The following is a 115,343-nucleotide window of genomic DNA, read 5'->3' as shown; positions in this document are numbered from 1 at the left end:
TAGAAAGAATAGCGTATTTTTTATTTTAAGGAACTATCATTTTTTTATTACAGCCTTCATTGTAAACCTCTTTATTTACAATACATTTACACTATCTTAACATTACTTACATTATTTATATGATATATTTATATAGAAGCTACTTAAGAAATTTCATATACATTTTATCTTTATGATCTCTAATCTAATCAATAAAAAGATCATGTTATATTTTTATAACAGGGGTGAATTACGATGACTGAAACTTTAAAAACACTTATAATGCTTGATGCTACTTACGTTGTTATTGCAATTATGACAGTACTAGTATTTGTATACTTGGAATTAAAATCTCAGTAATATATGCTGACGTAATCGACAGATTCAGCATTTAAATATAGTTAGAAGAAAGAGAGGAGAAAATTATTTCTCCTTTCTTTTGTATTTCTACAATTTCTTATTTTAATAAATCCAATGTATGTAAAAGTAATCCCTTGTCTCCTACTTCTCCATGACCAGGTACTACCGAATTTATATTTCCATATCGCTTCAGCACATTCTCAATCGATGTAGACCATTCATTTACATACGCATCCGCAACATTTCCTAAATCTTTAGCTTCCGCAGATTTTACTAAACAGCCTCCAGCTAAAATTTGATATTGTGGCAACCAAACAACAATATTATCTTCTGTATGTCCTTTCCCTGGATAGAACGTTTCTACTTTTGTATTGCCAAACTTTAAACTCGTAATTGTTTGTAAATCTCCAAGCGGCTCTTCATATCCACTGTTCTTTGCTAGTTCTGCGGTTAATGCTGTACTATGCGCTTTAATGCCTCTTTCTTTCAACGCTGTTATTCCGCCAATTCGATCAGCGTGCGCATGTGTAATAATGACATCCGTTACGCGCTTCTGAAATTTCTTTTCTACCATTTCTATTAGTTCCTTCGTTAATTTGTTATCCCAAGAAGAATCAACAAGTACTAGCCCTTTAGAAGTATTAAGAACTAGACCGTTCGAAGGAACTGCTTCTCCATTAAAATAACCTAACTCCGTATGAACCCATACATTCTTGTTTAACTGAGATATTGAAATGGTTCCCGTCTCATTTTTGATTACTATTTGCTCTAGCTTTTGTTCTGCTTTCACAGAAGAAATTGTACTAACAAATTGAGTTATTCCTAGTAAACTAACACATACCCCTAATTTTAATAATGTATTCTTTTTCATTTTCTCCATCCTTCCTTTCAAACTAAATAGTTATTACCTATATTAGACAATTCATCTCAAATCTTTGTTCCATCGTTTTTTTACATTTTTTTACATAAATGATAAAAAAGCGTACAAAATGTTGTACGCTTTAAAACTTAATCTTCCATTCCATAATTCTCAAACTCTTCCTCATTCCCATAAAATACATTCAAATCAATATACTTTTCTTTTCCATTATAACCGCTTAATCTCCCGCGGTTCGTGTATTGCCAAAACGTCCATTTTCTCTCATCAGATAAACTCGGTTTTGTAAGAACACTACGAATCCATATATCACATTTTGGATTCGCATCCTTTATATATAAATCATACGCCTCTTGCGTTGCATACAATATTACTTTCTTATCGTAATGTTTTTCTAGCATTTCAATCATGACCGCCAACTCTTTCGTAACATCTTCACGCTTAGGCGGATTATCTTTTTTGTTAGCGTAAAACTCAACATCAATCACGGGTGGCAGTGCTTGTTTATATTTTGGAACAGTTCGTATAAATTGCTCTGCTTGTGTTTCACCCTTACTATCGAAACTAAAAAAATGATACGCTCCGATGCGCATATCTGTCTTATTCGCATTCCTCCAATTTTTCGAAAAGTACTCATCCACAAACGAACTTCCTTCAGTCGCCTTTATAAACGCAAACTTCATATTTTGCTTTTCCAACTCTCTCCAATCTATATCCCCTTGATACGATGCGACATCTACACCTTTTATTTCATACTTATCAGCACTTATTTGATTCGGAATGAATATGCCTTGAAAAACTAAGTAAACGACAACACTTATTACACTTATTAAAGTAAAGATTCCTCCTATAAAAAGCTTCTTTTTCATTCATATCACCCATCTTTACAAATTAAAATTCTACTTACCATTCACGCTTTTTATTAATTTTCATTTTTTCTTTAAACGCCTTCTCTAAATCAATATTTAATTTATTTGCTAAATCACATACATTCCAAATTACATCAAACATTTCTAAACCGATTTCTCTTTTCGCATCTTGTATTGTATCACGCTTTAATATGACTTCCGCTAATTCACCTAATTCCGCCATCGTATATATCGTACGCTCTTCAATTGTTGTATCTTGAAATCCTTTTTCTTTACTGAAATTTGATACATACCTCTGAAACTCCACAATATTCATACTTAATCTCCCCTCATTACCAATACTCCATTTTTCTATTACACTTAAAACCTAAATTATATTTTGTTAAATTATAACATTCGGACTATAATTTATTTATAGTCCATTAACGGAGGTGTTTGCAATGACTCTCTTCGCTTCACCAACATTATTTATAGTAGCAATCATTTCATTTGCACTAGCTTATTTCATCGGAGTAAAGCAGTACACTTGGCTCTTATCAGGATTCAACGAACGCCGCGTGCCTGATAAAGTGAAACTATCAAAAATAGTAGGTCTTTATAATTTAATTGCTGGTGTCATTGCGACAATCGGTAGTGTCTTCACTACGCCTAATGTCACAATCGTTATTCCTATCACTCTAATTGGACACTTTATAATCGCGGCTTATGTAAATACACGCATGGTGCAGTAAAAAAGATCACCCAAATGGATGATCTTTTTTATAATTTATCAACATATTGCTTCGCTTCTAGTAAGGAAAAACCAAAAGCTTCTCTTACTCTCTTAACTGCTGTAATTTTTTTGCCTTCTTCTACAAGCTGGCGTAGTTCTTTATTAATTTCAGGTTCTCTTTCTATAATTCCCATTTCTTTCGTAATTAATTGTAATCTATCTTCAATTCTCTTTAAACGCGCATCATTTTTCTTTTCAATTGTAGTTAATTTTTCAGCGATATAAATGAAACCAACAGCTACTATCAGTATAACCATCCAGAATTCCATGAATGTTCCCCCTTACTAACTTTCATTTGCTTTATTCCACTAATTTATGTAAATTTTACCACAATACACATTTAATGTATAATATCACTATATCAAACTGTTAATAAAACCTATTATTTTAGGGGGACACTTTATGAAAAGATTTTTAAATACGTTACTTCAATTTGTAGTTCTTTCAATCGTGCTACATTTGTTATTTGATATAGTTGGTTGGCTTGTTTTCAATGCACCAATTAAAAACAAACAAATCATCATTTCTTTAATAACAATCTCATGGGTTATGTACATGTACCGAGACAAATTTTTTCAAAAGTTCACTTCAAACTAACTAAAAAAGAAAACACTTCATTGGTGAATGACGAAGTGTTTTCTTTTTTTACTACTGTATAATAAAAATACTATTCTGTCTTTAAAGAAAGGAGTCACCATGAACTTAAAAAGTAGCAATATATACGAGAAAATGAACCAATATTCCGTTGCAGGTTTAAGCCTCGCTGTTATATGTAATGGCAAACTAGATGAAGCGACTGCCTTTGGAACACTTGAAGCTGGAACAACTAGAGCTGTTACTACAAATTCTCTCTTTAATTCTTGTTCTATCAGCAAATTCATCACTACAATGCTCGTACTAATGTTATCAGATCAAGAAATCTTGCATTTAGACGAAGACGTAAATGATAAACTCACATCTTGGAACATTCCTACTAATCTATTTACTTCACAAAAAAGCATCACTTTGAGAAACTTATTAAGCCATCAATCTGGACTCATTGATCCACCTAATAGTTTTGAACATTATACACCTGCAAAAGGCTTACCTAATATGTCTGAGCTCCTTTCCGGTAAAACACTATATTGCCCCGTACCTATAGAGGTAACTTATAAACCAGAAAGTGAATTTCACTACTCAGACGCAAACTTTTGTATAATCGAACTACTACTAGAAGATATTACAGGAAGATTATTTAGTCAGTTATTAGAAGAACACATCTTCCAGCCATTACAAATGAAAAATAGTACACTTTTTTCTCCAAAAGACATAGATAAAACCGATGTTTTTGCTTGCGGACATAATAAAGATAGAACTGTAACAAATGAGAAGTATCCATTTTATCCATTCGCAGCTGCTTCAGGTATTTGGACAACACCAACTGACTTATCAGCTTTAGTTATTGAAATCATTCATTCCTTACAAGGAAAGGGCAAACTAAAACTTTCTCAAAAATTAGTAATAGACATGATTTCTCCTCAAGGTTGCTCAAAATGGACTGGATTAGGTGTTTTTCTAGATGATTCTAATGAAGAATTACAGATTTATTCACTCGGATGGGGCGTTGGATTTCAATGTATGATGGTTTGTTATCCATACTGCGGGAATGGTGCTGTTATTATGACTAATTCCGATTTAGGTGTTCATCAAATGGAAGGGATCATTGGTGAGGTTGTAAAAACGTTATCCTTATAATGAAAATAAAGAAGCTGTTCCTTCCAGCTTCTTTATCTATATAACATTTTTCGCAACAATTTTTATATGTTCTGGTGCGATAATCTCCGTTATACTTTCTTGGAAATCTTCCCGCAACATTTCTTCCAAATGTTCTAACTGCACTTCAACATGAGTACATTCTAAATTATGTATATTTAACAGTGCATAATGATCTTTTTTCTTAATTACTAAATATTGATTTTCCTCTGTCACAAGTACAGAACCTAATCGGACTCCTAGTAAGCGTTGATCATCAAACTTCATAATTACTTCTCCTTCCCTCATATAAACAAAATTACAATGAAAATAATTACATTTATGGAAAAACACGCTTATTTAGACTATATCATAATTTACTAAAATAGAAATATCTTTTTCTGTTTTAATAAAAATCCCTATTTTTTCATATATTTCGATACAAAAAACTTTCTCAACATTAAATTTGAATTTTCAGTTTTTAATTCTATAAAAATCTATTATAATAAAGTTAATAAATGTTTGACCTCTCCTAATTCATGTACATATGGATGATCAGTAGTTATTGCTACTGATCTATTTTTTTGATTTCAGAAAGTACATACTCTGCATCCTTTCCTACACCACAAATAAGTGCGGAACCCCTTTGAGATTGCCATGGTAAACCAATATAATACAATCCTTTTACTGGACTGATTCCCTTTATATGATTAGGAAATCCTTTCTCATTCACTGCCTGTTCAATTTCAATCCAATTATAATTTTGAACAAAACCAGTTGACCATATAATGCTTTCTGCACTATAAGTATCACCATTCTGAAACATAATGTTATTTCCTGATGCACTTACTACTTTTTCTTGCAGTTTGATTGCTCCATTACGAATAAGTTTCTTACCTTCAAAACCGAAAATAGGGTCCTTTCTCTTCTGGAACCATCTTCCCCTCTTTGTATTTATTTCAGCGTACAATAAACCCACTTTTTCTAGCAGATTAAAAATACTTTTTCCAAAAAGTTGTAACGGTAAAAACGTTAAAGGATGACTAATAGACACCGTAACTTCATGAGTCTTTGCCAGTTCTACTGCAATTTGCATTCCTGAATTCCCACCACCTACTACTAGTACTTTTCCCTTAGGAATTTGTGATGGTGATTTATATTGTGATGAATGTATTTGAAAAATATGTGATGATAGATTTGCTGAAACTGAGGGAATAAACGGTTGCTGAAAAGCACCTGATGCGATAATAACTTTTTTCGTTTGTAAAACTTCTGTAGGAGTATGTAATTCAAATATTTCTTTTTCTTTCTTTATTTTTAGAACTTCCGTTTGTAATTGTACCGGTAATTGAAAATGTCTTGCATATTCTTCTAAATAAGTTGCAATTTCATCTTTATATGGAAATTCATTTTTTTCACCTATTAACGCCATACCCGGCAAGCTACTGTAAGACCTTGGGGTAAAAAGCTGCAAAGAATCATATCGATTTCTCCATGAATCACCAACTTGTTTTCCTGCCTCAAGTAATAAAAAATTATACCCTTCTTGCTTCAAGTAATATCCCATTGTTAATCCAGCTTGACCCGCTCCAATAATAATTAGGTCTATCATTCTAATCCCTCCTTCTCTTAAACGTATGAATACTTGTTCATATATTCATACGTTTCCATAATCATAACATTTTATTTTTATATAATTCAATATCTACTCAAAATAAAAAAGAGCAGTTCACTGCTCTATGAACTACTCTTCATTCCATTTCTACAATTTTTCCTCGTATAGTGTAATTCTATTTGAAAACGGATCAATTACAGTTAATTCAATTGTACCCCAAGGTGTTTTTTCTATATTCGGCTTCGAATAAGCATATTCTTTACTTAATAATACAGAATGATAATCCTTTACATCATCTATTTTAATCCGAATCGCACCACCTGGTGAGGCATCACCATGATGTTCTGATAAATGTATCACAGCATCCTGTAACGAAATTTGCAAATATAATGGCATATTTTCCTCATACCGATGTTCCCAATCCAGTTTAAATCCTAAAAAACCTAAGTAAAATAGTTTTGCTTTTTCAATATCAAAAATTCTAAATATAGGTGTTATCATTTATACTCTCCTCCTATTTATAAACATCTGCTGCCAATTCTCTCAAAACATCCACGTTTACTACTTCATAGCATCCATCGTTCTTCTTTATTATCTCTTTATCACAAAAAATATTTAATGTTCGCAACAAATGCCGATAGCTCGTTCCTAACAATTCCGCTATTTCCGTTAAATTCCCACTAAATACAATTCTATTTTCATGCTGAACTGCTCGTTCCCCTGCTGCTAACATGTAACTCGCAAGTCTATTTTCAAGCGGATACAATAAATTAATTGTACTATTTTTTGAAAGTCGATTTAACTTATGTGCTAACGATCCACAAATACATCTTAAAAATTTCGCATCATGAAATAGCTGATTTCTCACTTTTCCTAATGGTAAACCAACACAATATGAATCTGCCATTACTTGTACATTTGAAGTAATCCTTTGGGAATGAATTAACTCCACATCTCCAAGTAACTGCAAACTATCATAAAAACACAGTAATACGGATTTCCCGTTACTTAATGTGTTAAACGCTTTCGCTTTTCCTTCAACAAAGAAATATAAATAATCTATCTCTTCATTTTCTCTACAAATAAACTCATTCTTTTTAAAAAATATAAGTTCCATATATGGCTTCATATCATGACTAAAAAATGAATCAATATTATTTTTCTTCATATACTCTGCTAATTTAATAGAATTACATACTTTCTTCATAGTTCCCCACCTTTACAACTCATCCCCATTGTAATCAAAATTTTCTTCTTCCACTATGACATATGTCATAACAATACACAATTTCAGCATGATACAGTCATTACAAATATGAAATACAAAGGGGATATTACATTGTATAACTTTCTTTCTGTCTTTATTGGTGTGCTCATCGCCGTTATGCTTCCATTGAATGGGATTTTATCTGAGTTAATTGGCAAGTACACAGCAAGCGTTGTCATTCACCTTGTCGGTTTAATTGCAGTTATTTTCATTTTAATCTTAAACAAACATAAAATTCATTTCGATAAAAGCATTCCGCTTTTTTTATATAGCGCTGGAGCGATTGGAGTATTCACTGTTCTTTTTAACAATATAAGTTTCTCCGTCCTTGGTGCCTCTATTACGATCGCATTAAGTTTACTCGGCCAATCCATTGCTTCCATTATTATTGATCATTTCGGCTTATTAGGAATGAAAGTTGCAAAGTTTGAAAAGAAAAAACTAATTGGATTATGTTTCATCTCTTCTGGAATTATAATCATGACAATTTATTAATGGGGGCAAGAAAATGTTATATATTACGATCGCTATTTTAGCTGGTGTTTCTATCGTTGTTGCTAGAATTATTAACGCGAATTTAGCAAAGGAAATTGGAAACTGGGAAGGCACGTTTTTCAATTATATTACTGGATTATTTTTCTCTATGTTATTTTTAATTTTCAGTTCAGATTCATTGTATATCCCTATTCATAAGTTGCAATCTATTCCTATCGCCGTATACTTAGGTGGATTAGTAGGCGTTATCGTTATTTCATTATCCAACTATATTACTCCTAAAATATCAGCCTTTTATTTAACATTACTCATCTTTATCGGACAATTATTTGCGGGGACTATTATTGATTTCTTCCTGACAAATGAACTCTCAATTGGTAAAGTTATCGGTGGCATTTTCGTATTAATTGGGCTCACTTACAATTTACTCATAGATCGCCCGATAAAAACTGTGAAGCATAACCAAGTTCAACTATAATACTTTACGCTTACCTATCATATATTAATAGAAAAGCTCTTCACACGAAGTAATAGAGAGGAGAAAATCCTATTAAAAAAATTATTTTATTGCTAGGTAGCGTATTAATTATTTCTGGAATTGCATGGTTTATAAACTCGGGAAAATCTATTCAAGATCTCTATACTGCAAATAAACCGAAAAAGAAAGCTACTATTATTTCAAGCTCGCGAGATCCAAATGAGCCCCCTGTTTTTTTAGGAAAACAGGAAATAAAAGATATACATGTAGAATCAATTAAAACAAAACAGGATATCTTTCTCACAAAAACAGATGAATTAAAAACGTTTATTAACAGTATGAATACCGCAAAAAAAGGTAAATTAACATTAGATGAAGAAGGATCAGACTTAATAGATTGTGATATGTGGATTACTTTCGAGGATGGAACTTATAAAAAATATTTCATATGGGTAGTTGATCATCACAGCAGCGAAGTGATGATTGCTCAGCAAGATACTCCTGATGATGTAAACCTTACGTACTATCAGTTAAACGAAGATAGTTCAAAAAAAGTTTATAATTTATTTAAAAAAATTATTTAAACGAAAAAGTCATGAGCACGCGAACTCATGACTTTTTGCACTATATATACTCAGGGAACACTCTACAACCCTTTTCCTGCTCTATATCATGACCAAAGAAAACAATCGGTTTCTCTTTTGTCACAACTTCTTTTAAACGTTTGATTGAAGATAAAGCTAATTCTGGATCAAATCCTGCGAACGGCACTTCATCTTCAAAATTCTCTTTGGTGTACGATGCATCAATTGTTAATAAAACTGAACCGGATTGCTCCGTCTCAATGAATAACGACTGATGGCCTGGAGAATGACCTGGCGTATACAATAATTGAACACCTGGTACCACTTCATAATCCCCTTCAATAATTTTGTAGTTCAAATGCGGTAATATACATTCTTTCATATATTCTTCTCTATGAAGTGCTGCCTCATATTCCGTTCGCTGCACAATAATCGGTGTATTTGTAAAAGCACCGTTTCCTCCTGCATGATCAAAATGTAAGTGAGAACTAATAATATATAGAAGGTCTTCTGGATCATACCCTACACGCTTTAATATATTCACGATTCTATCTTCTTCAGTCATTTTCGGTAAAATCTGTCCTTCAACAAATGTACCGTTAAAAAGCCCTTCATTATTAACTGCACTTTCTGGCATACCTGTGTCTACTAAAATAGGACCTTCTTCCGTCTCCAAAAGATAACACCAAACCGGCAAGTTTAATAGTTTCCCCGGTGTTAACGTACTGTTAACAGACGAATGATCCAACATGCAACGACCTGCTGGGATGAAATAAAGTTTCTTTACTGTCATTATGTATCCACCTTTACATTTAGTTTTGGATAAAGTAATACATTAAAAAATTCTTCTTTTTAGAAATAAACTCCTTCTAGACTATCAGTACAGCTTGCATAAAAAAGAGAGTATTTTTTTACATAGCAGTATTTCACCATCTATAATATAGAAGTAAAGAATTCTTACTTTAAATGAAACATTAACACCGATTAACGCTGAAAACTTAAAGAAAGCACATGCACTACTTGAAAGCGGGCACACCATTGGGAAAATCGTATTAGAGAAATTTTAATCATGATAGTGACAGATAGTATGTGAAATTATATTAACGATTTTTCGAATATATCTATCATAACGTACAATATATCAACGATTTTTCAAATATATCTATCACAAATCAAATTATATCGATTTATCGACAAATAGCAACAATATGAAAAGGCTGTTCCAGATGAACAGCCTTTTCTTTATTTACTTGAAATCTCTTTATTATTTTGAACGTCTAACGGAGCTCGCTTTCCTATTCCAAAAGCATAGAAACTAATTGTAACGATAGCTAAGAAAATAATACCTACAACTAATGAAATACGAGTATCATCGTTAAACCACATTCCGATTAATACCATAATTAAAAAGGCAATCGTTAAATAGTTTGTTACAGGAGCAAATGGCATTTTGAACGGATGATCTTTCATCTCTGCTCCCTTTTCTTTTCTAAAATTAATTTGACTAATTAAAATGACAAACCATGGTACCATACCAGGGAGTACACTCGCGCTATATACATATACGAATAAATTTTTCGGTGCGATGTAACTTAAAACAACACCAACCGCCAGACCGATAATTACGCCAACTGTACCGAATAAAGGTACACCATTTCCAGAAAGTTTCGTGAAATATTTCGGTGCTTGTCCATTTACACCTAACGTATACAGCATACGACCAGCACTATAAATACCACTATTACAACCAGACATTGCTGCTGTGATAACAACAAAGTTAATTAATCCCGCAGCAGCCGTAATACCAACTTTCGCAAAAGTTGCTACGAACGGGCTACCAATTGTGCTTAATTGATCCCACGGATACACAGTTACAATAACGAAAATAGCACCGATGTAGAAAATTAAAATACGCCAAATTGTACTTTGAATCGCTCTTGTAAGTGTCTTCTTCGGATCCTTCGCTTCACCAGCAGTAATTCCGATTAATTCCACACCTTGATACGCTCCAACTACAAGTGATAATGCAAAGAAGAATCCTGAAAAACCACCTGTAAAGAAACCGCCATTTGACCAAAGATTAGATATGCCAATCGCTTCTCCACCGTTACCAATTCCAAAGAAAATAAGACCAAATCCCGCAATAATCATTAATAGAATCGTAACGATTTTAATCATCGCAAACCAAAATTCAAATTCACCAAATGACTTAACAGAAATTAAGTTAGCTGCGCCAAGAATGACCATTGCGATTATACCTGGTATCCAAGCTGGTAAGTCCGGGAACCAATATTGCATATACGCTCCAACCGCGATAATTTCTGACATCCCAACGATAACCCACTGGAACCAATTACTCCAAGCTGTCATATAACCAGCTAGCGGATGAATATACTTATGACCGAACGTCGCAAATGAGCCTGTACTTGGCTCCATATACAACATTTCTCCCATGGCACGCATGATGAAGAAGATGAAAATACCTGCAATTGCATAAGCAAGCATTACTGACGGACCTGTCCATTTAATTGTGCTGGCTGACCCCATAAACAAACCAACACCAATCGTTCCGCCTAAAGCAATCATTTGAATATGACGTGCTTCTAAACCCCTTTTCAATTCTTTGTTTGCCACTTCACTTCCCCCTCTTAGATGATTCATAGCCGCATTTTAAAACAAGATGCTTTCGCCTAATTCCTTTCGGCTCTGAAAATGATGAAGCAAACGTCATTTTACACTAGCTTTAAAGCTATCCTAAAATCGTTTTGCGCTCCTAATAAAATTCTCAAAACCTTTCATCTTCCAATATTCTATAAATCTTAAAATTACTTACCTTATATTAATTCATTAATCTGAAAAATTCAATTATTTTTTCAATAAATTATTATACATAAGTCTGATTAATTTTTAACTAAATTAACAATAAAATACATCTATTCAATATGATTCCGGCATGTATATTATTACAATATAAATAACAGAGGAGAGCATTTCTTTCTCGGTTTCATATGTCAAATACTTCAACCTTTATAGTTGATAACGTAATTTCCCACACATTCGATTTATATACCAATGAGAAATTTAATATATTAATAAACTACTAACTTCTTTACCCCAGCCAAAATATAAAAGAGTCTCATTAAAAAATGAGACTCTTTTACAATTTCATATTTAAATCGATTTCGAAGTTTGCTTACCAAAGATAAATATCCTAGTAAACACTGCCATTATAACTACAATAACTAGAAAATAAAGTGGCATCACCAGTAACGAGCCCGTATGCAATTGACTCATTCCCCAAATTGTCATCGTTACAATTACATAGTATCCTAAGCTAAACAACGCTCCAGCTGTACCAATGACATCTTGAAAATCTACTAACGCTAAACTTAAACAATTAGGTAATGCTACTCCAATTCCTAATAGCAATATAAACATCGCTATTAAAAATACAACCATATATATTACATTCGGATTTGATCCCACAAACGTAATAACAGATAAAAGGATAGCTCCTCCTGTCATTACGAGACAACCGATATATATAATTTTCTCTGGTTTATAAGTAGCAAGTAAACGTTTTGAAATTTTCGCTCCAACAATAGAAGCAGATGCAACAACAATTCCTAGAAATCCATACATACTAGGCGATAATTGAAAATATTCAATAAAGATAAACGGCGCTTCTGCATAATAGCTAAATAAAACACCATTTGCTCCTCCAATTAACAGCCCATATGTTACCACTTTCGGATTTGTAATTAACCTCTTCAAGACTGAAAATACATTTATTTTATTCGTTACTGAGCCCGTTTTTGTTTCAGGAAGAGAAACAAACGTATACAGAAAAATACCGATACTCATAACTACTAAACTTAAAAATACTATTTTAAATCCAAACATTTGATCAAGAAAGCCACCAATTAACGGTCCTATCGCTGGTGTAAAAGCAATGACTGCCGAGATTTGAGCAAACATAACATGCCGCTTATGCCCTTCTACATTTTCCCGAAGAATCGTTTGTGTAACCACGGATCCTGCACTTGCTCCAAACGCTTGAATAAAACGACTTACCAATAAAACTTCAATGGAATTTGCAATATAGCATAAGAAACTCCCAGCGCCATATATTACAATTCCAAATAACATTGCTGGGCGACGGCCAATTATATCTGATAGCCATCCAATAAAAAATACACCTAAAGCAAATCCAGCAAAATACACACTAAGCGTTAACTGCACCTCATTATTACTTACATGTAACGCCTTTGAAATGTCTGGTAAAGACGGTGTGTAAATCGTTTCACTAATTTGCGGAAATGCGACAAGAACAATCATTAACAAAAGTGATGGTACTGAGACTTTTTTCATTTTTCATACCCTCCTATAACTTTGAAAATCCCAGAAATAAAAAGACTTTCCTTAGCTACGGAACAGGAGGGGCCATTATAGAAATCCGGTCATAAAACAACAAAGAAAACACCTCAATTACGTATGTTAATACTTATAGGAGGGTAATATTAACATCGATTTTTAAATATACTTTTTCAATTATATTACATATTACTTTTATTTTTCTAGTATTAACGTTCAAATGTTCTTTTTATATTAGTGAACAACTAATACACGCCATAGAAGATAACTACTTGATATAACCACCTTATTATGGAATAATTAGAAATAGTTTGAATCTGTAAACGTAATTATAAAATGATATACTCATATATTCCTAATGTCATAAAGCTGAACAAGTAGGAGGACTTTCGTAATGATTGAAATTTTAAGGACAGTAGTAAACTTTCTAATTTCTCTATTCTCAGGAGAATTACCATTTGTATATTATGTATGGATTATTACCCTATTCCTAATTCAAATAACCCAATCTACTCTAAACTATAAACTCTTTAACAAGAAAGACAATTTCAGCACTTATATATTGGAAGGATTACTTTCTTTTATTATTTTATTGTTTGGAGGAATATTAGTATCTAAGTTACTTGCTTACATAATAGACGATCCTACTATTAATATGACGAATTTAACACATTATTTTGTTTCTCTTATCATATTAACTATATTTGTCGTAATAACCTGTGTTAAAGACTTTATAGAGACATCTATAAAGAATAAAAATATATCTCTTTTGAGCTTTTTAGTAATTTCCTTCATAACAAGTATACTTTCATTCAAGTTTTTATCACCTTTAATTGAAGGTTCTTTTTCTCTTTCTAAATCTTTTATCACCACTTTAATCATTCTTGTAACTATATCAATCCCTCTATTAATTTCCTTAGAGGATAAGTATGCAGACGAAAAGGAAACGGAAAATTTATAGTTTCTCATTTACATAAAAGAAAGAGGGAGCTCCCCTCTTTCTTTTAAATCATCCCTTTTAATATCAATCCTAAAACTGACATTATTATCGCACTAATAATAATTCGCAAAATCCAAGTAGTGTTTGTACTTATTTTTTCTAATTGCTTATTGATTGTTGCTATATCTTTCTCATTAATAGTAGTACGCGTTTCTAAATTTCGAATGTCTCTCATCATTTCTTTTTGCTCCGCCTTGAGACTGTCAATTTTAGCGTAAACATCTTCCATATATTCACACCCTCTGTTCATCTTAATAGAAAAATCTATATATATTATGAGACAACCCTCTTACCTGTGAATACATTGCGTATATCCGCGTACCAAATTTTTTGTACAATCTAATTGAATTACTCACATGTTTCCATTCTTCTATTTATAAATTAGCGTTAAGATAGATTAAAATTTAAAAAGGGACCCCTTGCTTATTTAACAACAAACAAAGTGCAATCCAACATTCGGGAGCACATACGATAATTTCTATTGTTTTCATCACCATTTTCATATTTACAACTCAATATAATCAGTATGATTTTCTGAAGAATCCACTTTTTGAACTGCTTAAAGTATACTAATATGAATACGAAATAGCTGTATTGATAAACTCTCTAGAACAATAAATATACTGGCTGAAACGGATCTATATCCAATATTTTTTCCAGTAACATGAATGGTTATTTCTGATAAATGCGTTTGTATATCATTGTTTTCAAAAATTTCATCCTCAACCTTTACAATATCTGCTTCACAATCTACTTCTTTAAAAGTTTTCAATAATTTTGTTTCCAATATACTACAATCAAAATTCTCATCTTTTATTACGGCAAATTTAACTTTCATATCGATTTCCCCATTTTTAACAAACTAAAATCACTAAATCAATATAAATATATATTATTCTATTAAATAATTCAAAATATATGTTTCTTATAAATCACTACTAAATATCAATTCTAAGGATTTAGATAAAAAAGAAAACAAATAAAGTGAAATTCTAATCAGTAGGTGGTTTGTCCATTCCCCGCTGATTATTTAGTTAAACCAATCGGACATTTAAGAGATTAAAAAATTACTCTTTCAATCACCAAGCTAATTAATAGATAATCCCCCTGTGCTCAGTGATTCAAAAAAATTTTTATTTTTAATTCATAGCTTCTGAGAACTTTTTGCTTTAATATTGATAAGTCGCTTCTTACATTCTGTAATATTGGAAATAACTATATAGTAAAACAAATTAACTATTAGGAGTGCTATTTATGTTTGATATACTTCGTCTCTTAATTATATTTCTCATTGCTATCTTTTTATTTTTCTCCATACTAATGGAGTTTAAAAAACCTCAAAAAAGTGTATTTTGGTTTTCAATTGAAGTCTTATCTCTTCTAGGGATTATAATGCTTTTTAAAGATTTTTTATCAAAAATATAACTTATTCCACTAATAATGACGTGTTTCAATACAATATCTTTATCTTTTGAACGATCTTATTTCTTAACACGGACTCTACCTCAAGTTGTCTTTTCTTTATAAAAAAATAGCCTGCCTATTTCCGTTGGCAGACTATATCTTTATTCCTCAATACAAAAGTATACTTTCTTTTTCACTCAAACTTTATGTAATGATACAGATTCCAAATAAATTATTGTCTTTTCTGTATTTTTATCATTGATTTTTTGTGCATAAATTCGTAACACATATAGATGAGTTATCATGCTAAAATTAGCTTATTCAAAAGAAGTTATTCTTAATGAATCGATAATTTTTAATACCCTGTTTAAAGCCTCACCCCCCTGCGAGGCTTTTTCCTATTTAACTAGAGTAATGGTTATCAACTGTTACTATGCTGCTACGGATCCTACTTTTAGCTATTCAGTATCAGCACACGTAAAATTCTTTCCTCCATCATTTGATTTACAAACTGTATTTATCGATTTTTCGGTTATTTTTTCACTTTCATTAGAAACTTGATCTAAATTCATTCGATATAATTGTTCCGGATTTTCTTTTGAATTTCCTTCAATATGAATTGTATGATTGAACATCTCAGCCGTGAAGCTGCTAGATGTATTTATCATTTTTACTCCATTATTTTCACCTACATAGCGTTCAACTACTCTTTCGGCTTCTTTAAGTTGTTGAGATGTAGGATACGGTATAGATTCCGCTAAAATAACTACACCTACTAAATATGTAATATACAAACCACCTGCAATCAAGATAACTTTCTTTACTGTTTTATTAATCATGCTCTAACTCCCTTTTCTTATTTCGCTATTAATATATATAATTTCTCTAATTTACATCAATTTCTTTTTAATACATAACATTCGTTTTACATTTTATAAAAAGCACCTCTCTTACTAATTTTCAATTTGATAATATCATTTTATTTATTGTTTTTCAATAAATAATTATTATTAAGCGTTTTATTTTTACTGTTTTTTATTTTTGATTCAATTTAAAAACAAGTGACTTATTTAAGTCCACTACATCATCAGCAAGTTTGAAAATTTGTTAATTAATAAAATAAAAAGAGCAACTATATGTAGTCTCTCTCGTTCTATCTATGTAGATTAGTAGTTTAACTTCAGCACTCACTCTATTCAAGAATACTTTACTGAATATTCAATCTGATGATAAAATTGACCTAATTAATATTTTCTTCCATCACTGTATAAAAAATTACAATAAAAAAATAGCACTCTCACAATTAAGTAAACGCAAACTGTTTCTTCTATCTACTTACTATTTAAGGTTAATAATGATATAACCTGATTTAAAAATTCGACTTAAATTCATTGATGAATGGAGAGGTTTATATGAAATTAAAAGACAAAGTAGCAATCATAACTGGTGGTGCAAGTGGAATTGGCGAATCTACTGTTCGTCTTTTTATCGAAGAAGGTGCAAAAGTAGTTATTGCTGACTTTTCTGAACGTGGAAAAGAACTATCAGATGAATTGAATGCACATGGATATGATACGTTATTTATTAAAACCGATGTAACAAAAGAGGCAGATATTAAACAGCTAATTCATGAGACAGTAAGTACATACGGTAAATTAGATATTATGTATGCAAATGCCGGCGTTGCTGATGATGCACCGGCAAACGAATTATCCTATGAAAAGTGGAAAAGAACTATTGATATTAATTTGTCTGGGGTATTCCTTTCTGATAAATATTCGATTGAACAATTTCTTAAACAAGGTACAGGTGGTGTCATCGTTAACGCTGGTTCGATTCATAGTTTTGTTTCATTACCTACCCCAACAGCATACTCCTCTGCAAAAGGTGGTGTGAAACTATTAACTCAAAATTTATGTACTGCCTACGCTAAATATGGAATACGTATTAATGCGGTGTGCCCTGGTTATATTGACACCCCTTTACTAGGTAGTGTTAATCCTCAACAAAAAGAATATTTAGCTTCACTTCATCCACAAGGCAGACTTGGAACACCAGAAGAAGTCGCTAAAGCTGTCTTATTTTTAGCAAGTGATGATGCTAGTTTTGTTAACGGTACAACACTTCTTGTTGATGGAGGCTATACTGCACGTTAATTTAAAAATTTTGAAGCACCCTAAGAAATATATAGTCTTCAACAAGAAAAAGCACCATCACAAGTGACGGCGCTTTTTCTATGTAAGAGCAACTAGAAGGTATCCTTCTAGCCTACTCCCATTTATAAGTCCAAAACTGTTCAAGTTGCAGCCATTTTAATGTTGCTGCATCTTTGTTTTTTATTTTTGCATGCGTGTCTTCAAGCATTGCTTCTGTTTGTGAACGGTGCGCACCTAATGCAGTTAATTTATGATCAAATACTTCACTAATGTTATTTACAACATCCGGTTCTCCTAATACTGCTTCACGATTTTTCGTAATCGCAACAGCATGGATAACTGGGCGCTCTTCTTTTGGCATACGTGATACAGCGCGAACGACAGCGCGGCCAAATGCATTATGATCTGGATGTACACCGTGCTCTGGATAAAATGTAATAATTCGAGATGGATTTACTTCTTGAATGATTGCTTCAATTTTGTCAGCAACGAAATCAACATCTTCAAATTCTAACGTTTTATCATGGAAGCCAAGCATTCTTAAATCTTTAATGCCCATCGCTTCACAAGCATCTTTCAATTCTTTCTCACGGATATTTGGGATCGTTTCACGGTTAGCAAATACGTTCTTACCCATGTTACGTCCCATTTGTCCTAGAGTACCACATGCATATGTTACAGGTACTCCTTGATCTGTTAATAAGCGAATTGTTCCTCCCGCAGCATATGCTTCATCATCTGGATGCGGAAATACAACAAGTACATGTCTCTCCATAAGTTTCCCTCCTTCTTACTTAAATGGTGTTAAGCTTAACTCAAGTGCAACTGCTAGACGACCTAAATTATCATGTCCAGCTAGTAATAAACGCTCTTGACCATCTACTTCCCAGTGCGTAATACCTTCAGCATATACCCAACCATGATCCATTTTTAGACCAACTCGGTATGGATTTGTTCCAGTTATCTTCCCGCGTTCAAAACGGATAATTGCATTTCGAATGAAAGCACCAACTGTCATCATCTTTTCATTTATGTGTGATGCATACGCTCCGTTTGTCGTTTCTAAATGAATATATACATCTTTATTTACAAAACGTTCAATTTCATTTTGAATAAGAGAACTATCTTTTACTATTTCCATCGGAATTCACCTCTTTAAACCATTTTACGCAAAAATAATGTAAATTGCTATCTCTATATTAGAGGACAACGCTCACTTTTCCTAATAATTTGCACTGTGTTTTTTATATTTTTTATATGATATGTAAAAAATACATTTTTTCCTTCACTTTGTTAAATAGTTTTCTTTCTTTTTTGAATTTGCTACAATATATTTTATCCCGTATTATTGCAGCGAGATACATTTCGACAATTGAATACATAATTTAAAGAAGGTGACATGATTGGAACAGTCAGCACATGAAGTAGCAAATTGGCAATATTATTTTGCAATTGCCGTATTTTTAATCACGTACGGATTTATTATTTCTGAGAAATTGAATCGTGCTGTAATCGCACTATTCGGTGCTGCTATTATGATTATTTTTGGAGTTGTAGATTTACATACTGCTTTCACATCACATATTCAATGGGAAACGATTACCCTTTTAATTGGGATGATGATTCTCGTACATATTACGAGTCAATCAGGCGTCTTTGAATTTGTGGCCATTAAAGCGGCAAAAGCAGCTGGCGGAAAACCGATTCGCATTTTATTATTACTATCCCTATTAACTGCTGTCGGATCAGCATTTTTGGACAATGTAACGACTGTTTTATTAATCGTTCCTGTTACATTATCCATTACACGTATTTTAAAAGTAAATCCTGTGCCTTATTTGATTTCAGAAGTGCTGTTTTCAAATATAGGCGGAACAGCAACATTAATCGGTGATCCACCTAATATTATGATTGGATCAGCAAACAAGCATTTAGACTTTAACGCCTTTTTACTTAACTTAGCTCCAATCGTAATTATTATTTCTATCGTGACACTTGGCATTATTTACTTTATGTATCGTAACAAACTAAAAACAACACCTGAACAAATCGAAAAACTAATGGCATTAAACGAAAAAGATTACATTAAAGATCAAAGCCTCCTTTTAAAATCTATTTCGATTTTAGGACTAACTATTTTAGGCTTCGTACTTCATTCGATTATTCATGTAGACGCTGCTGTTATCGCGATGACAGGCGCTACACTTCTTATGTTAATCAGCGTGAAAGAACATGATATTGAAGATGTATTTGCCCACGTTGAATGGGTAACCATTTTCTTCTTCGCCGGACTATTTGTTCTCGTTGGCGGGTTAATTGATATCGGACTTATCTCTTCACTTGCAAAAGAAGTAATCGGCGTAACAAACGGTGACATCGGATTCGCAGCTATACTTATTTTATGGGTATCTGGCATCGCATCTGCGACAATCGACAACATCCCATTTGTCGCTACGATGATTCCTCTTATTCAAGACTTAGCTACAGGACTCGGACTATCTGTCGATTCTCCGCAAATCGAAGTACTATGGTGGGCGTTATCTCTTGGAGCTTGCTTAGGAGGAAATGGAACGCTAATCGGAGCATCTGCAAACGTAGTCGTTGCTGGTATTGCAAAACGTGAAGGACATGCTTTCTCTTATATGGACTTCTTAAAAATTGGTTTACCATTAACTATTGTTGCACTCTTGTTATCACATGCTTATATATATTTACGTTATTTAATGTAAAAGTTGTATTGCATGAAATTATATCGTCAAATCCAAAAGGTTTGCAGCACGATGCTGCAAACCTTTTTTCATCACCAAAATATACCGATAATTGCTAATCCACCCAATATCATACCACCAATTTGTCCAACGATTGCTGGTGATAATTGAACACCTTTTCTTACTTCAACAACCGGTCTTTCATGCCTTAATTGCTGCACTTCACTTTGAAGTTGATGTACACTTCCGTGTAATTCTTTAATTAATTCCTTTAATTCAGCGACCTCTTCATTTACTGGTTTACTTTTTTCTAAATTCATTTTTCATGACTCCTTATAAGTTCAATCAGTACATTGTAAAAATTCGCCAATTATCATTATATCTCCTGCATACTACATATATAATTTTGAATGTACTTTCTAACCTTGCAGCTCTATCCATTCATCCCGCAATATCCCCATAATGATACGATCAAAATACTTCCCATCTCTTTGAACCGCTTCTCTCATACAGCCTTCCATCCGAAAACCCATCTTTTTATACAACTCAATAGCAGCTTTATTATAAGAAATAACATCAAGACCGACGCGGTGTAAATTCAATTCATAAAAAGCATATTTTAAGATAAGATAGATCGCTTCTCTTCCATATCCCTTCCCCCTATCATTCGCATCTCCTATACCAATAGCTAATAAACCCGTTCTGTTATTCCACTCTATGCCATGAATTGCAACAAAACCAATTAAGCGATCATCTTGAACTGTCCTTAACATGAAAGAAACACTATTCGATCTCCGTCCCTTTAATAGCCCATCACTTGCTATTTCTTGTATCGATTGCGGGAATGCTACATCTGTATCTACATTCCTTAAATACTCACTATCTTCTTGCCACATAGCCATTACTTCAGCATCTGCTTCTCTAATAGCTGATAATTTAATCGTTTTATTTTGAAAAAGATTCATTGTCATTTCAAACTCCCCCTTTTTTAATAACAGGGATAATTATTAGCTTATTTATCCCCTTATTCTATAAACTGCTTTATACACGGGATACTTACAATAAGCGCTGACATTGGCACATCTCCTCTACACGAAATTAACTTCATTGTATAATTTTTCGTTTATTCAAACAATAATAAAAAGCCCTCCAAATTTAGAGGACCTTTCCTAATAGCGAAACTATATTATTTCGTAAACATTTTCTCCGCTTCATCCATTGCCATTTTGTTACCTAAAGCAGAATAGTCAAGCCATGGTTGGTCATTAATAATGTATACGTGCTTACCTTTAACAGCTTTTAAGTCTTTCCAAATTGGTGTTTCTTGAAGTTGTTTAAATGCAGCTTTCGCTTTATCATCTCTGTTAACGACAACGAAAATAGCATCTGCATCAAAGTCAGGTAATACTTCTTGTGAAATGACTTCGAAAGGACGGTTTCCATCAATTTTCTCTACACCATTTGCAGGTTGTAATCCTAAGTCTTGGAATAAAATTGGTCCCATCGGTCTTTTCGTACTAAATACTCGTAATTCTTTTGCAGTAACACGAATTGCCATTACTTTTTCGTTATTACCTAATTCTTTATCTATTAAACTTTTTACTCGTTTTGATTGCTCTTCGTAATCTTGAATATATTTATCCGCTTCTTTCTCACGGTTTACAAGTTTACCAACTTGTTTTAACTGATCTCTCCACGTGCCTTCATCTAAGTTGAAAGAATGTGTTTTTGCAATTTTTTCGTATTTCGCTAAATCTTTGCCCGCGTATTTTTCATCCACATAAATGTCAGTTGGCTTCAATTGAAGTAACGCTTCCATATTCGGATCTGTTACAACACCAAGTTTCTTCGTATCTTTCAACTGCTCTTTTGCGTGCGGTAAGAAATCTTTTAAATCTCCGCCAATAACAGAACCTACTGGTGTAATTCCTAATGCAAGTAAATTATTTGTTAAATGAATGGACATAGAGGCGATTTTTAGATCATTACTTTTTTCCGTTTTTTTCGTTGCCTCTTCATTAGCTTTCGTTTGACCACATGCTGCTAATACTAAAATACACATCATGCTAAATAAAATAGTAAGTTTCTTTTTCATATGTTCTCCTCTTTGAAGTATTTATTTTGTTTTTGTAAGTAAATAAAGAAAATACGGTGCTCCTAATGCCGCCACTACTACACCAGCTGGAATAGAGTTTGGCTCAAATATAGAACGACCTATCGTATCTGCTAGCACTAAAATAATCATTCCGATAATGCCAGCTAAAGGAAGAAAGTGTTGATATGTAGTACCTACTAACTTCCTTGCGATATGCGGAGCAACTAAACCGATAAAACCAATCCCTCCTGCCATCGATACACTTGCGCAAGATAATCCAACCGCTGTAGCTAAAAGTAATAACCGTTCTTTTTGAACAGAAACACCAAGTCCTGCCGCTACACTATCACCTAGTGACAATGCATTTAACGTTTTAGATTTTAGCCACGCATAAGGGGTTAGTATGAAAATCCAAGGTAATAATGCAAGGACATGAATCCAATCCCTTCCCCACACGTTACCAACTAGCCATCTAGAAGCGAATGTATACGTCTCATCATTTAACTTGAGAGAGAAAAATAACGAAATTGCACTAAAACCAGCTGAAACTGCAATACCAACGAGAATAAGTCTAATGGGAAGTAAACCATTTGACCGATCACTCGCAAGTAAACTAATAAGAAATGCAGCTAATACTCCTCCGCCAAATGTAAATAACGGTATTAAAATAGATGCACTTTCATTAATAGAATGAAAGAATGTAACGAATATAATTAGCCCGAAAGATGCACCTGAATGCAGTCCAAGAATACCAGGGTCTGCAAGTGCATTACGGGATAATCCTTGCAAAATCGCACCGGAAATCCCAAGGCCAATACCGGCTAACATTGTGATTATAATTCTTGGCATACGATAATCATATAGCACGGTTGCGCTCTCAAAATCACCATAACCAAAAAGTGTTTCAATTACTTTAAGTGGCTCTATACTCAGTGTCCCTGTATTTAGACTGATTAAAATTACAGCGATACTTACACATCCGAATATTGTAGTTACAGTAATAGCTCTCTTTTTATCCGTGTTAAAAAGATCTTTCACTTATAACTCCCTCCCAACTTTACGTGCTATATAGAGGAAGAACGGAACTCCAACAAGAGCTACCATAATCCCTATCGCAAGTTCCTTAGGAGGATTTACTGTTCTAGCTCCTAGGTCAGCTACAACTAATAACATAGCTCCTAATAATGCTGACATAGGAATAATGAGTCTATAATTCACACCAACTAATTTTCTAGCAATGTGCGGGATAACTAGTCCTACAAATCCAATAGAACCAACAGCTGAAACAGAAACACCTGCTAGAATAACTACTATAATCATCCCTAGTATTCTCGTTCGGTTCGTTTTCACTCCTAAATTTGTAGCAACATCATCCCCCATTGATATGAGTGAAATAGATCTCCCTAACACTATTGCAAAAATAATCGTTATAAGAATAATAGGGACTAAAAATTTCAAGTGTTCCCACTTAACCCCTGCAACACCACCAGCATACCAAAACGCTAAATCTTGGCTTAAATCATAATAAATCGCAACACCTGAACTTAATGAATGTAAAAGCGCTGCCATAACAGCTCCAGCAATCGTTAACTTCATTGGTGTTAACCCACCTGATGTTGCTGATCCAATAACAAAAATAAGTACTGTACTTAAGACTGCTCCAATAAAGGAAACAATCATTAAATAGGAATACGGCATATGCGGAAAAAAAGCAAAACTAAGTGCTACTACAAACATCGCTCCGGCATTTATGCCAAGTACACCTGCATCAGCTAAAGGATTTCGTGTTACTCCTTGCATAACCGCTCCAGCGACCGCAAAAGCTGCCCCTACAACTGCTGCTCCAATTACTCTCGGGAGCCTTAATTCATAAATAATTTGGTGCTGCGTTAATTTCGGATTGTAATCCAAAACCGCAGTCCACACCGTTTGTAAATGAATATCCTTTGCACCAAATGAAATGGCTAAAAATATAGATCCAATTAAACATAAAATTGTTAAGCTCATGAAACATATGAACTTAATATGTATCCAGCGGTTATTACCAGCATGTACAGTAGACTTATGTAACATGTTTCATTTCATCCTTTATATTCAGTTGTTTTTTGTAATTATTTTTTATTTATAATTATTATTGATAATAATTATCATTTTCATTTAGATATTATATCCCCACTTTTTTTAAATAGCAAACTATTTTTTCACTTTTCTACAATATTAAAATACTCATTACAATTCCCTTCTAAAACTTACAAATACATGCAAAATAGACTACTGGATTATTTTTAAAATTGTAGTATACTTATTGATTATTTTGATTTTCCCAATAAAAACATCGAAGGTGACACAATGTTCTATATAAAACAACTACTACATTTCACTTACGAACAAGCATTATCTTGCTTATTCCCAGTCATTATTTTCTTAACACTAGCCCTTTCAAAAATTGTTTCAATCCCAGGGTTATACCGCTATGATTTCATACTCATCGTATGCCTTCTTATGCAGTGGATTATGTACAAGACGGGTCTTGAAACAAAAGACGAACTAAAAGTAATTACCATCTTCCACCTCATCGGCCTTTTACTAGAAATATATAAAGTACATTTCGGTTCATGGAGTTATCCCGAAGAGGCATATTCGAAGGTTTTTGGAGTTCCGCTATACAGCGGTTTTATGTATGCGAGTGTCGCGAGTTACATATGTCAAGCGTGGAGAAGGTTGCATTTAAAAATGCATCATTGGCCGAAAGCTATTTTTGCCGTGCCGTTAGGAGCTATGATTTACTTCAATTTTTTCACACACCACTTTACATACGATTTTAGATGGATATTAACTTTACTACTATTCATTGTTTTCTCTTGCACATTTGTACAATTTTCATTACAAGGCGTTACATATAAAATGCCACTCGTTCTCTCCTTTTTCCTTATCGGATTTTTCATTTGGATTGCAGAGAACATCGCAACATTTTTCGGAGCATGGCAATATCCAAATCAACGGGAAGCATGGAGTCTCGTTCACTTAAGCAAAATTAGTTCATGGTTTTTACTCGTTGTTATTAGCATTATGATTGTCACGCAGCTCAAACATTTGAAGGAATCAAAAAGATAATGCTGATTATGTAAAAACAGTTAGCCCATCACTCATTAGAGAGTGATGAGCTAACTGTTTTTAGTAATATTTTTTAAACCGTCCTTATCAAGGGCGTTATAATTTACAAGAGTATAAGCAATTACACATTATGAACTGCTACTAGCAGAAGATGTTGCTACAGATGAAGCGGCAATCGTTGCCATCATGGCTGCCTGTTGTGCTTGTATGAGGACTTCTATCATTGTTTGTAAACCTGTGTTAGTAGCTTTACTTTCCTCACCTTTCTGACTTACGAACAGTTGAATAGCAATAAGAATAGTTGTATCTGTATGCCAACGGAACAATTTATCCCCCTGCAATTTTTCAATAAATGCTCGAATAGAATGAATCTCTTTTTCTCCGTCCTCGAGTAACGCTAGTAGCCCGATAGCTGGGTAATGCATCTGTTTTACTTTTACCTTTTCTTGCTTTAACAAATTCCATATATTTGTACATTTTGCAACTAATAGTTCTTCCCTGACATCCTTCTTTAGTGAAAGAATATGACTCAAAAATTGAAGATCATTCCCTTTACGCAAACCAGCTGTCGCTAGTTTCTGATAAAGACGTTCCACTCGGTCCATAAGTGTTTCTACATGCTCTGATTGTCCTGCTAATAAAACTGCGAGTGGATAATCATTTGTACTTGTAAGAAAGAGGTGATCCTTTTTCATGCGTTTATATACTTGCATCGAACGCTGAATATGTGTGCCATGCTGTTCATTTTCTTCTGTTAAAAGCACAGCTGCTGCGAGATAAGTAAATATACTCCGGCTAAAGCCACCAGTGACCAATTGTTCATATAAATCTAAAAACGTCCGAAAAGCTTCCTTGTAATCTGTAAAGTGAATATCTAATGTTGCGGCCACTACAAAACGATGATAAGACTTTAAGTATGAAAACATCCCTACCTGATTCTTAATATAACTACTAATTTCTAAAAAACGTCCGAGATCAAACAATTTATCACTACCTGCATACATAGCAGCAATCATCATTCCTGTTCGAGAATCACTCGTTTTCCATTTTAGTTCTCCCTTTAACTGTACATATGTATGTTTATATTGCTCCAACTTTTGTTCTAATGTAATCATAGTATTCACCCCTATTTCTAGTTCTTCTCTATTATTATACTTATATTACATACGGCTTTTGCAACCTTAATTCTGTATTTCCTTCAATATTTTTCTATTATGTAAAACAAATGTAATAACTATACCTACTTTATCAGCATCAAGATTACAAGCGCTTACACCCCTTTAAACTCAACGACAAAAAGGATAGATAATAAATTATCTATCCTTTTTGTCGTTATAATATTTCACAATATAATTTCGTTTTTTATATACAATTACAATTAAAGAGCCTTAATAATACGTTCCATCGCCTTGATTTGCCCAATATGATCAGCTTCATGATAAAGCATCATACCATAAAGCTCCCCTACTGTTTCCAATCCTAGGAATGGCTCTGGCAGTTTATTTTCAAATGCTTCTGCTGGAATTTCGTTAATACGTTTTGCTTGTTCTTTTAATTGAGCCGTTAACACTTCTAACGATGGTCCTTCTGTTTTCCATTTAGACGGCCTTGATCCATATCCAAACATACCTGGATATTCAGTTGGTAATTGTTTGAATTCTTTTCCAAACATGAAAACTTCTGCTGCCGTTAACACATGACCGATATGCCAACGAATTGTATTGTTAAAACCCTCTGGCTGTGTATCTACAGTTTTATCATCTAACGTTTCCATAAATTTAAGTAATGCCCCACGCGTTATTTCAAATTGTTTTAAACCAACTAGTCTATTCATTTGATCGTTCTCCTTCTTCATGTACCATTTATTATGAACTAAAAATGTTCAATTTATTAAAGTTTCACCTTGTTTAATCTATCAGAAACAATGGAGAAATACATCTAATATGCTTAGTAAAAATAATAAAAGGTTCACCTCTCGTACATATAGAATTATTTACTACACAAATAGTTTAGTAAATAAAAGAGGAGTGTTAATTACATGTTACATGTTTTAAAACAACAATATCATCTTATTAGCTCTACAAGAGAAACTCTATTTTCGTTTTTGGAAGAAATCCCACTAGAAAAATTACGTAGCACTGTTCCAAATTTCGGGAGCGGTAGCATCATAAAGACGCATATTCATGTAGCCGATTGCTATCGATACTGGCTTGGATCATTTGCATTTAAGCAAAAGCGAGCAGATTTTTCATTTGCTAGTGATTATGAAATTGAGCATGCAGATATCGCGAAAGTCCGTGCTAGATTTAAGTTAGTAGATGAGACTGTACAACGTTTTTTAGATGAATACAATGACCGTTGGCTCGAAAATATAGCAAATGAAGTAAAATGGCAAAAAGAACCTTGGAGCACAACACCGCTATGGCTTTTAACTCATACAGAAACACATGAATTTCATCATAAAGGTCAAATTGTATCAATGGCTCGTCACCTCGGATACACTCCTCCTGATACAGACCTTAGTTAATTCGATTATTCTAACAAATGAGCTACTAGAACTGTCGTTAACATTGTTTATGTATATGGAAAGGCTCTTCATTCTTTTTAATGTTGTTTATAGTTTTACAATTTTTTTACGACACAAACTTGTATTATATTTTAATTATGTTTGTGTCGTGTTCTTATTAATTAGTTTCATATCCATAAAAAAATATATTAATATGTTTCCTTTTATTATTTCAATTACCTAATCAATAAAAGGTTCTTTCTTTTCATTACGACTTTATATAAAATAAACACAAAAATTCCGAAAATAAAAGTTGGAAATGCTGGTAACACTTTATCATTTGGCACGTACACACTCCAAAAAGAATTAAGAAGCGCATGGAAAATTAGACACATAAAAATACTTTTAGTTGCGTTATAAATTGTAGTTAATAAGAACGATATGGCAATTGTCGTAATTATAAAAGCTATAAAATCCCTTTGAGTTTGATTCGTGCCCGGAATAAACCATAACGGCCAGTGCCAAATAGCCCATATAAAGCTCACAATAATCGTACTAAAAAATGCCGAAAACCTTTTCTGAAGGGCAGGCTGTAAGAATCCTCTCCATCCGATTTCTTCAAGACCACCACCAACGATCATTATTGGAAAACTAAGCAATGCCACGTATAATGGTTTTTGCATCGTTGCTCCACCAAATATTATTGGCAGATAACAACTAATAAAAGCCAAAACAACGATTAGAATATACCATAAAAAATGATACTTAGGATTAACAACATTTTTTATAAACACTCTGAACTCTTCTTTTGATCCATATTTTTTCTTTAAGCTAATTGCAACGATTGCCGGCATGATTCCCCCAAAAACAAATACTATCATCGCTAACGGTGTACCAAATGTCGTAATGTTAAATTTTATTAAGTTAATTAGTAGCCCCCATAGTATCCATGTAAATATTAAAGTGCACATTACAAATCGTTTAATCTCATTACTCATCTACTCCCCTCCTTTGGTTTAATTAGAGCATAAATAAGGAGATATGAAAACTATTTATGTTAAATAATCCCAATAACCAAAGAAACATCCATACTTAATTAGCTCTTTACAAACAACCCCACTACCTGCTTTACTTCAGTTGAGGTTCGAAGTTAGAGTCTTACTATTCGTTTATACCGGATAAACAAACAAAGAGCATGCTTTGAAAACCACTCAAAACATGCTCTTTAAACATGCTATCTTAATTTTTTTATAATATGATCAATACCAAATAGTCTCCGCATAATTATATGCATCACTATTCGGAATGGCATGCTTCCCCTGTGCTTGCGCCTTTCTTGGATCTAAGTCATATACCATTGGCGTATAGCATGATGTTTGCCCTTTATTTACAACACCATTTCCTCCAGCACTTCCACAAGTGTATGCCTTTCCATCTGTTTTTCTAACAATCCTTGCATCAGCTTCGTTATTATAAACTGCCAGGCGAGTTACAGTAACTTTTGCCCACGCTGTCTTACACGTCGTGCTAAATTTTAATTCCACATAAGAATTTGAATCGATCCACTTCTTTTCTTTCGTTACTGCAGATTGATCACAGCTGTTATAATAAGGACTTTTCCCATCATATGAATGGTCTTCTGCGTATGCTTTATCGCTATTAGTCGTGCTAAACATACTAGTTACAACGAGTAAAGATAGCAATAAATATGCACTCGTCTTTTTTAAAAGTTTCATATCATTTCACTCCTTTATTAATAACGTGCTGTTTTCCCGTAACCGTTATTAAACGTAACTGCTTCAGCATCTGCTGTGTATCCGAAATCAGCAGTTAAATCAAATACCATTCCTGTATAAGTGCTCGTTTGACCTGTTTTTATTGTGCCGTTCCCCTGATTAGAAGTAACTGATTTTTGGAATACACCATTTTTGTATTTATTCACAACAGCGTACGCGTACACTCCTCCCGAAACAGCTGGTGCTGGTTGATCTAAAACAAACTTAGCCCATGCTGCATGACATTTATTACTGTAACGTAAATACACTGTCCCTACTTTTTTACTACCTTCATATACAGCTGTAGATTTTGCATTAAATCCATCTGCATCACACGTCGTACTTCCCCCGTATACTTTCGTTGTTGCTGGATTTTTCCCGTCATAATAACTACTTAAATCAGTAGCTGCAAATGTACTTCCTTGAAAACTAAATAATACACCTATACTTGCCGCACTTAACACGCATACTTTCATTAACTTTTTAAACATTTTAAATTCCTCCTCACAATAAGTACGTATACTAAAGACAAGCTATACCGCTATGTAAGTCCTCCTTTCACACTTCCTAGAGGCATCTTACAGAAACGAATAAACGTTGTAAATTCCCTTATGATTATTGGAATATACGAAGAATTTTACTTATCCTTGTAAGAAAAAAAGTTGAGAAATACACATTTTATAGCATTCTATATTTAAAACATAAAAGAACCGATACTTGTTATATTCAAGCATCGGTTCTTTATACAAAATTGCCATTTTTTCTTTTATATAAAATAAATATTTCTCCACTTAATCTGTTGTAAAAAACTCCCTCGTTACATCAATAAATTGTCGCAGTGGCACTGTCATCCATTTGTCTTTATGCCAAGCGATTTGCGTATAAATCGGAGAGATTGTTTCGTTTAACATCAACTCCTTTAACGTCCCTTCCCGTATATCTTTTTCTACTACTATCGCTGGTAAAACGGCTATACCTAAATCTGCAATAACACATTGTTTAATTGCTTCAACACTAACAAATTCAATTTTATTTGCTGGATATACATCTTCCCAGCGAAATAGCTCTTCAAATAAAGTCCGATACGAGCAGCCTAATTCTGTTAGTAAAAGTGTTTCACTCTCTAAATCTTTTATAGAAACTGAAGGTTGTTCAAGTAAACGATGCGTAGGAGCAGCTACTACTTTTAATTCTTCTTTCATAAGTGGTTCCACATGTAAAACATCTTCTGTTTTACATTCGTCCAAAATAAATGCAAGATCTACTTTCCCCTCCATCAATTGTTCCTTCGCATCTTTATTGGAGTGTGCTGGTTTAAATATAAGTTTTATTTGAGGAAATTGTGCTTTAAACTTCTTTAATATAGAAGGCAGTCTGTATGTACATTGACTTTCTTGTGCACCAATTATTAACGTACCTGCTATTTCTTCATCATCTTTCACAGCCATTTTCGCTTCGTTACTGAGTGCAATCATCTTGTCGGCATATAGTTGAAACTTCCTACCTGCTTCAGTTAAGAAAAGACGTTTCCCTAATCTCTCAAATAGTGGTGTACCGAGCTCAGCCTCTAATGTTTTAATTTGTGCTGTAACGCTCGATTGGGCAAAGTTTAATTTCTTCGCAGTTTGTGTAAAGTTCAAAGTATGTGCCGCTACTTTAAATGTAATTAACTGTTTTATTTCCATTTATCATCCCTCTTTTCAATCGATATTTTCGATTGATTCCATCGAAATAATCCTCTTTGTCTATTGATATTTGTATTGTATGATAAAGAACATCTATAAACAATATAAATGGAGGTATTCCATATGAAAGCACTTTGTTTCGAAACATTCGGAGACGCTAATGTTCTACACTATAAAGAAATACACGATCCAATCATAAGTCCAAATGAAATTCTTGTCCGCACGAAAGCAATCGGATTAAACTTCGCTGATATTTATAGACGCCGCGGCGATTATCATCTTGCTGGCAATCCGCCTTATGTATTAGGTTATGAAGGAGCTGGAATTGTTGAAAAAGTAGGAGCTGACGTTACTACTATCAACCTAGGAGACCGTATTGCATTTGCGGACGTCCCATTTGCAAATGCAGAACTAGTTGCCGTTCCATCTGAAAAAGTAATCCCACTACCAGATTCTATTTCTTTTGAAACAGCCGCTTCTGTCTTATTACAAGGATTAACTGCACATTATTTAACGCACGATAGCTATCAACTAAAACAAGGTGATATAGCTTTAGTACACGCTGCAGCTGGTGGCGTCGGTCAACTTCTTATTCAAATGATTAAACTACAGGGCGGAACAGTAATTGGTCTTACATCATCAAAAGAAAAAGCAAAGATAGCTACATTAGCTGGTGCCGATCACGTATTTTTATATAACGAAGAATGGCATACGAAAGTACTTGAAATGACTAATGGAACTGGAGTAAATCTTGTATATGAATCAGTAGGTTCTACATTAGAGGAAAGTTTTAACGCTACTAAAATTGGCGGTACTGTCGTATTTTACGGAATGGCTGGTGGTAATCCTGCTCCAGTTGATCCACGTATGCTTATGGATACTTCAAAAACTTTAACTGGCGGAGACCTTTGGAACGTTCTTACCACTTATGAAGAACGTAAAAAACGATCTACTCAATTATTCGATTGGATCGCAACTGGAAAATTAAACATTTCAAATCCTACTACATTCTCTTTACAAGACGGTGCTCTTGCTCATGAATTATTAGAGAGTCGTAAAAGCACAGGGAAGATTTTATTAATCCCATAATTCACAAAATGAAAAGGAAGCTAGATTTCTCTACCTTCCTTTTCTTATTTCTATTTGAGATTTAATTATATTTCCACACTTTCTTTCCCTTTTGCAACATAACTCATATCTCCAACCGACTCGACTGTATATGTTCCATCTTGATATACAATCTTCGTCACACTAGCATTTTCCACCCCAAGTTTTGTTTTGCTACTGTCTAACATTTCTATTAAGGTAGTAATCAAAAGCCCATGAACGACAACTAAAACGTTACCGCCACCATTTCCAGCAGCTTCTTCACTAATTTTATCTATCTCAGCTTTTATACGAGTAGAAAATAATTCCCAATCTTCCGCCTGTTTTGTAGGATCTGCTACTCTAATAAGATTAATCACTTCTTGAATAGAAAACTTCATAAGTTCTTCTGGTGATGCAACGCCTGCAGCTTTTCCAACCACCTCCCACATATTCTCAAGTTTTTCACCTTCAAAAATACCGAAATTTAATTCTCGCAAATCTTTTCTTTGCTCAAGTTTTAATTTTGATTGCTCACTATATTTTAATACTAAATTAGCAGTTTCAATCGCTCGGCCGCTATCACTACTATACGCATTCATAAAATGAATATCTTTTAATCCTGTTCCTAAATTTGTGGCAACTTCAACACCTTTTTCTACTAATGGAGAATCAGCCCAACCTTGCGCGCGATGATTCGTATTTAATATTGTTTTACCGTGTCTTGTAACATATAACGTAACTGCATTCTCATTGCTATCTGTTTCTCGCTTATTCATTTCATTCTCTCCCTTTACGTTTCTATATCAATTTTACCACCTCAATTATTCATTGAGCAAAATATACGTCAGTAGATCCGCTTAATAAAAAAAGCTATCTTTCTGTATATCCATACAAAAAGATAGCATCTTTTATGATTACATTTCTTAACCGTTACTCCTACTCAGCAAAAGCACTCGAATATTGTACAATTCCTTCTACACCTCGAAGAGAATTTTCTGTTAATTCCATTATCATAAATACCTCTTCAGGCACTTCAAACGGTGCTTTTATATTCCACTCACTTGCTTTCTTAAAACCAAATTTCGGGTAGTACTCTGGATGTCCCAATACTACAACTGATCCGTATCCACGTTCTTTCGCTTTTTCTAATGCAGCTACAATCAGGTTTCCACCAATTCCTTTTTTCTGATGACCCCTAGCAACTGAAACTGGTGCAAGTGCTAACGATTCTACAGAAGTTCCATCTTGTTCTATTGTAATTTTCGATAACATAATGTGACCAACTATATCTTCATCTACCGCAACAATTGATAACTCTGGAACAAACGCGTCACATTCTCTAATACGTTTTACAAGTTCATGTTCTGTTTTATCACTAAATTCTTCCTTTAAAAATGCTTCTTTTATGACTTCTTCTGTTTTTCTATAATCATTTTTTTGTTCTTGTCTAATCGTTACCATTTTAACTTATCCTCTATTCTTTCTTATTTCTTTTTGAATTTTACGTAGTGCTTTTTTCGATCCGCGCTCAATATCGTGTTGCATTTTTCTTTCTTTATAATCAACAAATAGTGTATTTAAATCGTATCCTTCTGGATATAACTCCTTCGCTGCTACTTCTAAAGTAATACGTTTTACATTTACTTCAACGAATTCACCGTTATAATATACAACAACGTTATAAAAATTATCTTTTTCCTTATAGATGATACCAAAATCATCATGATCCAATAAATTAACACGATCGCCGATTTTGTACTCATAATGAGATTCTCTTTTTTCTTGTACAAATTTCGGTTTTCTAATTTTACTTTCATTCACTTTTTCTAAAGCGTACTCTTTATTTCCCATATACTCTTTCGCTCTTTTCAGTACATGTTCTTTTACGCTCATTTTATTCGCAATCCAAAGTGCATTACTTTCTCCTGATTTTCCGATAACTAATTTATAAAGCGGCTCTAGCGTTTCACTATTAAACTGCATCGCTGCATTCATAAAGTCATCATGCATTTCTGAGAATCGTTTAATTTCTCCGTAATGCGTACTCGCAACGGTAATACATCCCGCAAAGTACAACTCTTCTAAAATAGAAATTGCAAGTGCTGCACCTTCATTTGGTTCTGTACCGCTCCCTATTTCATCAAATAAAAGTAACGTATTATTATTTGACATCCTCATAATCTCAGAAAGATTTTTCATATGAGACGAAAATGTACTTAGTGCATTTTCAATACTTTGATTATCACCAATATCTACGAATACATTTTCGAAAATAGCGATTTCTGTACCTTTATCTCCTGCAATATGAAGACCTGACATTGTAGCTAATGTTAACAATCCAATCGTTTTTAACACAATTGTCTTTCCGCCCGCATTCGGCCCTGTAATAATTAAACTACGATACTCTTGACCAATTTTAAAATGTAACGGTACAACTTGCCCTGTTAAAAGCGGATGCTTACAATTCACTAAATGAATGTAGCCATGATCGTTTAACTTTGGTTCTATTCCATCAATCGATTTACTAAACTTCGCTTTCGCAAATACCATATCATACTGACTAATTAGCTCCATGTTAATCTTTATACTATAAATGTTTTCTAACACCATTCCTGATAAAGTCGCTAAAATCTGATACTCTTCAACCGCTTCATCTGCTTTCAAACCTGCTAATTCTGCATTCAATTTCGTAACCGTATGCGGTTCTATAAATACAGTAGAACCTTTTGCCGAGGCTTCAATAATACTTCCAGCAACTTGATTTTTATAGGAAGATTTAATTGGAATCGTATAACGGTCATCCTTTTTACTAATAAAGAATTCCTGAATGAATTTCTTATTTGCACTACTATTTAAAAACTTCGTTAAACGTTCTTTTATTTTCCCATCTACAGAATCGATATTATTTCGAATTCGTTTTAACTCTTTACTTGCAGCTACATCAATACTATTTCCTTTAATTGAAAAGTTAATTTCCTCTTCAATACTTTTATATTCAGTCATTGAATTTGCATAAGAAGCTAATACTGGTGCAAAAAATTCTTTATCTAACATAAACTTTTTAATCTTTCTACACCCACGTAAAAAATCTGAAACACTTACTAATTCTTCTGGATCTAAAATCATCCCTTTTTCTAATTTTTGAATTGTACTAGCAATATTAGAAATGCCGAAGAAAGGAACATGCCCTTCTGCATCTAATATAGCTCGTGCTTCTGTCGTTTCATTCAAGCGATTTCTCACTACTTTTATACTCGTACTCGGCTCTAATTTGTTTACTAATTCCTTACCTAATCCACTTACACAATAAGATTTCACTATATCCTTTAATTCGTTATATTGTAACTTTTCAAAAGTCATCGTATTCATTTTGTTTCTCCTCACTATGATTGATTTTTATCATAAATGAAGATACCTACTCATTAGATTCCAATGAGCTCTACATTATTTAATTACCATTTTTATACATTAAAAATATATACAAAAAAGCTGCGGGGATACCGCAGCTTTTACATTTACAAGGCATGAGTAATAACATATGAGGAAATAAGCCATAAAAAACAGATGGCAATCCCCTTATTACACGCTTTATAAAGTATTGTAGGTATCTTCATAGGTATTGAAATAAATCCATGACAAAGCTAGGGGTATGGTATACATAAAAATCCCCTGTTCTTATCTGATTTATTTCATTAAATTTTTCCTATTTAGTACCTACCGCACTCACAAAAAGCACCTCTCATTAATTTATATTATAGTCATTGAAATCTAATTTATTGAAATCATCATACTATATGTTACGTGAGAAGTAAAGGTGCCATACTTCAGTAGTACGCAACTCTACACTTCAATATTTCTTAAATTAGACCTATATTCGCTGAGGAGAAATTATAAGAAGCGCCTCCGCTATTGCGAATGTCATTTCCTTCCCCTGATACATTTAATAATTATGACAAGCAATAATAGGAGGTTTACTATATGAGTGAAGAATATAGTATTTTACATGGAACTGCTCTAGAACCAAATTTAATCGGTCCCACACTACCATCAATTCCACCATTTACATTACCCACCGGACCTACTGGAATCACAGGTCCTACCGGTGCGACAGGTTTTACCGGAATTGGAATAACTGGTCCTACTGGGGGTACAGGTCCTACCGGAATCGGAATAACTGGTCCTACTGGGGGTACAGGTCCTACCGGAATCGGAATAACTGGTCCTACTGGGGGTACAGGTCCTACCGGAATCGGAATAACTGGTCCTACTGGCGCAACCGGTTTAGGGATCCTTCCCGTATTTGGAACAATAACTTCTGAAGTAGGAATCGGTTTTTCAGCAGTAGTTAATACAAATGTTAATTTTACCATTCCAGGACCTGCTAGTGGAACTACTATAAATCCATTAAATAATTCTATTACAATTGATACCACTGGCGTGTACTCTGTATCCTTTTCAATTGTATTTGTAATACAAGCTATATCGTCTAGTATATTAAATCTTACAATAAACGATTCCATTCAATTCGCAATCGAAACGCGAGTTGGTGGTGATTCTGGGATAAGAGCTACATCCGCCAGAACTGATTTACTATCTTTAAATCAAGGGGATGTTCTTCGAGTACGAATAAGAGAAGCCACGGGTGACATTATATACTCCAATGCCTCTCTTGTTGTTATAAAGGTCGACTAACTCTTTTATTACAATAAAGATTCAGGAAAAATAAAGTGAAACTTTAATAAGCCCTCACCAATCGGACTGACCACAAATAGCGGGATAAATATGCACAATATAAAAAGAAGAGGAAAACTTATATTTCAGTCTACCTCTTCTTTTTCATCACCAAATTACTGCTGAACATATATGGAAACTGATCCTCCACTTACTTGGAATTGTCCCCAACCCTCCTTATTAATTGTTACAGTATTTGTTTGATTACCCGTAATATCGTACCATACTTCCCCTGCGTTATTCTTCCCAACATCCATCCACTTTGACCCTCCTGGTCCATCAGAGATTAATGTTGCTAAACCAGAATTAGCATGTACACTATCACCTTCTCTTGTCCAGCCAATTACATCTGGATGATCAAAATAATCCCGCTGCGTACCATATGCAAAGTTTTTTCGTGCCGTCAAAATCGGATCAATTTTGTCCTTTAACGCTGGAATTTCATAGTTACTATTTCCTTTTGTACCATAGTAATCACCATAGAAAACAGAAGGATATCCCTCTGCACGCGTTAAAATAAATGCATATGCCAACGGTTTGAACCAAGGGCTCACTACAGATTCCAATGACTGACCAGGCTGTGAATCATGATTTTCAACTAGAGTAACCGCAAGTGTAGGATGATTCGCAACTACCGTTCCTTTTAAAATATTTCTCATATCATAATTCCCATTTCCTGTTGAAGCATAGTGAAAATTATAATGAAGTGGTGCATCGAACACAGATTGATTATAATTGACCTTCGCTAAATAATTATTTAAAGTCTGGATATCATTTTGCCAATATTCAGCTACTGTAAACATTTCTTTCCCCGTTTGCTGTCTAACATGATTTACCCAATCGCGCAAATATTCATGATCAATATGTTTAACAGCATCTAAACGAAAGCCATCTAAATTTAATTCCTTCGCATACCACGTTCCCCATTTTTTCATTTCATTCGCAACATCTGGATGATCAAAATCAAGATCCGCGTACATCAAATAATCATAATTCCCATTCTCGCTAGACACTTCCCAGTCCCACGCTTTACCTATGCCCCTAAATTTATAAATTCGGTTTAATTTCTTTCCTTCATCCCAATCTGTTCCGTCAAAATGATACCATTTCCATTTGAAATTAGAATAAGAATCTCCACGCCCTGGAAAGTTAAATCCTGTCCAAGCACTAATTTCATAATCACCTGATACTTCAACATTTCGATTGCTTGGGTCTACCTCAACTGCTGTGACAGTTTCTGTATAATCAGCCCCACCTTTATGATTCATAACTACATCACCGTATACATCGATGTTTTTCTTATGTAAAGCGTCAATTGCAGACTTCAATTGTGCTTTCGTCCCATATTTCGTCCGCACTGTTCCCTTTTGATTGAATTCCCCCAAATCATATAAATCATATGCTCCATATCCTACGTCATTTTGCGTAGTTCCTTTATATGCAGGTGGTATCCAAACAGATGTAATTCCTTTTTGCGCTAAATTTTCAGCATCAGTACGCAAACGATTCCAATGATCCCCATCATTCGGAGCATACCACTCAAAATACTGCATTAACGTTCCATTGTTAACTGTATCTGCATATGCTTTACTCCCCTCATATATACTAGGTAAAAACATAACAACTGACAATCCGACTATTGTTACTCTTTTAAACATCTGTACACCATCCCTTTCTAAGAAAGCGTTTGCATAGTTTATCAGAATTATTATAATATTCGTTCCACCGTTAGTAAAGTAGCAATCTCTCACTCTCCCACATTATTTTTAATCTCACTTCAAATATTCAACGTAGTTTTAATTTCACATCCTATTCAAGATTGTTTACAATTTACCTATAAAAACATAACGGAGGGATTTCTATGACAGACTTTCAAAAACAATTTTTCGCACGATTATATATAGAAGAAAAAGACACAGTTTCATTTGAAGATTTATCTAACATTATGTACGCAATGGCACAAACTGTTCCTTTTGAAAACTTAAATATTCTCGAAAAGAATTTTAAAGAAATATCAAAAGAAAATTTGAAAGAGAAAATTTTAGTAAATAACCGTGGCGGTCTTTGTTATGAACTCAATCCTACTATGTATTACTTCCTGAAAGATTCTGGATTCGATGTTCATCTCGTTTCAGGAACAGTTTATAACGCTACAAACTCCATATGGGCTGTTGATTCTGGCCATATTGCAACCGTTTTAACACATCATACTGAACTTTATTTAATTGAAGTAGGATTCGGATCATACTTACCTCTTGCCCCTGTCCCTTTCTCAGGTGAAGTCATTCACTCTGTTACAGGAGATTATCGTATTCGTAAAGAAATGACCGAAAAGGGAAACTACATTTTAGAGATGCGGAAAAACAATGAGTTCTTGGATCAATCTTCTGCTGATGATTGGACGTTAGGCTATGCATTTTATATAGAAGAAGTGGATGAAGAAAAAGCAAATACAGCACAAAAAATTATCGTTGAACATGAAGGGTCACCCTTTAATAAACTACCTCTTATTGTAAAACTAACTGAAGATGGGCATGCCTCTTTAACGAAAGATAGCCTTACAGTAGCGAAAAATGGTAAAAAAACGAAAGAAACCGTTACAGACATGCAATTTACAAACCTTTTACATTCAAAATTTGGAATTACACTATAAGTATGTAAGCCTTGTTATTTTAGCAAGGCTTTTCAATTTTCAGCAGGGATTTTTTGCAATTTGTTGTATTTCATAGTTATATAGAAATATAACTACATGTTTAGAAAGGAAATGATTATGACAGAACTTAAAGATCGATTACAAGTAGCTGATATAGAAAAATGGGATTTAACAGACATTTACCATACAATTGAAGATTGGGAAAGTGATTTTCATAAAATTGAAATATTAACGAAGGAATTACACGAGTTTAATGGCAATATTCACGATGGCAATAGTTTATTAGCTTATTTAACGAAGAGTGAAGAAATTTCTAGCATAATATCTTTAATGTTCGCTTATGCACGATTACAATCTGACCTTGATACACGCGATACTGACGCGCAATCTCTTGTCGATAAAGTATCACAATTACACGTGAAAGTAAGTGCAGCTAAATCTTTCTTTTCCCCCTTCTTACTTAGCATAGACGAAAGCACATTACATTCTTACATAGAAGAAACAGAAGGCTTACAATATTATAAAGAAGACTTATTTGAATTATATCGTTATAAAAAACACGTATTGAATAAGGACCAAGAAGCAATTTTATCACAGATGGGTGAAGCTCTTTCTTCTCCACAGCACACATTTGGTATGTTAAACAATGCAGATATATTATTTGGTGAAGTGACGACTGACGATGGAGAAAAAGTGAACTTAACACGCGGAATGTATGCAAAGTTAATAGAAGATACGAATCGTGAAAAGCGTAAAGAAGCTTATAAAGCATATTACAAACCATATGTTCAGTTAAAGAATTCCATCGCATCTACTTTATCCGCTGCTATTAAAAATAATGTTACCGTTTCGAAGCTAAGAAACTATCCATCAGCGCTAGAGAAATCATTATTTGGCGATATGGTTCCGAAAGAAGTATATGAAAACCTTATTGATACAACGAAAAAAAACATTCAAACATTACATACATACAATGAAATTCGAAAAGAAAAATTAAACGTAGATGAACTAAGACAATACGACTTAGGCGTCGATTTAGTAGAAGGTGCAAAACAAGACATCCCATATAGTGAAGCATTTGACATTATGATTGCATCACTAGCTCCTTTAGGAGAAGAATATATTGAGACATTAAAAAGTTTTAAAGATAAACGATATATAGACGTAAGAGAAACACCAGGAAAACGTTCTGGTGCTTATAACTTTGGTGTATATGGTGTTCATCCTTTCATTCTTTTAAATCATCACGATGATTTAAATAGCCTGTTCACTCTTACTCATGAATGCGGGCACGGTATGCATACGCACTATTCACATGGATACCAACCAAGAATTTCTGCACATTATTCTATCTTTGTGGCAGAAGTCGCTTCTACAGTAAATGAAGTGTTATTAATTCACTATTTATTAAAAGAAGCAACAGAAACGAACGTGCGTAACCATTTAGTTAACCATTTTATTGAAAAATTCAAAGGTACTTTCTTTACACAAATTATGTTTGCAGAATTTGAAAAAATCACACATGAAATGGCGGAACAAGGTAAACCATTAAATGCACAAGTCTTCAGTGAAATTTATGAAAAACTATTTAAAGAATATAACGGTGATTCACTTGTATTTGATGAAGAAGTAAAATACGGATGGGCTAGAATCCCTCATTTCTACCGCCCATTTTACGTATACAAATATGCAACTGGATTCGCATCTGCCATTCAAATCGCTGATAAACTATTAAGCGGTGATCCGAATGCTCAGAAAAATTATATTGAATTCCTGAAAGGTGGAAGTTCTGATTATCCACTAAACCTATTGAAAAAAGCTGGTGTTGATTTAACTACGCCAGAACCGATTGAAAGTGCATTGAAACAATTCACTCAACTTGTTGAGGAGTTTTCAGCATTATAAAAAGCATGCAGAGTATATGCTCTGCATGCTTTTTCATTTGAATTACTCTATTCTATATGCTGCTGCGTCACACAGTGAATCATACCACCATACGCATACAATTCATTCACATAAATACCGACAATTCTTCTTCCTGGAAACTGACCTTCAATAATTTGCAGCCCTAACTTGTCATGTTCATCACCATATACAGGAACTAATACGACTTCATTACCAATATAAAAATTCAAATATGAACCCTTACAGTCTGCTTCTTTTACCACTTTTCTTGTTACTGGTACTGGAATGAGCTGAAATGGCTTTCCATCTATATTTTTCGCTTGTCGCAATTCTTGATAATGCTTTTCGTACGCCTCCAAAAGGTATGGCTCTCCTTCACCGAAAGGATCATATTCATACAGTATCGTATTTTCATTTACAAACCGTGCCGCGCCATCAATATGATAATCCGTATCTTCATCATAATTATCTTCTCCGCGTATACCAGTTATCCATATAAAATTCGTTACTCCTAAATATTTCGTTAATTCCATTTCAATTTCTTTCTGACTTAGTGTGGGATTTCGATTTTCATTTATAATAGACGTTTTCGCCGCCATTAAGGTCCCGTTTCCGTTTATCTCAATTCCCCCGCCCTCTAGACAGACACTAGATTCACCTTTTGGAATGCGATACATTTCACTTATTTTATTCGGAATATTAGCGTCTTTTTCGTACGGATATTTATTTCCCCAACCATTAAATATCCAGTGCGTTAGGCAGCGATTCCCTTCCTTATCCGTTACAAAGATTGGTCCGTTATCTCTTATCCAAATATCATCAGTTTCTTGAATTAAGAAATCAATTTTATCCATATTTACATTAGCTTCCATTAACTTCGATTGGACATGTATTTTCTCTTCTTCATCACATACAACAATATGGACATTTTCTCCATAGTGAAGCTCCTTTGCCATCGATATCCAAATATCATCTAACTTAGCTCTATAACCTTCACCTCTATGTGCTTTATCATGTGGCCATTGGAGCCATGTACCTTCATGTTTCTCCCATTCCGCAGGCATATAAAACAAACTATTTTCTATATTTCTCATACGTGTTCACCCCTTATATGAATGTACGTACAGTCTATACTTTGACATCGTGTTAAGGTCAACAGGAATATCTTCATTTACTTGTAGCAACTTTATAAGGTGACTCTTTATTTCGCCTTTTTATTATGATAAATTGCTTTCGTACATAGAATAAGGATTGACATAATGTTAATGTCAATCCTTATTCTCATTCTATTTTCGTAACTAAAAAACAAATTTGTGTCACATACTCTTCTGCTAAACAATCACATTCAGGTCCCTTTATATAAACCTCATATGGCGAATTAACTATTACATACCCATTTTTTTCAACCCATTCTTCTAACGCTATATAAGCGTAACCTATATAGTCGTAACTTCCATAATGCATAGTAGTAACGATTTGATGTGGACTTAGTTTTTTCATTTCATATTCTTGTACTACATCTTCATCATTCCCCTGCATAACCGGGATTCTTAATTCAATATCACTGTTACTTGGAATATATTCTTCATCATAAAAGACTGCAGATGGCGAACCGACTATTTGAAAGTTATTTTTTTGTACCTCTTCATATAAGTCATAAAAATAATCATCTATATCATCTATATCTATTTTTACTCTTTGAGTAATTATCGTTACTTCGTTCCTCATTCCCATTAATATATCGTAACTTCTATGACGAGCAATATTTAGACTACTATTCACCATTACCATTTCATTCATTTCTGAAATAACCTGTAAATTTTGCTTCACTTCATGAGACAACTCGATAATTTGTGATTGTATATGTTGAACAAACGAATCTTGATCCGATGACTGCAAAACAATTTTAATTTTTGGAAGAGGAAATTTATACTCCCTTAGCTTTTTTATTTTCAATGCTACTTCCAGCTGCTCTTGTTCATAATACCTATACCCATTAACCGGATTCACATATGCCGGTTTTAATATCTCCTCTTTGTCATAATGTCTTAACATCCGCGTACTCATTTTACAAATCCGAGAAAACTCAGCGATGGTATACATATCAATACTCCTTGAATATATTTTCTTTTCATTACTTATTTATTAAAACCAATCAAAAATCTTCTTCATTGAAAAATCTTCATTCTGATTTTTCAATCTTCTCATTTTCGAAGGTAACAAATGGCTTGGACAATACCACGTTAAACAATTCATTGCGCCTCCCATTGTTGATATTTCTCCTACATGAATTTGAATAACTTGCTTCTCCGTATACTGTTGAATATATCGTAAAACTTCCTCATCTTTAGCTAGTCCAAACTTAGGAACATAAAGAGCATCACATGATTCTAACATATTTATATACAACCCTTTTGCTGATGCTATCTCTTGATCATATTGTCCTTTCTCTGTATATGATGAAGGAACAACTATAAATTCAGCTTCTGGCATTTGTTCTTGAATAATCTCTTGAACACTATATCTAAATTCATGATCCCCTAAAAAATCACTAATAAACATTGTATGTTCATCAATAAATTTAACCATTCCGTCTGCGTGTGCTAGTACATCCCCTTCTTCAGCAGGAATAATAATAACTCGGCTCACATCTAAATCCCATTCTAACTGCTCAATAATTTCCTCTTCTGTCCAATCATCGTTATCATCAAATATACGTTCTGTTAATATTACGGTATCTTTTTTATTCCAAATAAGATTACCACCATCTAATATTAATGGGGATTTCACATATTCAAAGTCATTCTTTTTCAACCATTTATTAAACTGTTGATCTAAATATCGCCCCTGATCATCTGGCAAATAATTGGGTCTATATTTAAATTTAACTAGATGAGTTGTGACAACCGGTGCAACATCTCTTAGCCATATATCATCATACTCAAAACAGCTCGTATGAAAGTCTTGTTCTTCAACAGATAAAGATATAAGTTGATCCGCAATTGATTTCTTTTCATTTAAACATTCATTAAAGTAAATCAAGTCTTCATAAAATGGTTGATAATATTCATTCGATTCGTCTGGTATTGCAGTAAAAATAATCCCATTATGTTTTTGTTCCATATTATTTACCTCGCTTTTTAATAGTAGTTACATAACTGATTTCACAAAGCCAACTATTCCTCAATTCATTTCTCTTTTCATTACAACTCATGAACCGCGTATATTTCATGAATGGATTATAGCATGGAGAAATATTATATATTTATATAAAAAATATAAAGCTGACGTTAAGCCTTAAATTGACTCTTGACAAGTTTTTTAAATACCATATTTTAAAACAACAATAAATGATTAAATGATTTTTTTATCAAAATTCAAACCCATTACTTCTAATAGATCGTTTTGATTATATAAATTCACTAAATGCGCTTCTACTCCTATACAAATTCCTTCTAGCGGAAGATCATTTGGATCCTGACCAAAGGGATCTTCAATTTCAACCCCTATTGCTTCAATACCTATGAATGCAAAACTTATAAATGTAAACTATTTTGATTATTGTAATGAACCATATTTACAAAAACCTCTTTCTCTATTAACCTTTTATTCTTTTAAATCACGAAAGTATACAATTAAATAATAGAATCATAAACCCTATCATTATGAGGCTGGTTAAGATTATTTCTTTCAATACCGTTACTCCTTTTTTGCAAAAAGATAAAATATCTTATTTAATTCAACAACAAATGTTCACTATTCTAAATCACGACGCATCATTTTAGAATTCGCAATGAACAACGCACTAATTAATACAAAGATTGCACAGGCATATAACAATAAATCTAACGGACTATCGTGATCTATAATAATAAGACGAACAATAGCTGTTATACCTATATATATAAAATATCGTAATGGAAAATGAAAATTCATTTGAAAATACTTTATAATCATTACGATGAATTCAAAGTACAAAAAGAATACGACGATACTATCAATTAAATGATAACTAGATTCATTACCATCCAATTTCAGTTCTTGTATAAACTGAATGACTTCTTTCATAAGAAACACACTTAGAACAACTCCTAAGCAAATTAAAGCTACATTTAAAATGTACTGTAAAACGATAGGGAAATACGAAAACACTATTTTAAAATTCTTTAACACAAACATTTTTCTCCTTTACCATATAAAACGAAAAGCGAACATACACTACAATTCAATTATCATCATATTTAAATTTTATTTTTACAAATAATAAGGAACGACAAAATAGGTAAAGATAAGATTTCACCTATTTTGTCCATATAGTAGCACAACGAAATTACAATTAATTACTTCAATGCAATTGGTTGTTGTTGTGTCACACAATGAATCATACCGCCGTTTTTATACAACTCTCTCACATCAATACCGACTACTTTACGATCTGGGTATAACTTCTGAATCGTATCGTTTGCGATTTTATCATTCGAGTCATTATAATTAGGCACTAATACAACTGTATTCCCGATATAATAATTGATATACGATCCCTTATAATCGAGAGTTTTTCCATTTTCTAAAGCAACCTTTTCTTTACTAAGCGGCAAGTATTCATACTTATATTTCTGTCCTGAAGCATTTTTTGCATCTAACAATGTATCCATATCTTTATTAGATAAACCCCATTCGGCTAGGTCATCTTCTTTCATCGTTACAATGGTAGATTTATTATGGAATTTAGCAAATCCATCAATATGAAAGTCCGTAATATCTAAATTAGGTACTCCGTCTAACCAAATAAAGTTTGATACCCCTAGGTCACTTATATATTTTTCAATTTCCTTTTCTGATAAATCAGGATTTCTATTTTTATTCGTTACCGAACTTCGAGTTAATAACGCAGTCCCATTGCTGTCTAATTCAATTGCGCCGCCTTCAAGGACAAATTTCCCCCAATCAATTCTTTCAATTCCTGATTGTTTACTAACATTTTTACGTATTTGAGCATCATTTTTATAAGGTGTTTTCTTCCCCCAACCATTAAATGCTGGATCTAATATTTTGAGATTTTTATTGCTGTCATAAACAAAAATTGGTCCACTATCCCTTGCCCATACATCATCAGTAGGCGCGATAAAGAAATCAATCTTCTCCATATTTAACCCTTCATTTGTTAAAAGCTTATTGATTCTCTCCTTTTCTTCCTGGTCATATGCAACAATGCGGACTTTCTCACCCTCAGTTAAAGCACTTGCCATCTTAACCCAAATAGGTTCAACTTCCTGCTTATACTCTTCACCATATGTGTATTCATGTGGCCATTGTAGCCATGTACCTTCATGTTTATCTTTTTCATCTGGCATCGTATATTTCCCAGCATTTTTCTGTACCTCTACTTTTTCTCCTTCTTTCCCTTTAACATTTTCATTGTTACCCTCAAAAGAGCATCCACTAATAATCGTTGTAGATAATGTAGCTATTAAACAAAACTTTATTGCTTTTTTCATTTTTTCAACCTCCTGTTCTTGTCTCCAATAATGTAAAGCTTCACATAGTGTGAAGCTCAAGCTTTTTTATCAATGTAAAAATTACCAATTGTTCTTTGCATTACTTATCATTTAACGACCTATTTAGATTTATTCAAATGCCAATCACCTTTTTCACCTATTTATCCCGCTATTTGTGGGCAGTAAGACCCCCACCTCAAAATTCAGCGAAAGCAAAGAAGTTAGGTGGGGCCCTGCTGATTAAAGTTTCACTTTATTCAGTAAGTAAAACTTTACAAAATAAAAAAATCGGTATTGATAATTACATATCAATACCGATTTTTTTATAATTACTTTCCTTCTATTAAATCATTCGCCATTTTCCTAAATTCTTGATTAAATGCATCATTCATACCATTTTGGACGTTAGAAAATAATATGACAAACGTTCGTTTATCCCAGTTAAAATTATTAAAAGTGTTCCAGCCAGCTAATACACCGTGGTTATGATAATAATCTGGGTAAATATAGAAACTAAATCCATATTTTCTTGCAGGTGATGCAGAAAACATATCTGATACACTTTGTTTGGAAAGTAGTTTACCATCCATAATAGCTTCATCTAACTTTTTCATATCTTCAACAGTCGTATACATTTCACCACAACCATACAGCCAGTTCATTTTTAAGCGAGGCGTGGCTATTAACTTATTATCTTTTTTCGTATACCCTTCTGCTAAGAAAATATCTTCTGGGAGTGTTGCGCCCATTCCAGATTCATTCATTTCAACAGGAGTCAAAATATTTTCTTTCACATATTCAGCAAGTGGTTTATTCGATATTTTTTCTACAATATATGCAAGCACCATATAATTATAATCTGTATATTTCCATCCTGTCCCTGCTGGAAATTGTAACGTTTGTGCCCCAATCCACGTTACTAATTTTAACCGTGATGCTGCGTCAACACTACCTTGTCCCTGTTCTGGTAATCCAGACGTATGTGTTAACAAGTTTCGTAACGTAATATTTTTATCTGCTGGAAACGATGGGATATATTTATTTACATTGTCTTCAATGTTCAACTTCCCTTTTTCTTTTAGTTGCATAATAGATATTGCAACTACTGTTTTCGTAATAGACCCAATGCGATATTTCGTTCTTGGCGTTGTTAATACTTGATCTTTCACATTCGCATAACCGTAGCCTTTTCGTAAAATGACATGATCTTTACTTGCTACAAGAACACTCCCATTAAATCCTTTATCTTTTAAGTACTGATCTAGTTTTCCAGCTGCAATTTCATAACGCTTTTTCTCATTCGCATCAACTTCCTGCTTAACATCTTTTTGCTTACTATTTACATTAGAAAATGCCTTTGTATCATATTTTTTTCCTTTATTTGCATGTATTAGTGTAACAACACTTCCACAAAAAACAGCAAAAATAAAGAAAACGATTAACCATTTCTTTAACATACTAGGAACCCTCTTTTATCTAGTTTCACTTAACGTACATCCATTCTATTTTATATCTTTTAATTATCAAGTATATTATAATATTATTTAATATTCACTCTGTTAAAACTAGATTCCTTTTTCTCATTTTCAATTTTTACTACTCTCTATTGTATTTCTTTCTTGCAAAATTTCCAACATACAATCGGATGCATTAAACTATAATTTCAAATTCTTTTGTAACATTTGTTACATACTAAAAAGAATGGAGATGTAATATGAAAAATACCGATAAACGCAATCGTTTAGATGATAAAATGTTTCATTATCGGATAATAAAAAACAACATGGTATTAATTGAATATTACAGAAAAAGAATTAATATATTAAAAGGGAATGATGCTGAAAAATTTTTAAATAAAATAAATCATGCAAATAACGATAAAGAAAAACAGCTAATTATGGCTAAAATTACAGGTAATTTCAAAAGAGGTAATGAACGAAATTGAAAACGAATCTCATTTACATTTTGATTATACAACAAATAAAAAAAGAAATGTCGCTCATTCAACATTTCTTTAGACTTTCTTCATAAAAAGTTTACATTGCTAACATTCCTTCATTTTCTATACTTCCTATATAAGCTAACCGCTGAAATAGTTAGTAATACAACTATGCATAACCACGCGTACGTATATCCCTTCTTATCTACAATATAACCAAATAAAGCAGGCGCAACAATAATAGCAATTTGATTTAATGTAAGTGCAAAACTCACTGTCATCCCTACCGATTCTTCACTTGCTGATTCCGCAACTTCAGTTATAAAAAGACTAAACCACCCAATTGAAAAGAACCCTAACAATGCACTTACGCCATACAATACATTCGTTATTGTATGTATGCTCATTACTAATATTAGAATGAAGAAAATAGAAATACAAACAGTTATAAATAAGGGGGTACGCCTATTCCCCTTATAAAATAAATCACTAGTAGCTGCTAATATAACCCTACCAACCATTCCAGAAAAGAACATAACGGAAAATACTTTTCCAGCTAAAATTGGCGTGATTGATTGTTCCAATACTAAAAATTTTATAAAGTGTGCAACTAACACCATTTGCAATGAAATCATACAAATGCCAGTTATATAAATTGCATACAACTCTTTTTTACACATCACTTCTTTTAACTGCATCCAACAAGAAAGTTTACTACGTTCTTGTTTAACTTTCTCTTGAATATATGGTTCCTTATAAAATATAAAAAATAAAAACCCTCCAATTATACAAATGCATGCAATGCTATTTACCGCATAGGCCATATTATATTTTATTGTAAGAAACGGGATCAATACTCCCGCTAATGTACCACCAATCGGTATACCGGCTTGTCTAATCCCCATCGCTAACCCGCGATTTTCTTTTGAGAACCACTTCATTATCACCTTACTTCCTCCTGGCTGCAAAACACTATAAAACGTTCCTACTAATAAAAGTACAAAGAGTAACCCATTAAATCCATTGACCATATTAGTCAGTAAAAACGAACCCCCTAGTAAAAATAAACTTATCGAAATTAACAACTTTTCATTGTATTGATCAAGTAGCCGCCCAACAAAAAGCATACAAAATAGCGGTCCTATATTTACAACACTTACTAACAATCCACTCTCCGTATTCGTAAGTGCATATTCTTCTTTCCAAAATAAAGCAAATGCTCCAACACCATACGTTATAAGTGTCGCTGTTGTTTGAGCAACTGTCGCAAAAATTAACATAACCCACTTATAAGTACCATTCATCCTTTCTTCCATTAACACAATAATCCCTCCATCCCCTTCCATTGTATGAAAGTTCTGATATCATATAAAATAAAGATTTATCATATAATCCATCAAAAAAAATGATACCTTTTATGGAGGGATGATACTTGGATATAAAAGATTTAACTGTATTTTACGAAGTTGCGAAAGAAAAAAACATATCTCACGCAGCTAAAAATTTAAACTATGTACAGTCTGGCGTAACAATGCGTATGAAACAACTAGAAAACGAACTAGGTGTACCTTTATTTTACCGAAACGGAAAAGGTGTAACTTTAACTTCTAACGGTGAGATTTTATTAACATACGCTAAACAAATTATCCACTTAATGGATCAATCTATTAAAGCAGTTCAAAGTAATGGGATCGAACCAAGGGGCACTTTAAAAATTGGATGTACAGAATCTACAACCGCTGTAAGACTTCCATCTATATTAACGGCCTATTATGAGGAATACCCAAAAGTCGAATTGATTTTAGAATCAAATACGACGGAACAATTGATTAGACTTGTATTAGAACGAAAACTAGACGGGGCGTTTATCGCTGGAACCACTCAGCATGCTGAACTTCATACAAATATATTTCATGAAGAAGAATTAGTTCTCATTAGCAAAAAGCCTTTATCTTCCTTTAAAGACATAGGAGACATGAATTTACTTGCATTTAGTCACGGGTGCTATTATAGAAATTTATTAGAAGATTGGCTTCAAGAAGAAGGAATTTCACCTAAACGAGTATTAGAGTTTGGAACAATTGAAGCGATACTCGCATGTGTAAAATCAGGTATGGGCGTAGCAATTATGATGAAGTCTATTTTAAATGGTCATAAACATGACATATCATTCAATCCTTTGCCAAATAGCTTCAAAAAAGTTCCTACTACTTTTATTACTAGAAAAGATATATATCACTCTGCTGCATTACAAAAATTTATGGAGATGACTCTCAATGCGTGAAAAGAAAATACGTGGTATGAAACGAAAAACAAACACTATGATAAAGCGAATTGAGGAACATACAAAAACATTCCCTTCTACTTTCTATAACGATGAATATTGGAATATGCTATTGCCAATTTCGCAAGCTTTTATTGCCTCTTGTAAAACACCTAGAAAAGTAAAACGATTGTGTATTCAAACCTTATTAAATCAAGCAAATCATTTAATAACTATGAAACCGAGCGATACACATACATATCGAGTTGTTGTTTTGATTTCTATAAATAATTTATGGGATTCGCAAATCATTATATTTAAAAACAAGGACTATTTTCATAATTTCTTTAATAGAAATAGTGAATTTCAAAAATGGATCCTTCTTTCAAATGAAATTGATTTTGGGGAGACATGGGAAATTTCAGTTTATCATTCCTTCCAAACACTTCGCTTTCAAGAAATTATTTATGATGAAGATGAATGCTATGAAAAAGAGATTCTGTTTATCGGGGAATTAAATTAAAAGGGGTATACCTAAAACACTGGTATACCCTTTTCCACTTATTTTTCCTTCAATACACTATGTAATCGATCCGGATAATTTGTAAACATTCCTGTAGCACCCCATTTGATTAACAATCTCATATCTGGTTTCTCGTTAATTGTATAAGGGTGAATTAACAGTCCATTTTTCCTAGCCATTTTCATATATGACTCATCAATAATTAGTTCTCCGTTATCATTACGTAAGTTTGGTCCAATACCAGCTGCATACTTTTTAATTTCTTGAAAATCATCATTCGTTACACTTTTCGGTTCATGTGTAATGCCAGACCATTCGACAATTTCATTGTTTTCATTTGGATAATACCAAAGCAATTGAACTAACGGAATATTTTCATTCATACTATGAATCTTTTTCAAACTATCTTTACTAAATGATTGAATCATAACACAGCTAGAAGACATGTTTTGACCTACTAAATTATATTTTTGTAACAACGCCAACAATTTCTCTTCCATTTCTGGATACACATCTGGTGATTTTGTTTCAATATAATACTTCATACTTCTTCCATACTTTCGAAAAATTTCTTCAAGAGTTGGAACTTTTTGCCCAACATACTCTTGCTTAGCCTTTTCTGGATACGCTTTATTAAACCATGATCCTGCATCTAAACTCTTTATTTCGCTTAACGTTTTATCACGTACTTCGCCTGTTCCATTTGTAGTGCGATCAACCGCTGTATCATGCATTGCAATTAATTGGCCATCCTTTGTTAATTGAATATCTAACTCTAAATAATCCGCTTTCATTTTTTTCACTAAATCATAAGAAGCAAAAGTGTGCTCAGGTGCATGTCCACTTGCTCCGCGATGTGCAATATTTAAAAACTTATTCGTATTCCATTCATGCTTCCCTTCTGCTTTCGCATGAACAGCTCCCCCAGCAAAGATACTTCCCGTCATAAAGAAAATAACTAAAACGCTAATAATTTTTCTCATCCTTCTAACCCTTCCTACGTTGCAAATTTCAACAAGTTAATGAGATTTACACGAAATAGAAGATATACTTTCATTATTTTTATAAACCTATATTAAAATTCCACTCTTACAAATATACTTTCTCTATATTATTAATATAAAAAACTAGTATTATCCTATTTAATTCCTATAGCCCTCCTTTTCACATGTAACTCCCTATTTTGTACGGTTCATTCAATAAAAAAAGCCATAAATTATTTAGGCTACACTCCTGTATCCCTAAATAAATTTATGGCTTTTCTCAAATATCTCCGGCCTCTATTAACTTGTCGAATTTAATCATATCAAACCTATTGAAATTTGTGAATATTTTTTTCAGTACGGTGAAGTACATAAAACAATATTTCTGTAGTTACTTAAAAATCACATAATAAATTTCTCATTACCTCTTCCAATACTATATCTGGATTTACTACCGTTTTTTCCGAACGCCATCCGATAAAGCCATCTGGTCTAATTAATACAGCACCTCCATTCCCTATACCATATAATTTGCTAAAAATATCTTCTGGAGCAACAAAGTCTCCACTTAAGCCAACACGATACCCTTTTATATTTATTCCTAATTTAGCTGAAACAGTATGTGCTGCCTCAGCCCAAGAACTATTTTTTACTCCTGTAAGTAATACAAAACTGTTACCGAATAAGTCTAATGTAGAAACTTTCTTCCCTTCATACGTTCCCCATAAATGTGACGCTCGCGTTCCAGGTCTCCCGTTCAACTCTATGCTATCCATTCTATGTGGAGTGACTAAATTATCTATAATCGCCTCTGAACAATACTGATATCCAACTGTAACAGCTAAACCATCCATATTATTCAAACTGCCTTCCTCTCTCTTCGCAGCACGAAACAGTAAACTACTTGCATAAGCTGTCGTTAATTTTGCAACAGAGTGTCTCTCTTCATGATATGTTTCTAACAATTTTGGTTTTGCCTTCCCTTTTATAACAGCCGCTAATTTCCAAGCTAAGTTATGCGCATCTTGTATTCCTGTATTTGAACCAAATCCGCCTGTTGGCGGCATAATATGTGCTGAATCTCCAACTAGAAAGACTCGATTTCCTTGAAATTTCATTGCTGTACTTTCGGCCGCTTCCCACGGTAAAACACTTAATATTTCTGACTCAACATTTGTACTTCCAATTGCTATTTCAATAATTTGTTTACAACGTTCCATCGTGAAATCCTCTGTTCCCTCTCCTTTTAATGGATCGTAGGCTACATGGTAAATCCATTTTTTTACGTTATCTACTGGGATCAGTGCACCAAGAACCTCTGGATGAAGTACCATAGAAAAACCGAATGCGTCTCCTTGTATAAACTCACTTAAGTCTGCTTCAAAATAAATATTCATATAATAGCCACCAATGGTTCCACGCCCCTCAGTTTTAATCCCTAACTGCTCACGTATTTTACTTTTCGCTCCATCTGCTGCAATTACATAGTCACAATGTATGACACTTTCTTTTTCTGTTTCACGATTTCGAATCGTTGCTTTTACCCCGTTTTCATTTTGTTCAAATGAAACTAATTCATGATAAAAAGATAGTTGCCCGCCTAATGTTTTCGCTTCTTGTAACATCATCTCTTCTAAAATAATTTGATAACAAGCAGTTTGTTTTGATGGACTAATCTTTTCTATTTTTTGAAGTAACTCTTCATCGTTTCCGTATTGCGTCGCTCTCATTTGTTCCAATTCTTCTTTATTCGCCTCAGCTATTGTATGAACTGCTATTCTTCCTCGGCAGTTCTCTAATGCTTTACCTGCCAATTTAATTCTTTTTTCCAAGCCTAATTCTCGAAATAACTCCATTGTACGTAAAGTAAGACCGCCTGCTTTCGGATGAATGGCAGTAGACGGATGCCTTTCAATAAGTAAGTACTCAATGTTATGTTTTGCAAGAAATAACGCAGACGCTAACCCAGATAATCCCCCTCCAACAATTAAAACTGGTACATAATTCGATTTCATATATTTCCCCTCCACATCATTGTTCTGAGCTCAGTGACATAAATATAATCAAAAAAAACATTAAAATATAGACTTATATTTCATTTTGAATTATCATATAGATAGATTACGCCCCAAAATTCCTTTTACCTTTTCATACATCTATAATCCACCTGAATTGTGTCTGTATGAAAGTGTAAAACAAAAGAATGTACTTTACGTTGAACCATGTTCTATCGTAAAAATCAAAAATAATACAAACATTATAAGCTGTCGTAACCTTATGGATTATACAAGGTTACGACAGCTTATTTTATTGTTACATCATTTTTTTAAACTTCATCTATTTTGTTATGTAATCCTTCCAATCCCTTTTCTATCTCCCTATAATTTTCAACAATAAAAAATTCATTCGTCTCGATTTTCTTTCTCAATATTGCACCTCGTACAACAATCATGTAGCATTACCGTATCGAAGTAATGGTTCATCATCTTAAACCTTTCGACTAATTACCTGGAGGCAAAGTGATTGAAATGAATAAACAAGAACAATTAAATATTATAAAAAAAGATTTTATTGATTCTCAAAAAGTATTATTGGCAATTGGTGATGAAACACGTCAAGCTATTTTATTAGTGCTAATGGAAACGGAATGTCAAACAGGATTACGTGTAGGAGAAATCACGAAGCAAACACACCTTTCCCGTCCAGCCGTATCACATCACCTCAAGATTTTACGAGAAGCTGGCATTATTTTAATGAGAAAAGAAGGTACAAAGAATTTTTATTATATTGATATACGTACAAAATTAGGTTTATTAAAAAATCTTGTATTAGATATTGAGAAGCTATTGCAAAACTTTTATTAAAACTTGGAGGTATAAGAAATGAAAGCAATGATAATTGATAAGTACGGAAAAGTCCCAATGCGTATGGCAGAGGTACCTACTCCTGAAATTAATGAGTATGAAGTGCTCGCAGAAATTCATGCAGCTAGTATTAATCCAATTGATTTTAAAATACGCGATGGAAAAGTGAAGATGTTGCTTAAATATGAGATGCCCCTAATCCTTGGTAATGACTTTTCCGGTGTCATCGTAAAGGTTGGGGCAAAAGTGACTAACTTTAAAGTCGATGATGAAATATATGCACGCCCAAGAAAAAATAAGATTGGTACTTTCGCGGAGTATATAGCCATTCATGAAGATGATATAGCTTTAAAACCGAAAAATTTAAATTTTGAGGAAGCTGCTTCGATTCCACTCGTTGGCTTAACATCATATCAAGCATTACATGACATCATGCAATTACAAAAAGGACAAAAGATTTTAATTCACGCTGGATCCGGTGGTGTTGGTACTTTCGCTATTCAGCTAGCAAAAATAATGGGTGCCATTGTTACAACGACTGCTAGTGAAGCTGGTGCGAATTTAGTAACGTCTCTTGGCGCAGATGAAATTATTAATTACAAAACAGAGAAATTTGAAGATATACTAAAAAATTATGATGCCGTATTTGATACAATCGGCGGTGCAACACTTGAAAAATCATTCAATATTATAAAAAGCGGAGGAAACATTGTTTCCGTTTCAGGCATGCCGAACGCTCGCTTCGGTAAAGAATTTGGTTCAGGATTCTTTAAAACTCTCTTATTTTCATTAGCCAGCAAAAAACTTACTGCACTTGAAAAAAAGCATAATGCTCAATATTCATTTTTATTTATGAAGCCAAGCGGGGATCAATTACGTACTATTGCAAACTATATTGAAGCTGGACAAATCAAACCTGTAATCGATCGAGTTTTTCCTTTTGAAGATGCGCAAAAAGCAATGGAATATTCAGAGTCTGGAAGAGCAAAAGGAAAGATAATTGTAAAAATTAAGTAATAATAAAAACTCCATTTTTTTTAAAATGGAGTTTTGTATTTACTGTTAAATAGACATAGTGCAATGAAGTCCTTACAATAGATTGCAAGGGGAAATATTATATTATACTTTTAGTTAACTTTACAAAGAATATATACGTACAAATACATAATTTAAAATACAAAAAGGAGGAGATACAATGACTAAAAATAATGAAACAGGTTGGAATTTAGATAATAGTTATACGACTTTACCACAATCATTTTATACAGAAATCCCCCCTACTCCCGTAAGTTCACCGGAGTTAGTTAAACTAAACCATTCATTAGCGATATCTCTTGGCTTAACCCCTGAAGAACTGAAAAAGGAAGCTGAAATTGCCATTTTCGCTGGCAATGGACTTCCAGAAGGAGCTCATCCATTAGCTCAAGCATATGCTGGTCATCAATTCGGACATTTTAATATGTTAGGCGACGGTCGTGCTCTTTTAATTGGCGAACAAATTACTCCTTCAGGTGAGCGTTTCGATATTCAACTGAAAGGTTCTGGCCCTACTCCCTATTCACGCCGAGGAGATGGCCGTGCTGCACTCGGTCCGATGCTACGTGAATATATTATTAGTGAAGCAATGTATGCACTTGATATTCCGACTACTCGCAGTTTAGCAGTTGTTACAACCGGGGAACCAACCTATCGTGAAACAAAATTACCTGGAGCAATTTTAACTAGAGTCGCTAGTAGTCATATACGGGTCGGTACATTTCAATATGCTGCAGCTCGTGGTTCAATAGAGGACCTGAAATCACTAGCTGACTATACGATAAAAAGGCATTACCCAGAAATTGAATCTCATAAAAACCGATATACTGCATTACTACAAGAAGTCATTAAAAGACAAGCCAGTCTTATCGCAAAATGGCAACTTGTTGGATTTATTCACGGCGTAATGAACACTGACAATATAACGATCAGTGGCGAAACAATTGATTACGGTCCTTGTGCATTTATGGACAATTACGACCAAGGAACCGTATTTAGCTCTATTGACACACAAGGTCGTTATGCATATGGAAATCAACCATATATGGCCGCATGGGATCTCGCACGACTAGCAGAATCTTTAATACCGATTCTGCACGAAGATGAAGAAGAAGCACTAAAAATCGCTCAAGACGAAATTTCGAAATTTAGCGTACAGTATGAAAACAATTGGTTCCTTGGAATGAAAAAGAAATTAGGACTATTTAGCAACGAAGAACAAGATCAATCACTTATTGAGCAACTTTTAAAAATGATGGAGAAATATAAAGCGGATTATACAAATACATTCCGTTCATTAACTCTTGATGCTATCGAAAATACAGCTCTATTTGAAAGTCCTGAATTTAAAGAATGGTACAAACTGTGGCAATCTCGATTAGAAAGACAAGAACAATCAAAAGAAAACGCCTACGAGATGATGAAAAATAATAACCCATCAATCATCCCGAGGAACCACCGTGTAGAAGAAGCACTAGAAGCAGCTGTTACAAATGAAGACTATAGCGTAATGGAGCAACTTCTTGAAGCTTTATCAAACCCTTATGCGTATTCTACAGATCAAGAAGAATACTGCATTCCGCCTGCACCGACGAATCGCCCTTATCGTACTTTTTGTGGGACTTGATTGTTTAATATGTAAAAAGGTGCGTTCATATAAATTGTGTGAACGCACCCTTTTTATATCCCCCCACTCAACTAAAACTTTAAAATGCACATCCCCCGATGCCATTTCTTTAATCCAAAATAAATTCTACACTATTCCAATAGAATTACTCGTAAGCTTGTTAAACAAATATTGAGAAATATAAAACATCATTTCTAAATATTTTTATTTTTGATACTATATTTTATAAGAATATTCAAAAAGTGAGGGGATTTCATGAACGTTCAACTACAAGGTAATGAACAAATTACAAAATTATTTAATGACTGGTATAGAGCTATGTTACAACATCAAACTACCCATGCAACAAAAATAAAAAAAGATATTGAAAATATCATCTCTAATTCAGAAGAAGATACAAACCTACAATTGTATTATTCACTTTTTAATTTCAGATACAAAATTTTAACAGATGGTTTAAATATTAATAAAGATGATTTTAATAAAATTGATTCTTTCCCACTTCCAGAGAATGGGCTATTTTCTTATTATTATCATTTTTTTAAGGCTATTCACAATACAATTATTGGAAACTACAATACAGCAAAACACCTTTTCGAGAACGCTAAAAAGCTGCTAATACACGTATCTGACGAACTAGAGAATGCTGAATTTAACTACCGCTTAGCTTCCTATTATTATCAAACATATCAACCACTAGTAGCAATCCAATCTGCAAATGAAGCTAAAGCGATTTTTTCAAAACATATAAACTGCGAAATTAATGTTGCTTTGTGTGATAACATCTTTGGTTTATCTTGTATTGATTTAAAACAGTTTGAACAAGCTGAAATTAGACTTGATTCAGCATTAAATATTCTACAGAAGTATTCAGAGGAGACTTTATCATTAAGAGTACGACATAATTTAGCTTGGCTATATGCAAGTCAAAACCTTTCAGAGTTAGCAATGCGTCATATTTCAGAGGTTACAACTAAGCAACCAAATCACTTTAAAGCACTTTTTGTTGAAGCACGTGAATACTACAAGCTTGGAGAATATACCCAGGCTAAAGAACTTATAAAAAAAGGATTAAACATCTCAAATAAACTAGAAAACAAAGAGTTTCAATATCGTTTCATGATTTTAAGAGAACTAAATAATAAAACTTCTATAAATGATTTAGAAATGATAATTTTGGAAGGAATTTCTTACTTTAAAACAGAAAACCTTTTGGAATGTATACAAGAGTACACTGATGTTCTAGCAAATATGTTTTATGAAAAAGAAGACCATATAAAAGCTAGTCAATACTTTTACATGGCCAATCAAGCAAGAAAAAAACATGAAGAAAAGGGAGCTTTGATATAATGAAAAAGATTAAATTGAGCATCATTGGCTTAGCTGTTATTAGCATCACAACTCTTGGATTAAGCTTCACCTCAGAAACACCGAAAACACAGTTAGGATATGTAGCATTAAACATTGGGGACACCCCTGCACCCCAAAGACCTGACCTTGTTCAATCCGTTGACGTAAGTAAAGACTACAACTCAACAACAACTGAAAAAGCACTTTAAAAAACGGAAGACCTTCAATTAAGAAGGTCTTTTTAAATACGCTTATTTAGAATATTTTCCTTTCATGTAGACTTTATTTTCTCATCAACTCCGCAATCCTCTTACTCCCCTCACTACCAACTTTCTCAAGTTTCTCCACAACTAAATTTCGTCTCTCTACAGAATGATTTTGACTTAACTTCGCTTTTCCTTCTATTTTATTTATCTTTATTTTGAATCCAACTATTCCCTTACTTAATCCTCCCATATAATTTGGATCTACATCATTAAGTGAGTAGGTGCTCTCTGGATCTTCATATTTATTTACTAAATCTTGAAGAGAATCTACTAATGTCTTCTCATCTTCAACAATTTCTAATTCACCGTATACATGCACTGCAACGTAATTCCATGTTGGTACTGCATTGTTTGTTTCATACCATGACGGAGAGATATAACTATGTGGTCCTTGAAATATAGCTAGTACTTGCTGAGTCCCAATATCTTTCCACTGTTCATTCGGTCGTGCGAAGTGACCATGTAAAGTAAGAGTTTCCCTATTTAGCAACAACGGCAAGTGCGTTGCATATGGTTCTCCGTTATGTTGAGAAAATAGTGTCGCAAAGCTATTTTGTTCCATTATTTCGTACTTCATCTCTTCATCTTGTATTGCGAAATATTTTGGTATGTACATAAGCTCCCTCTTTTCCACTCTTTTCTATTTTATTTCCTATTATATTTAGTAACCGCATCAATCAACAGGGCCAGTTTGTATTTGTTTTATAATGGCAGCTTTCTATTTCAAAAGAATAGGCAGCATGTATTCCATGCTGCCTTAGTTTATTTTTTCTAATATATTTGTAATAAATACGGTCTTACCTTCAATATAACTAGATCGATTTTTCGTCTCTCTCGCTAACTCTTCCTTTAAACGTCCATATTCAGCAGCAACATCGTCATGTTCACGAAGGTAATCTCGAAACGCTATATGCCTTCTCAACTCTTCACTATTTTTATCACACACATATAAATGATGTTCCATCCAAACTGTATTTCCCTCGTTCCATGGAACTAACGCATCCTTTCTTCCAAACGCCTCTCTGCCTTTAAATCTCCATTCTAACTGATGATAGTACCCTATCTTCTCAAGTTTTTTTACTACCTCATAAAAAATTTCGAACTCTTCTATTATAACATCAATATCTAGTATTGGTTTTGATGCAAGCCCTTTAACAGATGTACTCCCAACATGTTCAATAGATACAATGCTGTCTTCCATTACATTGTTAATAAGAGTGTGTATTTTATTAAATTCACTTTCCCATTTGACATTATATTCTTCGATAGCAATTCTCTGCTTCAACGTACCCCTCTTCTCAAAACAAATTATAACCGTTGAATATGAGTATCCTTAAAATCCGTCTCATATTTCAATCCATATCCAAACATTCGATCCATTCCAATATGTGCTGTCCATATTAAGCCAATCATTATAACGGTATCTATCTTAAAATAGACACCTATTAGAACAATTAATATGGATATGATATATGTGTGACATACATTATATATTTTCGCACCAACGTGATTATTAATCCCATATGCTAACATTGATAGATCCGGCGCTAAAAGGAATACAAAAAATATAATCCAACTAAACTCATATATCGAATACATATAAATCATGGCTAAAAATACAACCATTCCTTCAAAATGTACAATACGTTTTTGCATTATTTATCATTCCTATTTTTCTATATTTATTGATACATTTTCATCGCTGAAAGTATTCTTTGTATTTTTTGACCAGATGGTTGCTAATATTGGCCCTGCAATGTTATGCCATACTGCCGCTAATACACTTGGGAGTGCAGCAGCCGGTCCAAAATGCAAAATACTTTCCAGCTATATTACTTATCGCTTCTAGTACTTTCATCCAATCAGCCCCTATCTTTTAATTGAAACACCTTATTCGGATTCAAAATATTTTGCGGATCAAGAGCTTTCTTTATTTTCTCCATTACAAATAATGCCGCCCCATGTTCTTCTTCTTGATACTTTCGTTTTCCGATTCCAACGCCATGTTCTCCTGTACACGTTCCTCCTCGTTTAAGAGCATACAGAACGATACTTTCGTTTATTTCGTCCGCCTTCTTTACTTCCTCTTTATCATTTGTGTCAATCATTAAGAGTACATGGAAATTCCCATCTCCAACATGACCTAGAATACCGCCAATAAGCCCTACTTTATCTAATACCTCTTTCGCATGTTGAATCGCTCCAGCTAATTCCGAAATTGGCACACATACGTCTGTACTCATTAGCTTTTTACCAGGATAACTATGCACGTAAGAGTACGCTAAGTTATGTCTTGCATCCCACAGTTTATTTCTCGCTGCTGTTTCCGTCTCAAACGTAATTTCTATACATTTATGATCAAGAACGATTTCTTTCGTAAATTCAATATCTTGCTTTAACCCTGCTTCATTGCCGTGAAACTCTAAAAACAGTGTCGGTTCTTCTCTGTAACTTGTTTCATTATAATAATTTACTTGTTTCATAGATAATTCATCAACGAGTTCAATTCTCGCGATTGGAATACCTGCTTGTAATATGTTAATTACAGCTTCTACTGCATCATTTATAGTTGGAAACGATGCCCTCGCAGCCATAACATGTTCTGGTATACCGTATACTTTTAAAGTTAACTCCGTGAAACATCCAAGTGTTCCTTCTGATCCTACGAAAATACCATTTAAATGATAACCTGATGATGACTTCGCCGCTAAATTCCCGGTATGTATTACTCCTCCATCAGCAAGAACGACTTCTAAATCTCGAACTTGATCACGCATTACACCATACTTTACCGCTGTCGTTCCGCTCGCATTTGTAGCAGCCATTCCTCCTAACGTTGCATCAGCTCCTGGGTCTACACTAAAAAATAATCCATACTTTTTCAATTCTTTATTAAGCTGAGAGCGCGTCACCCCTGGCTGTACTCTCACAAGAAAATCCTTTTCTCTTATTTCAAGTATTTTGTTCATAAGAGAAAAGTCCATTGTAATTCCTTTTTCGTAAGGAATTACATGTCCCTCTAAACTGGATCCTACTCCAAATGGAACGACAGCTGTTCCGTGCTGACTCGCTATTTTCATTATCGTGCTAACTTCTTCGGTCGTTTTTGGAAAAACAACTACATCAGGTAAACTACTAACGTGGTAAGATTCATCTTTACTATGTAACTCTCGTACTGTCATATTTATTACTACTCGATCTTCAGGAAGTATGCCTCTTAATTCATTTACTACATGTTCAATTGTTATTTCCATAATCAACTCTCCTTTTTAATTTTAAAACAAGTATACCATCTTTATACAAAATAATTAGAAAAATAAGATTATTTAACCTGAACATACAAAAAAGAACCCGCAGCACACGCTACAAGTTCTTTTTCACTACATTTTAAACGATTTCTTTATTAACAACATAAACCAAATTAAAGTAACTGCCATCAACGAATGAGAAAACCCTACAATATAAGTTAACCCTTTAAAGTCAGCTCCATTTAACTGAAGAAGCCCTCTCACTGCTAGCGAACCTAACATTAATGTTAATGCAATGTTATGTAAAACAAACCACTTATTAAACCCTTTCACTTCATGAAACGCGAATACTTTTGCTAATCCTAAAGCAATTAAAAAGAAGAAAAAGCCAAGTACAAGTGTATGTGTATGCAAAAGATTTAACAAAGTAGATCCTAAAATCCCTTTATACTTACCATACTCCCTAGCGAAAATCCCTGATAATAAACCGATAATCAAATACGTAAACGATGCATTATATAATTTCTTCATTATGTACCTCCTTGAGTAGAATGTGTAGTGTGTCATATTTAGTAATAATGATAGTTATATAGTAAAAACTCCTAGTCACCTAGGAGTCATTGTATAAGTATCTCACTCTTTACAATCAATCCTAATTATAAAATATCTCTCTATACAAAACAAACGAACTTTATGTGAACAAACACCCCCATTAAAATATGTTGCACTTTTGTTTTACACAATCCATACTAATTGTTATAACTTTTTAAAGGTGGTGTAATAATTGATAGTTCTTGAAACCGAACGTCTAAATCTTCGTTGGTTTGATATAAAAGACGCTTCTTTTATTCTTGAGTTAGTAAACGATCCTGCATGGATTCAGTTTATCGGTGACAAAGGGGTTAGAAACTTAGAAGATGCAAAAAATTATATTGTAAACGGTCCCATCGATATGTATAACAAACTCGGATTTGGCCTTTACTTAGTAGAACGAAAAGAAGATCTCACTCCACTTGGTATGTGTGGCCTTATTAAAAGAGATTCATTAGAAGACGTTGATATCGGATTTGCCTTTTTAGAAACATTCCGTTCAAAAGGATATGGCTACGAGTCAGCTTCTGCAATAATCGAATACGGTGTACAAAAGCTCGGCATGAAACGAATTGTAGCAATTACTTCTATAGATAACATCGCCTCAGGAAAGCTTTTAGAAAAAGTAGGATTACGCTTTGAGAAAATCATTTCAGGGTCTGGAGAAGATTTAAAATTATTTGGGTATAACGCATAGTAAAGAAGGTCGCCGTGAATGGCGACCTTCTTTACTATTTTATTGATTTTGTAATACTATTTTTAGTTACATCATAGTTGCATCAATTCTTGTGATTACTAATATCCCTTTCACATCAAATTTTTGGAACTTTATAGAAATAAAACTTCTACTTTCAAATAAATTATATTAATATATTAAACAAAGGAAGTGAGAATAAATGGATCAACCACTATTTTTGTTAGCTCTTCAATTCATTGCATTTGTATTAATCATTTGTATCGTATATGGAATCTTGTACAATACCGTATTAAATTTAAATATGCCTAAATGGACTGCACATATGGTAGCTACGGTCTTTTCCCTTGGTATTGCCTATCAAGCTTTTATAAATTTCATTTGAAAAACTTTTGTAGCATTTACTTCTACAAATATTGTTGATGCAGTAAAATTTGCAAAAAAAGTAGAATTGCAATTTGAGAGGATTATTTCAAGATCAGGAAATGTAACCATTTTTTATAAAGTCTGTCTAGCGCAAAATAGTGATGAAGTTATTTCCGCTGAAAATGTGTTTGCATAACAAGGAATGAATTTAATTGATCCTGCAAAAATTTTATTTTAATTCTGGTTCTATTGTTTGAAATCGTTCTAGGGTACCATTTGTGTGGACTTTAAAAATTTTCATTTGCGCACCAAAATATTGCGTTAAGTAAAATGTATCACCAGTTATTAAATTTCCAATCTTCCAATCAGGTTGATATGTACTTTCCTTGGAACTTTCTAAATCCCCGTTCATTATTAAATCGATATATAATGTAGATGAACTACGCAACATTTTCGTTAAAGATAGTCTATCAACCTCTAACTATCTAATGAACTCAAGTAAACGCATCTTCAGTCATTTTAAGAGGTACAAAAGGCACCCTTTCGGGTGCCTTTTGTATAAAAATTCCAATTTTTTATATTCGATACCAACCACGAACCTTTTTAAAATAATAGTATCATTATGTCTCCTTTTTAGAGATTATTTTTAATTACCTTGAATTTTTTGCACCAGAACCGGAAAATCCCTGACTACTCGAAATATCAACTATCAAGTGCTAATATTCAATAACGCGTACTGAAAATGATTAAACATTTTTATAAACCAGCGGAACGTTTAAGAAATCAATTTTTCTCTTATCGAAATTTAATTAGCTTACAGTAATACAGTGGTCATATATTTTTAAGAATAACGGAAGAATATATAGAAATTGCTACAGAAATGTGAAGTTTAATTAATTTAGGAGGAACAAACTTGTTTAATCAGCTTGTAAAAATCATACCGAATTTATTTACGATTGGAAATTTATTGTGCGGCGTTTTCTCAATCACCTTGAATATGAATGAATATTTGGGAGTAGCCTCCATTTTCATTTTCTTTTCAGCTGTTTTAGATTTTCTTGATGGAAGAATTGCGAGAAAATTAAAAGTGAACAGTGAGTTTGGCGTAGAATTGGATTCCTTAGCTGATATTGTTAGTTTCGGCGTCGCTCCTGCGCTTTTATTTCATACGATAGCAACACCTTCTATTTTAACTTCTTTGGCATTTATCCTATTCCCAACAATGGGTGCTTTAAGATTAGCTAAATTTAGTATTAAACCAACTATTGGATATTTTAAGGGATTACCTATTCCAGCTGCAGGATTATCATTGGCTGGTATGGCATTGTTTTCATATAGTAATGCATGGATTACTTTAATCCTCGCCCTCTTAATGGTAAGTCCCATTAGGTTTAAAAAATTTTAATTAAGGTCACGCCCAACGCCATTAAGGAGCATCTCAAATGGATTTAACGCATCAATAAGTATAAAAAAGCGGGACAATAATATTAAATTAGGTGCCCTTCGTAAAAATTAAAACCTTGTATTTATGGCTATTGGGTTAATCCATCGATATGTTATTCTGAAACGTCAATCCACTTTTAACAGGAGCTCCCTTTATCAAGAGAGCTCCTGTTCTTATTTCTTCTTCTTTTCTGTCGGTTGGCTTTGTTTAGCAAAATTAGATGAATCATCAAAATTCGGTTGCTTTTTACCAGCATTATTACTTCTACCTTTTCCCATATGTAATGCACCTCCCCTCCCCCTTACTATTCCCAATAAAAAAATTCTCTTGCATCCAAGAGAATTTTTGATTGGGTTCTTATTGATAATACCTAAGTACTTCCAACACTGCCATTCGATAAAAGATGGATCCAATGTCAAATTCTTTAATGCTGAAACAAACATTACATTTTCATATTTAACTGGATAATCAATTAATAATCCTAATGTATTTCCTGAAGCTGCAACAATTATGCTTTCCTTGTCTAACACGTCATCTATAACTTCTTTTAATTATTCTTACCTGTCATATAATATTTTCCTACGCGTTGAGATTGCATGTTGTATAAGGAAGCCCTTCTTTTTTCCATGCAATAAATCCCCCCTTTAAATTCACTACTTCCTTTATACCAGCTTTTTGTAAAATGCTAGCTGCTATAGCTGAACGCAACCCGGTTCGACATTGTAAAACTATTGGGCAATCTTTTGGTATAGAATCTATCTTCTCAAATAGATTACCTAAAGTAATATGTATTGCATCATGAAGGTGTCCTTCCTCCCACTCTTTTTTACTACGCACATCGATAACCTTAACACTTCTATCTTTTATATGCCGATATAATTCAATTGATGTTTTTTCCTTGTAACTTTCTAATATATCAAATTTTTTTATTACTTTTAAAGGTACAAAAGCAACAATATTATCTAGCCCAATAGATTCAAAGTCCCTAATGACTTCCTCCACTTTAACCTTTTCCTCATCTAGAATGATTAAAGTCTCTGTTTTATAATCTAGTAACCATCCACACCAAGTTGTAAAAGAATTGTTATAAGGTATGTTAATTGATTTTTCAATGTGACCAGAAGCAAAACTCTCTACATCCCTTATATCAACTATTTGCTGAACACTCCTCATAACTTCTTGGAGTTCTTCTACTGTATTAATAGTAGTAATCTTTCTCTTCTTACGAATTGGAGGACCATACTTATTTAAATTCTTCATTAATGAAAAATACTTTGGAGGCTCTGGCTGTCCCGTCAATAAAATCGATACAAAATCACTTTCTTCATTACATTGAAATGCCCAATTGAACATCTTTTCATAACCTAATGTAGAAGTTGGAATTGCTCCTAATGCTTTTCCGCATGCGCTTCCTGCACCATGTGATGGCCATATTTGCAAATAATCAGGGAGTATTTTTACTTTTTGTATAGAATCAAATAATTGTTTCGCTCCTATTTGTGCTGTATCTTTCATACCAACAGCTGTTTCTAATAAATCAGGTCTTCCTATATCTCCTACAAATATAAAGTCACCTGTGAAAATCCCTATCGGTTTATCATTCGTAAAATTATTTTGACTTGTATCAGTTACTAAAAAAGAGATACTTTCAGGCGTATGCCCTGGGGTGTGAATTACATTAAATTTTATATGACCTACTTTAAACTCTGTGCCTTCATTAACTAATTTGTATCGACCTTCGTTAAGATATTGATATTTCCAATCACAATCTCCTTCATCAGATACATATAAATTTGCATGATAAAGATAAGAAAGTTCTCTAGACCCAGAAAGAAAATCGGCATGAATATGAGTCTCAGCCGCAGCAATTACTTCCATCCCCTCTTTCTTAGCAAATTCTATATATTGTTCTATATAGCGGCTAGGATCAATAACAATTGCTACGCCTTCCTTCTGACAACCAACTAAATAGGAAGCATGAGCTAATTTTTCATCATAAAAATATTTTAAAAGCATAACTATTCCCTCCGAATACTTATTTCAAATTACTTTTCAATTTTTACAACTACTCTCTATCTTTCCTTACATAATCCCTTTCAACATTAAATTCCAATACATATATGGCAACATATATCTTTTAAGTAAAAACATACTATGCCGTTCTTTCGCTTGATTAAATGGAAACGTTTCTTGTGGCTCATGTTCATAGTTAAATTCAGCGAGTATAAGACTTTTATATCCTGTAACAATCGGACATGATGTATATCCATCATATTTAGCCTGCAAGTCTCTTCCGTTAAGTACGTCCATAATATTTTGTTTTAAGACAGGTATTTGCTTTCGAATTGCTGCTCCAGTTTTAGAGGTAGGTAAATTGGTACAATCTCCAAGTCCGAAAATATTCTTATACTGTACATGCTGCAAAGTATAAGGACTTATATCTACCCAGCCCTGATGATCACTTATCTCACTTTCTTTGATAAAGTTAGGTGGTCCCATTGGTGGAACAACATGTATCATACTATATGGTACTGTTTCTCTTTTCATTGTTTGCATATCTTCAAAAATTGCTTCTCTTTTTTCAGCGATAATCTCTACTAAGTTTTTATTATAGTTCGTTATAATTTGCTTTCTTTCTAGTACTTGTTCTAAAGTATTTGCATATCGCGGAACCTGAAAGATGTTACTGTTTGCAGAATAAAACATTACTTCACTTCTGTTTCTTACACCACTATTACAAAAATACTCCTCTGCTAAATACATAATTTTTTGTGGAGCACCACCGCATTTAATAGGAGTATTAGGGTGGGTAAAAAGCGCATTTCCTCCTTTAAATTTTTCGATTTCTCTCCAAGTAGAATCAACATATGTATAAGAATAATTGCTACATACCCCATTAGTCCCAATAGATTCTTTTAAGCCTTTAATACCTTCCCAATTTATTTGTATACCAGCTGCTACAATAAGAATTTCATACTCAAGCAGCAGTCCGTCATCTAACAGTATCTTATTTTCATCCGGAAATAACTTAACAACACTTTTAGGGATCCACGTTGCCCCTTTTGGAATAAGCGATTCTTGATCACGCATTGTACTTTCCTTTGAAACAATTCCTCCCCCCACTAAACTCCATAGTGGCTGAAAATAATGTTTTTTTGACGGATCAATAATCGCTATACTTTCTTTCAATAGGGGGATATTTCTTAATAAATGTGCAGTAGAAGATATTCCTGCAGTCCCAGCACCAATTACAATAATTTTATAAGTATCTCTGGTCTTCATTATCCTCTTCCTATCTAAAATTGATTTTTAAATTAACTAATTAGTAGCCATTTTTTCATCGTAGTAACATTATTATAAGTTAAAAACATCATAGATTTATCTGATTTAAATGAAAATTTTGTTAATTTCACCATCAACATTACTATATGCGTAAATCCCCTATGTTACTTCCATATTTTAGTTTTAATATTAAAACTATATATTTTTATATAAAATAAAAAATATATTAAAATACTTTTCATGAATCCGGATAAGTAATGTTTAAAAAACAACATCTAACATCTTAGATGTTACAATAAGCAAATTCACATACTTCACAAATATGAAAAGTATTAAATATCACTTAAGTTTCGTTACTTTTTTCTGTATATATTGATAAAAAATTGTGAAATTTTATCGCATTATGCAAGACATTTAATATCAAATATATTACTTTTACTATGAACTAAATGTGTTTATAGGAAGTGTATAGATAAATAAAGTACTAAATTGACTCTTATGCAGTAATTACTGTTTAATTTATCTAAAAATTGAAAAAATACGTGTAGATATATATCATTTAAAATACATATATAATTAATTTTAATTTTCCGACACGTTTTTCACATAGTTCTTAAACCAGTTTTTTGCGTGCATTATGAAAAAAATTGTACCGTGTCAATCTTAAAAAATTATATATCATAACTTTAAGAGAGGAAGGAAAACTATGAAGATGAAACGAAAAATCATGATGACAACGGCACTTGCAGCTACGTTAGCTACAGGTGCACTACCTACTACCTCGGTGTTTGCTGCAGAAAAGGAGGCTCCTATTCAACAAAAAGAGGCACAATTAAGTATTCAACCTTTTGCACAAAACAATTTGGAAACAGCCGTTCAAGCTGCCTTAAATGGTCCAGAAGTCAAAAAAATCAAAGTATTTGAACATGAATTTAATGTAAAGGAAATAGAAGTAGTAAATCTAGGTGCAGGAAAAAAATATGTTAAGGGGCAAATCTCTCATCATTTAAGTTTTCGTCCAGATGATCAATTTTATTATGAGTTTACAGTACAAGATGGAAAGGTACTAGATAAACCTGTATTTAATATTGATAGAGGTGGTTGGACACCATTTGCTGCTCCACTTTTATCAATTCTTGCTGCGTATAATGGAATTCCAGTTAATCCAAATGATTTAAATACACTTGGTCAGCAGATTGGTAAAGTTATAGATGGAAGCTGGGAACATGCAGCCCAATCAATTGCAACTGTAGTTAGTCTAAGTTTTAATGAGTAGAATTTTTCAATTTTTATTAGCAGTGTAGAGATCCGCTTTTTGTAATCAGCCTTGTTATAAGAGATTCTAAAACAGCTATTAATAAATTTTTACCACTCAATCACATTATCTTGATTTGTTTACCACCTTATCATTCATTATATGTCACAAAATAGAAGTCTTTTTTAGGACTTCTGTTTTGTTTGTATTCAATACGATAAACAGTTGTTTTTTGGAGGCTATACTTCGAGTTTTCAAGAATCCGCTTGGCTATTAGGGACAATTTATAATAAAAAATTATTAAAGTCTCAAATAACTTACTCCTCCTATTGTTAATTATTTTTAAATACAAAAATTTATTATCTTAAGAATGAAAAACAATAAATATAGTAAAAAATCATCTAACAATTGTTTAAAGGTCAGGAGAGAAAAAATGAACAAAATAAAAATGAGAAATTTCTTTAAAATTAGCATCCTTACTTGTATTACACTAGCAAGTTTAAGTACACCATCTACTATTTTAGCTGATAGTCATCCAGGTTACTCCTATGAATCCAATATAGGGTATCAAAATCCATCGTGGATGTCGAAAATAGAAGGTTCAACAAAAATAAGTGAAATATCTATTCCAGGGACTCACGGTACGATGGCTTTACATGGAGCGAGTTTTCTTGATGAAAATTTGACAAGAAATCAAACTATGAGTTTATCCCAACAATTAAATTCCGGAATTCGATATGTAGATATGCGTGTTAAACGTGTAAAAGATTCTTTTGCAATGTATCATGGCGTTGTAAATCAAAAAGCAGTGTTTGAAGATGTATTAAAAGAGACCATTCAATTTTTAAAAGATCATCCAACAGAAACAATATTAATGCGCTTAAAAGAAGAAACTAATCCTGAAAGTGGATCTCTATCATTTGAGGAGATATTTTTAAAATATAAAAACGTTAATGCTTCATATTTTTGGGATCCTAATTCCGTACCAACTTCAGATAGAAATAACCCTACTTTAGGAGATACCCGCGGAAAAATTGTAATCTTACAAAACTTTACATCCGCTCAATTGTACGGGATTGATTACGAAGGTTTAAATATACAAGATAAATTTGAAATTGGAAGCGGACCAGACGAAATATATACAAAATGGATTGCGATAAAAAACCATCTACAAAATACAAATATTAATTTTAATAATGGAAAAATTTTTCTCAACCATTTTAGTGGTACGGGAGGCGCAGCCGCATTTTTAAATAATGTATATCCTTGGTTTGTTGCAAGCGGAAAAGAGAGCAGGAATACTGACAGTAGTCCTAAATTGATTCAAACGAATTCCACTAATGCGTGGAGTGATTTCCCTCGTGATAGAAACGGACAAGTATACTATGGGGGGATGAATACACTTGGGACCGAACTCTTACAACAAGGCGCAATTAAACATTCTGGTATCATCGCAGCTGATTTTCCCGGTCCAGGTTTAATTGATAGTATCATTAAATTAAATGGTATACATTCAAATGAAAAAGAAATATTAATTTCACAAATATCATCTGAATCTAGTCCTTTATCAGGGCAACAAAATCGATCCAGCCAAAACTTTAAAATTGATAGTTTACCTGTAGGTACCAAAGAATTAAAATGGGTTATTGAGCCTTCAGAAAAAGATTATCCTTCTACTATTTCTTTCAATGTAATGATTGATGTTTCCCTAGGAATAGATTCTACTCGTTGGAAAAATATTTCACATGAATCTAGGACTGAAGCTTACACAAATACTAAATATTATATTGCAAGTCCAATTGGTGCCACTAGAAAATTCACAGTGAAAATATACGCTATTACAAATTAAAAAAAAAGAATCCCAATGGAATTCCATTGGGATTCTTTTTTAATTTCATTTCGTAAACATTAGGATGGCGTTTAAATTTTATCCCGCATTAACGGGCGCCCGTAAAAGCCCGATTGGTGAGGGATGATAATCAGTGGGGGATGAACAAAACCTTCACTGATTAAAATTTCACTTTATTAACATATTATTTAATCCATTAGATAATTATATTTGAAACAGCCCTTAATTTTTAAAGAGCAATCCAAATTTGTTAACTACCTTTTTCAGCTTATCATTTATTCAAAACTGGCTTCCAAAGCGATAAAGCAAAAATCCAATTTGAGTCGCCATTTCCTTGATGATTTTGAACCGCTTCGTACACTTTCCCCTCATGTATTACTCTATCACCTTTAGTATATGCTTTTCTTGCATCCCATTTTTCATATGCGGAATCCTCTAACTTTGTTGTTACATTCAAAACATCACTTCTACTAGATTCATTTCCAGCTAAATCAACCGCCGTCACTACATATTTATACGATGTATTAGCCTTCAAATCTTTATCCATAAAGGATGTATTAGCCGCCGTCCCAATTTTATTCATAACCCCAGCGCTTTCTCTATATACAATATAATGGTCAACACCTACATTATCTTCTGACGGACTCCACATCAAATCAACAGTTGTCGCCGTTGTACCCATACTATGTAATCCTTTTGGTTGAGCTGGAGCCTCTATATCTGGGATTGCATGTGTTGTCTTAACCTTTAGTTTTTCACTTTCTTTTGATATGTTTCCAGCAGAGTCTAATGCCTTTATTGTATAAGTATATTCCGTATCTGCTTTTAGTTTTTTATCAATAAAAGTTGTACCTGGTACCGTATTAATTACTTCTCCATTACGTAACACTTGATATTCTTTTACACCTATATTATCAGTAGAGGCCTTCCATGTTATTTCAACACTATTGGCAGAAACTTTAGAGGCATTTAATTCAGTTGGTTGACTTGGAGCTACTGTATCAGGTGTTTCATTATTTACTAAATTTACATCAATTACATTATAAAAGGCATTTGACGTATCTGCTACATCCCATACAGCTAAAATAACATGATAACCATTACGATCAGTTGGTACATTAATTGTATGTGTTAAATTATTTGATGCGGCCGAACCGTCATGTTTTACAGTTCCAATTGGTTCTAATTCCGCACGTGTTAATGGTTTATTAGGATCCCATCCTTTTTTTGTAATGTAATAATGCCATTTACTTGTAGAATGTGCTGCTGTATATTTCCATGTAAATGTATTTTCTCCACCCTTAATTGTGTTTTTGAACCAACGATTTGTTGTTTGTTGGTCAAGAGTTCCTCCAAATAGTCCTCCTGCCGAAGCGATTTTACCATCAATCGGTCCACCATCGGGAAACCCTTTAGGTGCTTCTAGACTTTGAGGTTCATACATTACATTTCCACAATTTAAATTTAATGCCCCATAATTCTGACTACATAAAGCAGCACGACTACTCGGCTTTTCAACAAACCCGTGTGCATACGCACTTTGAGGAGTCATTGTGATTGCTGTCATGCCTGCAGCCAAAACACAAGCACCAATCCCCTTTTTACTTGTTCTTAATCTTTCCAATTTAGATGTTAATTTCAATTTCATTTTTGTCCCCCCAATATATTGCTTTCGCTAATATAATAGCAATATAGGGATAAACGAACAAATCGTCAATTAATATATTAATATCTCTCATAAATTGGTACATTTATTATTATTTTTAATCTCCTATAAAAATAAAGTAAATACAATTAAGCAATTTTGTAACATTATGTATTAAAAGAAGAATAAAAACTTCATTTAATTTCACAAAAAATTCAAATATTAAAACAAAAAAATTCCTCATGTAGGAAAAATAAATTTTTTATATTACAAAAAGCAAAAAAGTCTAGAAGAAACCGATTATATCCGTTTCTTCCAGACTTCCGCTACTTTTATACCACTCACAAATTCTTTAACCTTAAACATATACACTTGAGGTTAAAACACATATAATACCCCTACTAATTCAAACTAACGCTTAATTACTTATAAAATAACTTAAGGTATCTAGCTTAACTGTATTTTCTTTATTAATAGCTATTTTCTATCCTGTATTTCCTTACTTTAAACAGATTATCAAGAAATTGTTAATGTTTAAGAAAAGAGAAAAGGTTTAAAAATAGAAAAGATTTAAAAATACAATTTTAACTATCACATTCTAATAATTTATTGTGTTATTTTTATCTAATAAGGCACAGAAACAAAGGATGAACTTCAGTGTGCTTGAGAAAAGTTCTTAGGGTGAAACGTTTAAAGGGTATTTTAGTACTGAGTTTTTATTAAATGTTCCTGTACCTAATATTTAAATTAACGTATGTCAAAATATTTTACAATACGAGTGTTAAACGTTACATATTTCTATATAAAATGATACATTTCATCAGCACGCCTCCCTAATATTTATGCTAAATATAGAAAATTCAGCTCGTTAGGATTTAATTTTAGAATTCTCATAAAAGCATATGATAGATTAGGCACGTAATTGTCACAAATTAATAGTCTATCTACTTTTTAATTACCTATGAAAACTTTATTATCGCTTTATTATTTACTCCTAAACCAAAGAACATCTATACCTACAACTTCTTAAAACTCTTTTAGATAATCTTTCAAAAGATTTGATAGTTTTATATTTTATATTTTTTTATTGTACATTTTTGCATTTGATGTTAGGATTATGCCTATTAAAATTGAATCGTAACGATTCTTCTTTATAATTTCCACATTTTAATTGTTAAATAAAAATATAGATTCTGATATATATATTCAAAATCAGACCTACAATATCTTTATTTTACAATGATTTCGTGGCATACCTTTAGAATGGAAAGATATATGCAACAACGTGTTAAGGGGTTACAGGAGGAACAAAAATGAGAGACTTTTTTGATGATAAGTACAAAAATATTGAATTAAAAAGGAGGTTAATCAATTTAATAAGTGAAATTAGCGAATTCAAAGGAAAATTAGCTGCTTATCAGGAACAAAACCCTGACATATTTAATAGTTTAGAAAAAACTATACCACTACATTACATAAAAAATTTCACAACTATTTATGAGGATATAAAAGTTCCTAATAAAAGATTAAAAGAACTTATTTTAGATGATATAGTACCTCAAAATATTTCTGAAGATGCTATTTTCTGCTATTATCAAACACTTTCTTTTGTACATAAAAACTCCTGTACTTTATTAATTAACCCAGCAACTATACAGGAATTACATTTTCAACTAATACATTATATTACCTCTGACAGTGCCAAATGGCGTGAAAAACCTTTTATTATTCCAGGAGTTCCAGAACATGGAATGCACTTGAATAGTTACCGCATTCTTCCGCATGAACTTATCCCACGGTTTATGGAGCAATTATGTGATCAATACAACTCATTAAATACTAGTAAGGGGCTACATTCACTTTTATTAATAGCTCGTTTTATATTAAATTTTTATTGCATAGTCCCTTTCAATCAAGGTAATAACAGGCTGGCATTTATGTTAATGCAATTGCTGTTAATTAAGAGTGGACATACATTTGTAAAATATGTATGTTTGGATAAATATATTAAGAAAAACGAATCTGATTATTACAATTCGATTTATAAATCTTCGGTGAATTGGTACTGCGAGGAACATAATAATAGCTTTTGGTTAAAAACGTTTTTAACCATTATATTAGAGGCTTACAAAGATCTACATAACACAGTTCTAGATTCTATATGTAAACATACTAAAGTTGAGAGAATTCAGGATTTTATACTTAAACAAAAACAACCCTTTACTAAGGAAAGTATTCGTAACACTTATCCAGACATTGCAGAAAGTACAATCAGTAAGGCTTTAAATTCCTTGCAAGTGTTTGGCCATATTAAGCTAGTTACAAAAGGAAGAAACGCAACGTGGATTAAGATTTGATCATACTTTCAATACACATGAGGTTTAAAAATTCAATTATAACCTTATCATTGAATTTCATTTTAATTTTAAGATAATATTACTTTTTTAGTTATTTCTAATTCCAACAAAACATTTTATAGGAAAAGGTCCGCTTTCCCCCGCCTTTTCCTATAATAAAATGAAATATAAACATAGAATGATTGTCGAAAAAAGTCGTATTTTAATATTTTTTCTTTATTTTCTGGTTGTAAACGTTTCACTTTCATGTTACCATCTTAATCAAACAATAGATGGTAATAAAAATGAAAGTATTTCTTTCCCTTAGAAACATATAAACGTACGGTAATATCAAGAAAATAAGGTCAAAGAAATATTTGATACCTACCAAAATAATTAATAGGAATTTTGTCGCACTGTTTTTTCTGATAATTAAGAAAACGCATTTTGTCCCTAAACAAAATTTGTTGGTGCGCAAAATTAAAATACACTAGAACACCCAAATAAATGAAATATCCTTTTTCATTGAGTATGAAGGTATGAAAAAAAGAATTCTCCTTACAAAATTTAGCAGATTAACATAAAGACATCTAAATTACTACCTTTATCGCCATCTATTGTTGACATCATATTTACCAACTAAAAAAAGAACCTATCAAGGGCTCTTTTTATTATAATCATTCAAATTTCAATTCTATCTTAATACTGAAATTTCCACACAAATTACATCTGCTTTTTGCTCCCAATTATTGAATTAATAATATAGCACATCAAATTTATTAATTCTTATCTCCAATTAGTTTAAATTAGTGAATAAAATTCAATCATATAAAAATAATAAATACAACTAATCGTTATATATTAAAGAGGTGTCAATTTTGTCCTTAAATGAAGAGACCTTAGAAACTAAGACAGATAAAACCATTGAAAAGATCCAAACAAGTAACTTAAAAGAACTTAAAAATACATTAGATAACATCTTTGATATTAGTGCAGATTTAATTGAACATCCTTTGCAATTAAAAACAAACACGAATATTTTACTATATTATTTCGAAGGCCTTACAGATGGTGTTGCATTAAAAACCAATGTTGTTACACCATTATTACAAGAAGTAAATGAAGACAGTCAAATATTTAATTCTAATATTATTGCTACTCATACCAAAATAGTATATACATGGAATGAAATTAAAGAAGGATTACTTGAGGGGCAATGTGTACTGTTTATGGAGGGAGAAAAGCGTTCACTTCTAATAAATACAAAAGGCTGGGCAGAGAGAGCAATTCAAGAGCCAATTTCAGAAGTTACTATAAAAGGATCCCATGATGGATTTATTGAAAATGCCACAAAAAATATAGGTCTTATCCGTCGATATATTCCTTCTACAGAGTTAAAAATCAAAAAGCTGACGATTGGAGAAAGAGCCACTTCTTTAGTCTATTTAATTTACTTAGGTGATGTAGCAAACGCAGATGTAGTCCAAGAAATTGAAACCAGAATCTGTAAAATCAAAACAGATGCGGTATTAAGTATTGGAGAGCTATCTAATTATACAAAAGATCAAAATTGGACTCCTTTTCCACAGGCGTATTTAAGCGAGCGCCCAGACGCCATTTCAAATCATATACTTGATGGGAAAGTAGCAGTATTAATGGATAGATCCCCTGGTGCAATGGTTGTTCCGATGAATTTGATTGGATTTTTTCAAACCCCAGATGACTATAATATTCATTGGCTCATCGCATCATTTTTTCGCTTATTACGATTTGCAGGATTTATTATAGCTATTTTTTTACCCGCATTTTATATTGCTATAGTCTCTTTTCACTTTGAAATTATTCCTATAGACTTATACACTTCTATTGCAACATCAAGAGTCAAAGTCCCTTTCTCCCCCTTATTGGAAGCTTTTATAATGGAAATTACACTAGAAATGCTACGTGAAGCTGGCATTCGCTTACCACAACCAATTGGACAAACTATTGGAATCGTTGGAGGGATTGTAATTGGACAGGCAGCTGTTCAAGCTGGTCTTGTTAGTAACGTTATGGTTATTATCGTATCTATTACAGCCATTGCTTCATTTATTGTTTCTAATTATGATTTATCAAGTTCTATACGCCTTATCCGTTTTCCAATGATGTTATTGGCTTACTTTTATGGGATTGTAGGTATTGTTAGTGGATTAATGCTCTTATTTGCTCATTTTGTTTCACTAACTTCCTATGGTTCACCATACGGAATGCCAATCGCACCATTTCGTCTCCAAGAGTTAAAAGATTCTTTTGTAAGATTTCCTATTTCGATGATTACCACCCGCTCGAGTACAGGACAGCCGAAACAAAGAAAGAAAAAAGAAGGTGGTTAACATGGGGAATCTTAAGTTCCAAAAAGTAACTTTATTCGAATTTATTATTTTCATTCATTCGCTGCAACTCGCATCTGGTATGTTAATTATGCCAAGCCCACTTGCTACTACTGCTGGTACAGATGGCTGGATTTCGATCATTCTCGGATGGATAGTTACTTCTATAATCGGTGTATTTATTATATTAATGTTACAAAAAAATCCTAACAAAAATTTCTCACAAATCTTAAAAACATACTTTGGTAAATGGATAGGGACAATTCTTTTTCTTGCATATGCCTTTTATCTATTTTTTGCTGGATTTAATACTTTATTAAAGGCAACTGATATTGTAAAAGTGTGGATATTCCCTTCCACTCCTGCTTATCAAATCACCATATTATTACTATTACCTTTTATTATTTTAGCCCTGAGTGGGTTAAGGGCTCTTACTAGTTATTCTATGCTTGTTTTCTTCTTCACTACTTGGATGCCGCTATTTCTTCTTTTTTCACTAAAGACTAACTACAATCCTTTACACCTACTACCTATATTTAAAGAAGGATTATACCCTATTGTAAAGGCAACAAAAGAAACCATTACTCCTTATGCTGGCCTAGAAATTGCATATTATATATACCCATTCTTACAAAAAAAACAAAAAGCCATAAAAGGACTACTAATAGCGAATACTGGAACCATGTTTTTCTATCTATATGTTACTATCCTTTCTTATATATACTTTAGTCCAGAAGGGATAAAAGATGTAATCTGGCCAGTATTTCATCTGTTAAAAGGGGTTCGTTTTTCTTTCATGGAACGATTAGAAATTATATATATCGCTTACTATTTAATTGTATTTTCCACTACAATATATCCGTATTTATTTTTCAGTTTTGAATCTGTGACCATTTCACTTCAAAAAAACGCCCGCAATTGGGCGCTACTTGCTTTTATGTTACTTATAGTTGGCCTATTTATTTTCCTAAATCCCGATGTGGATCAATATTTGTTTATATATTCTCTTATGGATATCTTAAATGTCGTTTTCTTTATTCTATTACCAATCTTATTTTTCGCTTACAGTATTCTTTTTACTTGGATTACTAGGAGGAAACAACTTTGATTCGAAAATGGATATGGATTGTAATTTGTTGTGTATATATAATTGGTTGTAGTCAGAGAATTCCTCTTGAGAAGGTTTCATTAATCCTGTTAATTGGCTTGGATAGAACCCCTAATGGAGACATAAAAGTTGGAACAAGCATACCACTCTTTCATCATAAACAACCAAAAAGTACTATAGAACATTGGACACAAGCATCAACTGTATATACTGGATTCAGTAAGATAGATACAAAGTTAACAGGCTTTATGACAGCTTCCAAAGCTGAAATCATTTTAATTGGGAAAAAATTAGCGCAAGAAGCAAATTGGTTGCAGGAGCTTGATTCTTCTTACCGTGATCCTTACGCTACCATTAATGCTAAAGTAGTACTTGTAGATGGACCTGCAGAAGAAATTTTTAAAATTCATAAGCCTAGTAAACCATCACTTTCATCTTATATAAATGGTGTAATTGAATCGTCAATTCAAAATAACCAATCCGTCTCTTCTACAATTCAACAATTAATGAGAGAACAAAATGAAGAAGGAATGACGCAAGCTGTTCCAATTATCAAAAAAACAAAGAATGAAATCGACACAGTAGGAATTGCATTTTTAAATCGAAAAGGGAAATATTTAACTCATATCCCTAAAAAAGATGTTAAATTTTTTAATCTTATAAATAAGCAAAAAAGTAGCGGGCGAATGATACTACACCTTGCGCTTCCTCCTAAAAAGTCCAACAAAAAAATAAACACTTCTATCTTCGTACAGAACGCGACAAGGAAGGTATTTGTTAATTTTCAAAACGGAAAGTTTGTATTTAATCTCGATATATATGCTAATGTAGCTTTAATAGAAAAAACCAATGCGAATTTAATTAAGGGGCACTATGATAATAAAAAAAATATAAATAATTTAAAAAGTGCCATTCAAAAAGAAATTAATAATAATTTACAAAATATGTTGTATGAAATACAGCAGAATAAAATTGATCCAATCGGATTATCCCTATATGCTAGAGCATTTCAATATAAAGAGTGGAAAAAAGTAAAGGGAGATTGGTTGCAAGCGTTAGCAGAGGCTAAAATAAATGTAAAGACACACGTCAAAATAAAAGATACTGGGACCATTAGAAATTAGACTAGTCTATTCTTCTGCTTAAAATTATTTCTAAGTGGAATTTTTCATCTTCTATAATTATGATGTAAAAGATAATAACTCAAAGAAAAATCTACTGGTTAAATGCTAACCAATAGATTTTTTTATCTAAGGATTCTTTTAAAGGTACAACAATTTTACTGTAGTAATCAAGGACTGGTTTCTAATTTTAGTTACTGGAGAGTATAATCCCTACCAGCTTTCATCCCAATAGCAACTCAATGATATAACATTAAAGATATAATCCCTTAACTTAGGGATTTTGACTTTTCAAATTTATACCATTGTCTTAGTTCTATGTACTTTGATATATATGTCCACATCAATATGTTATTGCATCATATACTGAATAGATAATTTAAATTACTTTTAAAAAGGATGATGAGGATGAACCTAGATGATATACAAAAATCCTATGGCGTAATTGTAAGTTTAGGAGGATTGTGTCAAGTCACTAACCAAATCAAAAGGCACCATTTAAGAACATTTTCTGGACCTTTAGATTGGTTTTATTATCCATCACTTTCAGATGTAAACAGATTACTTCAAAGTCGGTTTGAAAAATTTATGAAGTTGGAAAATATGGTCATAGAAGGTTCAGAAAGTTACGGTCTTATTGAATCAGAATTTGATAATCAAACTAAATGGGCAGAACGAATTACCTATTGTATAAAGGACACTTATTATAATTGTTTTTCAATGCATGACTTTCCTATTGACTCAGAAAAGAATTGGAAATCAACTTATCCTTCTTTTAAAGCTAAATTAGACACTAGAATTAATCGATTCCTTGAAAAAATAAATAGTAGTGAATCGATTTTATTCATTAGGATTTGGGGAAATCGAGATGAAGCGATTGAATTAAAAAACGTATTATCCGAAATTACAAATAAAGATTTTAATATTCTTATTGTCAATTTTAAGGAGGATATATCTAATATCGTTGAACAAAATTGGGGAATATCAAGGGTTTGTTCAATTGAACTCCCACGTTATCAGGATAGATGGGAAGGTGATGATTCCGATTGGGATTATATTTTAAATAAAATAACATTAACTTAATACTTTCCTTCTTACTTTTAACATGATTTTGCCAGTAAATTAAAATAGGTGTAGAGAAATAAAATTCCCATCTAATTGATACACACTTAATTAATAAACCGTTCATATAATAATTCATAAGTCCTTCTTTATTGAATAAATGGTTCTTTACAAAATTGATTCCATCACTAGAGCACCTTTATACGGTGCTCTTTTTTAAATTTGTAAAATCTACAATTTAATATTTGTTCACTTTTCCTTTAAATAGTTAATTTCCTTCTTAGATTTTTCATTATAAGCTTCTTCAATTCCCTTGTTTCCCCTCCCCTTCTTTTATCTTATAAACAAGCAATTTCTTTCATTAGTATTAAATAAAATAAAGCATTGATTTTAAAATAACCTAATTTACATAAGATTGAGAATAAACTACAGTGCGTATTCTTCACGTTTAATCAGCATTTGAATTATAAATCTAACATATATTTTTTAGTTGATTGTCATTATGGTACAACCGTGTATACATTTATCAAACAAACTACATAGTTTAAATTAGTAAAATATATAGAGAGGAAGGAAATAAATCTATGAAAGTCATAATTTTGTGTGGCGGAAAAGGGCTTCGGATGCAAGGAATTTTAGAGGACATTCCCAAACCATTAGTTCGAGTTCAAGGAAAGCCTCTCCTCTTGCATATAATGAATTGGTATAGAAAATATGGACATTCTGATTTCATTTTGCCCTTAGGATATAAAGGTGAGAAAATTAAAGAATATTTTATGGACTTTAGCTGGAAAGAGAATGACTTTAGTTTGAATTTTAAAACCAGTCAATATACGCTACTTCAGGAATTAGAAAATTGGAATATACATTTTATAGATACAGGAATTGATACAATGACCGGGGCAAGACTAAAAAAACTTGAATCCTTTGTACAGGGTGAAACCTTTTTATTAACTTATGGTGACGGATTAGCTAATATAGATATTGATCAACTAATAGCATTCCATAAAGAAAAAGGAAAAATTGCTACATTAACTGGAATTAAAAAAAATAGTCAATACGGCCTATTGGAGGTCGAAGATGGAATTGCTATTGATTTTAAAGAAAAACCATTACTTGATGAAGTAATTAATGGCGGGTTTTTTGTATTTAACAAAGAAATATTCGATTATTTAAGTAATAATGATGATTGTGTTCTAGAAGAAGATCCTCTTCGAAATTTAATAAAAGACAATGAGCTCGCAGTCTATGAACACAATGACTTTTGGGCTAGTGTCGATACACCTAAAGATTTAAAAACTGTAAATGAAAGTTGGAATCCAAATAAATTTTAGTGGAGAGGACTGAATAAGCATTGAACTCTAATGATAAAAAAATAAGTTTACCTCGATTGTATATCCCCTCTAATGAGAAAATAGTTAACCCACTTTCAACAGGAATTAAAGCTTCAAATCTCTCCAAAAAAAATACTCAAAAAAGACATCCCCAATTCTATAATCAACAACATGATCTAAATAATCATTTCTGCGTCATTGTAGGTAGTGAGTATGTCTTGAAAATTATTGCTTTACAGCAATCACTAATGCAGTACTCAGAAAAATTCACATTGTGGATTTGTTGTATAGATCCTTTTGCATATTCACTATTAAAAGAAATGAGTTTAATTAATGTAAACCTTTTACAAGTTGAAGAATTAGAAGATCGTGAACTAAAAGCAATTAAGAGAAAAAGAAAAGTAAATGAATATTGTTGGACTTTAAAATCTGTCTTGATAGAATATTTATTGGTCAATTATGATTTACCATCTATTCTATATTGTGATGGTGATTTATGCTTTTTCTCTGACCCTAATATTATTTTTGAGGAATGGGGTGACCATTCTATTTTCCTAACCCCCCAAAGAGATCGTGATTGGGTAGAAAAGATGTATGGAAAATATCAGGCCGGTCTAATTGGATTTAAGAATGATCTCTATGGACTAAAAAGTGTAAGATGGTGGAAAAATAAATGTATAGATTGGTGCAGTGCCGAGGCTGAGGAGGGGAAATTTGGAGACCAAAAGTATTTAGATTATATCCCTATATATTTTCCAAAAGTAAAAATTTCAAATAACTTAGGTATAAATGCTGCGCCTTGGAACTGTATATATAATAACGATTATAAAATTGACAAGACTAAAAACGATGTATTTATTGAAAACGACAAACTAGTTGTTTACCATTTTGCATGTATTACTATCTTTACTGAAAATGATTTTGACCTTTGGTCTTTGGGAGAAATTTCAATACCCAATAATATATTAAACCATATTTACACTCCGTATTTAGAGAGAATTCAATTTGTTTTAAAGCAATTAAAGGATAAATTCAATAAAGATACTAAACAATTTTTAAGTAAAAAAGATATAAATAAAGCTCAAACTTTATATAAAGATTCACAATTAAGAAGAAAAATGAATCAATCCAATCATTTTATGAACTTTTCCATGATTATAAGTAAAGAACGATTAATTCAAGGATTGACCTCTTATTATTCCTTAGAAAATTTCAACGCTAAATTTACTGTATGGATCTGTTGTATGGATGATTTAACTTATCAAATATTAGAGAAATTAAAATTAAAGCACGCCATACTAATTCCAGTAAAAGAAATTGAAAATCATGAACTCCTCAGTATAAAAAATGATAGAAGTTTACAAGAATATTGTTGGACATTAAAAGCGCCCCTATGTCTACATGTCCTTAGTCTTTATCCGGAAGTTGATCACATTATATATTGTGATGCTGATATGTATTTCTTTACAGCACCTAATATCATTCTTGATGAGTGGTGGAAATACTCTGTATTCCTTTGCCCTCAAAGAAGCTCTACTGCAATTGAAAGCATACACGGTATATACCAAGCTGGTTTAGTAGGCTTCAAAAACGATCAAAATAGTAAAGAAATTTTAACATGGTGGAAAGATAAATGCCTAGAATATTGTAATAATCATTATGATGTTGAAATGAATAGATGGGGTGACCAAAAATATTTAAATCACATTCCTAACATCTTTTCTAATATAAAAATCATGACTCATAAAGGTATTGATGCAGCACCTTGGAATGTCATTTTAAATAGCAGTTCTATATCTAAAACAGATAATAAAGTTTTTATTGATCAAGATGAATTAATAGCTTTTCATTTTGGAAGTATGCAAATTATTAATCCAAACGAGTTCGATTTATGGAAACAAGAAACTTTAGAATTACCTCCAGCAGTTTTAGATTATATATACATTCCTTATATTGAACAATTGAACAAGACATGTCATACCCTTCATAATACTTTTCAAAAATCTCCCTCCTCTTTATTTGCTGACCAAATTGATACAACAACAATAAAAAATCATTTTAAATACCCCTCCCCTCATCACAATTAAGACTGATACTTTCCTTATTTAAAAATAAATCTATTTATTTCAGCAACTAAAAATACATCTTAATAAAGGATAGATTATCACTATGATTGCTTCATTTAAAAATAAAACTTTCCTTATTACTGGTGGATACGGTTTTATTGGTTCTCACTTGGCACGAAGACTTTTAAATTTACAAGCAAAAATTGTTCTTTTCATAAGAACACCATCAAACTCTTGGAGACTAAAGGATATTCTAAAATATATTGAAACCTATGAAATAGATATACGAGATAAAAAACAAGTACAAGATGCAATAAAGAAAATTAATCCCGATTATATCTTTCACCTGGCAGCCTATGGTGTAAATTCTGCCCATACAGATTACATCCATGCTATAGAAACAAATGTTATAGGGACTTGTAACATTATTCAAGCAGCAAAATTGGTGAATTGTAAAAAAATCATCAATTTTGGGAGTAGTTCTGAATACGGTAACAAGATGGAACCTATTCATGAAAATATGTTACTAACTCCTGTGGATATCTATGGAAGTACCAAAGCTGCTGCTACTATACTCGCCCATCAAATTGCTAGCGAAAACAATATTAATCTTATAACATTAAGACCTTTTGGCATATTCGGAGAAGGCGAAGAGCCGCATAAAATTTTTAGCTATATAATCTTGCGAGTATTACAAAACAAAGATGTAAATTTAACTTTATGTAATCAATTAAGAGATTATTGTTATATAGAAAATGTAATAGATGCCTGTATCCTAGCAGTAGAAAATACTACTGTACAAAATGAAATCTTTAATATTGGGAGCGGCACTATTCACCCCTTGAAACATTATGTAGAATTATTATTCAAACATTTGAAAACCAATTCCAGACCAAATTACGGTGCAATTTCCTCTAGAACAAATGAAAGATGGGTTCCTGAAGCAGATGTGCAAAAAATAAAAAACTCTCTTTCCTGGGAACCTAGAATTAATATTGAAGAAGGAATTATAAAAACTGTTAATTGGTATAAAAATAATAAACATTTATACCTAACCCCCTAAAAATAGGGTACTAAAGGAGGTGGACTAATTGTTAAACCAAAACTTTAATAATGCTTTTTACGGAAAAACAATTTTAATTACTGGACATACTGGTTTTAAAGGTTCTTGGTTATCCCTATGGTTGAATGAATTAGGTGCTACTGTAATCGGATATTCATTAGATCCTAAAAATAAAAATGATAACTTTAACATTACTAACCTTCAAAATAATATAATTGATATTCGTGGAGACATTAGAGATTTTAATAAATTAAATAAGGTTTTTACAGATTATAAACCTGAAATTGTATTCCATTTAGCTGCCCAACCTCTAGTTAAGTATTCATATGAATATCCTAGAGAAACATACGAGGTAAACGTTGTAGGAACTATGAATGTACTAGAGGCAATTCGATTACATGAATCAGCTAAAATAGGAATTATGGTGACAAGTGACAAGTGCTATGAAAATAAAGAATGGCCTTGGGGTTATCGTGAAATTGACCCTATGGGCGGCCATGACATATATAGCTCAAGTAAAGGATGCTGCGAACTTTTAATTTCTTCCTATCGAAATTCTTACTTTTCAGAAGAAAACTTTTCTCAACACAAGAAAATAATTGCAAGCGTTCGAGCTGGTAATGTAATTGGTGGTGGCGATTGGTCAATAGATAGAATTATTCCTGATTGTATACGAGCATTAGAATCAAACAAAAACATTATTATTAGAAACCCTACTGCTATTAGACCCTGGCAACATGTACTAGAACCCTTAAGCGGGTATTTACTCCTTACAGAAAAAATTATAAATAATGGTATCCTTTATTCAGGAGCATGGAACTTCGGGCCATCCCTAAGCAATATTGTTCCAGTAGAAAAATTAGTGACCAGTTTACTAGATATTTGGGGCTGCGGGGATTGGACAGCAGAAAATATAGGTCCAATAAATTTCCATGAAGCAAATTTACTGAATCTTGACATTAGCAAAGCAAAATTCAATCTTAATTGGCAGCCAAAATGGTCCCTACAACAGACTTTAGAAAATACAATAGAATGGTATAAACATTATAATTCTTACACCAGTTCTGAGATGATAAATCTATGTATTAGCCAAATCAAACAATATTGCATGCTTTGAACTACTCCCACATGCTCATACTTGCTGTGAGTTCCTTATGGAGTGAGTCTTCTTGGTTAAATAATAAAAGACACATTAATTTTTATAGTCTAAATTATAAACCTACTATACCTAAAATTATGTGATTGTCCATTAACAAAGATTTTATTTCTTCGGTTATTTCAAATCAACTATTGATATTATATTGAAGAATAAAGGAATCACGTATTTTTCTAGTGATTCCCTTGTTCTGAGAAAATAATGTCTTGCTTTAACGACAATACAGTATATGCGATTATTAATTTATTTGTTCTAGTTATGAAAAAATCTATTCCTGTCAAAAGAGCTTTCTTCAAAGAAAAACTTCCTATTTTTTTCTACTTACCCTACTCGAAAAGTAAATAATGTTATTTTTCAGATAATTATATCTACTATTTATAGAATTACACTGAGCTTTAACAAGTTTATGCTTATATATTGATTCTCTTATTTATTATCACCAATGTTGATGAATTTATGCATAGCTTATTCTATACACAAATAGCTTTTTGAATTATCTTTTCAGAATAAGTAAAGGAGACTTTCTCTTTTATGCACTTTCCCCTTACCAATCTTAAATTTCCCTTTAATCAACAATAAGAACAAATCTTCTATAAAACCAAGCCATAAGTAAGATAATTTCCCTATTAAAAATAATGAGGTATTCTGTTTCACCTTTTTACATTATCTAAATAAGGACTTGTAGGAATTCTTACAAGTTCTTTTTTTGTTTTCTTTATTCTCTTCTTATTTACACACACAAGATTTATATATTTGTTTGTAATACATACTATAGTATCTGATAAACAATTTAAAAAGTAATATGTAATTGATCCGTTTTAAGAAAAGGAAATTTCATAAATCTTCAATCACAGTTTCTTAGTTCACCTAATAGAACGTATAAAGACTCATATCATTTTTTGATAATTTTTGGATGTTTTATTCTAAGTACATTCGACAACAATTGATTATTTTCTGAATTTTCTTGAAAAAGTTGTAAAATCATACTATTTTTTCTTCTATTTTGCTATGATAGTTACAATTAAATTGGATTAGGATATTTCTATAAGATGGGGGCGTATATTATGAGTGTCTCAGTAAAAGGAAATGAGCAGTTAACCTCTCTATTAAACGACTGGTATCGATCTATGCTATCTCAACAAGTTATAAAAGCTACTAATCTAAAAAAGAAAATTGATGAAAAAATCAGCAAATTAAGTACTGAGCCAAATCAAGAACATCAAGATCAAAATTTGTTACTATATTATTCACTACTTGAATTCCGTTATAATGTCTTAACAGATAGCCTTGGTATTCAACAAAATAGCTTTGATGCCATTAGTGACTATGATATGCCTACAGACCATTTTCTACGCTTCTATTATCACTTTTTTAAATCCATTCATTCCACTTTTATATCAAATTTTACTGAGGCAGAGGAACATTATAAACTGGCAGAAAAGATATTAGTAGACATACCAGATGAAATTGAACACGCTGAGTTCTACTATAGAATTGCTACTTTTTATCACCATACCTATAACATGCTTGCTTCTATCGAATACGCAAATAAATCGAGAGTAATCTTTTCAAAATATGAAGGTTATGAAGTAAAAACAGCCTTTTGTAATAGTTTGTTAGGTGGTTGCTGCATCTATTTAAAACAGTACGAACAAGCTGAAGAATATCTACAATGTGCAATTGATTTACTACAAAAGAATAAGGTAGAAGATTCCTTGTTATACGTAAAAAGTACTATGGGGTGGCTGTATTCTGATCAAAGTATGTCTACTTTAGCTATTCGCCACCTTTCAGAAGTAACAGAGAAAATCCCTACACACTTCAAGGCTATCTTCCTACAAGCTAAGGAACATTATAAGTTAGGAGAACAATCGACGGCTAGCAAACTCATTGTTAAGGGATTAAAAATCTGCAGAGAAATCCATAACGAAGAATATATGCATCACTTCTTTATTTTAAAAAGCTTAAACGAAAACATTCCATTGGAAGAATTAGAAAAAATCATTCAAGAAGGAATCTTATACTTTGAGAAAGAAGAGTTATGGGAATATGTTGTCGAATACGCTGAATTATTTGCCACAAAATGTAGACAATTAGAGAACTACCAAAAGGTAAGTGACTATTTCCATATTTGTTATCAGGCAAGACAAAAATCAATCGCAAAAGGAGTGTTAAAATAATGAAAAAAATTAGCTTATTATTATCAGGCATTGCTTTTATTGGGGTATTAACGGTGGGAATTTTTCAGTTTTCTAAAACAAATCAGCTTGCTACTCATGGTCATTATCCTACTCCTTCATATAGTGTTGGTGGTGCACCACAACAAATTTAATGTAAATGTATTTAAAAACCCTCCAAATGGAGGGTTTTTAAATGGCTTATCTGCCTGTTCAATACGTGTAGAGAGTACGTATTATACTTATATACTATGTTATAAGATTTTTCATTTCCACTCTGTAACAAGATTCTAGCATTCTCTCCTAGAATCTCAACTTAAATCTTAAATCCACCAATTAACTCTTGAAGTTCTTCCGCCATCTGTGCTAATTGTATTGCTGAAGAATTTATCTCTTCCATAGAAGCATGTTGTTCCTCAGATGAACCAGCTATCGTTTGCATACTTGAAGAATTCTCTTTTACAGCCATAGCTATTTGATCAATCGATGTATCAACTTTCATTGCATCAGTTGTCATTTTATTTGATAGTTCTACCATACCATGTACTTTTGATACAATTTCATTTGCAGATTTTGAAATCTCATAAAAACTTTGTTTTGTATCATTCGCAACCTTAATTCCCGACTGTACTTCTACTCCTACTTCATTCATAGCTTTTACAGTCTCATGTACGTCTGCTTGTATTTCCTTAATTAAACTTCCAATTTCCATCGAAGAATCGGATGATTGCTCTGCTAGCTTCCTAACTTCATCGGCAACAATTGCAAATCCTCGCCCCTGTTCTCCTGCTCTAGCTGCTTCAATTGCTGCATTTAATGCTAATAAATTTGTTTGTTCCGCAATATTTTGAATCGCTTCTAATATACTTCCAATTTGTTGCGATTTCTTATCTAATAATTTTATTACATTATCGGATTGAGAAACAGAGTGATGGATAGACTGCATTTGTGTTACAGTTTGTTCTACTAATTGTTCACCTTCATTGGCTTTTTGTTTTGTATATATGGATGAAGCCGATACTTCAGATGCATTCTCAGCTACATATTGAATATTTCGTGTTACCTCACCAATTAATTCAGCTCCAGACTCAACTTCATTATTTTGAACCTCTGCACTATTCAAGATCTCTTCCATCTCTTTTGTAATTTGTTCCGTCGCAACGCTTGCTTGTTCTACACTAGCAGTTAGTTCCTCAGAAGACGCAGCTACATGTCCTGCAGATGTGTTAATTTGAGAAATAATATTACGTAACGACTCTGCCATTGTATTGAAACTACCGCCTAATTGACCAAGTTCATCCTTTGAACGAATATCTATTTTCTCGGTTAAATCTCCCTGACTAATTCTTTGGGCCGAAATAACTAATTGTCTTAGTGGATTAATAATAGATCTAAGTATGAATAAAATTACAATTCCACCTAACAATAATGAAGCCCCTATTATAGTGAGCGTTTTATAAAAAATAGGATTGGTAGCTTCTTCAATTTCTTTCGTAGGCATTACGCCAGCTATTTTCCAACCTGTTTTTTTGTTTGTCTTAAAGCTTATGTTTCGATCTTCCCCGTTAAGGCTATAAGTAATTACGTCATCTTCTTTTTTGTACAGTTCATCCGCTAAAGTTTTCTCTAATTTCTCTCCTGGCTTTAGTGATGGATGAATAACTATTGTTTTATCTTGACTGACTATAGATACAAATCCTTGCTTTCCAATTTTAATCATTTTGGATGTTTTTACTATATCTTTAATATTCAAATCTACGCCAATGACACCACTTTTATCTGCATTTTGCTTTGCAATTGCTATTACCATATTTCCTGTAGCCTTTGATTTATATGGAGATGAAACAATGATCTCTCCATTTGCTTTTACTGCATCCTTATACCAACTGCTTTCTAACGGATTAAACCCTTCTGGTATTTTTCCAACAGGTGCATGAATAAATTGATTGTTACTGGATGCCGTATAAATCGTTTCTATCTCTGGATGTAACTGTATATATTGATCAAATTTACTCTGTACATTTTGCGATTGTTCAGGATTATAATCCCTTTGTGTGAGTACCTTTGCAAAATGAGAGACATCTGTTTGCTTATTTTCTAATTCATCATCAACAATCTTATCTAAAATACTTATATTATCTTGTGCTGATTGTAAAATTGTTTCATTAAGATCTGTTTTTGCTTTATTATAAGATGATATTCCTACGATAAGGCTTGGTATAATTAATATTGCAATAAATGCCATAGACAACTTCGTTTTAAGCTTTATTTGTCCCAATCTTTCTTTTATATTAAACACTAGATACTTCTCCCTTTCACTTTTACTACTGATATAGTTTATTTAAATTTTTCTCCTTTATTTTTTCTACATATATTTACAGTACCATTCGAAATGAAACCCCTATTAAATCCTATCATCTCAACTTCCTTATTTAACGATTTAAATTTCACAGGCAGCGTTTTATCTATCCTCCTTTCGAATATGTTATCTTTCCATATTCAGCAATTCTAAAACTACGAATTGTTCCCAATAAAATGGATGAAACATACCCTTCATTTAACAGATATTATTTGACCTTGATTGGATAAAAATTTTAATTTAGCGCTATTCAAATCGGATGAAGTCTTTACCATAATAAATTCTCTAAAAAATAACTACATAAATTTATTCTTTGTATGATTATGTTTAACAGCCTTTGAACCATTCTAAATGCATCACACTATTCATGAATCATTTACTACGGCCGATTTTGTTGTAAGAGATAACTAAACCATAAATTCTATATAAAAGAATAAAATAAATTGGAGAAATTCATTGTAACACGTATACATAAGTAATAGATATAAAATCCGATAATATATTATTAACTTATAATAAATAAATAATTCAGTATAAACTGTATTTTATTTCTATAGAAGAATCTTTCCCTATATGCAATATTACATATAATCTACCTTATGTAGTTTGTTATACTATGCATGTGGATTTTTCATCCAAAAATCCACCCAAACGCATATTTATGTATATGCCACCCTAATTGCTGAAAGTGAGAAGAATGTTTATCATTTTTCTCACTTTTTTATTTAGGCTCTGTTAATATTGATTATTGATAAAAAGTATTAAATAAGGGAAGACACCTTAGAGTTGGTGCTTCCCTTATTTGTTGATTATTCAAATCTAAAATAGGTATTTTCTAAACCTATTCTTTGCTTTAATGTTCTGCCCAAAGCATAATTATTTGGTAATTCTTTTTCAATGGCACAAATAATATAACCTGCTTTTCCTGTTGTTAAATTAGTTAGTTGTAAGTATTTAGTGTTGTCGTAGATATAAGAAATAATATATTCATAGAAATTATTTTCTTTATCTTCTCTATTCATACCAACATTGTACAACCTAACTCTTGCTCCTACCCAAATTTCCTCATCATCATCAACATTACTTAAAGGTATCCATTTCGAGTTATCCAATATTTCACCCTTTTCTTAATTCATTCGTTTATACACGAATGTTGCTAGACACAAACTATCATAAGCATCCGTCATTTCATTGATTAGACGACCACCGACAGAGAAAAAAGACTCAACATAGCTTTTTACCCATTGAAACACTTGCTCTTTTAGTTATTTTTACATTTTGAATCTACGAAAATGAATTCCCTTATAAAAACTCTAACAGAGAATCTTCCTTCCAAATTTCACCTAGGAAATTATTTGTTTTCCAAAAAACCTACCAACATCTTTATCAACTCATTTTAGAATATTTAAACAATAATTCCATATACATTACCTGCATAAATTATTCATTTTCTTTTATATAAGACCTACTTTTTACTTTTGATAGACTATTAGACATTGGATTATTATACATAAATCCCAAAAACATGCGGTATTTTGTAGAATTTTGTCTATCAATATGTATGTACACCCTTTTGTAGTGGATATAGACTGTGAGGTGTAAGGAGATACCTTACAAAATAATAAAAAGGAGATTATAGAATGAGTAGATTAACAAAATTCTCAAAGTTAGTATTTGCAACTTTAATCGCGGGAAGTAGTCTAAGCACCTTTGTTTCGTCACACAGTGTACAAGCTGACACCTTAGATCCTAATTACCAAGACAATGTAAAATTCATACCACCTTCTAGTGCTAGGCCAACATTGGAACAAAAAAACACTATTGTTCCAGAAGCAAAAGTTGTTAAAAACCATTATGTAAAGTACTCTAAAGCACATTTCCAAACTAAAGAAAGTATACCAAAAGAGATTTATTATTCTTCAGAAGGCTTTAAGGGCTATATACAGGCAAGTACCGTTTGGGATATGGGAGATCATTTCGCAACACTATATTCCGGAACCGTTATTCGATGTTAGACTTTTAATCCATTCTCCCCTAATGCTTAAAATGATTAATAGCTCACTGCCAATACTGTAATATCTATTGTTCATAAAATAAACCACAAAATCTTTCGATTTCATGGTTTATCAAATATAAAGATAATGCTAAACGAATACTCTAACATTACCTTCCCCAAAGTTAATTATAGAGTATTTTCAAAAAAAAGACACTCTTGTAGTGTCTTTTTTATAGTATTTTAAAAAGAATTCCACCTACTAACACCTTTTTGTTGCGCCTATTCGTTTATTTCAATATGATACTTTTCCATCTCGTATATGCAATAGACAATAATAGCTAAACTCCAACTGACACTATAATAATTATGTGTGTAGAAGTCATATCCCGCTTTAATACCTTTCTCTATTACAACTAATGTAAATCCTAAAGCCACCCATCTGTTAATTTTCATCTTTATAAACGTTAAAGAGATAATTATTAAAAATAAAATATTTGTAAGATGATTTATCATTAGCTCATATTTTTGAATGTATACTGCCATTATACAAGCAACGATATTAGTCGCAATGCCAAAGGCAATCACCGCTCCCCAAACCCTGTCCGAAAGTCCCACTCCTGAGTCAGTCCCTTCCTAAACAAATATCCATTTCTTTAATTCATTCCTACACCCTATTCAAGATATGCTAAATTATCCTTGTCTGATGAATATCTATTTATCTTTTCATATAGAGCAAACAAAATTTCTACTCATAATTTTTTCTTTATTAGACAAACTATGTCTAAGCCGTTTGAACTAGCGGCTTCAATCTTCTGGTAATGGGATAGCACAATTTATTGAATTGACTAACTCATTCAACCCACTGGCACCGGCAGGCAACAAAATAGTTGTCTGCCATTTTCATGTATACTTTTTCTAATTTCATTTCGAACCAAGTCTGTGCTGTACTGATTTCAAAAGGACAGAATTTCATTTTTTAAAATGTAAAAAAGATAAGGTCCTGTCTACTTTTGGTATAGGACTTTTTCTTTTCACACATACTATTCTTGAACCTGTTTCCAATACGTGTCCTAATGATGTCTTGAGTTCCTCCTAAAAAGGGCTGCAGATACTACTGCATGCCCTTTTATTTACGTTGCTTCTCTATATTGAATAAAATAATTAAAAACTAAAAATGTAATATTACATATTTTTTCTGTTCAGATTATGTTAGGATTTACTTCGTAGTCGAATTATGGTTTCGTATCTAATTCAGCAATATGTGAACTGTTTACCTAAAGAAAAGACACCCAAAAGGTGTCTTTTCTTCTTTTAATCTAAAAAACATTTTTTCTTTTCAGTAAGATCCAATTATCCCTCTAACCTAAACCTCATAATTAAAGGCAATTTAATCATGGTACTCAAGAGTTTTCATCCATTTCAATATACCTATAGCTTAATTTAAAATCACATTTCCAGCACTATATTTACTTTCCTACAGATTTTCTGTCTTGTTCTTAATTCTGTCAAAATCCTCATGTAGCTATACAAAGAATATATGCTACTATGATATTAAGAAACTATGCGTTCCCTTAACCCTGTATCCGGCCCTGTATTTATTACAGGGTCTTTGTCTATTTTATTTAATACACATCCAATTTCAGTTAAAATTGTTTAAATGTTAATTAATTTTTGAAATGATATAACTATAAGCTCTTTTAACAAATAAAATATAATATTAGACATATTTAACCAACTTGGGGCTATTATTAGTTTTCTAAATATGTACTTCATTAACACCATACAAATAGTATTAACTATCTTAATTGAATATTAGTAATAGTAAGTATAAACATTATCAATTTACTACATCTTACATTTATGTAAAAATAAATACGTGTTAAGCTTTTTCAAAATCTTTCCCCTAATAAAGATTTGAAGTAGCATTTCATGATTCTCCTTACTGTTAATATGCCTTGAAAAAGAACCCTATAGGGTTCTTTTTCTTCTCATTATAACCTCAGTAAGTCCATGCAAAAAGGACTGCTAATTATTTGCAGCCCTTTTACACGTTAATATACACTTGTATTACATGCTTAAAACTTTATTGTATTAGGTATTTATACCAACTAAACATGCCATTATCATTTAGATATATAACACTTCAAAGTTTAGAAGTATACAATAACAAATCTTTCCCAGCTTCCAGCTACATAACTAGTAGCTGTTAATTCTCTACCACCATTTGCTGATATATATCTACCATTACTTAGTGCTTGTAATACATATATCCTATTGTCTCCACCATTATATAAGATAAACTTTTCCCATGCACCAATTGATGTACGATCTGCTACTACTCTACCATTTGGCTCAAACGAAACATACTTCCCATTACTTTTAGCTTTTAAAGCGTACGTATATAATTCCCCAGTCGAAATTAATTCGAATTTCTCCCATCCATTAACTGCATTACGATTTGCTATTATATTTCCCGAAGGCTCAGCCGAAACATATTGTAAATTTGCTGCCTGTATAGCAACTGTCCAACTTCCATTAAATAAATTTACGCCTTTTAGTGAACCTGCTTTTGATAGATTGGCTGCCGATACATCATTCGATGGTGTAATCATCAATATCATTAAAACCATCGACAACACCATTAAAACTAACCTTTTTGAGATTGTATTACCACTTGCACGTGTTATGAAACTTTTCATTCTCATTCCTCCCTTAATATACATAGAACTCATATATATATCATACCAAATATGTAAAATATTGTAACGAAAGAGAGGATTTATCAACAAATACCTTACTATTCTGTTTCTTTTTTCTCAAATCTATAACACTTAAACATTTATCAATTCTCAAGCACATTTTTAAAATTTACCCCCTGATAAACAAATGTAGCAGTTGATGGCAAGGAGAGTATATACAAAAGAGAGAGTATTTTCATTTCACTTTTCTTTAAATAAAAGCCAAATAGTCGTTCATAATGAACGACTATTTGCATCTAACTAATAATTAGAAGGTTCTTCATGTTAATCTATTTTGTTTAATCCCGTTGAAGTAACTTGATAGGTTCTTTTTTTGCCTATATATTCTTGTTTATTATTCTCAAGGTTAATAAGTGTAGCGCGTGTCTTTTCCTTTACTGCTTCCCCTTCCATATGGGTAATCTCAATGTAATCTCCCGCTTTTACGGGCACCTTTTGGATTTCAGCAGTTTGTTGTCTATTTCCTACTATTTCCTTATTATACACAACACTACCGGTCGAATTCTTTACTGTAATACTTGCATACGTATTATTAAAGTAAGAATGTGGTACGCCTGCTTCTAAATTCACCTGCATTTTCTCTGTTGTCCTATTATAATCAACTTTTGCGATTTCTCTATCACTATATCCTTTTAAAGACCACCCAAAATGATTTCCATCTAAAACCGTTGTTTCTGGCATTTTTTCTACTTTCTTCAAGCCTTCTTTTGTAACTTCGTACATGACTTTTTTTCCAAAACTTTCTTGTTTACTATTATCTACATTTGTAAGAGTAGCTCTATGTACACCTTCTAGATGTGTTAACTCTATATAATCCCCTACTTTGACTGGAAATTTTTGCGATTCAGCATTTTGCTGTTTGTTTCCATAAATCTCTTTGTTATAGACCACTTTTCCTGATGTGTTTTGTACTTTAATACTCGCATACGTTTCATTAAAATAATGATGCGGTACGCCTGCTTTTAAGGCGATTTGCATTTCTTCTGTCGACTTATTAAAATTAACTTTTGCAAACTCGAAATCACTAATTCCTTTTAGTGACCATGCAAATTGATTTCCATCTAAAATTGTAGCTTCGGGCATTTTTTCTGCTTTCTTCAGACCTTCCTTTGTAACTTGGTATATTGCTTTTTTTCCAAAGCTTTCTTGTTTACTATTACCTACATTTGTTAAAGTAGCTCTATGAATACCTTCTAGATGTGTTAATTCAATATAGTCTCCTACTTTGACTGGAACTCTTTGCGATTCAGCATTTTGTTGTTTGTTTCCATAAATGTCTTTATTGTATACTACTTTTCCTGATGCATTTTGTACTTTAATACTCGCATACGTTTCATTAAAATAATGATGCGGTACGCCTGCTTTTAAGTCGATTTGCATTTCTTCTGTTGACTTATTGAAATTAATTTTTGCAAACTCGAAATCACTAATTCCTTTTAGTGACCATGCAAACTGGTTTCCTTCTAAAATACTAGAAGAGTCCGGTATATCTGAATTAAAACCTAAGTTATCTAATATAGATTTTAGATCAGGTAAAACACCTATTCTATCATTCCACGGATCTTGAGATTTTGTTCCTGTATTCGGATTACTTAAGATATTTCTTAATTCGGCTGGTGTATAAGGAGAACCTCGATGTTCTTTAGCAATACCTTGAATCGAAGTTGCTGCTCCAGCAATAATTGGTGAAGCACTTGATGTTCCACTAAATGTTGATGTATATAAATTTGTAGTATTTTGACTTGGATTTGCTGATGTTGTATCAACATTTTCTCCCCATCCATATACATCTAATCGACTTCCATAATTTGAAAACCATAAACGTTTATGTGGAACAGTTGATGATCCCGCCCCAACCATAATAGCACCTGAATCCTTGAAGTCTGGACTATTTCGATTTAAGATCTTTTTTCCATTACGATCTTTAAAATTATCTAAGTCGTTTGAACCATTTGCGCCAGCTTCTATAATAATAATCCCTTTATCTGCACCAACACGAATTGCATCAAAAATATCTGGATGTACTTCTACAGGTAAATATTTATCCCCATACCCATCATACGAAGCTTGTGCCTCTAATAAAAGAATATCTCCCGCTTGTAAATTATGTACAGCACTTAAAATAGCATCCGCTGTATTATAAATTCCATTGTCCCTAATCTGGGATATTACTTTTACATTTGCTTTTGGTACAATTCCAATATTTCCAATTTGATTATCTTCAGATGAAACAATTCCTAATACAGAAGTACCATGAGCTCTATGCTGGCTTATATTTTGTCCCGACATAAGCTTTATATTTTTATTAACTAGATCCTCATGGTTCAATAACCATCCATATTCCATATCCACAAAAGTTGTACCCTTTCCGTCACCACCTTTAATGCTCCAAGCATGCGAGGCATTAATTCCCTTTGGTGCCGCTTCAAGATATCCTTGATTTGTAAATCTAGGATCATCGTACGGATTAACAGATAAATTTGGTAACTGTATTTCAGGAGGTGTCAAAATTTGTTTTTCTTGTATATAAGCCTCCTCTACGAGAGGAGATGCTTCAAATTTTTTCAGTAATAATTCTATTTCTATGTTATTAGGAGCTTGTACAATATAATAATTTAATAAATTATTAGCTGATTCATTAGCAACTGATTTAGATTGTACTGATAACTTTTCAATCTCTATCGGATTTACAGATGAGAACAGACGATTCAAAGTAAGTTCTGTATTTTCGGAAAATAACTTCTTTAAATTGTTATCATAATCCCCATTTTTTATTCGTTTCTCAATACCATCTTCATAAGGTAAGTCAATTTGATTTTTAAACTTTACAACTAATCTTTCTTCCTGTGAATCTCTTTCTTTGTATGTGACATTATAAGATTCAGCGTAAACTTTATTATGAATACTATCATTTTGTAAAATTAGATCTGTTCCTACAAATGTGGTCATTGCAATTGATGAAATTAGAAACCCTTTAAATATGTTCATACTATACCCGCCGATCTATATTCTCTTGAGAATTTTTTAATGCGTATAATGGTTAAGATTTTTATATAATATATAAATCTATAATTTAACTTTTGTAGTGAAATCTATGACTTTATTAATAATCCCATAGAGGTAACCTGATATATTCTTTTCTTTCCCATATACTCCTGCTTACTATTCTCAAGATTAGTAAGTGTGGCGCGTGTCTTTTCCTTTTGTGTTTCTCCCTCTATATGAGTAAACTCAATACAATCTCCTACTTTGACTGAAACGGTTTGGCTCTCAGCATCTTGTTGTCTATTCCCTATAATTTCTTTATTGTACAAAATATTACCAGATAAATTCTGGACTTTAATGCTTGCATACGTATTACTAAAATAAGAATGGGGTATACCCGCTTCTAATTTAAGCTGCATTTTTTCTGTTGCTTTGTTATATTCTATTTTCGCGATTTCTCGATCATTATATCCCTTTAATGACCAAGCGAATTGATTTCCATCTAAAACCGTTGTTTCTGGCATTTTCTCTACTTTCTTCAAGCCTTCTTTTGTAACTTGATATCTTGCTGTTTTTCCAATGGTTTCATTTTTGTTATTTTCAAGGTTAATTAAAGTTGCTCGCGTTTTTTCCTTTGCTACTTCTCCTTCTATATGGGTAAATTCAATGTAATCCCCTACCTTGACGGGCACAGTTTGGCTTTCAGCATTTTGTTGTTTATTTCCCACGATTTCCTTATTGTACAGAACGTTACCAGAAGAATTCTGGACCTTAATACTAGCATACGTACTAGCAAAATAGGAATGTGGTACACCTGCTTCTAGTTTTACCTTCATCTCTTCTACCGTTTTATCATAATCTACTTTTGCAATTTCTCTATCACTATATCCTTTTAATGACCACGCAAACTTGTTTCCTTCTAAAATTGTTGCTTCTGGCATCTTTTCTACTTTCTTCAGGCCTTCCTTTGTAACTTCGTACATGACTTTTTTTCCAAAACTTTCTTGTTTACTATTATCTACATTTGTAAGAGTAGCTCTATGTACACCTTCTAGATGTGTTAACTCTATATAATCCCCTACTTTGACTGGAAATTTTTGCGATTCAGCATTTTGCTGTTTGTTTCCATAAATCTCTTTGTTATAGACCACTTTTCCTGATGTGTTTTGTACTTTAATACTTGCATATGTACTATCAAAGTAGTCATGTGGTACACCTGCTTTTAGATTAATTTGCATTTCTTCTGTTGATTTATTTAAATTTACTTTCGCAAATTCGAAATCTCCAATCCCTTTCAGCGACCATGCAAATTCATTACCTTCAAAAATGTTTGGAGATTCATTTTTGATTTGTACCTTTTTCTCAACAGTTTGATCAAATATATCCGTTAATACAATTTTTGCATAAGCATTTGTTGGTAATGATATAGATTGACTGATTCCATTTTGATAAGATTTAATATCATTAATTACGTTAATAGGTTGGCCCGTCATATTTTCATTGTTATAAATTTCAATTTTCCCCTTAAATTGCGGTGTACTATTTTCTTTTAGTTTCCAAGATACATTTAATTTTTCATTTTCATAATATATAGATTGGATATCAAAATCTAGTTTTCCTATTTCAGGTTGAGTAGGTTGATTTAGCGTGAATATTTTTCCTGACCCAATAGTAGACTGCGTATTACCTCCTGCTTTGACCCATACATATTCTGAAGTAGATCCTCCATCATATTGATAAGTATTATCATGCGTTCCAGAAATACTTTGATTATTCCAAGAACTCCATTGTTTATCAACTAATTTTCGGCTATAACCATTTTTTAGGCGCGCTTCTCGAACATTCTGTCCACTATCAGCCCAGTCTTCTTGAAACATTCCTAATCCATGATTAAATGCAACATTAGCAACCGGAAAGTCCATAATTGCAATCTGATGCCATTTATTCTTTGTTACATCTTTCATCCATTGTCCAAATTTAGTATGACCATTTTCTTGCCATGAACGCATTGTCATTGTGTACCAATTGTAGTCTTTCCAACCATAAGTTGTTTGAACCTTCATTCCTGTTCCTTCTCCCCCAAAGGGTCCAGCTTGCGAATTCGGAGATAAGTATTCGGCCTTTATTGCTTCTTTAGAGGAAATTGGATCCCATAAGGCAAAATGTAAAGTACGTTTTCCATTTTCATCAAACCCACTTTGTTGTTGAAAACCAGCATATCCTCCAGCTTCACCACCTGCATTCCAGTTGTGTACAGCCCAGTACGTATAAGGTGGAGTCTGAACTGGTGACCAGTCTATACTAATAATATCTGAGGCAGGTATATTTTGGGGACTCACATAAACTGCTGGAGCAGCTGAATGTGTTGCAGCTTTAGTGTGCGAAATAGACGTTCCAAACATAGAAAACATGCTACATGCTGCGGTCATTATAATAACTTTATTAAATCTTTTCTTCGTTTTCTGACTAATCACTAATCTACATCCTTTTCTAATTTTTATTATTGAATAATAACTTAGTAGAGAAATCTATCAAAATTCAAACAACATCCAGTAAATCTTTAAAATACTGCCCCAATTTTATGTTGTTCTATCTTCACATCTGATTCTTACATGTTATTTGATTGTAAGTGGTTTCCATAAAGATAACGCAAATATCCAATTCGGGTCACCATTTCCTTGATGATTTTGAACCGCTTCATACACCGTCCCTTGATGTTCTACTTTATCGCCCTTTGTATATGCCTTCTTTGGATCCCATTTTTCATAAGATACATTTTGATCTTTGGTTTTTACCGGAAGAATTTCACTTTGAATTGATGTATTTCCAGCTGCATCTACAGCCTTCACTGCATATTTATATTCCTTATTAGCTGTTAAGTTTTGATCAATAAATGTCGTTCCTTGTACGGTTTGAATCAATTGTCCATCACGTAATACCTGATATTCTTTTACACCTATATTATCTGTAGAAGGATTCCATTTTAGCTCTACACTGTTAGAAGTAAGATTGTTTGCATATAATCCTTGTGGCTGTGTGGGAGCTTCTGTATCTGGTTTCGGATTAACAATTTGATTTACTTTTTTCAGGCCATCCTTTGTAACTTCATACATTACTTTTTTATCAAGACTTTCACGTTTATTATTATCTAAATTTATTAATGTTGCCCTCTCTCCGCCTTCTAAATGTGTAAGCTCAATAAAATCGCCGGTCTTTACTGAAACTTTTTGTGTTCCAGCATTTTGCTGTTTATTCCCATAAAACTCCTTGTTATATACTACTTTACCTGATGTGTTTTGCACTTTAATACTTGCATATGTACTATCAAAGTAGTTATGTGGTACACCTGCTTTTAGATCAATTTGCATTTCTTCTGTTGATTTATTTAAATTTACTTTTGCGAATTCAAAATCTCCAATCCCTTTCAGCGACCATGCAAACTGGTTTCCTTCTAAAATATTATTTACATCAGGCATATCTGGTTTAATTGGATTAGAATCCGTACCCTTCCAAATCTCTGCTGTTAAAATTGGATATCCTAATGCAGCTACCTTTTGAATGGTATCGTTATTTGGACGTAATCCCCACTTCTCAAAGAAAGGAATCAAATTTTGTTTGGCTACTTTTGATGCTGAAATCATAAATAATTGTTTTTTATTTTCATCAGTTTGTGGAAGTTCACTTGAAGGCATGTCTCTATACAATTGATGCAATTTAGGATAAAAATCCTCTCCATACGCTAACTGTAGTTGCCAAAGCATAACAAGCTTTACAAAAACATCGCTAATTTCATCATAATTTTTATTCACTTGTTCTAAATATTGAAATGCTTTTGGATAAATTCCACTTTTCTCTAAGTTGGATGGTTGATTAAATGCTTTTTCTACAGAAAGGCTGTATATATTATTTTGTACTTCTGTCATATTATAAAACTTCCAGGGCGATTGTTGTCTCAAATGTCCTGCCTCATGCCAAGGGCCCCAGCCATCTGTTATAAATTTATTAATATCTAACACGTATTGGATTGCATCTCCTACATATGCTGTTCGATAAGAAGTTGCATACATATAATAATCAGGAGAATGATTTTCTTCTACGTAATGAACATAATGTTTATCTACTTGTTCTTCAGATAATCCAGCTACTTTGTCTTGAATTCGAGTAGCTTCATCCATCTTTTTTAAGAGTTGTACAGGATCTGTATTAGAACCCAACAAATATTTCTTAACACGTGCAGGGCTGGCCGTAATTAATACACGTTCGCCTTTTAACTCCACTGCATGTGCATTAGGATATTGGTCCAGCATGTTTATTAAATCTTGTTTCGTATGCTTTCCTAGTTCAAAGAAAGGCGTAGTCGTTCCACCTGTTGTGATTGTTGTTCGAATGGTACCACCTTGCTGTTTATTATAAAAATAAATCAGCCCCCCATTTGGAGATTGGATTGTGTTTACACCAGGTTTTAATGTAAATGATTTTATCTTAGAATCTTCTCTCCAAGAAGCATCATACGAATACGTTCCAATATATACCTGAATATCTTGATTACCTTCTACATTAATCGTTATTTGTTCATTTGGTTTTGCATATAAACCAGTTGGTTCATATGGACTAAATGCCATACTTTTTCTTTCCTGTTGTTTTAGTACCTCAACATCTCCTTTTCCTGGGACTGTAAATGTTATATTTTCTGATTTAACTGACTTTTCACTTTGCAGTGATGTCGATAAATTTTTTTGCTGCTCCTTTTGCTCCGCAAAGACATCTGATGAAGAAATCATTCCAGTCGCAAGCATAGTTACTGTAGCAGTAGCTGCAAGTATTTTTCTAGTTTTATGTTTTGAATTATTCCCCATATTATCTCCCTCATTTTTCCTTAGTACTCTTAAGGATTTTTTGTTTTCTTCTTCATGTTTTTACAATCTAAACTATTCATACTATTTAAGTTGTGTCTATTACTCTATATTTTTTCATAAATATCTCCTTTTCTTTATTTATTATTGTATATAAATGTTATTTGATGACACATTAAATAACAACTTTACGATAAACTCATCGATAACAGCCTATTATGTTTTGATTCTGTATTCTAAACTCCCATCTAATTGGAGAAATACACCCAATTGGAGAAATCAGTAAATATTTTTCAACATTTAAGGGTTGGAATCTCACAAAAAAATTCATAAAACTTATTTACTTTAAAGGTTTAAACAATTGTGACCACATTTGTTTGAACCTCCACAATTTTTTTCTAAGCTATTCTCTAAAAATCTTATTTTTCGTTGTAAATAAACCTGATTGGTACTCTTTATGCAAAAGAAAAGATGGAATCTTTAATTCAACTCCACCTTTTTTCGAAATAAAAAGCATCTAATTCTATTTGAATTAGATGCTTACATTTAGTCCTTAGGCCTAATATTCTAAACTATTTACGCGTTTGTAAATCTTTTTTTATTACATCCCAGAGTGAATTATCTTGACGCATCGGTTTACCCTCTTCATCCCATTTTATTTTTCCTGTTCCCAATTCATAATCCATCCCTGTCCATGTGTCTTCACGAAATGCATAGAATGATTTATGCCAACCTTTTTGGTTGAAGATAGAAATAAGATCTTGCATGTATTGGGTAGCTCCTGGAACAGTACGGTTAATTCCAAACTCCTCTGCAATAATTCGATTAGATGATACATGATTTTTCTTAGACCATTGTTGGATTGGCTTCAAAAATTGCTCTAATCCCTGCTTATTCCACATTACAGGTTTCTCTAAATCTCCTACTTTTACTAATCCTGGATATTGATACTCCTTATTTTGTTTTTCACCTTGACTCGTTAATTCATATGGTTCATACATATGAAATGCATATAGGGTTTTTTTATCATTTACTGGTTTTAAATATTTAAAGGCCCATGGAGTAGCATATAAACCTGAATCTAAAATAATCGGTGTTTCTTGGTCTACTTCACGAATGGAATTGATTACTTTTTGATAAAATCTGTTTAAATCCGCTGTCGTTCCCTTCACTTTTGCATACCATTTCTCATAATCTTCCGTCCAAAAATCATTATATCTATTATTTTTAACTGTTTCTGGATGTGGTTCATTTATAATATTATAACCAACCACCGCGGGGTGATCTTTTAATTCCAAAGCAAGATCCTTCCAAAATTGACTTGCTTGTTCTTGATACTTCTCTTCCTCCCATATTCTGTCGTCATTCTTGTTATTATTAAATTGGCGCCATCGATCACCAGGTAAGGATAACATTGTAAGAACAACTTTCATTCCTTGTGATTGTGCGGCATCTAAATCCGCCTTTAATTTTTCTAAATCCTCCTTTACTAATCCCTGATAGTTATCTGCATTACCTATCAGAAAATCCTTTCCAGAAGTATCTGGTTTATCCTCAAATAGAAAATCTTTATCTTTTGCCCATTTATCAGGTGCTAAACGTACATATTCAATATTAGCTTCTTTTGCACTTTTATAGTTTTCAGGTAATGACGTACTATTCATGAAATTAGTACCCTTTCTTTTCGAATCCCAAAAACTAATTTTTGAATCGCCTTTGTGGTATGTATCAGCTCTTACATTCATTTCCTGTACTCCGAAACTCATCATGCCTAATAACGCAACAATTGGCAAAATTTTTTTCACAACTTTTCCTTCTTTCTCTTTATATTTAACACACATAACATACCTTTGTTTTGTTACAGGAATATGGCAATTTCCCAAAAATTCTTTTTTAGTTTATAAGATCGCAGCGCATTCATAGAAATGAAAGGGATAATTAGAACATTGCTTCATTTTCAAAGAAACAAAAAAGGAATCCTTTACGGATTCCTTTTTGCAATTCACTCTTTTTCAAATGGTACATTTCGCACCTATTTTTAGTATACCTTATAATTCCTATAAAATAAATAAGATTAAATGAAATTCACTTCAAATTGTGATAGAAAACATAATTAAGAAGCGAAGATAACTAAATATTATCCCTTTTATTAAATAAAAAAGATTAAATAATTCCCCCTCCAAACTAGGACCCCTTCGCATTTTTTACAAATATTGTTATAATTAGATAAACCAGAGCATTACCCCATTAACAAAGGGACTCCATAATTGGAGTCCCTTTGTTAATTAGCTATTAAAAATGATAGCATGTGATTATTGTATAATTTCTTCCTTTTTTAGATCTGCATATTCTTCTACGAAATCCCATAAACCTTGCTTTTCGAAGTAAGAAACACTTTTTTCACTTCTTCTAAGAGTTTAATTGCTTCATATTCATTAAGAGAATGTAAAATATTGAAATGATATACATACTCTTCATTTCCTAATTCCATACAAACTGCTAATCCTTTTTCAAATTGCTTTAAGAATATACAAGCTGTCCCTAATGCGTTTTCACAAGAAGCAATTTTCACCTCATATCCCATTAGCCCAAAATACAAGGAATATAGATACGTATTTTACTTTCAAAGGCTGAAACCTTGCTGCATAACTACTGAAAATAAACATAAGAAAGACGTTCAAATCCATATGGATAGAACGTCTTTTCACTTTACTTTATACAGATACTGATTTTTCACTTATTCATTTTGCATTGTACTTAAAAAATCGATAAATTCATCTTCATTTACAGGTTTACTGTAGTAATAGCCCTGAATTAGATAACATCCATTACGTTGTAACACTGTTAATTGTTCCTTCGTTTCCACCCCTTCTGCTATCACTTTCATGTTTAAAGTATGAGCAAGTGAAATAATGGTTTGTATAATTTCATCTCCATCAGTAGAAATTCCGATCCTATTAACAAATTCTCTTGGAATTTTCAAAATATCAATTGGATAAAGAGGCAGATACGCTAGTGAAGAATAACCTGTACCAAAATCGTCAATTGATAAATGTACACCATATGATTTTAATACTTTTAACTTCGATAAGGTTTCTTTTTCATCTACCATTGCTATTCGCTCTGTTAATTCCAAATCAATTGAATTAGCAGGTACTCCTATCTCTTCTATGGTAGATATCATTGTTTGAACAAAATCTTTCTGTTCAAACTCTATAGCTGATAAATTTATCCCCATCTTTAGATTTGAATAGCCCGCAGAATGCCATTCTTTCAGTTGTCGACACGCTTTCTGTAACGTCCACTTCCCAATTGAAATAATCTGCGCCGTTTCTTCTGCGATAGGTATAAACTCAAAAGGAGAAATCAGCCCAAGCTCTGGATGTTGCCAGCGTATTAAAGCCTCTGCACCAATAACCTTACCTGCCTTACTATCAATTTGTGGTTGATACAATAAAAATAACTCATTATTTTCAATTGCATTTGGTAAATCCTGTTCTAATCGTAATCGACGAGTTACTTTTTGTGATAATGTCTCGTCATACATACAAACAGCATTGTTACCTTTTTCCTTTGCGCTATACATAGCGATATCAGCGTGTTGTAAAAGTGTAGTAGTATTTATTCCTCCAAATGGATACACTGCTATTCCTATACTAAGAGATAAGTAAAAACTATGCTGATTTACTACAAATGGTTCTTCAGTTATACGAAATAGAGTTTTACACAAATCCAATAGCTGTTGCTCTGTTTGGTTATGGACAATGATTGCAAACTCATCTCCACCTATTCTTGCTAGAGGAATAGTCGGTGACAGACATGTCCTAAAACGTTTGGCAACTTCTTTTAAAACTCTGTCACCAATCGAATGACCCAATGTATCATTAATGGTCTTAAAGCGATTTAAATCAATATACAGGAGCCCGAACTTATCCTGTGTTTTTTGTGCACGCTTAATGGATCTATCTAATTCTTGTTGGAAGAATATACGATTTCCAATCTCCGTCACCGTATCATGGAACGCAAGATAATTTATCTCATCCTGTTGTTGTTTCATCCTCGTTATGTCTTTTACCATTACATAACTCCCAAAGGTTTGTCCTTCTATCATAATAGGAACTATAGTGACATACCAAAAGAGAATATCCTTCTCATTGTTATTTTTCACACGTAACTGTAACGAAGATGAACTACATCGTTTCCCTTTCTTTATAGCCGATTCCAATTCAGATTTATCTTCATCTAAAAAAATAGAGAAGCACTCTTTCCCTATTAATGCAGCACTTTCTTTTCCTAATAACATACTTCCAGCCTGGTTTATATTTAATACGATACCATTTGAATCAATCGTTAAAATAGGATCTGGATGATACTCATATAAAGACTTAAATCTCTCTTGATTTTTTACCAAATCATTAGATTTGTTTATTAAATCCCTTGTTCTTTGAGATACTGTTTGTTCTAATTGATTATTAAACACTTTTAAGGTCTCGGTTAAATCTTTGTTTTGCATTCGTACAATTGTATGACGAATCAGTACAAATACAAAAGCAATACAATTTCCCGTAATCAATGTAGCTGAAGAAGTTTGTTCTTTCAAAGTAAAGCCAATTAAGACTGCAACTGCAAGATAAGGAAATATGACAAGAAGTTCCCTTCCAAATTTCGGATTGACAATAAAATAATTTCTTTTAGAAGAAGTATTCTTTGGGATTGTAGCAGCAATAGCGATAAATAATAGGAAAACTCTATACAAACACCTTAATAATATAACTGAACGATCTGACAAATCATCTTGTAAGTAAAAATATAAGTAGTCCGTAATAGCCAATCCAGTTAATACTAAGATAAAAATAAACAATTTACTTTTTGCATTGAAAATAGCAGGTCGAAAGATTAGTGTAACTCCAAGTAATAGAAGCAATAAATCTATAATCGGAAAAATAAATGAAAGAAAAACATCTCCAATTGAAAAGAATAAGATATTTGCGGAAGGTTTATTAAATAGGTACCACTCTAATGTAAAAATAGCAGTAACAACAATGCATAAATCACAAAGTAAATACGCTCTCTCCCATTTGTTACATTCCATCATAATTTTATAAAAAAACGCAAAGAGAAAGAAAAATAAGAAAAACAACAAAAATATATCAGAGATATTAAAATTTTGTATTGGTAATTCTACATTAAGTACTTGAAAAGCAGATATGAAATTTCCTATCAGGAAACACCCTATCGCAATAATTATGCAAATCCAGAATACTCCTAACTTAATTTTTCTGGATAATATAGAATACAGTAATGAGATAAATACAGTAGTTTCAACGACTAAAGATGATAGCCGGATATTAAAATCTGATACGAAATAATGATTCGGAAGAACAAATAAAAATATACAGCAAAAGCTTATATAAGCTATTAAAGCCAATATCAATACATAAAATTGCACATATGCATATTTACGCAATGGACTCACCTTCTTGAGTTTTTTCTATACTTTTATTAAGAAATGTCTTGATAGTAGCACAACTCCTACTAATTAAAATGTGTGCTACCTATTATCCATATTATGACCTTTTTAAAAGATTTCTTTCTACATACAACAGTCTTATTAACTTTTTGTAGATGTTTACAATTTTCAATACTGAGGATTCCAAAAAGGATCAGTTAAAAAATGTAGTTTTTCAAGTATTTGTGCATCGTAAATTTGGATTGTATAACTTATCTACTCTTTAAATATGAGATAAAATCTAATCCTCTATTGAATTATAGTTAGTTGCTAACTGTCACACTTAAAAAGGAATGAAAATATACTATCTTTAACATAGAAATTCGAATTAGTTTTCGAAACTAACTGTAACAATTATAGTTACAACTTAGATTGATGTCAATTTCATATTTCCTCCTTACTCAAAGAATTATAAATAATCTAGGATTAGGTGAAGCTGAAGCTGATATTGCATCTCTCTAAAAAGAATGTTACTCTAAAAATAGAATTATGAAAGGAATGATGGATGAATAATGATTAACTAATTTATATTTTAAGTTGAATTTTATAACTTCAAACTACAAAATATAGGGTTAGTCTATCCATTTTTAAAATTCAGTTCATACTTTATTTGTCATGATTCAAATGATTAATAAGTACTTATTAAGTATAGACGAAAGACTAATCCTTCCGATTACAATTGGGGGATTTTTTTATTCCCGTTTATGTTAGTTGGAACTTATTAATTGTTAAATGTACCTAACAAATAAAGGAGCGAGAAAAATGAGTACTTCAGACACTATTGTTACACATGTAATGCTCTATATAAGTCGTTAATATCCATCAAACTTATATAGAGCAATTAAAAAATGGATGGATGTTCCGACTTTATATGAAACGTTTCGATATATAAAGGAGGAATTATTATGTCAATGATAAAAGTCCAAGATTTAACTTTTTCATACCCAGGTAGCTTTGATAATATTTTTGAAAGTGTAAACTTCCAAATAGATACGGATTGGAAGCTAGGATTTATCGGTAGAAACGGACGAGGTAAAACGACATTCTTTAATTTATTGTTAGGGAATTATGAGTATGGCGGGAAAATCCTTGCTTCGGTAGAATTCAATTACTTCCCCTACTCTGTTGCAGATAAGAACAAATTCACTTATGAAATCCTTGAAGAAATTTGTCCCCAAGCAGAAGATTGGGAATTTCTGCGTGAGATATCCTATTTAAATGTTGATGCTGAGGTCATATACAGACCATTTAAAACATTATCAAATGGGGAACAAACAAAGGTGTTGCTTGCTGCACTGTTTTTAAATGAGGGCCAATTCCTATTAATTGATGAACCAACAAATCACTTAGATACTGATGCACGAAAGATAGTCTCTGATTATCTAAGGAAGAAAAAAGGATTTATTTTAATTTCACATGACAGAATCTTTTTAGATGGGTGCGTTGACCATATCCTATCTATAAATAGAGCAAATATTGAAGTTCAGAGTGGTAACTATTCTTCTTGGAAGTTAAATTTTGATAGACAGCAAGAGCACGAAGAGGCTACAAATGAGCGTCTACAAAAAGACATAGGGAGATTAAAACAGTCTTCCAAGCGTTCAGCAAGTTGGTCTCATGATGTGGAAGCTTCAAAAAATGGAACGAGGAATTCAGGCTCTAAGTTGGATAAGGGGTTTGTAGGTCATAAAGCAGCCAAGATGATGAAAAGAGCAAAAAACCTTGAATCAAGACAACAAAAAGCTATTGAAGAAAAGTCAAAATTACTAAAAAATGTGGAGAAAACTGAGTCCTTAAAATTGGAACAATTACAATTTAAATCAAATGAATTGATTACTTTGGTTGATGTGTCCGTTAAGTACGATGACCAAATTGTGAATGATTCGATTAGCTTCATAGTTGAACAAGGTGACCGAATTGTACTTGATGGAACGAATGGGAGCGGAAAAAGTAGTATCCTAAAACTAATTCTAGGACATCCGATACAGCATACAGGCTTAGTTATTTTAGGTACAGGACTCATCATTTCCTATGTCCAACAAGATACTTCTCATTTAAAGGGATCGCTATCAGACTTTATTGAACAGCACAAGATTGATGAGACCTTATTTAAATCCATCCTACGTAAGATGGACTTTGACCGAATTCAATTTGAGAAAGATATATCTCATTATTCTGGTGGACAAAAGAAAAAACTGCTTATCGCTAAAAGCTTATGTGAAAAAGCTCATATATATATATGGGATGAACCACTAAATTTTATAGATATCTATTCCCGTATGCAAATCGAAGAGCTTATTCAACAATTTAATCCCACAATGGTTATTGTTGAGCATGATAAAGCATTTCAACAAACAGTTGCAACAAAAACTATATCTATGTAGCTCAAAACGAATACTTGAAAATATAATCAGCAAATTGAGTCATTGAATTATAAATACTTTAATGACGTGTTGAAAAAAGCCTAATTTCTCTACAATACATTGAGAAATTAGGCTTTAAATAGTAATAATAGAATTCATATACACTGAATAATTTACACGTTAGGTTTATCTGTTAATGCAGTAACAATCCTGTTCACTAAGTCTTCTGGCATCCATTCATGATTTGTATCATCCGTTTCATTTGGGCCTAAAGAATCAATAAACTTTTTAAACTTTGGAAATAAAACAATAGAAGTGATCCAATGTATCGTATGATTTATAGAGAAGAAATGAAAAACTCCTTGCTTTTCACCCTCCTGTAATATTTCTTTTAACTGTTCAAAATTACCTATGAAATACGGTTTAATCTTTTCTAATCGTGCACTTTCCTTAATAATCTCCTCATATGCCAATGATCCAATTTCAGGGTTCTCTTTTATATGTGTAGTAAAAACCGTTAAATATTCTCTAAGGGCATTGATAGGATCAAATTGATTCTTCTCAAGAAAATTGGGTAGCTCATTAGCAAGACCATATTTCTTAAACACCTCATAATATAGGTTTTCTTTCCCATTAAAATAGTAAGAGGCCATAGCAACATTCACTTTCGCTTCTTTTGCAATTTCTTGTATGCTCGTACCTTCGTAGCCACGCTCTCCAAATTTTTTCTTAGCAGCCTTTAAGATATTTTCCATCGTCTGCTCTCGAGATTTCCCCATTTCACACACCTCAAATAGTATATATTTCACTTCAAAAACCCAATAAGGACTTTGAATAGAGTATCTTTTTAATGAAATTTAATTATATATTTAAAGTGGTAACTTAACAACCGATGAAGTTCTGATTACTTTAAACAATATCCCCTTGCGTAGCATCAATAGCTTTCAAATACTTTATGCTCTTTTCTAATCGAGTGAAAGTCTGGACAAAAAACATCTAATGTTATCTTAACTTCGTGTGCAAACAAAAAAGTAATAAGGACCAGATCTTATCTATAAAATAAATAAGATCTGGTCCTTTCGTTACAGTATACAAATTTAAAATAAACTAGCGTACTCGTATCTTGATGAGATAATTGTCCATCAATCGTCCATCATTTTCTGACTAAATCTGTTTAATCTCGATATAAGGTCCTTTAATGTTTAATTTGTTAATATCATTAGATATATTGCCTACAGTTGATTTTTCATTAAAAGTATAGACCTTTTCACCATTTACAAAGATACCCCAATTTTTATCTTCGTAACTGATACCATAACCAGCATTGCTAGACGTAGCTTGGAGTTGATTTCCATTCATTGAAAGAGATAATTTCCCTTTTCCTTTGTTAAGTTTATCATTCACACTGTTGATACTATTCATTTGTTCTTCAAGGGCTTTTTGTTTATCAAGAGTAACTTGATGGTTTTTCCAGTCTAATTTATAGTGGTTCGTAAAGAATTCATTATATGTATCTTTATTATTTGTTCCCCACCATTTTGAACTTACCCATTCGATATTGTACTGATCTGAAATTCTACGATTTGTTATTTTTAAATCTGATGTAGTTTCTGTTTTATCAGCAGTAATAACCGCTACTACGTTTGGAGAAAAACCATATCCTGTTAAAGCTGGTACTGTATCTTTTGAAACAAAATTATTCGTTCCTTCATTATAACTACGTGATTTCATAAATAGTTGATTACCATAGAAAGTATTGAATGAATCACGATTATAAATTCCC

Annotated in this window: 103 protein-coding genes and 3 pseudogenes (1 of these 106 cut by a window edge); 42 read left to right on the top strand and 64 right to left on the bottom strand. The window is 32.5% G+C overall.

Annotated features, from left to right (window positions below; all coding sequences use genetic code 11):
- Positions 1-436: 436 nt before the first annotated feature.
- The 3 genes from bla2 to BM089_RS17010 form a co-directional block, all read right to left on the bottom strand.
- Entirely contained in the window at positions 437-1,210 is a 774-nt protein-coding gene (bla2, locus tag BM089_RS17020) for a BcII family subclass B1 metallo-beta-lactamase (RefSeq protein WP_000742461.1), read from the bottom strand.
- Positions 1,211-1,347: 137 nt separating this feature from the next.
- Positions 1,348-2,085: a glycoside hydrolase family 25 protein gene (locus BM089_RS17015; RefSeq protein ID WP_065229139.1), complete on the bottom strand. Its 738-nt coding sequence runs from the start codon at positions 2,083-2,085 to the stop codon at positions 1,348-1,350.
- A gap of 34 nt (positions 2,086-2,119) precedes the next feature.
- Positions 2,120-2,401, bottom strand: a complete 282-nt coding sequence (locus BM089_RS17010) for a MazG nucleotide pyrophosphohydrolase domain-containing protein (RefSeq protein ID WP_001028132.1) — start codon at positions 2,399-2,401, stop codon at positions 2,120-2,122.
- Between the two features lie 124 nt (positions 2,402-2,525).
- Here BM089_RS17010 and BM089_RS17005 point away from each other — a divergent pair, with 124 nt between their 5' ends.
- Positions 2,526-2,816, top strand: coding sequence for a DUF3784 domain-containing protein (locus BM089_RS17005; protein ID WP_000171773.1), 291 nt, complete (start codon positions 2,526-2,528; stop codon positions 2,814-2,816).
- A 28-nt stretch (positions 2,817-2,844) separates the two neighbouring features.
- On the opposite strand, the gene BM089_RS17000 is transcribed toward BM089_RS17005, so the two are convergent.
- Positions 2,845-3,126: a hypothetical protein gene (locus BM089_RS17000; protein ID WP_000397724.1), complete on the bottom strand. Its 282-nt coding sequence runs from the start codon at positions 3,124-3,126 to the stop codon at positions 2,845-2,847.
- A 133-nt stretch (positions 3,127-3,259) separates the two neighbouring features.
- Here BM089_RS17000 and BM089_RS16995 point away from each other — a divergent pair, with 133 nt between their 5' ends.
- Together BM089_RS16995 and BM089_RS16990 are read left to right on the top strand one after the other, a co-directional pair.
- Positions 3,260-3,454, top strand: coding sequence for a hypothetical protein (locus tag BM089_RS16995; protein ID WP_000819660.1), 195 nt, complete (start codon positions 3,260-3,262; stop codon positions 3,452-3,454).
- Positions 3,455-3,553: 99 nt separating this feature from the next.
- Positions 3,554-4,591 (top strand): serine hydrolase domain-containing protein, encoded by a 1,038-nt coding sequence (locus tag BM089_RS16990; protein ID WP_075718543.1) that lies wholly within the window; start codon positions 3,554-3,556, stop codon positions 4,589-4,591.
- A 36-nt stretch (positions 4,592-4,627) separates the two neighbouring features.
- Here BM089_RS16990 and BM089_RS16985 read toward each other — a convergent pair whose 3' ends face one another.
- The 4 genes from BM089_RS16985 to yeiL form a co-directional block, all read right to left on the bottom strand.
- The gene (locus BM089_RS16985; RefSeq protein ID WP_000666948.1) at positions 4,628-4,876 is read right to left on the bottom strand and encodes a hypothetical protein; all 249 of its coding nucleotides are present in this window, start codon (positions 4,874-4,876) and stop codon (positions 4,628-4,630) included.
- Positions 4,877-5,156: 280 nt separating this feature from the next.
- Positions 5,157-6,200: a flavin-containing monooxygenase gene (locus BM089_RS16980; RefSeq protein ID WP_090977502.1), complete on the bottom strand. Its 1,044-nt coding sequence runs from the start codon at positions 6,198-6,200 to the stop codon at positions 5,157-5,159.
- Between the two features lie 150 nt (positions 6,201-6,350).
- A complete protein-coding gene (locus BM089_RS16975; protein WP_000632403.1) occupies positions 6,351-6,704 on the bottom strand; it encodes a glyoxalase superfamily protein in 354 nt (117 codons plus the stop codon).
- A 13-nt stretch (positions 6,705-6,717) separates the two neighbouring features.
- Entirely contained in the window at positions 6,718-7,410 is a 693-nt protein-coding gene (gene yeiL / locus BM089_RS16970) for a transcriptional regulator YeiL (protein ID WP_000754830.1), read from the bottom strand.
- A 108-nt stretch (positions 7,411-7,518) separates the two neighbouring features.
- Here yeiL and BM089_RS16965 point away from each other — a divergent pair, with 108 nt between their 5' ends.
- The 3 genes from BM089_RS16965 (at position 7,519) to BM089_RS16955 (ending at position 9,027) form a co-directional block, all read left to right on the top strand.
- Positions 7,519-7,965 carry a DMT family transporter gene (locus BM089_RS16965; RefSeq protein WP_009326661.1) on the top strand — a complete coding sequence of 149 codons (447 nt, stop codon included), beginning with the start codon at positions 7,519-7,521 and terminating at the stop codon, positions 7,963-7,965.
- Between the two features lie 13 nt (positions 7,966-7,978).
- Positions 7,979-8,443: a DMT family transporter gene (locus BM089_RS16960; RefSeq protein ID WP_000965811.1), complete on the top strand. Its 465-nt coding sequence runs from the start codon at positions 7,979-7,981 to the stop codon at positions 8,441-8,443.
- A gap of 89 nt (positions 8,444-8,532) precedes the next feature.
- Positions 8,533-9,027: a hypothetical protein gene (locus BM089_RS16955; protein WP_000901701.1), complete on the top strand. Its 495-nt coding sequence runs from the start codon at positions 8,533-8,535 to the stop codon at positions 9,025-9,027.
- A gap of 40 nt (positions 9,028-9,067) precedes the next feature.
- Here the strand turns inward: BM089_RS16955 and aiiA are convergent, their stop codons facing one another.
- Positions 9,068-9,820 carry a quorum-quenching N-acyl homoserine lactonase AiiA gene (aiiA, locus tag BM089_RS16950; RefSeq protein ID WP_090977500.1) on the bottom strand — a complete coding sequence of 251 codons (753 nt, stop codon included), beginning with the start codon at positions 9,818-9,820 and terminating at the stop codon, positions 9,068-9,070.
- Between the two features lie 166 nt (positions 9,821-9,986).
- Between aiiA and BM089_RS30660 the strand changes: the two are divergent.
- Positions 9,987-10,094: pseudogene (locus tag BM089_RS30660) on the top strand (zinc-binding alcohol dehydrogenase family protein); the annotation flags it as partial.
- A gap of 175 nt (positions 10,095-10,269) precedes the next feature.
- Here the strand turns inward: BM089_RS30660 and BM089_RS16945 are convergent.
- Together BM089_RS16945 and BM089_RS16940 are read right to left on the bottom strand one after the other, a co-directional pair.
- On the bottom strand, positions 10,270-11,661 hold the full coding sequence (locus BM089_RS16945; RefSeq protein ID WP_001284404.1) for an amino acid permease: 1,392 nt from the start codon (positions 11,659-11,661) through the stop codon (positions 10,270-10,272).
- A gap of 537 nt (positions 11,662-12,198) precedes the next feature.
- Entirely contained in the window at positions 12,199-13,398 is a 1,200-nt protein-coding gene (locus BM089_RS16940; RefSeq protein WP_090977498.1) for a multidrug effflux MFS transporter, read from the bottom strand.
- Positions 13,399-13,795: 397 nt separating this feature from the next.
- Here BM089_RS16940 and BM089_RS16935 point away from each other — a divergent pair, with 397 nt between their 5' ends.
- Entirely contained in the window at positions 13,796-14,362 is a 567-nt protein-coding gene (locus tag BM089_RS16935; protein WP_090977496.1) for a DUF5823 family protein, read from the top strand.
- A 43-nt stretch (positions 14,363-14,405) separates the two neighbouring features.
- Here the strand turns inward: BM089_RS16935 and BM089_RS16930 are convergent, their stop codons facing one another.
- From BM089_RS16930 to BM089_RS16915, 3 genes are all read right to left on the bottom strand, one after another.
- The gene (locus BM089_RS16930; protein ID WP_000390469.1) at positions 14,406-14,630 is read right to left on the bottom strand and encodes a hemolysin XhlA family protein; all 225 of its coding nucleotides are present in this window, start codon (positions 14,628-14,630) and stop codon (positions 14,406-14,408) included.
- 330 nt (positions 14,631-14,960) lie between these two features.
- A complete protein-coding gene (locus BM089_RS16925; RefSeq protein ID WP_000865000.1) occupies positions 14,961-15,239 on the bottom strand; it encodes a hypothetical protein in 279 nt (92 codons plus the stop codon).
- Between the two features lie 1,024 nt (positions 15,240-16,263).
- Positions 16,264-16,644 (bottom strand): hypothetical protein, encoded by a 381-nt coding sequence (locus BM089_RS16915; protein ID WP_000608950.1) that lies wholly within the window; start codon positions 16,642-16,644, stop codon positions 16,264-16,266.
- A gap of 573 nt (positions 16,645-17,217) precedes the next feature.
- Between BM089_RS16915 and BM089_RS16910 the strand changes: the two genes are divergently transcribed.
- Positions 17,218-17,961 carry an SDR family NAD(P)-dependent oxidoreductase gene (locus BM089_RS16910; protein ID WP_000768013.1) on the top strand — a complete coding sequence of 248 codons (744 nt, stop codon included), beginning with the start codon at positions 17,218-17,220 and terminating at the stop codon, positions 17,959-17,961.
- A 112-nt stretch (positions 17,962-18,073) separates the two neighbouring features.
- On the opposite strand, the gene bshB2 is transcribed toward BM089_RS16910, so the two are convergent.
- Both bshB2 and BM089_RS16900 read right to left on the bottom strand, forming a co-directional pair.
- Positions 18,074-18,736 (bottom strand): bacillithiol biosynthesis deacetylase BshB2, encoded by a 663-nt coding sequence (gene bshB2 / locus BM089_RS16905; protein ID WP_000439487.1) that lies wholly within the window; start codon positions 18,734-18,736, stop codon positions 18,074-18,076.
- 15 nt (positions 18,737-18,751) lie between these two features.
- On the bottom strand, positions 18,752-19,102 hold the full coding sequence (locus BM089_RS16900; RefSeq protein ID WP_000407046.1) for a YojF family protein: 351 nt from the start codon (positions 19,100-19,102) through the stop codon (positions 18,752-18,754).
- Positions 19,103-19,364: 262 nt separating this feature from the next.
- Here BM089_RS16900 and BM089_RS16895 point away from each other — a divergent pair, with 262 nt between their 5' ends.
- Positions 19,365-20,690 (top strand): ArsB/NhaD family transporter, encoded by a 1,326-nt coding sequence (locus tag BM089_RS16895; protein WP_090977494.1) that lies wholly within the window; start codon positions 19,365-19,367, stop codon positions 20,688-20,690.
- Positions 20,691-20,761: 71 nt separating this feature from the next.
- Here the strand turns inward: BM089_RS16895 and BM089_RS16890 are convergent, their stop codons facing one another.
- The 5 genes from BM089_RS16890 to BM089_RS16870 form a co-directional block, all read right to left on the bottom strand.
- Complete coding sequence (locus BM089_RS16890; RefSeq protein ID WP_001047523.1) at positions 20,762-20,989, bottom strand: coiled-coil domain-containing protein; 228 nt, start codon at positions 20,987-20,989, stop codon at positions 20,762-20,764.
- Between the two features lie 99 nt (positions 20,990-21,088).
- Positions 21,089-21,640, bottom strand: coding sequence for a GNAT family N-acetyltransferase (locus BM089_RS16885; RefSeq protein WP_000178473.1), 552 nt, complete (start codon positions 21,638-21,640; stop codon positions 21,089-21,091).
- A 215-nt stretch (positions 21,641-21,855) separates the two neighbouring features.
- Positions 21,856-22,764, bottom strand: coding sequence for an iron-hydroxamate ABC transporter substrate-binding protein (locus BM089_RS16880; protein WP_000728212.1), 909 nt, complete (start codon positions 22,762-22,764; stop codon positions 21,856-21,858).
- Between the two features lie 21 nt (positions 22,765-22,785).
- Positions 22,786-23,802 (bottom strand): FecCD family ABC transporter permease, encoded by a 1,017-nt coding sequence (locus BM089_RS16875; RefSeq protein ID WP_090977492.1) that lies wholly within the window; start codon positions 23,800-23,802, stop codon positions 22,786-22,788.
- On the bottom strand, positions 23,803-24,837 hold the full coding sequence (locus BM089_RS16870) for a FecCD family ABC transporter permease (RefSeq protein ID WP_000902725.1): 1,035 nt from the start codon (positions 24,835-24,837) through the stop codon (positions 23,803-23,805).
- Between the two features lie 276 nt (positions 24,838-25,113).
- Between BM089_RS16870 and BM089_RS16865 the strand changes: the two genes are divergently transcribed.
- Positions 25,114-25,878, top strand: a complete 765-nt coding sequence (locus BM089_RS16865) for a DUF817 domain-containing protein (protein WP_000499376.1) — start codon at positions 25,114-25,116, stop codon at positions 25,876-25,878.
- A gap of 128 nt (positions 25,879-26,006) precedes the next feature.
- Here the strand turns inward: BM089_RS16865 and BM089_RS16860 are convergent, their stop codons facing one another.
- Complete coding sequence (locus BM089_RS16860; protein WP_090977489.1) at positions 26,007-26,993, bottom strand: DUF4003 domain-containing protein; 987 nt, start codon at positions 26,991-26,993, stop codon at positions 26,007-26,009.
- 263 nt (positions 26,994-27,256) lie between these two features.
- Complete coding sequence (locus BM089_RS16855; protein ID WP_139213277.1) at positions 27,257-27,733, bottom strand: DinB family protein; 477 nt, start codon at positions 27,731-27,733, stop codon at positions 27,257-27,259.
- Positions 27,734-27,916: 183 nt separating this feature from the next.
- On the opposite strand from BM089_RS16855, the gene BM089_RS16850 reads away from it, so the two are divergent.
- On the top strand, positions 27,917-28,405 hold the full coding sequence (locus BM089_RS16850) for a DinB family protein (protein ID WP_090977485.1): 489 nt from the start codon (positions 27,917-27,919) through the stop codon (positions 28,403-28,405).
- 215 nt (positions 28,406-28,620) lie between these two features.
- On the opposite strand, the gene BM089_RS16845 is transcribed toward BM089_RS16850, so the two are convergent.
- The 4 genes from BM089_RS16845 to BM089_RS16830 form a co-directional block, all read right to left on the bottom strand.
- Positions 28,621-29,382 carry a CPBP family intramembrane glutamic endopeptidase gene (locus BM089_RS16845; protein ID WP_090977483.1) on the bottom strand — a complete coding sequence of 254 codons (762 nt, stop codon included), beginning with the start codon at positions 29,380-29,382 and terminating at the stop codon, positions 28,621-28,623.
- Between the two features lie 261 nt (positions 29,383-29,643).
- Positions 29,644-30,120: a DUF2690 domain-containing protein gene (locus BM089_RS16840; protein WP_075718563.1), complete on the bottom strand. Its 477-nt coding sequence runs from the start codon at positions 30,118-30,120 to the stop codon at positions 29,644-29,646.
- A gap of 17 nt (positions 30,121-30,137) precedes the next feature.
- Positions 30,138-30,650, bottom strand: a complete 513-nt coding sequence (locus BM089_RS16835; protein ID WP_000473732.1) for a YjfA family protein — start codon at positions 30,648-30,650, stop codon at positions 30,138-30,140.
- Positions 30,651-30,950: 300 nt separating this feature from the next.
- Positions 30,951-31,844 (bottom strand): LysR family transcriptional regulator, encoded by an 894-nt coding sequence (locus BM089_RS16830; RefSeq protein WP_072939218.1) that lies wholly within the window; start codon positions 31,842-31,844, stop codon positions 30,951-30,953.
- 123 nt (positions 31,845-31,967) lie between these two features.
- On the opposite strand from BM089_RS16830, the gene BM089_RS16825 reads away from it, so the two are divergent.
- The gene (locus BM089_RS16825; protein WP_000645266.1) at positions 31,968-32,933 is read left to right on the top strand and encodes a quinone oxidoreductase family protein; all 966 of its coding nucleotides are present in this window, start codon (positions 31,968-31,970) and stop codon (positions 32,931-32,933) included.
- A 65-nt stretch (positions 32,934-32,998) separates the two neighbouring features.
- On the opposite strand, the gene BM089_RS16820 is transcribed toward BM089_RS16825, so the two are convergent.
- The 3 genes from BM089_RS16820 to BM089_RS16810 all read right to left on the bottom strand — a co-directional run bounded on the left by BM089_RS16820 (position 32,999) and on the right by BM089_RS16810 (position 36,302).
- Entirely contained in the window at positions 32,999-33,709 is a 711-nt protein-coding gene (locus BM089_RS16820) for a histidine phosphatase family protein (RefSeq protein WP_075718567.1), read from the bottom strand.
- A 160-nt stretch (positions 33,710-33,869) separates the two neighbouring features.
- Entirely contained in the window at positions 33,870-34,394 is a 525-nt protein-coding gene (locus BM089_RS16815) for a GNAT family N-acetyltransferase (RefSeq protein ID WP_075718569.1), read from the bottom strand.
- 6 nt (positions 34,395-34,400) lie between these two features.
- Positions 34,401-36,302 (bottom strand): endonuclease MutS2, encoded by a 1,902-nt coding sequence (locus BM089_RS16810; RefSeq protein WP_072939237.1) that lies wholly within the window; start codon positions 36,300-36,302, stop codon positions 34,401-34,403.
- A 609-nt stretch (positions 36,303-36,911) separates the two neighbouring features.
- Between BM089_RS16810 and BM089_RS16805 the strand changes: the two genes are divergently transcribed.
- Complete coding sequence (locus BM089_RS16805) at positions 36,912-37,625, top strand: exosporium leader peptide-containing protein (RefSeq protein ID WP_025117954.1); 714 nt, start codon at positions 36,912-36,914, stop codon at positions 37,623-37,625.
- 155 nt (positions 37,626-37,780) lie between these two features.
- On the opposite strand, the gene amyS is transcribed toward BM089_RS16805, so the two are convergent.
- Positions 37,781-39,322, bottom strand: coding sequence for an alpha-amylase (gene amyS / locus BM089_RS16800; RefSeq protein WP_072939243.1), 1,542 nt, complete (start codon positions 39,320-39,322; stop codon positions 37,781-37,783).
- A gap of 203 nt (positions 39,323-39,525) precedes the next feature.
- On the opposite strand from amyS, the gene BM089_RS16795 reads away from it, so the two are divergent.
- Together BM089_RS16795 and pepF are read left to right on the top strand one after the other, a co-directional pair.
- Positions 39,526-40,317, top strand: coding sequence for an arylamine N-acetyltransferase family protein (locus BM089_RS16795; protein ID WP_000129221.1), 792 nt, complete (start codon positions 39,526-39,528; stop codon positions 40,315-40,317).
- A gap of 117 nt (positions 40,318-40,434) precedes the next feature.
- Positions 40,435-42,222: an oligoendopeptidase F gene (gene pepF, locus BM089_RS16790; protein ID WP_090977482.1), complete on the top strand. Its 1,788-nt coding sequence runs from the start codon at positions 40,435-40,437 to the stop codon at positions 42,220-42,222.
- A gap of 47 nt (positions 42,223-42,269) precedes the next feature.
- Here pepF and BM089_RS16785 read toward each other — a convergent pair whose 3' ends face one another.
- The 7 genes and pseudogenes from BM089_RS16785 to BM089_RS16755 form a co-directional block, all read right to left on the bottom strand.
- Entirely contained in the window at positions 42,270-43,316 is a 1,047-nt protein-coding gene (locus tag BM089_RS16785) for an agmatine deiminase family protein (RefSeq protein ID WP_090977481.1), read from the bottom strand.
- 187 nt (positions 43,317-43,503) lie between these two features.
- Positions 43,504-44,325 (bottom strand): MerR family transcriptional regulator, encoded by an 822-nt coding sequence (locus BM089_RS16780; RefSeq protein ID WP_000287980.1) that lies wholly within the window; start codon positions 44,323-44,325, stop codon positions 43,504-43,506.
- 42 nt (positions 44,326-44,367) lie between these two features.
- Positions 44,368-45,345, bottom strand: coding sequence for an agmatine deiminase family protein (locus BM089_RS16775; RefSeq protein WP_000435524.1), 978 nt, complete (start codon positions 45,343-45,345; stop codon positions 44,368-44,370).
- Positions 45,346-45,576: 231 nt separating this feature from the next.
- Positions 45,577-45,768: pseudogene (locus BM089_RS16770) on the bottom strand (bestrophin family ion channel); the annotation flags it as partial.
- Positions 45,769-45,978: 210 nt separating this feature from the next.
- Positions 45,979-46,395: a phosphate-starvation-inducible protein PsiE gene (gene psiE, locus BM089_RS16765; RefSeq protein ID WP_000916570.1), complete on the bottom strand. Its 417-nt coding sequence runs from the start codon at positions 46,393-46,395 to the stop codon at positions 45,979-45,981.
- A gap of 167 nt (positions 46,396-46,562) precedes the next feature.
- On the bottom strand, positions 46,563-47,720 hold the full coding sequence (locus tag BM089_RS16760; RefSeq protein ID WP_139213276.1) for an agmatine deiminase family protein: 1,158 nt from the start codon (positions 47,718-47,720) through the stop codon (positions 46,563-46,565).
- Positions 47,721-48,049: 329 nt separating this feature from the next.
- The gene (locus BM089_RS16755; RefSeq protein ID WP_000915203.1) at positions 48,050-49,177 is read right to left on the bottom strand and encodes a serine hydrolase domain-containing protein; all 1,128 of its coding nucleotides are present in this window, start codon (positions 49,175-49,177) and stop codon (positions 48,050-48,052) included.
- A gap of 257 nt (positions 49,178-49,434) precedes the next feature.
- Between BM089_RS16755 and BM089_RS16750 the strand changes: the two genes are divergently transcribed.
- Complete coding sequence (locus tag BM089_RS16750) at positions 49,435-49,665, top strand: hypothetical protein (RefSeq protein ID WP_090977479.1); 231 nt, start codon at positions 49,435-49,437, stop codon at positions 49,663-49,665.
- A gap of 110 nt (positions 49,666-49,775) precedes the next feature.
- On the opposite strand, the gene BM089_RS16745 is transcribed toward BM089_RS16750, so the two are convergent.
- Positions 49,776-51,005 (bottom strand): MFS transporter, encoded by a 1,230-nt coding sequence (locus BM089_RS16745; RefSeq protein ID WP_139213275.1) that lies wholly within the window; start codon positions 51,003-51,005, stop codon positions 49,776-49,778.
- Positions 51,006-51,091: 86 nt separating this feature from the next.
- On the opposite strand from BM089_RS16745, the gene BM089_RS16740 reads away from it, so the two are divergent.
- Together BM089_RS16740 and BM089_RS16735 are read left to right on the top strand one after the other, a co-directional pair.
- Positions 51,092-51,943 (top strand): LysR family transcriptional regulator, encoded by an 852-nt coding sequence (locus tag BM089_RS16740; protein ID WP_016512498.1) that lies wholly within the window; start codon positions 51,092-51,094, stop codon positions 51,941-51,943.
- Entirely contained in the window at positions 51,936-52,445 is a 510-nt protein-coding gene (locus tag BM089_RS16735) for a DUF3916 domain-containing protein (protein WP_072939264.1), read from the top strand. The genes BM089_RS16740 and BM089_RS16735 overlap by 8 nt, the downstream gene beginning before the upstream one ends.
- A gap of 38 nt (positions 52,446-52,483) precedes the next feature.
- On the opposite strand, the gene BM089_RS16730 is transcribed toward BM089_RS16735, so the two are convergent.
- Together BM089_RS16730 and BM089_RS16725 are read right to left on the bottom strand one after the other, a co-directional pair.
- Positions 52,484-53,428, bottom strand: a complete 945-nt coding sequence (locus BM089_RS16730; RefSeq protein WP_090977477.1) for a glycerophosphodiester phosphodiesterase — start codon at positions 53,426-53,428, stop codon at positions 52,484-52,486.
- Between the two features lie 395 nt (positions 53,429-53,823).
- On the bottom strand, positions 53,824-55,443 hold the full coding sequence (locus BM089_RS16725) for an FAD-dependent oxidoreductase (protein ID WP_090977475.1): 1,620 nt from the start codon (positions 55,441-55,443) through the stop codon (positions 53,824-53,826).
- Between the two features lie 504 nt (positions 55,444-55,947).
- Here BM089_RS16725 and BM089_RS16720 point away from each other — a divergent pair.
- The 5 genes from BM089_RS16720 (at position 55,948) to BM089_RS16700 (ending at position 60,513) form a co-directional block, all read left to right on the top strand.
- Entirely contained in the window at positions 55,948-56,292 is a 345-nt protein-coding gene (locus BM089_RS16720; RefSeq protein WP_000571870.1) for an ArsR/SmtB family transcription factor, read from the top strand.
- 18 nt (positions 56,293-56,310) lie between these two features.
- Positions 56,311-57,309 carry an NADP-dependent oxidoreductase gene (locus tag BM089_RS16715; RefSeq protein WP_075717383.1) on the top strand — a complete coding sequence of 333 codons (999 nt, stop codon included), beginning with the start codon at positions 56,311-56,313 and terminating at the stop codon, positions 57,307-57,309.
- A 178-nt stretch (positions 57,310-57,487) separates the two neighbouring features.
- A complete protein-coding gene (locus BM089_RS16710) occupies positions 57,488-58,954 on the top strand; it encodes a protein adenylyltransferase SelO (protein WP_075717385.1) in 1,467 nt (488 codons plus the stop codon).
- 255 nt (positions 58,955-59,209) lie between these two features.
- Entirely contained in the window at positions 59,210-60,304 is a 1,095-nt protein-coding gene (locus tag BM089_RS16705; RefSeq protein ID WP_065229156.1) for a response regulator aspartate phosphatase, read from the top strand.
- Positions 60,304-60,513 carry a hypothetical protein gene (locus BM089_RS16700; RefSeq protein ID WP_000721431.1) on the top strand — a complete coding sequence of 70 codons (210 nt, stop codon included), beginning with the start codon at positions 60,304-60,306 and terminating at the stop codon, positions 60,511-60,513. Before BM089_RS16705 ends, BM089_RS16700 begins: the two co-directional genes overlap by 1 nt.
- Before the next feature lie 73 nt (positions 60,514-60,586).
- On the opposite strand, the gene BM089_RS16695 is transcribed toward BM089_RS16700, so the two are convergent.
- The 6 genes and pseudogenes from BM089_RS16695 to BM089_RS16670 all read right to left on the bottom strand — a co-directional run bounded on the left by BM089_RS16695 (position 60,587) and on the right by BM089_RS16670 (position 64,349).
- The gene (locus tag BM089_RS16695; RefSeq protein WP_016512491.1) at positions 60,587-61,186 is read right to left on the bottom strand and encodes an FMN-binding negative transcriptional regulator; all 600 of its coding nucleotides are present in this window, start codon (positions 61,184-61,186) and stop codon (positions 60,587-60,589) included.
- 141 nt (positions 61,187-61,327) lie between these two features.
- On the bottom strand, positions 61,328-61,855 hold the full coding sequence (locus BM089_RS16690; RefSeq protein WP_090977473.1) for a GrpB family protein: 528 nt from the start codon (positions 61,853-61,855) through the stop codon (positions 61,328-61,330).
- 23 nt (positions 61,856-61,878) lie between these two features.
- Positions 61,879-62,226 (bottom strand): DUF4260 domain-containing protein, encoded by a 348-nt coding sequence (locus tag BM089_RS16685; protein WP_090977471.1) that lies wholly within the window; start codon positions 62,224-62,226, stop codon positions 61,879-61,881.
- 12 nt (positions 62,227-62,238) lie between these two features.
- A pseudogene (locus tag BM089_RS16680) lies at positions 62,239-62,382 on the bottom strand (bile acid:sodium symporter family protein); the annotation flags it as partial.
- A 50-nt stretch (positions 62,383-62,432) separates the two neighbouring features.
- Positions 62,433-63,824 carry an FAD-binding oxidoreductase gene (locus BM089_RS16675; RefSeq protein WP_016512488.1) on the bottom strand — a complete coding sequence of 464 codons (1,392 nt, stop codon included), beginning with the start codon at positions 63,822-63,824 and terminating at the stop codon, positions 62,433-62,435.
- A gap of 126 nt (positions 63,825-63,950) precedes the next feature.
- Positions 63,951-64,349: a DUF2871 family protein gene (locus tag BM089_RS16670; RefSeq protein WP_016512487.1), complete on the bottom strand. Its 399-nt coding sequence runs from the start codon at positions 64,347-64,349 to the stop codon at positions 63,951-63,953.
- Positions 64,350-64,602: 253 nt separating this feature from the next.
- Here BM089_RS16670 and BM089_RS16665 point away from each other — a divergent pair, with 253 nt between their 5' ends.
- Together BM089_RS16665 and BM089_RS16660 are read left to right on the top strand one after the other, a co-directional pair.
- On the top strand, positions 64,603-65,106 hold the full coding sequence (locus BM089_RS16665) for a GNAT family N-acetyltransferase (protein WP_016512486.1): 504 nt from the start codon (positions 64,603-64,605) through the stop codon (positions 65,104-65,106).
- 199 nt (positions 65,107-65,305) lie between these two features.
- Positions 65,306-65,488, top strand: a complete 183-nt coding sequence (locus BM089_RS16660; RefSeq protein WP_071714626.1) for a hypothetical protein — start codon at positions 65,306-65,308, stop codon at positions 65,486-65,488.
- A gap of 210 nt (positions 65,489-65,698) precedes the next feature.
- On the opposite strand, the gene BM089_RS31910 is transcribed toward BM089_RS16660, so the two are convergent.
- Positions 65,699-65,881, bottom strand: a complete 183-nt coding sequence (locus BM089_RS31910) for a DUF5065 family protein (protein ID WP_043352867.1) — start codon at positions 65,879-65,881, stop codon at positions 65,699-65,701.
- 501 nt (positions 65,882-66,382) lie between these two features.
- Between BM089_RS31910 and pssA the strand changes: the two genes are divergently transcribed.
- Positions 66,383-66,874 carry a CDP-diacylglycerol--serine O-phosphatidyltransferase gene (pssA, locus tag BM089_RS16650; RefSeq protein ID WP_071714627.1) on the top strand — a complete coding sequence of 164 codons (492 nt, stop codon included), beginning with the start codon at positions 66,383-66,385 and terminating at the stop codon, positions 66,872-66,874.
- A 212-nt stretch (positions 66,875-67,086) separates the two neighbouring features.
- On the opposite strand, the gene BM089_RS31535 is transcribed toward pssA, so the two are convergent.
- The 3 genes from BM089_RS31535 to BM089_RS16630 form a co-directional block, all read right to left on the bottom strand.
- Positions 67,087-67,443 carry a hypothetical protein gene (locus tag BM089_RS31535; protein WP_225988587.1) on the bottom strand — a complete coding sequence of 119 codons (357 nt, stop codon included), beginning with the start codon at positions 67,441-67,443 and terminating at the stop codon, positions 67,087-67,089.
- A gap of 49 nt (positions 67,444-67,492) precedes the next feature.
- Positions 67,493-68,929: an MBL fold metallo-hydrolase gene (locus tag BM089_RS16635; protein ID WP_016512482.1), complete on the bottom strand. Its 1,437-nt coding sequence runs from the start codon at positions 68,927-68,929 to the stop codon at positions 67,493-67,495.
- 66 nt (positions 68,930-68,995) lie between these two features.
- Positions 68,996-70,195 carry an FAD/NAD(P)-binding oxidoreductase gene (locus BM089_RS16630; RefSeq protein ID WP_090977467.1) on the bottom strand — a complete coding sequence of 400 codons (1,200 nt, stop codon included), beginning with the start codon at positions 70,193-70,195 and terminating at the stop codon, positions 68,996-68,998.
- A 706-nt stretch (positions 70,196-70,901) separates the two neighbouring features.
- On the opposite strand from BM089_RS16630, the gene BM089_RS16625 reads away from it, so the two are divergent.
- A complete protein-coding gene (locus BM089_RS16625) occupies positions 70,902-71,471 on the top strand; it encodes a methyltransferase (RefSeq protein ID WP_090977465.1) in 570 nt (189 codons plus the stop codon).
- Between the two features lie 412 nt (positions 71,472-71,883).
- A complete protein-coding gene (locus BM089_RS16615) occupies positions 71,884-73,299 on the top strand; it encodes a phosphatidylinositol-specific phospholipase C (protein WP_090977463.1) in 1,416 nt (471 codons plus the stop codon).
- Positions 73,300-73,570: 271 nt separating this feature from the next.
- On the opposite strand, the gene BM089_RS16610 is transcribed toward BM089_RS16615, so the two are convergent.
- Positions 73,571-74,947, bottom strand: a complete 1,377-nt coding sequence (locus BM089_RS16610) for a lytic polysaccharide monooxygenase (RefSeq protein ID WP_025966609.1) — start codon at positions 74,945-74,947, stop codon at positions 73,571-73,573.
- A 1,310-nt stretch (positions 74,948-76,257) separates the two neighbouring features.
- On the opposite strand from BM089_RS16610, the gene BM089_RS16605 reads away from it, so the two are divergent.
- The 11 genes from BM089_RS16605 to BM089_RS31110 all read left to right on the top strand — a co-directional run bounded on the left by BM089_RS16605 (position 76,258) and on the right by BM089_RS31110 (position 90,891).
- Positions 76,258-77,301: a Fic family protein gene (locus BM089_RS16605; RefSeq protein WP_001204217.1), complete on the top strand. Its 1,044-nt coding sequence runs from the start codon at positions 76,258-76,260 to the stop codon at positions 77,299-77,301.
- An 857-nt stretch (positions 77,302-78,158) separates the two neighbouring features.
- The gene (locus tag BM089_RS16595; RefSeq protein WP_000055701.1) at positions 78,159-79,652 is read left to right on the top strand and encodes a spore germination protein; all 1,494 of its coding nucleotides are present in this window, start codon (positions 78,159-78,161) and stop codon (positions 79,650-79,652) included.
- Between the two features lies 1 nt (position 79,653).
- On the top strand, positions 79,654-80,757 hold the full coding sequence (locus tag BM089_RS16590; protein ID WP_000527368.1) for a GerAB/ArcD/ProY family transporter: 1,104 nt from the start codon (positions 79,654-79,656) through the stop codon (positions 80,755-80,757).
- On the top strand, positions 80,754-81,881 hold the full coding sequence (locus tag BM089_RS16585; protein ID WP_000619978.1) for a Ger(x)C family spore germination protein: 1,128 nt from the start codon (positions 80,754-80,756) through the stop codon (positions 81,879-81,881). The genes BM089_RS16590 and BM089_RS16585 overlap by 4 nt, the downstream gene beginning before the upstream one ends.
- A gap of 405 nt (positions 81,882-82,286) precedes the next feature.
- Positions 82,287-82,961: a papain-like cysteine peptidase gene (locus BM089_RS16580; protein WP_016512478.1), complete on the top strand. Its 675-nt coding sequence runs from the start codon at positions 82,287-82,289 to the stop codon at positions 82,959-82,961.
- Between the two features lie 563 nt (positions 82,962-83,524).
- Positions 83,525-84,274 (top strand): sugar phosphate nucleotidyltransferase, encoded by a 750-nt coding sequence (locus tag BM089_RS16575; protein ID WP_000864429.1) that lies wholly within the window; start codon positions 83,525-83,527, stop codon positions 84,272-84,274.
- 20 nt (positions 84,275-84,294) lie between these two features.
- Positions 84,295-86,361, top strand: coding sequence for a hypothetical protein (locus BM089_RS16570; protein ID WP_001087519.1), 2,067 nt, complete (start codon positions 84,295-84,297; stop codon positions 86,359-86,361).
- A gap of 82 nt (positions 86,362-86,443) precedes the next feature.
- Positions 86,444-87,403 carry an NAD-dependent epimerase/dehydratase family protein gene (locus BM089_RS16565; RefSeq protein WP_000561952.1) on the top strand — a complete coding sequence of 320 codons (960 nt, stop codon included), beginning with the start codon at positions 86,444-86,446 and terminating at the stop codon, positions 87,401-87,403.
- 28 nt (positions 87,404-87,431) lie between these two features.
- Complete coding sequence (rfbG, locus tag BM089_RS16560) at positions 87,432-88,520, top strand: CDP-glucose 4,6-dehydratase (RefSeq protein ID WP_000934344.1); 1,089 nt, start codon at positions 87,432-87,434, stop codon at positions 88,518-88,520.
- A gap of 1,103 nt (positions 88,521-89,623) precedes the next feature.
- Positions 89,624-90,739 carry a Rap family tetratricopeptide repeat protein gene (locus BM089_RS16555; RefSeq protein ID WP_090977461.1) on the top strand — a complete coding sequence of 372 codons (1,116 nt, stop codon included), beginning with the start codon at positions 89,624-89,626 and terminating at the stop codon, positions 90,737-90,739.
- Complete coding sequence (locus tag BM089_RS31110) at positions 90,739-90,891, top strand: hypothetical protein (RefSeq protein WP_000724110.1); 153 nt, start codon at positions 90,739-90,741, stop codon at positions 90,889-90,891. Before BM089_RS16555 ends, BM089_RS31110 begins: the two co-directional genes overlap by 1 nt.
- 161 nt (positions 90,892-91,052) lie before the next feature.
- Here the strand turns inward: BM089_RS31110 and BM089_RS16545 are convergent, their stop codons facing one another.
- Positions 91,053-93,035, bottom strand: coding sequence for a methyl-accepting chemotaxis protein (locus BM089_RS16545; RefSeq protein ID WP_139213274.1), 1,983 nt, complete (start codon positions 93,033-93,035; stop codon positions 91,053-91,055).
- Between the two features lie 869 nt (positions 93,036-93,904).
- Positions 93,905-94,189, bottom strand: a complete 285-nt coding sequence (locus tag BM089_RS16540; RefSeq protein ID WP_090977645.1) for a hypothetical protein — start codon at positions 94,187-94,189, stop codon at positions 93,905-93,907.
- Between the two features lie 546 nt (positions 94,190-94,735).
- Here BM089_RS16540 and BM089_RS16535 point away from each other — a divergent pair.
- Positions 94,736-95,110 carry a hypothetical protein gene (locus BM089_RS16535; RefSeq protein ID WP_000088962.1) on the top strand — a complete coding sequence of 125 codons (375 nt, stop codon included), beginning with the start codon at positions 94,736-94,738 and terminating at the stop codon, positions 95,108-95,110.
- Positions 95,111-95,370: 260 nt separating this feature from the next.
- On the opposite strand, the gene BM089_RS16530 is transcribed toward BM089_RS16535, so the two are convergent.
- The 8 genes from BM089_RS16530 to BM089_RS16490 all read right to left on the bottom strand — a co-directional run bounded on the left by BM089_RS16530 (position 95,371) and on the right by BM089_RS16490 (position 111,155).
- Complete coding sequence (locus tag BM089_RS16530) at positions 95,371-95,706, bottom strand: hypothetical protein (protein ID WP_000524431.1); 336 nt, start codon at positions 95,704-95,706, stop codon at positions 95,371-95,373.
- A gap of 1,535 nt (positions 95,707-97,241) precedes the next feature.
- Positions 97,242-97,790: a fascin domain-containing protein gene (locus tag BM089_RS16525; protein WP_000834557.1), complete on the bottom strand. Its 549-nt coding sequence runs from the start codon at positions 97,788-97,790 to the stop codon at positions 97,242-97,244.
- Between the two features lie 324 nt (positions 97,791-98,114).
- Positions 98,115-100,838 carry a putative mucin/carbohydrate-binding domain-containing protein gene (locus BM089_RS16515; RefSeq protein WP_090977458.1) on the bottom strand — a complete coding sequence of 908 codons (2,724 nt, stop codon included), beginning with the start codon at positions 100,836-100,838 and terminating at the stop codon, positions 98,115-98,117.
- A 104-nt stretch (positions 100,839-100,942) separates the two neighbouring features.
- Positions 100,943-103,309, bottom strand: coding sequence for a putative mucin/carbohydrate-binding domain-containing protein (locus tag BM089_RS16510; RefSeq protein ID WP_090977457.1), 2,367 nt, complete (start codon positions 103,307-103,309; stop codon positions 100,943-100,945).
- Between the two features lie 141 nt (positions 103,310-103,450).
- A complete protein-coding gene (locus BM089_RS16505) occupies positions 103,451-105,691 on the bottom strand; it encodes a M60 family metallopeptidase (protein WP_090977455.1) in 2,241 nt (746 codons plus the stop codon).
- Positions 105,692-106,260: 569 nt separating this feature from the next.
- Positions 106,261-107,529, bottom strand: a complete 1,269-nt coding sequence (locus BM089_RS16500; RefSeq protein WP_090977453.1) for a glycoside hydrolase family 5 protein — start codon at positions 107,527-107,529, stop codon at positions 106,261-106,263.
- A 512-nt stretch (positions 107,530-108,041) separates the two neighbouring features.
- A complete protein-coding gene (locus BM089_RS16495; protein WP_029948057.1) occupies positions 108,042-108,272 on the bottom strand; it encodes a hypothetical protein in 231 nt (76 codons plus the stop codon).
- Between the two features lie 153 nt (positions 108,273-108,425).
- Positions 108,426-111,155: a sensor domain-containing protein gene (locus tag BM089_RS16490; protein WP_139213273.1), complete on the bottom strand. Its 2,730-nt coding sequence runs from the start codon at positions 111,153-111,155 to the stop codon at positions 108,426-108,428.
- 947 nt (positions 111,156-112,102) lie between these two features.
- Here BM089_RS16490 and BM089_RS16485 point away from each other — a divergent pair.
- A complete protein-coding gene (locus tag BM089_RS16485) occupies positions 112,103-113,581 on the top strand; it encodes an Lsa family ABC-F type ribosomal protection protein (protein WP_000061792.1) in 1,479 nt (492 codons plus the stop codon).
- A 152-nt stretch (positions 113,582-113,733) separates the two neighbouring features.
- Here BM089_RS16485 and hlyIIR read toward each other — a convergent pair whose 3' ends face one another.
- Together hlyIIR and hlyII are read right to left on the bottom strand one after the other, a co-directional pair.
- The gene (hlyIIR, locus tag BM089_RS16480; protein ID WP_090977449.1) at positions 113,734-114,339 is read right to left on the bottom strand and encodes a hemolysin II regulator HlyIIR; all 606 of its coding nucleotides are present in this window, start codon (positions 114,337-114,339) and stop codon (positions 113,734-113,736) included.
- 385 nt (positions 114,340-114,724) lie between these two features.
- A protein-coding gene (gene hlyII, locus BM089_RS16475; RefSeq protein WP_000709371.1) for a hemolysin II HlyII crosses the window boundary here: on the bottom strand, positions 114,725-115,343 show its end. 620 nt of this gene lie beyond the right edge of the window; 619 of the gene's 1,239 nt are visible here — the last part of the coding sequence; the start codon falls outside the window, past its right edge — the gene reads right to left on this strand; its stop codon occupies positions 114,725-114,727.

Source organism: Bacillus sp. 5mfcol3.1 (assembly GCF_900114335.1).
GTDB classification, from domain to species: domain Bacteria; phylum Bacillota; class Bacilli; order Bacillales; family Bacillaceae_G; genus Bacillus_A; species Bacillus_A thuringiensis_S.
Note: the sequence above shows the minus strand (reverse complement) of the source record. Positions and strands in the feature narration are given on the sequence as shown.

Bases quoted from the DNA above. Each gene is read 5' to 3' on its own strand.
- bla2 (WP_000742461.1), bottom strand. From the start codon at position 1,210: ATGAAAAAGAATACATTATTAAAATTAGGGGTATGTGTTAGTTTACTA.
- BM089_RS17015 (WP_065229139.1), bottom strand. From the start codon at position 2,085: ATGAAAAAGAAGCTTTTTATAGGAGGAATCTTTACTTTAATAAGTGTA.
- BM089_RS17010 (WP_001028132.1), bottom strand. From the start codon at position 2,401: ATGAATATTGTGGAGTTTCAGAGGTATGTATCAAATTTCAGTAAAGAA.
- BM089_RS17005 (WP_000171773.1), top strand. From the start codon at position 2,526: ATGACTCTCTTCGCTTCACCAACATTATTTATAGTAGCAATCATTTCA.
- BM089_RS17000 (WP_000397724.1), bottom strand. From the start codon at position 3,126: ATGGAATTCTGGATGGTTATACTGATAGTAGCTGTTGGTTTCATTTAT.
- BM089_RS16995 (WP_000819660.1), top strand. From the start codon at position 3,260: ATGAAAAGATTTTTAAATACGTTACTTCAATTTGTAGTTCTTTCAATC.
- BM089_RS16990 (WP_075718543.1), top strand. From the start codon at position 3,554: ATGAACTTAAAAAGTAGCAATATATACGAGAAAATGAACCAATATTCC.
- BM089_RS16985 (WP_000666948.1), bottom strand. From the start codon at position 4,876: ATGAAGTTTGATGATCAACGCTTACTAGGAGTCCGATTAGGTTCTGTA.
- BM089_RS16980 (WP_090977502.1), bottom strand. From the start codon at position 6,200: ATGATAGACCTAATTATTATTGGAGCGGGTCAAGCTGGATTAACAATG.
- BM089_RS16975 (WP_000632403.1), bottom strand. From the start codon at position 6,704: ATGATAACACCTATATTTAGAATTTTTGATATTGAAAAAGCAAAACTA.
- yeiL (WP_000754830.1), bottom strand. From the start codon at position 7,410: ATGAAGAAAGTATGTAATTCTATTAAATTAGCAGAGTATATGAAGAAA.
- BM089_RS16965 (WP_009326661.1), top strand. From the start codon at position 7,519: ATGAAATACAAAGGGGATATTACATTGTATAACTTTCTTTCTGTCTTT.
- BM089_RS16960 (WP_000965811.1), top strand. From the start codon at position 7,979: ATGTTATATATTACGATCGCTATTTTAGCTGGTGTTTCTATCGTTGTT.
- aiiA (WP_090977500.1), bottom strand. From the start codon at position 9,820: ATGACAGTAAAGAAACTTTATTTCATCCCAGCAGGTCGTTGCATGTTG.
- BM089_RS16940 (WP_090977498.1), bottom strand. From the start codon at position 13,398: ATGAAAAAAGTCTCAGTACCATCACTTTTGTTAATGATTGTTCTTGTC.
- BM089_RS16935 (WP_090977496.1), top strand. From the start codon at position 13,796: ATGATTGAAATTTTAAGGACAGTAGTAAACTTTCTAATTTCTCTATTC.
- BM089_RS16930 (WP_000390469.1), bottom strand. From the start codon at position 14,630: ATGGAAGATGTTTACGCTAAAATTGACAGTCTCAAGGCGGAGCAAAAA.
- BM089_RS16925 (WP_000865000.1), bottom strand. From the start codon at position 15,239: ATGAAAGTTAAATTTGCCGTAATAAAAGATGAGAATTTTGATTGTAGT.
- BM089_RS16915 (WP_000608950.1), bottom strand. From the start codon at position 16,644: ATGATTAATAAAACAGTAAAGAAAGTTATCTTGATTGCAGGTGGTTTG.
- BM089_RS16910 (WP_000768013.1), top strand. From the start codon at position 17,218: ATGAAATTAAAAGACAAAGTAGCAATCATAACTGGTGGTGCAAGTGGA.
- bshB2 (WP_000439487.1), bottom strand. From the start codon at position 18,736: ATGGAGAGACATGTACTTGTTGTATTTCCGCATCCAGATGATGAAGCA.
- BM089_RS16900 (WP_000407046.1), bottom strand. From the start codon at position 19,102: ATGGAAATAGTAAAAGATAGTTCTCTTATTCAAAATGAAATTGAACGT.
- BM089_RS16890 (WP_001047523.1), bottom strand. From the start codon at position 20,989: ATGAATTTAGAAAAAAGTAAACCAGTAAATGAAGAGGTCGCTGAATTA.
- BM089_RS16885 (WP_000178473.1), bottom strand. From the start codon at position 21,640: ATGACAATGAATCTTTTTCAAAATAAAACGATTAAATTATCAGCTATT.
- BM089_RS16880 (WP_000728212.1), bottom strand. From the start codon at position 22,764: ATGAAAAAGAAACTTACTATTTTATTTAGCATGATGTGTATTTTAGTA.
- BM089_RS16870 (WP_000902725.1), bottom strand. From the start codon at position 24,837: ATGTTACATAAGTCTACTGTACATGCTGGTAATAACCGCTGGATACAT.
- BM089_RS16865 (WP_000499376.1), top strand. From the start codon at position 25,114: ATGTTCTATATAAAACAACTACTACATTTCACTTACGAACAAGCATTA.
- BM089_RS16860 (WP_090977489.1), bottom strand. From the start codon at position 26,993: ATGATTACATTAGAACAAAAGTTGGAGCAATATAAACATACATATGTA.
- BM089_RS16855 (WP_139213277.1), bottom strand. From the start codon at position 27,733: ATGAAGAAGGAGAACGATCAAATGAATAGACTAGTTGGTTTAAAACAA.
- BM089_RS16850 (WP_090977485.1), top strand. From the start codon at position 27,917: ATGTTACATGTTTTAAAACAACAATATCATCTTATTAGCTCTACAAGA.
- BM089_RS16845 (WP_090977483.1), bottom strand. From the start codon at position 29,382: ATGAGTAATGAGATTAAACGATTTGTAATGTGCACTTTAATATTTACA.
- BM089_RS16840 (WP_075718563.1), bottom strand. From the start codon at position 30,120: ATGAAACTTTTAAAAAAGACGAGTGCATATTTATTGCTATCTTTACTC.
- BM089_RS16835 (WP_000473732.1), bottom strand. From the start codon at position 30,650: ATGTTTAAAAAGTTAATGAAAGTATGCGTGTTAAGTGCGGCAAGTATA.
- BM089_RS16830 (WP_072939218.1), bottom strand. From the start codon at position 31,844: ATGGAAATAAAACAGTTAATTACATTTAAAGTAGCGGCACATACTTTG.
- BM089_RS16825 (WP_000645266.1), top strand. From the start codon at position 31,968: ATGAAAGCACTTTGTTTCGAAACATTCGGAGACGCTAATGTTCTACAC.
- BM089_RS16820 (WP_075718567.1), bottom strand. From the start codon at position 33,709: ATGAATAAGCGAGAAACAGATAGCAATGAGAATGCAGTTACGTTATAT.
- BM089_RS16815 (WP_075718569.1), bottom strand. From the start codon at position 34,394: ATGGTAACGATTAGACAAGAACAAAAAAATGATTATAGAAAAACAGAA.
- BM089_RS16810 (WP_072939237.1), bottom strand. From the start codon at position 36,302: ATGAATACGATGACTTTTGAAAAGTTACAATATAACGAATTAAAGGAT.
- BM089_RS16805 (WP_025117954.1), top strand. From the start codon at position 36,912: ATGAGTGAAGAATATAGTATTTTACATGGAACTGCTCTAGAACCAAAT.
- amyS (WP_072939243.1), bottom strand. From the start codon at position 39,322: ATGTTTAAAAGAGTAACAATAGTCGGATTGTCAGTTGTTATGTTTTTA.
- BM089_RS16795 (WP_000129221.1), top strand. From the start codon at position 39,526: ATGACAGACTTTCAAAAACAATTTTTCGCACGATTATATATAGAAGAA.
- pepF (WP_090977482.1), top strand. From the start codon at position 40,435: ATGACAGAACTTAAAGATCGATTACAAGTAGCTGATATAGAAAAATGG.
- BM089_RS16785 (WP_090977481.1), bottom strand. From the start codon at position 43,316: ATGAGAAATATAGAAAATAGTTTGTTTTATATGCCTGCGGAATGGGAG.
- BM089_RS16780 (WP_000287980.1), bottom strand. From the start codon at position 44,325: ATGTATACCATCGCTGAGTTTTCTCGGATTTGTAAAATGAGTACGCGG.
- BM089_RS16775 (WP_000435524.1), bottom strand. From the start codon at position 45,345: ATGGAACAAAAACATAATGGGATTATTTTTACTGCAATACCAGACGAA.
- BM089_RS16760 (WP_139213276.1), bottom strand. From the start codon at position 47,720: ATGAAAAAAGCAATAAAGTTTTGTTTAATAGCTACATTATCTACAACG.
- BM089_RS16755 (WP_000915203.1), bottom strand. From the start codon at position 49,177: ATGTTAAAGAAATGGTTAATCGTTTTCTTTATTTTTGCTGTTTTTTGT.
- BM089_RS16750 (WP_090977479.1), top strand. From the start codon at position 49,435: ATGAAAAATACCGATAAACGCAATCGTTTAGATGATAAAATGTTTCAT.
- BM089_RS16745 (WP_139213275.1), bottom strand. From the start codon at position 51,005: ATGGAAGGGGATGGAGGGATTATTGTGTTAATGGAAGAAAGGATGAAT.
- BM089_RS16735 (WP_072939264.1), top strand. From the start codon at position 51,936: ATGCGTGAAAAGAAAATACGTGGTATGAAACGAAAAACAAACACTATG.
- BM089_RS16730 (WP_090977477.1), bottom strand. From the start codon at position 53,428: ATGAGAAAAATTATTAGCGTTTTAGTTATTTTCTTTATGACGGGAAGT.
- BM089_RS16725 (WP_090977475.1), bottom strand. From the start codon at position 55,443: ATGAAATCGAATTATGTACCAGTTTTAATTGTTGGAGGGGGATTATCT.
- BM089_RS16715 (WP_075717383.1), top strand. From the start codon at position 56,311: ATGAAAGCAATGATAATTGATAAGTACGGAAAAGTCCCAATGCGTATG.
- BM089_RS16710 (WP_075717385.1), top strand. From the start codon at position 57,488: ATGACTAAAAATAATGAAACAGGTTGGAATTTAGATAATAGTTATACG.
- BM089_RS16705 (WP_065229156.1), top strand. From the start codon at position 59,210: ATGAACGTTCAACTACAAGGTAATGAACAAATTACAAAATTATTTAAT.
- BM089_RS16700 (WP_000721431.1), top strand. From the start codon at position 60,304: ATGAAAAAGATTAAATTGAGCATCATTGGCTTAGCTGTTATTAGCATC.
- BM089_RS16695 (WP_016512491.1), bottom strand. From the start codon at position 61,186: ATGTACATACCAAAATATTTCGCAATACAAGATGAAGAGATGAAGTAC.
- BM089_RS16685 (WP_090977471.1), bottom strand. From the start codon at position 62,226: ATGCAAAAACGTATTGTACATTTTGAAGGAATGGTTGTATTTTTAGCC.
- BM089_RS16675 (WP_016512488.1), bottom strand. From the start codon at position 63,824: ATGGAAATAACAATTGAACATGTAGTAAATGAATTAAGAGGCATACTT.
- BM089_RS16670 (WP_016512487.1), bottom strand. From the start codon at position 64,349: ATGAAGAAATTATATAATGCATCGTTTACGTATTTGATTATCGGTTTA.
- BM089_RS16660 (WP_071714626.1), top strand. From the start codon at position 65,306: ATGGATCAACCACTATTTTTGTTAGCTCTTCAATTCATTGCATTTGTA.
- BM089_RS31910 (WP_043352867.1), bottom strand. From the start codon at position 65,881: ATGAACGGGGATTTAGAAAGTTCCAAGGAAAGTACATATCAACCTGAT.
- BM089_RS16635 (WP_016512482.1), bottom strand. From the start codon at position 68,929: ATGCTTTTAAAATATTTTTATGATGAAAAATTAGCTCATGCTTCCTAT.
- BM089_RS16630 (WP_090977467.1), bottom strand. From the start codon at position 70,195: ATGAAGACCAGAGATACTTATAAAATTATTGTAATTGGTGCTGGGACT.
- BM089_RS16625 (WP_090977465.1), top strand. From the start codon at position 70,902: ATGAAGATGAAACGAAAAATCATGATGACAACGGCACTTGCAGCTACG.
- BM089_RS16615 (WP_090977463.1), top strand. From the start codon at position 71,884: ATGAACAAAATAAAAATGAGAAATTTCTTTAAAATTAGCATCCTTACT.
- BM089_RS16610 (WP_025966609.1), bottom strand. From the start codon at position 74,947: ATGAAATTGAAATTAACATCTAAATTGGAAAGATTAAGAACAAGTAAA.
- BM089_RS16605 (WP_001204217.1), top strand. From the start codon at position 76,258: ATGAGAGACTTTTTTGATGATAAGTACAAAAATATTGAATTAAAAAGG.
- BM089_RS16590 (WP_000527368.1), top strand. From the start codon at position 79,654: ATGGGGAATCTTAAGTTCCAAAAAGTAACTTTATTCGAATTTATTATT.
- BM089_RS16580 (WP_016512478.1), top strand. From the start codon at position 82,287: ATGAACCTAGATGATATACAAAAATCCTATGGCGTAATTGTAAGTTTA.
- BM089_RS16575 (WP_000864429.1), top strand. From the start codon at position 83,525: ATGAAAGTCATAATTTTGTGTGGCGGAAAAGGGCTTCGGATGCAAGGA.
- BM089_RS16565 (WP_000561952.1), top strand. From the start codon at position 86,444: ATGATTGCTTCATTTAAAAATAAAACTTTCCTTATTACTGGTGGATAC.
- BM089_RS16555 (WP_090977461.1), top strand. From the start codon at position 89,624: ATGAGTGTCTCAGTAAAAGGAAATGAGCAGTTAACCTCTCTATTAAAC.
- BM089_RS31110 (WP_000724110.1), top strand. From the start codon at position 90,739: ATGAAAAAAATTAGCTTATTATTATCAGGCATTGCTTTTATTGGGGTA.
- BM089_RS16535 (WP_000088962.1), top strand. From the start codon at position 94,736: ATGAGTAGATTAACAAAATTCTCAAAGTTAGTATTTGCAACTTTAATC.
- BM089_RS16525 (WP_000834557.1), bottom strand. From the start codon at position 97,790: ATGAAAAGTTTCATAACACGTGCAAGTGGTAATACAATCTCAAAAAGG.
- BM089_RS16515 (WP_090977458.1), bottom strand. From the start codon at position 100,838: ATGAACATATTTAAAGGGTTTCTAATTTCATCAATTGCAATGACCACA.
- BM089_RS16505 (WP_090977455.1), bottom strand. From the start codon at position 105,691: ATGGGGAATAATTCAAAACATAAAACTAGAAAAATACTTGCAGCTACT.
- BM089_RS16500 (WP_090977453.1), bottom strand. From the start codon at position 107,529: ATGTGTGTTAAATATAAAGAGAAAGAAGGAAAAGTTGTGAAAAAAATT.
- BM089_RS16495 (WP_029948057.1), bottom strand. From the start codon at position 108,272: ATGGGATATGAGGTGAAAATTGCTTCTTGTGAAAACGCATTAGGGACA.
- BM089_RS16485 (WP_000061792.1), top strand. From the start codon at position 112,103: ATGTCAATGATAAAAGTCCAAGATTTAACTTTTTCATACCCAGGTAGC.
- hlyIIR (WP_090977449.1), bottom strand. From the start codon at position 114,339: ATGGGGAAATCTCGAGAGCAGACGATGGAAAATATCTTAAAGGCTGCT.